Raw genomic sequence first — 111,166 nt, forward strand, 5'->3', positions numbered from 1 at the left:
CAGCCGCTGCCGAACCGCATGCAGGTCCCGGGCAGCATCGCCGCGCTGCTGGAGTACCGCTTCGGCGAATGGGGCCACGACGCGATGGGCTTCGCCGCGCACGTGCCGCATTACCTGGCGCAGTCGACCTACCCGGCCGCCGCGCTGACGATCCTCGACTCCGTCGGCAAGGCCACCGGCCTGCGCCTTCCCGACGGCGAACTGCGCACCGCGGCCGAGGTGGCCAAGGCGGAGATCGACCGCCAGGTCGCGGAATCCGACGAATCCGCCGACGTGGTGCGCGCGCTGGAGCGTCAGTACGACACGTTCACCGAAGCGTCCGGGCACAGCCTGCTCGCCGAATCGCAGGAACACATGCCGACGGCGGACGAGCTGGGCTCGCAGTTCGAGCGGTTCCTCGCGGAACAGGGCGGGGACGGCTCCGAACGCTGAGCCGAGAGGTAGGCAACGCCTGCGGATCGGACCGTCTGCCAGGCCCACCAGAGCCGGGCTGTCATGATCGCCACGCCGGACATAGTGCGGCCCGCACGTTGCCGGGAAGCAGCGGGGGCGGGTGTGGCGGGTGACATCTGGTGAAGCTAGCCGGTGCGCGGTCGGCCCCGGCACCCGGACGTGCCCCTAACGCTTCCGCCGCCGTCCGTGAGGGGAACCCTGACGGAATCAGAGTCCCTCAGGGTTCCCCTCACGGACAACTACAGCGGGACCCGGCCATCCCGCCAAATGCCGCAGCGCCTCGCTGGTCGGCCCGAACGCGTCCCCGAGCAGCGCGCGAAGTTCGCCGTTGAACGACTCGATCACCGGCCGCAGCCGGGCCAGCGTCGCGGTTCCCTCGGCGGTCAGGTCCAGCACCAACGCCCGGTGCTGCCGCGGATGCGGCTGCCGGACGATGAGCCCGGCGTCGATCAGCCGCCCGGTCATCGCGGTGATCGCGGATTCGCGCTGGCCCAGCTCAGCGGCCAGTTCCCGCTGGGTGAGCCCCGGTCGATCGTGCACCGCGAGCAGCGCGCCGAGCTGCGCGGTCGTCACGCCGCCCGCCGCGAGGCAACGCCGGTCGCCCTCGACGCGCAGCCGGTGCGCCGCGCTCTGCAACAGGAAGAAAAGACGTTCGTCGGCGGCCATGCGGGGATCTTGACAGCGTTCTCCCCTCGCCGCCATCCTCACTTCACTACTGAAGTGAGGACCGGAAATGGACTTGGGCTTCGCGCGCGCCGGACTCGCCGCGCAACCGTTCAGCGTCCTGCTCGGCGCGCGGGTCGAGGAATTCGGCGACGGCCGCGCGGTGCTGGAGCTGGACGTCCGCGACGACCTCCGGCAGCAGAACGGCTACCTCCACGGCGGCGTCCTCGCCTACGCCGCGGACAACGCGCTCACCTTCGCCGCCGGAACAGTGCTCGGCGCGCAGTTGCTCACGAGCGGCTTCTCCATCGACTACCTCGTTCCTGCCGACGGGGTGCGGCTGCGCGCGGAAGCGACGGTCGTCCAAGCGAGTCGTTCACGGGCCACCTGCCGCTGCGATCTGTACACAGTGGACAGAGAGGGGAAGTCGACGTTGTGTGCGGCCGCGCAGGGAGCCGCGGTGGTCCGGCGGCCGGCTACTCCCGGGTAAACCAGGCAGTTCGGGGCGGCGTCCGGTTGTCGGCTATCGTCCCGGAATGAACCAGGAAAGCCAAGATCGGCTGACGACAAGGACTTTGGGCCCTGCGCTGCGCCGGAAGGCCGGCCTGGTGCTGCGCCGGGCCGCGGCCCGGCTGCACGATCCGCACACCGATCAGCTCGCCGAACTGCGCGCGGAACTGGAGCGGACGCGCGAGGAACTGCGCTCCGAGGTAGTCCGGCAGGGGAATCGGCTGCTGGACCGCGTGGTCGAGTTCGAAATCCGCAGCCGTCGCGACATCGTGTACGCCGGCGACCAGGACGCGGCGCTGGAGAGCAACGTCTTCGCGCGCGAAAGCCTGATCGGGGCGCAGCATTTCGGCAGCCCCAAGGAAACGCTGCAGTACGCGCTTTCCCTCGCGCCCGCCGGCGGGATGGCGCTGGAGTTCGGCGTCGCGTCCGGCAACACGCTGCGCACCATCACCGCCGCACGCGAGGCGACCGAGGTGTACGGCTTCGATTCGTTCGACGGCCTTCCCGAGGCGTGGCTCAACGGCATGCCCGCCGGCGCCTTCGCCCGCGACGACCTGCCGGATGTGCCGGGAGCGGAACTGGTCGTCGGCCTGTTCTCCGACAGCCTGCCCGGATTCCTGGAGAAACACCCTGGCCCGGTCGATTTCCTGCACGTCGACGGCGATCTCTACAGCTCCGCGAAGACCGTGCTGGACAACGTCGGCCCGCGGCTGCGGGTCGGCAGCATCGTGCACTTCGACGAGTTCTTCAACTTCCCCGGCTGGAAACGGCACGAGTACCGGGCCTGGACCGAGCACGTCGAGAAGACCGGCGTCGAGTTCGCTTACGAGGCCTACACCTACAACGACAACCAGGTCACCGTGCGGATCACCGGCGGTCCCGGGCTCATGGACTGAAGCAGCCGTGCTCGTTGAGCGGTCCGATCGCGGGAAAGATCAGACCGCACAGGTAACCGTCGATCCACCGGCCGTTTCCGGTGAGATTCGCGGCGAACCGGACGAGCGGGGCCATTTTCCGGATTCCTTCGGCGAGTGACGCACGGTTTCGTTCGAGCAGCGCGGTGAGCCGGTCGAGCTGGGTGAGCACCGGGCCGAGTTCGCGGTCGTTGTCGGCGACGAGTCCCGACACCTCGATGCCCAGCTGACGCGCTCCGGCGAGCAGCGCCCGAATGGCCGACTCGCGTTTGCTCACCTCGTCCAGCAGCTGGTTGCCGTCGGTGAGAAGGCGGGTCAGCTGAGCGTCGCGGTCGGCGAGGGTGGCGGAAATCGTGCGTGCTTGCGTTAAAAGGTGAGCCAGTTTCGCGTCGCGGGTCGAAAGGGAGGCGGACAGCCGCGACAGCCCGGACAGCGTCGCGCGGACGTCGGCGGGCGTGTGCGCGAAAGTCTCGGAAATGGCCTGGAATCCGCGCGAGAGCTGGTCGGTGTCGATGGCGTCGACGGTCGTGGCCAGCTGCCGGAACGCCGGCAGGACGTCATACGGAACAGTGGTCCGGTCGCGCGGGATCGGCGTGTCCGGATCGAGCGACCCGGCCCCGACCGGGTCGAGCGCGAGATATTTCTGCCCGAGCACCGTTTTGATCCGGATCGCGGCCGATGTCCGGTCGCCCAGCCATGCGCCGGACACCCGGAACGACACCCGGACGGACGCACCGTCGAGTGAAACCTCAGACACCCGGCCGATTTTCACCCCCGCGATCCGGACATCGTTGCCGCTCGCGAGCCCCGCGGCTTCGCTGAACTCGGCGGCATACGCGGTGCCGTCGCCGATGATCGGCAGATCCGGTGCTCGCAGCGCGGTGAGGACGCCGAGAACGAGCACAGTCATCCCGACGAGAGCGGTGCGCACGGGGCGCCGGTCGGGATGCACAGCGTGGATAGTGGCTCGCCCAGCCGGGTGAGGCCACTCACGCCACCCGAATGGGCGCTTTTGCCTTGTGTCCACTTAGGACTGTCGACGCTTTCGCCCTGCGCACGCCCCCTTTTTTAATGCCGCACCGGCCGCTCCCGTTGTGTGCCATTCTGGCCTGACCGGCCGACGTGACCGGAGTCATCGGAACATCCGGTGCGGCTCGGCCGTTGAAGGGGTGTGCAGCGAGCGCGGAAACCCGCGCCGACGCCGATCGGGGAGGAGCCACCATGCGAGACCTGACCACCGGATTGCACCCGGCGCCAGACCTCGTGGACGACACGGACGCGGCCCGGCAGGAGGAACGCCGCCGCAAGGCAGCGCTGGCCGTCGCGTCCAGGGCCAAGGACGCGCGGGAATGCGCCCTGCTGCTGGACATGCTGGGGCTCCACGCTCCCGGCGGCAGCCGGACCGAGGTCGCCTGAAGCACTTCGGTTCCCGTCCGCGGCGCCCGGAGGCGTTCCGGGGTTTGTGCCGAGGCGTTTCGAGGTGCGTTGAGGAGTTTGGGGGACGAACACGCCGCGACTGGTGTGCGGGCCGGTCACGGGTTTTGCCAGCCAGCGCACCAGCCTGGCCCTGGGGAGGGCCGGGCTGACTGTGGCTGAACGATAACGAGCTGAACGGCTCGGCCGCGGGGCGGCCGGGCCATTTGGCATGTGGTGAGAAGTTTCGGCCCTCGGGGGCTGGGAAACCCGGCGGGGCAGCCTCGTGGACCGGAACCTGGCGGGCGGCGGCGTTGGTTCGGTGTGCGGTGAAGGAGTTTCGGCTCTGACGGGCGGCAAGTGCCCCTTGATGGGGTAGAAACGCTCGCAAGGTTGATGGGGATGCTGGGCCGCCCGGGTGATCGACTGGCTCATTGCGGACGGGCCCGGCCGATCATCGCCAGGTTCGAATAGTCACCGTCAGGTCCGGCCGGTCACCGTCAAGCCTGGCCGAGCCTGGCCGAGCCGGGTTGAGCCCGGCCGAGCCGGGTTGAGCCCGGCCGAGCACGGTCAGGTCCGGCCGAGCCGAGCACGGTAAAGCCGGGCCGAGCCGAGCCCGGTCGAGCCGGGCCAACCATCGCCAGGCCGATGCCGGTCTCCGCCTGCCCAGCCGATTCTGCGTCGTGATGCCGACCGTCCCGCAGCGGGGTTTTCTCAATAGCGCGGGTGTGTGTCGGGTTCGTGGTGGCGGTGCTGTTCAGGCGGATGCGGTGCACCGCCTGGCGAAGCGGGCTGCGCGCCCGCGAAAGTCCGTGAGGGGAACCCTGAGGGAATCAGAGTCCCTCAGGGTTCCCCTCACGGACCGCGCCGGGCGAGCCGCGCAACGCCCTCCCGATTGGGCCGAACGGGTGAAATCACCGCCGGAAATCAAACTCGAATACCGCCTCGCCCAAGGCGGCCGAAGCGCGAACCACCCGGAGACCCTCTCCGTTTGCGTGGAAAAACCCCTTGCCATGAAAGCGATTCGCGACCGCCACGCCCCTCCGCGCCCGGGCTGTCCACTGGGGCCGCTCGTCCCGTGATGCGGATTCCGCAATCACTCACCACATCCACGTCGGCAACCCAACCCAACCCCCGAAACCGTTACGGAAACCGACCCACCCCGAGAACCTCCGGCGACCTCGCCAAGATCCCCGATTATGAAGGAACAACAAAGAATTCCCGAGCTTGCGCGGTCGGGTACTGTCGATGCCCCTGGGTGATATTTTGCTCCGAACGGCCGAGTGTCGCCGACGTATCTGTCACTCTGGTGGAGCATCCTGTACCGGGAAGCGGCCTGGGTCGGGACCGGGCGCAGGGGAGGAAACGCTGTGCAGTACCTGCGGGAAGACGAATATCTCACTCGTCAGCAGCGAGCGCTGGCGGAAATGGTGCGCCGGGGACGGCGGAAGCGCAGTTTTCAGCTGGCGGAACATCTGGCGGCGGAGGGCGGGGTGCATCGGTCGGACGTCCTCGCCGTGACCGCGCTTTTCCTTGCCTGTCAGGCGTTTCGACGGGGTGACGCGGTAGCCGTGCAACGATTTTCGAGCGCGTTTCGCAGTTGTGAGCGAAGCAGTGTCGACCTTGCGCGGCAGCTCATGCGTTTGGAAGCGGGCCGGGAACAGGGGTGGCTTCCGCGGGCGCATTATGACGAGCTTTTTTCCTACGCTTGGCGAGAAAACCGGCCCGACATTCTGGTCAAAGCCTCGTTGATTCAGCCGAGGGATGTTCCGGCGGCCGGATGGTGGGCCGAGATGGAGCGGAATCTCAGCCAGTTATCGGTCTGAACCGCGCGTTCACGACCAGTCGATCCGGGCGAACAGCCCCCGCAATTTCGCGCCGCGAGTCTCGTTCGTGGCGCTGACCCACGCGATCCGGCCCAGCAGGTGCGCGCGGAAATCCGGATGCCCGGCGCGGTTCTGCGGCGTTGGGCCGGTCCGGACGCAGTTGTGCAGCACGGCCCGCAGCTCGTCGTACTCGGAGCGGGCGACGGCAGGCGCGGCGTTCACCACCAAGCCCGCGACGCGTTGTTGCCGGTAGGCCGGTTTCACTGACGTCTTGTCGTCGCGCAGGCGGAAGCCCTCGTCGGTCACGATCCGCCGGACGCCGGGCAGCAGGCGGTGCAACGGCAGGCTCGCGTCGCCGGAGAAGGCGAGGTCGTCGGCGTAGCGGGTGTAGTTCGCGCCCAGCACGGCGGCGAGGCCGGAGAGCCGCCGGTCCAAGCGATTGGTGACCGCGTTCGCTACCGACGGCGACGACGGAGCGCCTTGCGGGAGATGCGTGCCGGCGAGGTGGCTCAGCATTCTCGACCGCGCGGGCGCGGAACGCAGGACGTCGACCGGGGTGCGGGTGGTGAGGATTCCGGCGATCGCGGCGGCGACCGCTGGCGGATACCCGGCCAGATCGAGCAGCGACCGCACGCGGGACGCGGAGACCGTCGGGAAGAAGCCGGCCAGATCGAGCCGCACCACCAGGTCCTGTCCGGCATGCGGGCGGGCGCAGGTGTGAATCGAACGACCGCGACGGAAACCGTGCGCGGCCTCGTGGACCGGCAGCGCGTCGAGCACGTGTCTACGGACTCGGCGTTGCACCTCCGCCAGTCGGGGCTTCGGCCGTTCGATCAGCCGCGCGCCGCCGGTGGACGTCGGGATCCAGCGGTAGCTGTAGTGCCGCAGCACCGGCCGGGACCGCCGGTGCCAGCCGCGTTCGTCGGCGAACCACGCCAGTTCGCCGACGGTGAGGTCGAGGGCGGCGGCGCATTCGTCGAACGTCGTCCACCGGGCGACCGGCCAGCGCCACACCGGCATCGGTTCGAGGAGCGACGCGGAGGCGACTCGTTCTCCGTTCATCCGCGCTGTCTTGCACGCGGAGCGTGCCGCCGCTGCGCGGGGCGCTGTGGGTACGTGTCGTGCTGCTCCCCGGGGTTGCCCCGGAGTGGGTGGGTCTCCACCGGCTCACCTCCGCGTCGCTCAACGCCACCCTAGCCAAGATCACCGACAAAACGGGCAGCCGGGAGAAGGCCCCCGTGACCGAGCCCACCCTTGACCCAGAGCCTTGTCTATAGCAACTTTTGCACTATGCAAGGTTTGCCGGACGACGTGGCCGATCTCGAGCGGTTGACTCGCGTGCTCGTGGCCGTGGCCTGGGACAGCGCGCACGCTGCCCCGCGCGGCGTCACCTTCCCGCAGGTGCGGTTGCTCGTGGTGCTCGACAGCCTGGGACGCGTGCCGTGCTCGCGGCTCGCCGAGGCGATGGGCGTCAACGCCTCCTCGGTCACGCGGCTGGCCGACAAGCTCGAAGCGCACGGGTACGTCGTGCGCGGCGAGGACGAGCACCGCCGCACGGTGGTGACGATCGAGGTCACCGCTGCCGGGCACGAGGTCGCCGCGGGTGTTGTTGATCGACGCCATCGCGCGCTGTCCGAGCTGCTGGCGGAAGTGCCCGCCCAGCGGAGCCAGGCGGTCTCGACGGCGGTTCGCGACCTGGTCGCGGCGGCGGAATCGGCACCCGGCGTGCCCACGGCCGGGCCGGGCCGGCTGTGAAGATCCCGGCGCGGGCCGCGCACCTCGGCGACTTCGCGGTCAATCCGCGGATGCTGCTGATCACCGCGATCGCGCTGCCGGTGGGCGGTGCGGCGGCGGTGGCGGCGTTCGCGCTGCTCAAGCTCATCGGCTTGATCACCAACCTGGTCTTCTACCAACGCGTCGCCACGGATCTCGTCGCGCCGGGCGCGCAGCACCACCCGTGGTGGCTCGTGTTGCTCGCGCCGGTCGCCGGCGGGCTCGTGATCGGCCTAATGGCGCGCTACGGCTCGGAGAAGATCCGCGGCCACGGCATGCCGGAGGCGATCGAAGCGATCCTCACCGGCGGCAGCCGGGTGGCCCCGCGCGTCGCGGTGCTGAAGCCGGTTTCGGCGGCGGTCAGCATCGGCACCGGCGGCCCGTTCGGCGCCGAGGGGCCGATCATCATGACCGGCGGCGCGGTCGGTTCGATCCTCGCGCAGCTGCTGAAACTGTCCGCGGACGAACGCAAGACGCTGCTCGTCGCCGGTGCCGCGGGCGGGATGGCGGCGACGTTCAACGCACCGCTGGCGTCCGTCCTGCTGGCGGTCGAACTGCTGCTCTTCGAATGGCGGCCGCGCAGTCTCGTGCCGGTGGCTGCCGCGGTCTCGGTCGCGACGGTGTGCCGCGGTTTCCTGCTCGGCACCGGACCGGTTTTCGGGGTCCCGTTCACCGGGGCCAACCCCGGCCCGGCCGCGGACGGGCTCGCCCTCATCCCCGGCCTGACCGGCGGATTGCTGGCGATCGGCGCGACCGCGCTCGTCTACTTCGCCGAAGATCTTTTCGCGCGCCTGCCCGTGCACTGGATGTGGTGGCCCGCGATCGGCGGCCTTGTGATCGGCGTCGGCGGCCTGATCGAACCGCACGCGCTCGGCGTCGGCTACGACGTGATCGACACGCTGCTCACCGGGCACGCGACCGCGTCGCTGATCGTCGGAATCCTGGTCGTGAAGACGCTGATCTGGGCGCTGTCACTGGGATCCGGGACTTCTGGTGGCGTGCTGGCGCCGGTGTTCATGATCGGTGCCGCGCTGGGAGCCGCGGAAGGCGGCTTGCTTCCTCATGTCGCGCCCGGATTCTGGGCGACGTGCGGGCTGGCCGCGGTGGTCGGCGGCGTGATGCGGTCGCCGTTCACCGGCATTGTGTTCACTTTGGAGCTGACTCACGCGTGGAGCTATCTGCTGCCGCTCGTCGTCGCGTCATTCTCGGCGTACGCGCTTTCGGTGTTGCTGCTCAAGCGTTCTGTGCTCACGGAGAAGATCGCGCGCCGACGGCTGCACCTCACTCGCGAGTACACGACTGATCCACTTGAGACGTTCTTCGTGCATGAAGTGATGACGCACCAACCGGATGTCCAGATGTCGGCGGATGTCGTTGTATTCGCGGACGACACTCTGCGCGATGTCGCGAACGAGCTGGCGCTCGGGCACACGACGCAGGCGTTGGTGGTCGACCGGCATGATCCCTCGCGGGTGCTCGGCAAGGTGACGTTGGCGCAACTGCTGCACGCGCGCCGACGAGACCTGCACGAGGAACATCACCGGGAACGGCTGCTGGGCCCGTCGGTCAGCGCTTGAGTCGTTGTTTGTCCACTTTGCCCACTGGGGTCAGTGGCAACTCGTCGCGGAACTCCACCGTGGACGGTACGAAATGCTCGCCGCCGAGTTCTTCGCGGACCTGGTCGCGTAGTTCGTCAGCAGTGGTATTTTCGGCGATCACCACTGCGTGCAGAAGGGTTCCGTCCGGCCCGGCCGCCGGGACGACTGCGGCGGCTTTCACCTTGGGATGACCGAGGAGTGCATGCTCCACTGTGGTCGAAGAGACCTTCGTGCCGTGCTCGCCGGTGACGATGACGTCGTCGATCCGGTCCTCTAGATGGAGGTAGCCGTCGTCGTCGAAGCGGCCGAGGTCGCCGGTGCGCAGCCAGCCGTCGCCGATCGGCGGTTGTCCGTGGTAGCCGTCCATCATGGACAGTCCGCGCACGAGTACTTCACCGTTCTCGATCCGGGCTTCCATGCCCGGCACGATACGGCCGACGGAGCCGAGAAGTTCCGGCCGGGCGAGGACTTCGTCCGCGGAGATGCTGGCGATCATCGGCGCTTCGGTGAGCCCGTAACCCTGTCCGACGACCGGGCCGAACACCTTGAGTGCCTCGGCCAACCGGCGCGGCGGCAACGGTGCGGCCCCGAGGGAGAGCTGCTGCACGCTGGATACGTCCGTTGTGGACAGACTCGGATGATCGAGTACCGCGGCGAGCCGAGGCGGGGTAAGGGAAAGCGTCGTGATGCGATGACGCTCCACATCGGCCAGAAGCTTTTCGGCGTTGAACTCCCGATGCAGCACCACGGTGTTGCCGCAGCAGAGCGCGCCGAGGACGGCGGCATTGCCCGTCATGTGCGTGAGCGGCGCGGTCACGAGGGCGGTTTTGGTGCCGTCCGGCTGGAAGATGTGTGCCACGCCGTCGTAGATTCCGCTGTGCCGGATCAGTTTCGGAGTGCCGGTGGTGCCGCCGCTGGGGAAAACCGCCGTCACCCGGTCCGGCAGTGTGTCCGGAGTGGACGGACGTGCGGCGGCAAGAGTGTCGAGTTCGGTGTCAGTCAGCAAAGTCGCCCCGGTGGCAGCCAGCGTCGCCGCCCGCGCCGGACGGCTCGCGGACGCGGCGATCAGCACGACTTCCAGCCCTCGCGCCTGCGCGGCAAGCTGAGCGAGCACCACTTCCGGCCGGTTGGCGGCGTCGATCGCCACCATGCCGCGTATCCCGGCGAGGCCACTGTACAGCCGCGACAGCAGGTTTGACGCCGCCCGGTACGTCATCGTGGTGTCGTCGTGGTGGAACAGCACGGTGTCGCCGCCGTCGCGGAGTGCGGAAAGGACGCGGGACAGGAAAAAGCTCACGCGGCACACCGTAGTCGCGTGTTGGCCGAGGACGGCGATCGCGGCTAGATTCGCTGTCATGACCGCTCCGCCCGCGATCGACGCGGCATCGAAAAGCTGGCGCCGCGCCCTTGCCGACCTGCAGGCCGGACTGCGTGCCCGGGAACTGTGGGCGTTGCTCGCGTGGCAGGACATCAAGCAGCGCTACCGTCGTTCGTCGCTGGGGCCGTTGTGGATCACCGTCGGGATGGCGGTCACCGCGCTCGCGCTGGGCGTGGTGAACTCGGCGTTGTTCGGCACCTCGATTTCGACGTTGCTGCCGAGCATCACCACCGGGCTCATCCTGTGGAACTTCATGAACGGCTGCATCGTTGAGGGTTCGGAAACGTTCATCGCGAACGAAGGGATGATCAAACAGCTGCCCGCGCCGGTGTCGGTGTACGCGCTGCGCACGGTGTGGCGGCAGGCGTTGTACCTGGCGCACAACCTTGTCGTGTACGTAGCGGTGCTGGCGATTTTCTTCGGGAAGCTCTCGCAGCCGTACCGCTTGGTGGACAAGGCGGGCGCGCTCCTGCACCCCGGGCTCGGCTGGGGAATGCTGCTCGCGGTGCCCGCGCTGATGCTGGTGTTGCTGAACGGCGCGTGGGTGGTGCTGCTGTTCGGGGTCGTGTCCACGCGGTTCCGCGACATCCCGCCGGTGATCCAGAGCTTCATCACGATGCTCTTCTACGCGACGCCGATCATGTGGTCGATGGACCAGGTGCGCGCGATGAATCAGGGTTCGCACGAAGGTTTCGGTTCTGTCGCGGTGAATTTGCTGCAGCTCAACCCGGTGTACCACTTCGTCGAGCTCGTGCGCGCGCCTCTGGTCGGGCAACAGCAGAGCTGGACGCACTGGCTGGTCGCGGGCGTGGTGACCGTGGTCGGCTGGTCGCTGGCATTGCTGGTGCTGCGCAACTACCGGGCCCGGGTCGCCTACTGGGTTTGAGGTCCACTTAGGACTCCATTCGCCGGCTGAGCACGCCCGCCCTCCGGGGTTTAGCGTGGTACCACGACCCGCGCGCGAACGGAGGCCACATGAAGCGTCGGAAGGCATTGCTGGCTCTGGGCGTGACGGTGCTCGCGATGAGCACGGTCGCCGCCACTCCCGCCGAACTCACCCCGCGGCAACTGGCCGGACAGCGGGTGATCTACTCCTATCCCGGCCTGACCCCGCCCGACGCTCTGCTGCAACGAATCCGCGCCGGAGAAGCCGCGGGCGTGATCTTCTTCGGCGAGAACATCTCAAGCTCCCAGCAGATTACCGGTGTCGTACGACAATTACGGGACGCGAACGCGCAAAGCCCGGTACCTCGTCCATTGCTGCTGATGACCGACCAGGAAGGCGGCAAAGTCCGCCGCCTGCCCGGCGAGCCCGTCCTGTCTGCGAAACAGGTAGCCCAGTCCGCGAACCCGTCGGCCGCGGCCAAAGCCGCTGGCACCGGTGCTGGCCAGAACCTGGCCGGGGTGGGCATGAACGTGAACCTCGCGCCAGTTCTGGATGTCTACCGCCAACCGGGCAATTTCATCGACAAGTACGGCCGTTCCTACAGCCAGGATCCCCAGGTGGCCGGTGCGCTGGGCCGGGATTTCGTGACCGCCCAGCAGTCCACCGGAGTCGCCGCGACGGCCAAGCATTTCCCCGGCCTGGGCGCGGTCCCAGCCGGAAGCAACACGGACGTTGGCCCGGTAACGCTGAACGTGCCTTTGCCCGAGTTGCGCGCCAAAGACGAGGCTCCTTACCACCCGGTGGTCGATGCGGGAGCGAAGCTGGTGATGCTCTCGTGGGCCGTGTACCCGGCTCTGGACGCCTCCCGCCCCGCCGGACTCTCGCCGATGGCCGTGCAGGAACTCCGCAATGGCACGAAGTTCGCCGGGGTGACTGTGACGGACGCTTTGGAAGCTGGCGCGCTGAAGTCCTATGGCGGGCCGGGGAACCGCGCGGTGCTGGCGGCTAAGGCGGGGATGGATTTGATTCTGGCCTCCGCCCGGGATGTGAGCCAGGGGGATGAGGCCGCTTCATCGCTGGCCGCGGGATTGTCGGACGGGACCCTGCCGAGCGGTGAGTTCAGTGCGGCGGTGGATCGGGTGTCGGCGTTGCGGGATGGGGTGAAGTGAAGGCTCTGGTCGTGGGGGATGGGGTGAAGTGAGGGCTATGGCGGTGGGATTGCCGGTGCTTTGGTGAACTGGTTACTCCGGGCGGGTCTGGTGGTGAGGTCCGACTTCCCGCGTGGTGAGGTGGGTCTTTCGGCGTTTGGTCGCTAGGCGAGGCTTTGCTCGTCGCGGTGCTTCTTCGGGCAGGCCGGGCCGTGCGGTCAGCTTCTGCACGTCGTGCGTGTGGCACGCCCATGGGTGCGTCAGCTTGCGAGGCGATGTTCCGCTCACCGTGAAGCGAAGTTCCCTTCAGCGAGCGTGGTCGTGAGGCGATGCGGTGAGGTGCCGCTTTCGTCAGTGTGGGTGTCTGAGCGCGCTGCTGCCGGTGAGCCTCACCGCGGTGGGCTTCTACTTGCCGTGCGCCGAGATGCGCACTGCTGAACCTTGCGTTCTCTGCCGCGTGACGAGGGTCCTCGCGTTGCTGCTGTTCTCCCGCACCGAGCGAGAAGGTCCTTGGCCCCGCTCGCGGTGTGCTTCGCTGCGAGGTTCCTAGCGTTGCCCCTGGGCGTGCTTTGCCGCGCGGTTGCCAGTCCTGGATCCGCTCCCGATCCGCGCCGCCGCGAGATTCTGGGTACCGCATCCCGATGCGCCTCGCCGAACGGCACGGCTCCAGGCGTCGCTCCCGGTATGTCTCGCAGTCCAGCTCCGCGGTACCGCAGCCAGTCAGCGGTGTCCTTCCTTCGCGCTAAATGCGAATCTGGTCGTCGCGCAGCCCCGGCTAGCGACGTTGTAGCCGGGACCTGCACGGCACCCGACCCGCCGTCCGCGATTATCCAGCAAACAACCCCCCGTTCCGGTGACACCCGGCGGTGTGGACATCGCGCTGTCGGCGGGCCGAACGGGCACCCTTGCGTGCGACCCACCCACGACGGGAGGACGAATGCAAGCTTGGTGGCTTCTGGTGGCCGTCGCCGCAGTGTTCGTGGTGCTGGCCGTGGTGTTCCTGCGCCGCGCCGCCCGGCGTCGCTCCGCTGTTCCGCCGCCGAAGCCTCCGTCCGCCTCCCCGCCGGACGAGTCGACACGCCGCTGGGTCTCCCCGTCGGACGACGTGCCCCGCCGCGCCCGCCACCGACTCGACGAGGCACATCCCCTCGCGCGCTATCCGGTCGCCCGGCAGCGTCCGATGCCGCACCCACGACCGTCGACGCAGGAGGATTCCGGACAGGAACGGCGAGACTCGTAGCCCGGGGTCGCGACTAGTCGTCGCAGAAGATCGGCGTCGGCGGATGGCTGCCGAAGAACCGCTCCAGAAGCGCTGCCAGACACCTGCCCATCAGAGCATTGCCGGGGACTCGTCGTTGTTCATCCCTGTGGGCGAACTCCGAGCCCCGTTTTTTGTCGGTGCCCGCTGAGATGCTTCCGGCATGGTTCCCGTACTGCTTCTCATTGACGTCCAGAACAACATGCTTCTCCCTCCCACCCCAGTGCCCGACGCCGACCGAGTCGCCGCCGCGATCTCGCGTGTCCTGGAGCGGGCGAGAGCCGCGGGTGCCCAGGTGGTGCACATCCGGAACAACGGCACCGGCGACGACCCCGACGTGCCTGGTACCTCCGGCTGGGAACTGGTGCACGAGGTCCGCCCGGGGGAACACGTAGTCGACAAGCAGACACCCGACTCCTTCGCCGATACCCCGTTGGGTTCCCTGCTTCCGGAGTCAGCCCCGCTGGTCGTAGCCGGAATGCAGAGCGACTTCTGTGTCCGGGCCACCTCTTTGGCCGCCCTCAACCGCGGTCATGAGGTCACGCTGGTCCAAGACGCCCACGCCACCTACGACGACGAACTCCCCGCCGCGGAGGAGAGCGCCCGGGTGGACGAGGAGCTGTCCGCAGCAGGCGTGAAGCTGGTCGGAAGCGAGGAGGTGGTCTTCGCCTGATCCTGGTGTCGTCGAGTGCTCCTGGTGCTGTCGAGTCGACGGCGACTGCCGAGTCGATAGGCCTTCGCGAGGCCGATCGATTTCATCGCTGAATCGCAGCGAAAACAGGTGTTGGACTGCGTGGCCGACGCGAGCCAATACTCGGCCCATGACGTCTGCGCCCGGCGACTCTGCCGAGGATCCCGCCCGAAGCGACGACCAGCACCTCGACGGTGGCGTGTCGGCGGACCGGTCCGCCGACACCGAGACCGGCCCAGAAGTTGAGGGAGGCGTAGCCGATCGTCGGAGCGCGCAGGACGGCGCTGCCCTCGGTGCGGTGAGCGCTGGCACGGTGGCCGACGCCAAGCTGATGGCGAGCGTCGACGCGGCACCCGGCGTCGACTCGGTAGCGAGTGTCGACGCGGTGCCTGGTGTCGGTTCGGTGGTGAGCGTGGACGCGGCAATTGGCGTCGATTCGGTGGCGAGTGTCGACGGGGCGGCCAGCGTTGACCCGGTGGCGAGCGTCAATGGGGCGGCCAGCGTTGGTCCGGTGCCGAGTGTCGAGTCGGCGGCCAACGTCGACCCAGCGGCTGGCGCCGAGCTGGCAGTCGGCGTCGGTTCGGCAGCCGATGCCGAGTCGCTGGCGGGCGTCGAGGTGGAGAGCCTTGACTCGGATGCCGGGCTGAACCGGCCTGCCGGTGCCGAATCGGTGGCCGGTGCGAGCCGCGCAGTCAATCTCAACCCGGTGTTGAGCGGCAATTCGGTGGCGAGCGTTAGCCCGGCAGCCGATGCCGAGTCGGTCGACAATCTGGCGGCCGATGTCGAGTCGGTCGACGGAGCGACTCGCGACGTCGTCCGGTTGTTGCGGCGGTTGGGCGGGCGCGCGTTCGCGTTGGCGTTCGTCGCCGGGATTACCGGGCTGACGACCGTCGCGTTGGTGTTGGGGTTGGTCGGGTTCGCGCTGGTGCTCGCGCCGGTGCGTGGGGTCAGGCGAGGAGGTGGGCCAGCAGCGCCCGTGCCGCCGGGTTGGTGAGGTTTGCCGAGCGGCCGGTCAGGTAGATCGTGCGGGCCAGCGTCGGCTGGGTGAGGTGGGCGAATGGCAAGCCGGACCTCGCGGCGACCTGTTCTGGGACCACGGTGACGCCAAGGCCAGCCGCGACCAGATCGACCAGCAGCGGGACGTTCGTTGCCTCGCATACCTGGTCGCGGCGGACTCCGGCTTCGGCGAAGGCGCGGTCAACCAGGACTTGCAGGCCGCTGCCGGTGAAATCTACGAAAGGTTCGCCGTCCAGTTCCGCCAGCCGGACTCGGCGCCGGGTCGACAGGCGGTGTCCGGGGTGAGTGAGCAGGACCAGGTTTTGCTGCCAGCTGGCGAATTCGGCCAAGTCCTCGGACAGCGGACCGCCCACATAGGACAGATCCAGTTCGCCGTCGGACACGGCGGCGGTCAGTCCGGGGATCGTGCCTTCCCGGACGCGCAGCCGGATTCCTGGGTACCGCGCGCGGAATTCGCCCAGCTTCGCGGGCAGGTCGATGACGGTCAGAGTCTGGATGGTTCCGATCGACACCCGGCCGCGCGCGAGGCCGGTCACCGCGGCTACCTCGCCGCGGGCGGAGTCGACGTCCGCGGCGATCTGGTGCGCCAGCGGGAGCAGGGCCTCGCCTGCGGGGGTGAGAGTCACTCGGCGGGTGGTGCGGTCGAACAGTTCCGCGCCGAGGTCGGCTTCCAGCTTCCGGACGGACGCACTGAGCGCGGATTGCACGACGTGCACGTCCTGGGCGGCGCGGGTGAAGTTGCGGTGCCGGACTACGGCGAGGAAGTGTTCGACCTGCCTCAGCTCCATCGGCTTCGCCTCCGTCTCGCCACCGGGAGTGGTGCTCGCTGAACGTACCGCGCGGATCGGATCGCGACGGCGGATCTGGCCAGAGGCAGGAGTCACGGCAGCCGGGCCGATGGTGAGCCGGAGCGGGAGGCGGTGGGTTCGCGCGGGCCGCGGGTGCCGTGCTCGGTGAGACGCGGAGGGGTGGGCGCGCGATGGGCCGGTGTCGTGCCTCATCGGCCGGGCGGTCGGGTGTGAAGAGCTCGGCTCGCCGGAGCTCGTAGGAGACGGACGGCTGGGGTGAGCGGTGGCGGGCCAGGCGGTTGGCTGGGCGGACTGGGGCGGCTGAGCGCGAACGGTTCGTTCCGCTGGAGTCGGCGCGAGGTGGACGGCTCACGGGGATACGTTGCCGGGTCCAGTGGTTGGCCGGGGCGGGCTCCCGGTGGGCTCGCCAGCCGGAGTTGGGGAAGCGGGCAGCGCAGGCGGAGGGTGTGCAGGAGGACCCGCCGAAGCGCCTGGGGCTCCCGCCGAATTCTGCGGGAGCCCCAGAGCGCCGACAGCGCCGACAGCGCCGACGGGGCTGAGAGGGCCGACGGGGCTGAGAGGGCCGACGGGGCTGAGAGGGCCGACGGGGCTGAGAGGGCCGACGGGGCTGAGGGAGTCGACAGGACCAACAGAGCCCCGACAGGGCCGACAGGGCCGAGAGAGTCTTACTGGGCCGTGTACCCGCCATCCACCAAGATCTCCACCCCGGTCACATACGACGATTCCGCGGAAGCCAGGAACAGGATCACGTCAGCGACCTCCTGCACCTCCCCGGTCCGCCCCATCGGCACGCCCTCCACCTGCTTCGCTCGCCACACCGGATCCGTCGAGCCGCGGGAGGTGCGCATCGGTGGCAGGAGGCCGGGAGCTACTGCGTTGACTCGGATGCCGTCGCCCGCGTAGTGGACCGACGCGGTGGTCGTCATCGCTTTGATCGCGCCCTTCGAGGCGGCATAACCCAGGTGCACCCCGATCTGGCCGATCGAGGCTGAGATCGAGGTCAGGTTCACGATCGAACCACCGCCCCTGCCCGACATCGCAGTGGCGCCGTGTTTGATGCCCAGGAACACCCCGCGGGCGTTGACCTGCAGCAGGCGGTCGTAGAAGGCCGTACTGGTGAGGTCCGGGTCGAAGGTGCCGCTGATGCCGGCGTTGTTGACCAGGACGTCCAGCTTTCCGTGCTGGTCCAGGACGGCGGCGAGGACAGCTGCCCAGGAGTCTTCGTCGGTGACGTCCAGGCGGCGGTATTCGGCTTGGCCGCCGACCGCGCGGATCTCTTCGGCTACGGCAGTGCCATCCGCGTCTTCGACGTCGGTGACGATGACGGTCGCGCCTTCGCGGGCGAACGTCAGGGCGGCCGCCCGGCCCATTCCGCTCGAGGCGCCGGTGATCAGGGTGATCTTGTCGGCCAATCGCATAGGGGGTGCCCTTTCGCTGGGTGGGGAGACCCCAGTCTGAGCGGGTGCGTCGGCAGGTCGTGGCGAGGGGGGTGGCCCAAAGATCAGGCCAGCTCAGCGGAGACGACGGACGAAAGGTCGCGCAGGGCGTCCAGCAGGGCATCGAGCGCATCGGGGCTGACCAGGACCGTGCTGACCATGCTGCTTTCGCGGACGCCCTCGCGGACGTCGACGGACAGTTCGTGGATCAGCTTCCCGTGCTGGGTCAGCGTGGCGACCAGGCCGGGGATCTGGTCGATGCCGCCGACGAAGTACGTCGCGATCCGGCGGCGGACCAGCATGGCCGGGGCGGAGGTGTACGGGGCGGAGGAAAAGGTGCTCAAGGACATGGCGTTTCTCCAGGAAGAAGGATCTGGCGGGAAGAGGGCCAGGTCCCGGAGAAAAAAGGCGTACGCCAGCATGCGCGCCGGCAGCCTGGTTCAGCCGGCGCGCTGGGTTACGAGTCGCTCGGACGTCATGAGGCGCAGCACGGCGTCAGGCTAACACGGCGACCCGAGAAGGCAAAAGAATCCACAATGGACAGACGGGGTCAGCCGGGTTCGTTCCACGGCAGGCGCTTGCGCAGCAAAGTGGCCGCACGCAGGGCGACTTCCACTTCCAGCCGGTGTTCGGCCAGCGGTCGTCCGCACAGTTCCTCGGCCTTGCGGACGCGATAGTGGACGGTGTTCTTGTGCAGGTGCAGCCGGGCGGCGGCATGCGTGTAGCTGCCGTCGGTGTCGAGGAAGACTCGCAGCGTTTCGCGCAGTTGTTCGGTGCCGGGATCGTCGGCGACGAGGTCGCCGAGGACCCGCGCGATCCAGCGGTACACGTCCTCGGACTGTTCGGTGAGCAGGGCGGCGATCGCGACGTCGTCGAACAGCACCACGCTCTGGCTCTGGTCCTCGTTGGTCTCCGCGACGGCCCGCGCTCGCACCGCCTCGCGCAGCGAACCGCGGAATCCGGCCAGTCCGTAGCCTGGCGCGCCCAGAGCCAGTCGCAGGCCGCCGCCGATGCCGGTGATTCCGGAGCGGAGGCGGTCGACCTCGATGTCGTCGCGTTCTGTGCTGACTGTCCAGCTCCACAGGGTGCGGTCGTCCGCCAGCATGGTGAGCGCTGGACCGCGTCCGCACACCTCCTGTAGCAATCGGGCCGCGGCCTGCAGTTCGCCCGCACCCTCGGCGGGCAGCCACGCGACGGCCGCGCGGTGCCACTGCCGCATCGGGAAGGCGAGGAGCTGTTGTGCGGCGTCCTCGGTCAGCGTGTCCGAATCGAGGACCAGCCGGATCTGCGCCGCCCGCGCGGCTCCGGTGCGACTGCTCCAGCGCCGGCGTTCGGTCTCGAAGATGTCGATGAGGCCCTCGATGACCTGGTCGATGTAGCGGTTGGTGCGGCGGGACAGTTCCGCCAGGACGCCGAGCGCGAGCTGGGTGTCGATGTTCGGCTGCCGCTCCAGCGCCTCGATCGCCCACTGTTCGAAGCGGTGCTCGCCGAGCCTGTACGCGCGCAGCAGTGCTTCCAGCGACAGCTCGTGCTGGGCGAACCGGCGCGCGTACTCGGCCGCGGCGGGCGGGACGGTGATCCGGTCGAGGGGGATGGAATGCGACAGCATGTCGAGGATCGCGACCAGATTCGCCGACGTGCTGGCGATCATGAGCTTCCGGACCGTCTCGTCGTGCCGGAATTCCGGGATCATCTCGACGAACCAGTCGGTCAGCTCGGTGGTGCGCGCGGTGAGATCGGCGTCGATGGCGTGCGCGATCTCGGCCACGACGGCGTCGACGGCGTCGGACATGGCGGTCAGGGTAGCCACCGGACCGCCCCGGCGACAGGCGAGCGGCGTCGTTCACCCCCTCGGTGCGGGCGGTTGTGACCCCGGCACAACGACCGGCGAAGCCTTCGGTTCTGCGGCCTATGGCTTGGGTCACGGCCCGTCCTTACCGTCATTTCCCACTAAGCCGCCCTGGGAAAGGACTTCGACGATGCACCTCGCGGCGCTGCCTGAAGCACGAGCCCGGCGGAACCCGAACCGGCCCTGTCTCGCTGACGAACACGGCGAACTCGGCAACGCCGGATTCGCGGTGCGGGTGCGCAGCGCGGCGGCCGCGTTGCGGCAGCGAGGGGTCGGCGCGGGCGACGTTGTCGCGGTGCTGCTGCCGAATCGGGTCGAGTTCGCGGTGGTGTTGTTCGCGGCCTGGCGGCTCGGGGCCGCAGTCACGCCGGTGAATCCGGAGCTGACCGACGGCGAGGCGTCGTTCCAGATCGCGGACGCGAAGGCGAAAGTCGTGGTGGGACAAGAGGATTCGGATCTGGTGACGCTGCGGCTCGAGCAACTGGCGACCGCCGCGCCGGACGACGGGCCAGTGGTCGACGACGAGCAGGCCGTCGCGTTGCTCATTTACACCAGCGGCACGACGGGACAGCCGAAGGGCGTCGTGCTCGACCACGCCAACGTGCGGGCGATGACCGAAATGATCGTCGACGCGCTCGAACTCGGCGCAGCGGACCACAGTTTGCTGATCTTGCCGCTGTTTCACGTCAACGGAATCGTGGTCAGCGTGCTCGCGCCGCTGCTCGCCGGCGGCCGCTCGACGATCACCGCGAGATTCCGCGCCGACGATTTCTTCGACACGATCGAACGTGTCCGTCCGACGTATTTCTCCGCCGTACCAGCGATTTACGCGCGGCTGGCGGGTCTCCCGGACACCGTGCGGCCGGACACTTCGTCGCTGCGGCTGGTGGTTTGCGGTGCCGCGCCGATGCCCGCCGAGCTGATCCAGCGGGTCGAGGAACGGTTCGGGGTGGTGGTCGTCGAGGGCTACGGACTGTCTGAGGGAAGCTGCGCGTCGACGCTGAACCCGCTGGCCGGGCCGCGCAAACCGGGCACCGTCGGGCGTCCGCTGCCCGGGCAGGAAGTCGCGCTGATGGATCCGCGAGGCAGGCTGACCGACGGTCCCGGCGAGGTCGTGGTCCGCGGTCCGAACGTGATGCGCGGCTATCTCAACCGGCCCGAGGCCACCGCCGCGACGATCGTCGACGGCTGGCTGCACACCGGCGACGTCGGGCGGTTCGACGAGGACGGCTACCTCGTCCTGGTCGACCGCATCAAGGACATGATCATCCGGGGCGGGGAGAACCTCTACCCCAAGGAGATCGAGAACGCACTGCACGCACATCCGGCGGTGCTGGAAGCCGCGGTGGTCGGCGCGCCGCATCCGGTGCTCGGCGAGCTGCCGGTCGCGACCGTGACGCTGTACCCGGCCGCGGTCGTGAGCGAGGCCGAGTTGCTGGAGCACTGCCGCGCCCGGCTGACGCGGGTGAAGGTGCCGGTGCGGATCGACATCGTGCCCGCGCTGCCGCGGAATCCGGTCGGCAAGATCGACAAACCGGCGCTGCGCCGCGAACTCGCCGCCGCGAGCTGATTCCGCTCCTCAGAGAACAATCCGTGCCCGCATGAGCGGGTCCGGTCGATGCTGTCCGGAGAAAGGCAGAGAACAATGGGGTTCAAGACAGGGGATTTTCCCCCGGTCGATCCGGAAACCTTCCTGCGGAAGCCACTGTTTGAACGGACCAGGGCGCTCGCGCTGCACTGGGTCCAGTTCGGATTCGGCTCGCCCAAAATGATCCCGGCCACGTACGTGGTGAAGCTGCTCTTCCTCTACGTGCTGGCCGGGGTGGCGCTGGTGACGGCGACGTCCGGCGTCGGCCCGTTCTGGGACGTCGCCGCGTGGTGGCACGAACCGGTCGTTTACCAAAAGCTCGTGCTGTGGACGGTATTGCTGGAAGCCGTCGGAGTCGCCGGTTCCTGGGGACCGATCGCGGGCAAGTTCAAGCCGATGACCGGTGGGATTCTGTTCTGGGCGCGTCCTGGCACGATCCGGCTGCGGCCGTGGAAGCGCGTCCCGTTCACCAAGGGAGACCAGCGAAACGGCTTCGATGTGCTGCTGTATCTGGCTTTCCTCGCCACGCTGCTGACCGCGATCGTCATGCCTGGCGTCCCGAACGCCGCGTTGTCGGCCGCGCTGCCGGGCAACACCTCGGGCCTCGTGCGTCCGGCGTTGCTGATCGCGCCGATCGCGCTGTACGTGCTGAATGGCTTGCGGGACAAGACAGTTTTCCTTGCCGCGCGGGGTGAACAGTATCTGCCCGCGTTGGTCTTCTTCGCCTTCCTGCCGTTCGTGAACATGATCATCGCCGCGAAGCTGTTGATCTGCCTGGTCTGGATCGGCGCGGGCGTCTCGAAGTTCGGCAAACACTTCACGAATGTGGTGCCGCCGATGGTGTCCAACAGCCCGTGTGTGCCGTTCAAGTGGCTGAAGCGAGCGCATTACCGGGATTTCCCGAACGACATCCGGCCGTCGAAACTCGCGTCGTTCATGGCGCACGTCGGCGGGACGACGGTGGAAATCATCACCCCGCTGGTGTTGCTGTTCTCGACCAACCACTGGGTCACGCTCGCCGGGGTCGCGCTGATGGTGGTGTTCCACCTGTTCATCACGTCCACCTTCCCGCTGGCCGTACCGCTGGAGTGGAACATTCTCTTCGGCTACCTCGCGATCTTCCTGTTCCTCGGCTTCCCGGCGAGCGCTGGATACGGCGTCGGCGACATGACACCGGGCTGGCTGGCCGGCGTGATCGCGGCCGCGCTGCTGTTCTTCCCGATCCTGGGCAACCTGCGGCCGGATCTGGTGTCGTTCCTGCCGTCGATGCGGCAGTACGCGGGCAACTGGGCGTCGGCGCTGTGGGCCTTCGCGCCGGGGGCCGAGGCGAAGCTGAACACGTTGCCGCACCGGCCGACGAAAAACCAGGTCGACCAGCTGCAGGAGATGGGTTACCCGGCCGAAATCGCCGAGATCACCATGCAGCAGACGATCGCCTGGCGGTCGATGCACAGCCAGGGCCGCGGGTTGTTCTCCGTGCTCGCGAAGAACTTGCCGGACCTCGACGCGCGGACGGTGCGCGAGGCCGAGTTCGGCTGCAACTCGATCCTCGGGTTCAACTTCGGCGACGGGCACCTGCACGGCCTCGACTTCGTCAACGCGGTGCAGAAGCGGGTCGGATTCGCGCCCGGGGAGTGGATCGTGGTGTGGGTCGAGTCGCAGGCGATCCACTCGAAGGTGCAGCATTACCAGGTGATTGACGCGGCGCTGGGCGTGATCGAGCGCGGCCACTGGACGGTGGCCGACGCGGTCAACGAACAGCCGTGGCTGCCGAACGGCCCGATTCCGCTCACCGTCACTTGGACCGCGAGCCCGGCGACGACGAGCAGCGTGCTGGCATGACGACGGCAGTGGTGGTCGGCAGCGGTCCCAACGGGCTCGCCGCGGCGGTGGTGCTGGCACGCGCCGGGGTCGACGTGACGGTGCTGGAGGCCGCTGACGAGATCGGCGGCGGCACCCGCACCTACGAGGCGATCGTCCCTGGCCTGCTGCACGACCACTGCTCCGCGACGCATCCGATGGCGGTCGGCTCGCCCGTCCTGACCGGCCTCGGGCTCGACCGGTACGGCCTGCGCTGGCGGCTGCCGGAGATCGACTGCGTGCACCCGCTCGACGACGGCACCGCCGGAGTCCTGCGACGCTCGGTCTCCGACACCGCCGCCGGGCTCGGCCCGGACGAACGCCGCTGGTCAGCGCTGTTCTCCTCGCCCGCGCAGAACTACGACGCGCTGAGCGAGGACATTCTCGGCCCGCTGCTGCGGGTGCCGAAACATCCATTGCTGCTGGGCCGGTTCGGTCTGCCGACGGTCGCCCCGGCGACCGTGCTGGCCCGGTACTTCCGCACTGAACAGGCTCGTGCGCTGTGGCTTGGCGTTGCGGCGCACGCGTTCCGGCCGCTGGATCGTCCGCTGTCGTCGGCGATCGGGCTCGGCATTCTCACCGCTGGCCACCGGCACGGCTGGGCAGTCGCGGAGGGCGGGTCGCGCGCGATCAGCGACGCCTTGGCCGCTCTGGTGGCCGACTTCGGCGGGAAGATCGAGACCGGCGTGCGGGTGCAGTCGGTCTCGCAGCTTCCTCGGGCGGACGTGGTGGTGTGGGACGTCGGACCTCGCACACTGGCGTCGGTGCTCGGCGACCGGTTGCCGTCGCGGATCCAGCGGGCGTACGAGCGGTTCCGCTACGGTCCGGGTGCGTTCAAAGTGGATTTCGCGGTGCAGGACGGAATTCCGTGGCGGTCGCCGGAAGCTCGGTCGGCTGGGACTGTCCACTTGGGAGGATCGGCAGCGGAAGTCGCGACGGGTGAGCGGGAAGTACACAATGGACGAATGCCGGAACGGCCGTTTGTATTGCTGGGTCAGCAATACCTGGCCGACCCGTCCCGGTCGGTCGGTGATGTGCATCCGGTATGGGCGTACGCGCATGTGCCGCATGGATACACCGGCGACGCCACCGAGGCGATCACCGCGCAGATCGAACGGTTCGCACCGGGATTCCGGGAGCGCGTCATCGGCTCGGTGACCACATCGTCGGCGGAATTCGCTGCGGGGAACCCGAATTTCGTCGGCGGGAACATCCTCACCGGAGCGAAAGACATGCGGCAGCTGGTGTTCGGCCCGCGGGCGACCTTGCAGCCGCACGACGTCGGCGTTCCGGGCCATTTCGTGTGTTCCGCGGCCACGCCGCCGGGGCCGGGCGCACACGGGATGTGCGGCAGTCACGCGGCGGCGCGGGCGTTGCGGTACCTGCGGCGGTAAGGATTACCGGATCAGGACGCCCGGGTTCAGCACTCCGGCGGGGTCGAGGGCGTCCTTCGCCGCGGACAGGGCGGCGGCGAACGGGTCCGGGCGCTGCCGGTCGTACCACGGGCGGTGGTCGCGGCCGACCGAGTGATGGTGGGTGATTGTTCCGCCGTTGGCCAGGATCGCTTCGGACACAGCGGTTTTCAGCTCGTCCCACTGCGCGACGGTGCTGCCCCAGCGGCCGGTCGCGTAGATGCCGTAGTACGGCGCGGGGCCGTCCGGGTAGACGTGGGTGAACCGGCAGGTCACGACGCCTGCGCCGCAGATCTCGGCGATCGCCGCGTTCGCGGCCGTCGTGACTGCCTCGTGCAGTGACTCGAACGCGTCCCAGGTGCAGGCGGTCTCGAAGGTCTCCACCACCATCGACCGGCGGGCGAGCGCGTCGCGCTGGTACGGCATCCGCAGGAAGGCCGATCGCCACGCCGAACCGGATTCGCCGCGACGGGCGGTGACGGTGCCGCCGTGATCGGCGGTCAGTTCGAGGGCGCGGTCCAGCCAGGCGTCCACCGGATGGTCGGCGGACTCGAACGCGAGCAGCAGCAAGCCGTCCGCCTGGACGCCGGTGTTGAGGAACGCTTCCGCGGCGTCGAGGAGACGGCAGTTCGCCGGGTACAAGCCGGACTGGGCGATCGCCCGGGTCGCTCGTACTGCGTCGGCATACCTGGTGAAGCTCACCGACGCTTTCGCCTGCCAGCGCGGACGTTCCTGGAGACGCATCCAGGCTTCGGTGATCACGCCCAGTGTGCCTTCCGAGCCGAGGAACAGCCGATCCGGCGACGGTCCGGCCCCCGAACCGGGCAGCCGGCGCGACTCGCTGACGCCGGCCGGAGTCACGACGCGCAGGGATTCGGTGAGGTCGTCGATGTGCGTGGCCAGCGTGGCGAAGTGGCCGCCGGCGCGCGTCGCCAGCCAGCCGCCGAGCGTGGAGTGCGTGAACGACTGGGGGTAGTGCCGCAGCGTCAGGCCGTGCGGGCGGAGCCGGTCCTCCAGTTCGGGCCCGTACGCGCCAGCCTGGATGCGTGCGGTGCGGCTCGTCTTTTCGATCTCCACGACCTGGTCGAGGCGGCCGAGATCCAGCGACACCGCGGGCGCGGGGAACCGCGGTTCGATGCCGCCGACGACGGAACTGCCGCCGCCGTACGGGATTACCGGGGTGCCGCTGGTGGAACACCAATCCAGGAGGTCGAGCACGTCCTGCTCGGACTCCGGGCGCGCGACGACGTCCGGCACCGCTTCGACCCGTCCTTCCAGGTTCCGGACGACGTCGCGGAACGCCTTGCCGCGCGCGTGCGAAAGCCGGTCGGTCCGGTCGGCCGAGCACAGCCGGGCCAGTGCGGCGGGCGGCCGGAGCCGGGATGGCGGCACCGGCAGATCGTCCGGGCAGGGAGGAGCGTGGTCGGTGAAGTTGTGGGCGGGAAGCAAGGCGGACGTGCGCGCGACCAGCGCTTCCGACTCTTCGGCGGTCAGTGCTTCCTCGGTGTCGCCCCAACCCCACCAGGACCGTGTCATCCGACTGCTCCCTTCCGAATTGACCCAAGAGTAACTTACTCTAGGGTAATAGGCACTGAGGAGGAAAGATGAGCGTGCTGACCGCTGCCGCGCCGTTCGTGGTGAACCGGGTGCTCCCTCGCTTCGACCAGCGGATCGAGGAGTCCGCGAAGCCGTTCGACCGGCCCGGCCTGCTGCGGCCGCATCCGGACTCGCGGACCTGGGCGTGGACGCATTACGGCATCTTCGTGCCGGAGCTGCCCGCGCCGCATCGCTACCTCAACACGATGACGCTGATCGGCAGCACTGGCGCGGTTTGTTTCGACAACGACTACCTCGCGACCTCCGATGCGCGCCGCACCACGACTGTCCTGTCGTCTACTGCCGCGCCTGGGCATCATCACTATCAGGCTTACGATTCGCACACTGAATGTCGTTTCGCGGAGGACGGTTCGCGGCTGGAGTGGGATTCGGATCTTGCTATCGAGGCGGCGCATCCGTCGTATCAGGTACATGCGCGTTATGACGGGTTCTCGGCGGACTTGGCGATCACTGCCACGCCTCAGGTGTCTTGGTTCGTGCGGAATCCGGCGTATGACCATTTGAGCCTGCTTGCCACTTTCACCGGGATGATTACTGACGACACTGGTGAGACTGAGATCGGTGGGCTCTGCACTGTCGAGTACGCGAGATCGGTTTCGCCGCAAGCGCTTCGGCGTACGCCACTGCCTCAGCGGTTCAAGCTGCCGATCGACTTCTTTACCTATCAGATCATCAATCTTGATGACCGGACGCAGTTGTTGCTGACCGATGTTCGGGCGGCTGGGGCTACGGCTTGTCGGCTTGCCTATGTGCGCACGCTTGACGGGGATGCCGCGGTGTTTCGTGAGGTCCAGTTCGAGGTGGACTATCGAGGAGGGCCGGAGGTTGATCCGCGGGGGCGGGAGATGCGGGTGCCGGAGCGTTTTCGGTGGACGGTGCGGGACGGGGCGGAGGAAGTCGTGGCGTTGGAGGCTGTTGTGGACAGTCCATTGCGGTATGGGCATGGGCGCGGTTATGTCGGCGCGTACACGTATTCCGGGGCGTTTCGGCGGCGGCCGGTGTCGGGGAGCGGGTACTTCGAGTGGGTGGATTGCGAAAGTTAGCCGCGCAGGGAGGTGAGGATTCTCGCGCAGCGCTGGGTGGTGGTTTCGGCGGTTTCTTCCGGGTGCTCCAGCCACCAGTTGACGGTGGCGGCTACTGCGCCGTACCAGATCCGGGCGAAGAGGGAGGCGTCCGCGGGGTCGGCGAAACCGGCTGTGGACAGGGCTTCTTGGGTGCCTTCCGCGCCTAGTGCGGACAGTTTGCGGCGGTAGGAGCGGGCGGCTTCGTCCACTGCGGAGTTCGGCGGGAGGGTGGGGTCCCAGAGGACCGCCCAGTCCAGGCGGCGGGGCTCCAGGGTGCGGAAGATCGCTTCCAGGGTGCCGAGGGCGCGGGTGAGGCCGGTGCCGGTTTGGGCTTCGGTGACCGCGTCGACCAGCGGGGCCGCGCCGCGGTGCAGGCAGGCCAGGTAGAGGCCGTCTTTGGAGTCGAAGTAGCCGTAGACGAGCGGTTTGGAAATTTCCGCCCGGCGGGCGATGGCGGCTACTGAGGCGTGGGCGTAGCCCTGGGCGCCGAACTCCTGGACGGCGGCGTCGAGGATCAGCCGCTCCCGTTCGGGGCGCGGCATTCCTTTGCTGCCTGCCGAATTTGCCACGTCGTCAGCATAGCTGATGTCGGCTGCTGGGCGATTGGGTCCATTGTGGACGCTGGGGCGCGAAGGCCGGGTAGGCTGCTCGCGTAGGTTTTCGCGAGGCAGGGGAGTGTCGCTGTGTCTACTCATCATCTTGCTACTGACGGTGCGGACATCGTCTACGACGTGCACAACCAGCCGGTCGGGGAGGGGACTCGGCCGTTGGTGATGATCGGGCAGCCGATGGACGCCAGCGGGTTTGGGACGCTTGCCGGGTTGTTTCCGGAGCGGGCGGTGGTTACCTATGATCCGCGGGGGCTTGGGCGCAGTACCCGGTCCGATGGGGCTACGGAGAATCGGCCTGAGGTTCAGGCCGGGGATGTGCATGCGGTGATTTCGGCTCTGGGGGCGGGGCCTGTTGATCTGTTCGCCAGCAGTGGCGGGGCGGTTACCGCGTTGGCGTTGGTGGCTCGGTATCCGGGGGATGTGGGGACGTTGGTGGCGCATGAGCCGCCGGTTATCGCGGCGTTGCCGGATGTCGAGGGGGCCGCGCGGGCTTGTGACGGGGTGACTGAGCGGTATTTGGCTCGGGGGTGGGGATATGGGATGGCTGCGTTTATCGCTATGACCAGTTGGGTTGGGGAGTTTACTGAGGAGTTCTTCGCGCAGCCTGCGGTTGAGCCTGGGCAGTTCGGGTTGCCTGGCGAGGATGACGGGAAGCGGGATGATCCGTTGTTGTCTTCGCGGTCTCGGCCGGTTATTGACTATGCGCCGGATTTTGCCGCGTTGAAGGCTGTCGGGAGCCGGGTTGTGCTGGCGGTGGGGGAGGAGACTGGGGATACGTTTACTGGCCGGACTGTTCGGGCTCTTGCCGCGCGGTTGGGGATGGGGGTGACTGTGTTTCCCAGTCATCATGGGGGGTTTCTTGGTGGGGAGCACGGGTATGCGGGGAAGCCGGAGGAGTTTGCTGTTCGGTTGCGGGAGGTTTTGGGGTGAGCTGCTCGTCGCCTGGCGGCGACATTGCTGCCTTGGTTGCGTGGGGCACCCCGAAGGTTGATTGTGCTGACGGTTCGGGGGTGCTTGTCAAGGCGGGAAAGATGCCTTGACAAGCACCCCCGAACCGCAGAGAAGGCTTCGTATCGGGGTTGGGGGAGGGGCTGGGTGCCTCGATGCGTGGGTGCATCGGCGGCGGTTTCGGGTTGGGGCTAGCGCCCCAATGTGGCGTTGGGTGCGTCAGATGCACCGAACGCCACATTGGGTGCGTGGGACGCACCGAACGCCGCATTGGGTGCGTGGGACGCACCGAACGCCGCATTGGGTGCGTGGGACGCACCGAACGCCGCATTGGGTGCATCGCGGAGGTGGGGGTGGTCCGTGAAGGGCTCCTTGAGGGAATCTGAGTCCGTGAAGGGGCCCCTCACGGACCGCCGCTGGTCGTGAGGGGAACCCTGAGGGACTCTGATTCCCTCAGGGTTCCCCTCACGGAAAGCGCGACCAGGGGCGGGGTGCGCGGATTGCCAAGACCTCTGCCTGCGGCGACAAGGCGATAGGCCGCTGAGCAAGCAGACTGGGACGCTCGCGGGGCAACGGTCGCCCTGGAGTGGATCGGGAGGCCTGGATGGCACAGCAGTCGACACCGGAGGCCGTCGGAGGGCAGCTTCGCGCTGATGCGTTGGGGACTGGCGGGATCGCGTTTCTCGTGTTGGCGGCTGTCGCGCCGTTGACGGGGATGGTCGTGATCGCGGGGCTGGGGATCGCGCTGGGGAACGGTGGCGGGATGCCCGCGTCGTTCCTGATCGCTGGGGTCGTGCTGTTGTTGTTCGGCATTGGGTACGCGCGGATGAGCCGGTACGTCTCCAATGCCGGTGGATTCTACGCGTATCTTGTCGCGGCGTTGGGGCGTCCGGCTGGGCTTTCCGGGGCGTTCGTCGCGTTGGCTGGGTACAACTGTTTCGTGGCTGGGGCGGTGGGGACCTCCGGGGCGTTGACGGGGGGTGTCGTCAACCGGGTATTTCATCTTGATTTGCCGTGGGAGTTTTGGGCTGGGTTGTCGGTTGCCGCGGTGTTTTTGCTGAGTCGGCGTGGGGTTGACGTTTCGGCGAAAGTGCTTGCCGTGTCGTTGATCCTTGAGGTCAGCATTCTGGTCGTGTTCGACGTCGCGGTGCTGGTGAAGTCCGGGTATTCGTTCAGTGCGTTGTCGCCCGCGGTCGTGACGTCCGGGTCGATCGGACTGGGGTTGTTGTTCGCTGCCACGTGTTTCATCGGGTTCGAGGCGACGGCGCTGTTCAGCGAGGAAGCGCGTGACCCGAACAAGTCAGTGCCGCGGGCTACCTACATTGCGGTGATCGCGATCGGAGTGTTCGCGGCGGTCACGTCGCTGGCGTTGGTGAGTGCGATCGGGGTGGGGAGCGCGAAATCTGTGGCGCAGGACCATCTCGCGGCTGGCGATCTGTTGCTCGCTACCTCGCAGGATGTTCTCGGGACTGTGCTCACTGATGTCATGCAGTTGCTGCTTGTGGTGAGTTTGTTCGCCGCGTTGCTGGCGCTGCACAACTCCGCTAGTCGCTACATCTACGCGCTTGCTCGTGATGGTGTGTTGCCGAAGGCGTTGGGGCGCACGGTTTCTGGTACGCCGCGTAACGCCAGTGCGGCGCAGATCGGGTTCGCTACCGTGGTGGCGGCGATCTTCGCGGTGCTGGGGCTTGACCCGGTCGCGTTCTTGACGTCGTCGATGACCGGGTTCGGGACGTTGGCGATCCTCGTGCTGCAGGCGATGGCGTCGATCGCGGTGGTGGTGTTCTTCCGGCAACGACGGGATCCGCATTGGTGGAGCACGTTCGTCGCGCCGGGGCTGGGCGGGGCCGGGTTGATCGGGGTAATTGTGCTGGCTGTGGTGAATTTCTCGACGATGGCTGGGTCGGACGCCGCGTGGATCGGGCTGTTGCCGTGGTTGTTGCCGATCCTGATTGTCGCTGGCTTGGCGATGGCGGTCTATTTGCGACGGAGGCGGCCCGAGACGTATGCGGCGCTCGGGCCGGACGTGCATTGAGTCAGCTTTTCGTCTTGGTCCGGTTGGCGCCCCAGCTGGCGATTGCTATTCCGATGAGCGTCAGCACTATTAAGGCGATGAGCTGACCGGTCCATCCGCCGGGGACCCAGTCGAACGCACCCCACAGCTGGCGTGCGTCGTGGTCGAAGAAACTGCGGATCGCGGCCTGTGCGCATACGACTGTGATCACCATGCCGACCGTTTGCACTGCTGTGTAGCCGCCCTTGCTCATGTGTTCTCCCCTGGCTCGTGGTGGCTCAAGTGTGGCGGTCGGCAAGCAGCTGTGCATCGGACCTGCGGAGCGGATCGGGGCCGACCAAAGTCGAGGGATACGACTTTGGTCTAAAGCTGCGCTGTGCCGTGGACGGCTGCACGGGCCGGGCGGATCGGCGAAGATGAGCGGGTGATCGTTCCGCAGGTCAGGCTCAAGGCGTGGCAGCAGGGGTGGCGGCTGCTCGTGGCCGCGCTGCTTGGGGTGTTCGCCTGGGTCGCGGTGACCGCCCAGCTGCCGGAGGGGTCTGACGACCCGCGGATCGGGTGGCTGCTCTTCGGCGACCCGATTATCGGCATCGGGTGCCTGGTCGCGACGTTGTGGCGGCGAAAGTATCCGCTCTCGATCGCGACCGGGGTGGTGATCGTCTCGGCGGTGTCGTCGTCCGCGGGAGGGGCGGCGCTGCTCGTGCTCGGGTCGCTCGCCACCCGGCGCCGGCCGCTCGAGACTGCGTTCATCGGGTTTGCCTGCATCGCGACGGGGGCGATCACCGAAGGTATTTACCCGCGCGGTGCGGATCCCGACCCCTGGTGGCTGTCGGTGGCGTTCATCGTGCTGATCACCGGCATCGTCGTGGCGGTCGGGGCGGCGATCGGGGCGCGGCGCGAGGAGTTGCAGTCGCTGCGGGAACGTGCGGAGAGCGCGGAACGCGAGCAGGTCGCGCGGGCGGCGGAGGCGCGGATCGTCGAGCGGCATCGGATCGCGCGGGAGATGCACGACGTCCTCGCGCATCGGGTTTCGCTGGTCGCGATGCAGGCCGGGGTGCTGGGGCATCGGACGGATCTGCCTTCTGACCAGGTGTCGCTGTTGGCCAAGGGGATCGCTGACGGCGCGCATCAGGCGCTGGAGGAGTTGCGGGAGGTGCTCGGGGTGCTCCGGGCGAGTCCGGGTGGGCTTGAGCCGCCGCAGCCGTCGCTCGCGACTTTGCCCGCGCTGGTCGCCGATGCGCGGGCGCTGGGGGTCAACGTCGCGTACACCCCGGAATCCATCGGCACGCCGCCGGATCTGCTTGCGCGGACGGTGTACCGGATTGTCCAAGAAGGACTGACCAATGCCGGGAAACACGCACCTGGCGCGGAAGTGTGTGTCACGGTGGAGGGCGGGGAAGGCGACGGCCTGCGCGTGACTGTGCGGGATTCGGGGGCAGCGAGGGGTGAGAAGCCGCCGCCGTCGGCCGGGTTCGGGTTGCTGGGGCTGTCCGAGCGGGTCGAGCTCGCCGGTGGTGAACTTGACCATCACGCGGACCCGGACGGCGGGTTCGTGCTGACCGCGTGGCTGCCGTGGCCTGCCCGCGGCGAAGGGAGCGAGTGAGTGGACCGGGTGCGGGTCGTGATCGTCGACGACGATCAGTTGGTGCGGATGTCGTTGCGGCTGATGCTCGACGGCGAAGCCGACCTGGAGGTCGCCGGCGAGGCCGCGGACGGCGACGCCGCCATCGACGAGGTCCGCCGGATCCGGCCGGACGTCGTGCTGATGGACGTGCGGATGCCCGGCCGCGATGGCCTGAGCGCCACCGAAGCCATCCTCCGCTGGCCGGACCCGCCGCGGATTCTGGTCCTGACCACCTTCGACTCCGACGAGATGGTGCTCGGCGCGCTGCGGGCCGGGGCGCTCGGCTTCGTGCTCAAGGACACCCCGCCGCCGGACATCCTGGCCGCGGTGCGCGCGGTCGCCGACGGGAATCCCGCGCTGTCCCCGGCGGCCACCAGCAGGTTGATCACCGCGGCGATGGGGCCGCAGTCGTCGGAGACCCGGCGGACCGCGCGGGAGGCGGCGCGGGCGCGGCTGGCCGCGTTGACCGAACGCGAACGGGACACCGCGCGGGCGATCGCGGAGGGGCTGTCGAACGCCGAGGTCGGGGCGCGGCTGCACATCAGCGTGGCGACGGTGAAGGCGCATACGAGCAGCCTGTTCGCGAAGCTGGGCGTGGTGAACCGGGTGCAGATCGCGCTCGTGGTGCGCGACAGCGAGGAGTGAGCAGTGCGCAAATCTCCGCGACGAGCCGCACGCGCGCAGGTATTCGGAAAATGAGAGCGTGTTCGCCGATGGAATGCGAATCGGTCTATCGGGAATAGTCTGACTGGGTAATTGACGCTGTTTGTCGTAGCGAATCACCCGTTCGTTCCGGACGGTTTTCCGCGAGTCCTCACTAGTTTCCGGCTGGTTCTCCGCGCCGACGACGAAAGAGGGGCAGTTCACCGACAGCCAGAACAGCCTCACCGTCAAGCACGACATCAGCGGCTACCCGAGGGCCGCGTTGTTCAGCAAGGTCGGCAACGAGGTCGAGACGTTCGTGCGCTTCTCGACCGTCGCCGGGGAACGCGGCGCGGCGGACGCCGAACGCGACATCCCGAAGACCTACCGGCACATGCACGGTTTCGGCTCGCACACCTTCAGCCTGATCAACGACGCGGGCGAGCGGCACTGGGTGAAGTTCCACCTGCGCACCCAGCAGGGCATCGAGAACCTGACCGACCGGGAAGCGGACGCGCTCATCGGCGAGGACCGCGAATCGCACCAGCGCGACCTGTACGAGGCCGTCGAGCGCGGCGACTATCCTAAGCGGACGCTGTATGTGCAGCTCATGCCGGAGGCGGACGCGGCGACCTACCGGTTCCACCCGTTCGACCTGACGAAGGTGTGGAGCAAGAAGGACTACCCGCTCGTCGAGGGCGGGGAGCTGGAGCTGAACCGGAATCCGGAGAACTACTTCGCCGACGTCGAGCAGGCCGCGTTCACCCCGGCCAACCTGGTGCCGGGTATCTCGGTGAGCCCGGACAAGATGTTGCCCGGCAGACTGTTTTCCTACGGCGACGCGACTCGCTACCGGCTCGGCGTGAACCACCACCAGATCCCGGTCAACTGCCCACACGCGGCGACGCTGGTGAACACCTATCACCGCGACGGCGCGACGCGAGTGGACGGCAACCAGGGCGGGGTGCCGGGCGTGCGGCCGAACTCCTTCGGGCGGTGGGCGGAGCAACCGCAGTATGCCGAGCCCGCGGGGGCCACTGGTGCGGTCGCGGACCGGTTCGACTACCGCGAGGACGACGACAACCTGTTCCGGCTGCTTGACGGAGGTGCGCGGCAGCGGCTTTCGAGAACACGGCACAGGGGATCAAGGACGCGCGCAAGGAGACTGTCGATCGGCATATCGACAACTGCGCCAAGGCGGATCCGGCTTACGGCGCTGGGGTGCGGAAGGCGTGTGAGGAGATCGGGGCGTTGTGACCGGCTCCGGATCCGGTCGCCGCTGTCCGTGAGGGGAACCCTGAGGGACTCTGAGTCCGTCAGGGTTCCCCTCACGGACGGTTGGCAAGGCTGAGGCGACGCAGTTGTTGGCGAGAGGTCAGGCGGGTGCCTGCACGTGTTCCGGGCAGTCGGTGCGCAATTCCGTCAACTCCAAGGGTTTCCCCATCAAGTGACAATGGTGCGGAGCCCTCGGATCGGGATGCTCGTCCCGCCCGAAGAACCGGCACGTCGTGCACACCCGGGCCACGCTGATCGCGCCGCCGCGCTGCAGGTCCGCGATCACCCGCAACAACGTGTTCAGCGTCGTAGCCCGATCTGTTTCCGGCACCGCGGCCAGCGACTGCACCAGCTGCTGATCCCATGCCGACAGTGCCGCAGCGGCCGCGAAGCCGCGCTCGGTCAGGGTGAGCAGGCGACGTCGGCCGTCCGAGCCGGGTGAGCGCGTCAGGAGTTCTTTGCGCTCCAGGGCGCTGATCGCGTCGGACATCGTCGGGGTGGTGACGTCGAACTCCGCGGCCAGTGCGTTGACCTCGCGGCGCGGCGCGGGATGGCGGGAGAGCGACAGCACCGCCTGTTGCTGCAGCGGCGAAAGACCCTGCGTGCGGGCGCTGCGCTGGGAAAGCGCGCGCAGGCCGTTCCCGAGCCGCTCGATGGCGTCGGCCAGTCGGCGGTCGAGGCCGGGTTGGTGCTCGGGCATGCGCGCCGCCTCGCGGTTAGGACTCCTTTACTCATGATAGGCGACGGCACGTAAGAAGGCCGGGACCACACGGTCCCGGCCCCCTCCCTCGCCAGTTGGCTCAGACGAGTTTCTGCGCCTCGAGCAGCGCGTCCCGCAGGATCTGCTCCATTTCGTCGAACTCCGCCTGCCCGGCGATCAGCGGCGGAGCGAACTGGACGACCACGTCGCCCCGGTCGTCCGGACGGCAGTAGAGGCCGCGGTCGAACAGCGCGCCCGGCAGGAAGCCGCGGACGAGGCGTTCCCGCTCGTCAGCGTCGAACGTCTCGCGGGTCGCCTTGTCCTTGACCAGTTCGACGGCCCAGAAGTAGCCGTCGCCGCGGACGTCGCCGACGATCGGCAGGTCAAGCAGCTTGCCAAGGGTCGCCTCGAACGCGTCCTGATTGTCCAGCACGCGCTGGTTGAGTCCTTCCCGCTCCATCAGATCGAGGTTCGCCAGCGCGACCGCGGCCGAAACCGGGTGACCGCCGAACGTGTACCCGTGCGGGAAGCCGACTCCCGCGCGGAGGAACGGCTCCATCACGCGGTCCGACGCGATCAGCGCGGCGATCGGGCTGTAGCCGGAGCTCAGCCCCTTGGCGCAGGTCAGCAGGTCCGGCTGGAGGCCGAACTTCTCGCTGGCGAACGTCGTGCCGTGCCGCCCGAACGCGCAGATCACCTCGTCGGCGACCAGGAGCACGTCGTGCCGGTCGCAGATTTCCCGCACCCGTTCGAAGTACCCGGGCGGCGGCGTGAGGCAGCCGCCGGAGTTCTGCACCGGTTCGAGCACGACCGCGGCGACCGTGTCCGCGCCCTCGAACAGGATCGCTTCCTCGATCCGGTCCGCGGCCCAGCGGCCGAACGCTTCGAGGTCGCCGGCGAACTCCGGATGCCGGTACAGGTTGGTGTTCGGCACGCGGAAACCGCCCGGCGCGAGCGGTTCGAAGTCCTTCTTCATCGCGGGCAGCCCGGTGATCGCGAGCGCGCCGTGCGGGGTGCCGTGGTAGGCCACCGCGCGGCTGATCACCTTGTGCTTGCCGGGTTTCCCGGTCAGCTTGAAGTACTGCTTCGCGACCTTCCACGCGGACTCGACCGCCTCGCCGCCGCCCGTGGTGAAGAAGACGCGGTTGAGGTCGCCCGGCGCGAGGTGCGCGAGCCGTTCGGCCAGTTCCGCCGCCGGTTTCGTGGCATAGCCCCAAATCGGGAAGTACGCCAGCTCGTTCGCCTGCTGTGCGGCGACTTCCACGAGTTCCCGGCGGCCGTGTCCGGCCTGCACGACGAAAAGCCCGGCCAGGCCGTCGAGGATGCGGCGGCCGCGGTCGTCCCACACGTGCACGCCCTCGCCGCGGGTGATCACCGGGACCGGCGAGTCCTGGTAATTTCCCATGCGGGAGAAGTGCATCCACAGGTGCCGGGCTGCTGCCGACTGGGTGTCCATCGCAGATCCCCTCTCAGACGTTCTGCGGGAAGCCGAGGTCGAGTCCGCCCTGTTCGGGGCCCGGCCAGCGGGTGGTGACGACCTTGGCGCGGGTGAAGAAGTGCACGCCCTCGCCGCCGTGCGCGTGGGTGTCGCCGAACAGCGAGTTCTTCCGGCCGCCGAACGAGTGGTAGGCCACCGGAACCGGCACCGGGACGTTCACGCCGACCATGCCCGCCTCGACGTCGGCGGAGAACTGGCGGGCCGCGCCGCCGTTGTTGGTGAAGATCGCCGCGCCGTTGCCGTACGGTCCCGCGTTGATCAGCTCGATCGCGTCGGCGAACGTCTCCACGCGCACCACCGAAAGCACCGGGCCGAAGATCTCGTCGGTGTAGATCGGCATGTCCGGGCGGACGTTGTCGAACACCGTCGGGCCGACGAAGAACCCGTTGCCGTCCGCGTCGAACTCGCCTTGGCGGCCGTCCAGCACCAGTGTCGCGCCAGCTTCGGCTCCGGCGGCGATGTAGCCGGACACGCGGTCCTTCGCCGCTTCGGTGACCAGCGGGCCCATGTCGCAGCCGCGGGTGCCGTCGCCGGTCACCAGGGTCTTCGCGCGGTCGGCGATCCGCGGCACCAGCGCGTCGGCGACGTCGCCCACCGCGACCACCACCGACACCGCCATGCAGCGTTCGCCCGCGGACCCGAAACCGGCGCTGACGGCCTGGTCGGCGACCAGGTCGAGGTCGGCGTCGGGCAGCACCACCATGTGGTTCTTCGCGCCGCCGAGCGCCTGGACACGCTTGCCGTTCGCCGTGCCGGTCTCGTAGACGTACTGCGCGATCGGGGTCGAGCCGACGAACGAGACCGCTTCGATGTCCGGGCTGTGCAGCAGTGCGTCGACCGCGGTTTTGTTGCCGTGCAACACGTTGAACACGCCTTCAGGCAGACCGGCTTCGCGCCACAGCTCAGCGATCCAGTTCGCGGCGGTCGGCACCTTCTCCGACGGCTTCAGCACGACGGTGTTCCCGGCGGCGATCGCGATGGGGAAGAACCACATCGGGACCATCGCAGGGAAGTTGAACGGCGAGATGATCGCGACCGGGCCGAGCGGCTCGCGCAGCGAGGTGACGTCGATGCCGGTCGACGCGTTGGCCGTCGCCGCGCCCTTGAGCAGTTGCGGGATCCCGCAGGCGAACTCGACGACCTCCAGGCCGCGTGCGACCTCGCCCGCCGCGTCGGAGAGCACCTTGCCGTGTTCGGCGGTGATGATCGCGGCCAGTTCGGGCGCGCGTGCGTCGAGCAGTTCGCGGAACCGGAACAGCACCCGGCTGCGCTTCGCCAGGGAAGTCTTGCGCCAGGACGAGAACGCGGCTTTCGCGGCGGCGATCGCGGCCTCGGCGTCCGCGGCCGAGCCGAGCGGCACGCGCGCGGTGACCTTCCCGGTCGCCGGGTTCGTGACGTCCCCGTAGCCGTCCGGCGCGCCTGCTGCTGCACCGCCGGCGATCCACTGGGACAGCGTCGGCACGGAATCGCTCATCGAGCCACCTTTCTTCCTGGTATTCGCCCTCTGAGGGTCCCTCCCGGAAGGGGCGCGGGTAACCGGCGAATCGTCGGTTTGCGGGGGCCTTGCTTTACACATCGTCGGGTTATGCTGAGGTCGTGCACCTGACTCTGCGCGACGTCCTCGAGCTGCCCGTGATGGCCGCCGGGTCCCCGGTCGTGCGCTCGGCGGCGGACGCGGTCGACGTGCCGGTGCGCTCGGTGCACGTGAGCGAGCTGAGCGACGTCGCCGGGACGCTGACCAGCGACGTTCTGGTGCTCTCCATCGGACGGGCGTTCACCGAGCCGGGCTTCGACGCGGTTGCCTATGTGCGGTCGCTGCGGGACGCCGGTGCGATCGGGCTGGTCGTGGAGCCGGGGCAGCATCTGAAGGCGGTGCCGAACGCTCTGGTGCAGGCTGCTCGCGCCGCGCGGTTTCCGCTGGTGGAGCTGCGCAGCACGGTGCGCTTCATCGAGGTGACCGAGATCGTGCACGCGCGGATCGTCAACGCGCATTACGAGCGGTTGCGGCTCGCCGAGCGTGCGCACGAGGCGTTCAGCACGGTCGGGTCGGCTTCGCAGGCACCGGACGCGGTCCTCGCGCACGCGGCGGACTTGATCGGGTTGCCGGTTGTGCTGGAGGACCGGACGCATCGGGCGCTCGCGTTCGCTGGCGTCGGTTCGGCGGAGTCTTTGCTGCGCGATTGGCCGGCACGGTCCCGGCGAGTGCCGTTTTCGGCGGCGACTGAGGTCGGCGGTCCGGAGAGTTGGATGTGCACGCCGGTCGGGCCGCCGCGCGAACGCTGGGGTCGGCTGGTCGTGCCCGCGCGGTCGGCGGAGCAGCCGGCGGCGTGGATGGTGCTCGAACGCGCGGCTGAGGCGTTGACCGTCGGGAAGTTGCTGGAACGCTCGCCGCTGTCGGTGGAAATCGAGGCACAGGGCGATTTGCTGCGAGACCTGTTGCACGGCGCGGACGAGGGTTCGGTCCGCGCGCGGGCCCGGGCGTTGGGTCTGGCGTCGGCGGCGTACTACGCGGTGCTGGTGTGCCGCCCGGCTCGGACCGGGCAGGAGCGAGCGTTGCTGGACGCGGTGCTGACCAGCGACGGGATCGGCGGCGTGCTGGCCGAGGGACGGGTGGCAGCGGTGTTCCCGTGTTCCTCGGCGGCCGCGGAGAAAGCCCTGCTGGAACGGGTGGTCGCCGGTGTTCCGGCCGGACTGGCGGCGGCTTTCGGAGCGGCTGGGCCGGTGCGCCGGCTCGGTGAGCTACCGGCCGCGCTGCAGGAGGCGGTGCATGTCGCGGACGTCGAATCGCCTGGCGCGCCTGGGCTTCGGCGGGCTGGCGACTTGGGGGTGCGCGGGTTGTTGTGGTGGTTGCGGGAGCATCCGCGGTTGCATGAGTTCACCGAGGCGCAGTTGCGGCCGTTGTTGACGTTGCCTGAGCCGCGTGCCGGCCGGTCGTTCGCGACGTTGCGGGCTTTTGTCGAGTCGGGTTATTCGATGACTGAGTTCGCGAAGGTGCTGAATTTGAGTCGTCCGGCGGCGTATTCGCGGTTGGCGACGATCGAGCGGTTGCTGGGGGTGGATCTGTCCGATTCGGACACTCGGCTTTCCTTGCACCTGGCCGTTTTGGCGCATGGACACCGCGATTCAGCTTCCGGCTCCCCAGCGCAGTGAGAGCCGGTCGGCGGCGCGCTCGGTGCTGATGTGCATCATGCTGCCGAGAATGGTCGCGCGGTCGACGACGACGATCGTGCCGTCCGGGGTGCTGGTGGTGCGCTCGCTGACCAGAACCGGGGTGTCGACCGGTTCGTCGAGGAGGCGGGCGAGCTTGTCGTCGAGGGCGTCCGGGCGGATGGTTTCGGCGGCCCGGTCGACCACGACGTCCAGTTCGGACAGTGCACTGTAGAGCGAAACCGTGGTGAAATCCGTGTCCCGCAAGTGTTCTCCGTGCGGAGGAGCGATCCAGGACACCTGATGGATCGCCCGGCGACCGCCGAATTCGCGTACGCGCTCCAGCCGCAGGCTAGAATCGGTGGACCGAGCCTGCAGCCGAGCCGCGACGCGAGCGGGCAGCCGCCGGACCGACTGGCTGACGACTTCGGTGCGCACGACGTAACCCTGATCGCGCAGGTCCTCGGTGAAGCTGCGCAGGGAGCCCAGCTGGTACGAGGCCGGTGTCGGCGCCACGAAGGTGCCGCGGCCGGGTTGTTGCACGATCAGGGCTTCGTCGCTGAGTTCGCGCAGCGCCTGCCGGAGCGTCATGAGCGTGACGCCGTAGGACGCGCTCAGCTCCCGCTGCGGCGGCAGAGCCTCGCCGGGCGCGTACTCCCCGGCGCGGATCTTCGCGGCGAGATCCGCGGCGATCGCTCGGTATCGGGCCATGCGCGTCCGTTCTGGTCCAGTTCTGGCTTGACCAGCGGATTCTAGTCCAGCGCGGCTCGCAGGGTCGCGACGTACTCGCCGACCTGGGCCGGACCAGCGCCGTCGAGCACCCGCCGCATGATCGCCGCGCCCACGATCACGCCGTCCGCCACCCGCGCGGCCTCGGCGGCGTGCGCGGGTCGGGAGATGCCGAAGCCGACGAGAACCGGCAGGTCGGTGGCGTTCTTCAGCCGGGTGGCGAGGTCGATCGCGGAGGCGGGCAGGTGGTCGCGTTCGCCGGTGGTGCTCATGGACGAGACGGCGTAGACGAAACCTCGGCTCCGTGCGGCGATCTCGTGTGCGCGGTCGGTCGGTGTCGCGGGGGAGACCAGCAGTGCCAGGTCGATTCCCTCCTCGATCGCGGGCACTTCTTCCAAGGGGAGATCCGGAACGATCAGGCCCTCGACTCCGGCGTCTTTCAGGCCAGTGCAGAAACCCTTTCGGACGGCCAAGTTGGCGTAGGTGCTCACGATGATCGGAACGTCCACTGTGGTCTCGGAAAGTGCATTGAGGACACTTTGCGGAGTCGTTCCGTTGGCTAGCGCGACGTTCGACGCCTCTTGAATGGTCATGCCGTCCAACGTCGGGTCGGAGAAGGGGATGCCGACTTCGATTGCGTCCGCACCGGCCGCGACCAGCGCCGGGAGATAGTCGGTCCACTGTGGAGTAACTCCGCCGGTGATATACGGCATCAGGATTTTGCGGTCGGTTTTCATGCGCGGGACTCCTCGGAGCGGGCGATGAGCGTGGCGATGTCCTTGTCGCCGCGGCCGGACAGGGTGAGCAGCACCGTCGAGCCCGCCGGAAGATCCGGCGTACCAGCGGCTTCGGCCACCCAGGCAAGCGCGTGCGCGGATTCGAGTGCCGGGATGATCCCCTCGGTGCGAGCCAATTGCGCGGCCGCGGCGACCGCTGCTTCGTCATTGACCGCGACGTACTGAGCCCGGCCAAGATCGCGCAGGTGCGCGTGTTCCGGTCCGACACCGGGGTAATCCAGCCCGGCCGCGATCGAGTGGGCTTCGAGGATCTGCCCGTGCTCGTCCTGCAGGAACAGCGATCGCGAACCGTGCAGCACTCCGGCCTGGCCGAACGTCGCGCCCGACCCGCCGATCGCTTCCACCCCGACCAGCCGCGCGCTGGTGTCGGCGAATCCCGCGAAGGTGCCAGCCGCGTTGGACCCGCCGCCGACGCACGCGACGACGAAATCCGGGATCGCCGCGTACTGCTCGCGGGCTTCCTCGCCGATGACGCGCTGGAATTCCCGCACCATCCACGGATACGGATGCGGCCCGACGACCGAGCCGAGGCAGTAGTGCGCCTCCTCGGTCGAGCTGACCCAGTGCCGCATCGCCTCGCTGGTCGCGTCCTTGAGCGTGCGGCTGCCGCCGCGGACCGGGACGACCTCCGCACCGAGGTAGCGCATGCGGAACACGTTGTGGGACTGGCGTTCGACGTCCTGCTCACCCATGAACACCGTGACCGGCAGGTCGAGCAGCGCGCCCGCGGTGGCCGTCGCGACGCCGTGCATCCCGGCCCCGGTCTCGGCGATCAGCCGCCGCTTGCCCATCCGCCGCGCGAGCAGCGCCTGGCCGATCGCGTTGTTGATCTTGTGCGATCCGGTGTGCGTGAGGTCTTCCCGCTTCAACACGACGCTCACGCCGAGTTCGGCGGACAACCGCTCGGCGGGCGTCAGCGGCGTGGGCCGGCCGACGTGCCGGGCGAGCATCGTCTGGAGCTGCTCGCGGAAGCCGGGGTCGACCCAGGCTTTCTCGAACGCGTCGGCGACTTCGAGGCAGGCGGGCACCAGGGATTCCGGCACCCAGCGCCCGCCGTACTCCCCGAAGCGTCCTTTCTGGGTGGGGGTGCGCATGGGCTTCTCCTTAGAGTTCTATAACTGTCTCCACTGTTATAGAACTCTTGGCGGCGAAGTGCAAGGCCCTCAGCGCTGCCGCAGGACCTCTGCGCCGTCGCCGTCCAGGTCGTCGAGGAACCGGGAGCGGCCGGTCATCGCCATGATCAGCGCGAGCGTCGGGCCGGTCACGAGGGGTCCCGAGCCGCCGGAAAAGTCACTGTCGGTCGCTGCGAGGCGGAGGCCTTGGACGCGTCCTTTGGCGAGTACGACGAGGTCGGAACCGAGGTAGTAGCGGGCCACCGTGGTGAGGACGTCGCTTGGATGTTCACGGCGAATCCCGAGCGGGCGGCGAATGTCCTCGCCGTGCACGACGATCTCGCCGAGCATCGCGACGACCGGCAACGGCGGTTTGGTCGTGCTGGCGCCGACCCGGCGGAAGCGGGCCAAAGTGTCGGCCGGGCGGTCGCCGAGGTGCTCGGCCAATCGCATCGCGACCTGCCGGTCGAAGTCGAACCGGCAGCGGAGCACGCCCGCCATCCAGCGCAACGGCGTGAGCGATGCCCCCGCGGTGAGGTGGGCCAGCACCTCGCGGACGGAGAGCCCGTCGCACAGCGAAGCGGTGCTCCATCGGTCGTCGGACAGTTCGGCGAGGTCGTCGGCCAGCGCGGCGCGTTCGGCGTGGATCTGCGGCCAGGTGGCGGTCATTCCGGTTCTCCTCGGTCGTGGTTGCCAGGTGAGACCGGCTGGATGCGGCAGAATCGTCGGTCGTGGGGGAATTTTCTTCCGAAACGGCGTTCACCCGTGCGGTGGCCCCGTTGCGTGCCGAACTGCGTGCGCACTGTTACCGAATGCTCGGGTCGATCCACGATGCCGACGACGCCGTCCAAGAGGCGTTGCTGCGAGCGTGGCGGGGGCTGTCCGGGTTCGAGGGCCGCAGCGCGCTGCGCACCTGGCTGTACACGGTCGCAACGCGCACCTGCCTGGACCTCATCGAGCAGCGCGGCCGCCGCGCGCTGCCGGTCGACCTGGGCCCACCGAGCGAGCAGGTCGTGCTCGAGGCCCCGCGCGCCGACGTGGCCTGGCTGGGCCCGTGCCCCGATTTCCCCGCGGCCAGCTACGAACAACGCGAGGCGGTCGAACTGGCCTTCGTCGCCGCGTGCCGCCACCTGCCGGGCAATCAGCGGGCGGCGCTGCTGCTGTTCGACGTCCTCGGATTCTCCGCCGCCGAGATCGCCGCGATAATGGAAACGTCGGTGACCTCGGTGAACTCCGCCCTGGCCCGCGCCCGCCGGACTATCTCGGCGCACGTCCCCGCCTCGACCCAGCAACAAACGCTGCGCACCCTCGGTGACGCTCGCCTCCAGGAACTGGTGACCGGCTTCGCAACCGCTCTCACCAGCGGCGATGTCGACGGCCTGGTGCGCCTGTTGACCGAGGACGTCACCTGGTCGATGCCGCCGCTGCCGCACTGGTATCGCGGCCGCACCGCTGTGGTGGATTTCGCCTATCAGGTCCCGATGACGCGATGCCCGAGCTGGCGGTTCCGGCTGACCAGCGCGAACGCCCAGCCCGCCGTGGCCTTCTACCTCGGCGGTTCGGCGACTGCCGCCCACGAGGCGTGGTCGATCACCGTCCTGACCCTGCGCGGCGACCGGATCCGCGACCTCACGTCGTTCCTCTGCGCGGAGCATTTCCCGGCCTTCGGACTGCCTGCGTCGGTCACGCCTTAGGCGCTGCCCGCACGTGCGCGCGCTGCCCCTGTCGGCCGATCAGGCACAAGTACTCGACCGGTTCCGCCGAAGCCGCGCCGAACCAGTGCGGTACCCGGGTGTCGAATTCCGCTGCCTCGCCCGGCGAAAGGGTCATGTCGTGCTCGCCGAGCACCAGCCTTAATTGTCCATTGAGGACATAAGTCCATTCGTAGCCCTCGTGCGTTTTGGGGTCCGGTTCCTGCGGTTTCCCTTGCCCGGGAAGGATGAATTTGTACGCCTGGATCCCGCCCGGACGGCGCGTCAGCGGCAGGATCGTCACGCCGTCGGCGCAGCTGATCGGGCGGAGGTGGATGCGCGGATCGCCGGTTTGCGGGGCGTCGACCAGTTCGTCGAGGGTCACGCCGTGTGCGCGGGCCAGCGGCAGCAACTGCTCCAGGGTGGGTCGCCGGTTGCCGGACTCCAGGCGCGACAGCGTGCTGGCCGCGATGCCGGTCTGAGCGGCGAGTTCGGCCAGCGTGACCTCCCGTTTCCGGCGCAGTTCGCGCAGCCGGGGGCCGACTGCGTCCAGGGCACGGTCGTCGTCCATCCGCCGAGTTTGACAGATTGGCAAGATTTCTTGCCAGTTGTACTGGAGGGTTTGCAAGGTGGAAGGGGAATCAGGAAAGGAACTCCTTGTGCCGCACGCATTCGATCAGTCCTATTGGGATGAACACTGGGCCGGTGCCGCCGGGCACGCGCAGCTCGAACCGCATCCGCGGCTGGTCGAGGAGGCGGGGAAGCTCCCGCCCGGACGCGCGTTGGACGCTGGCTGCGGGGAGGGCACCGAAGCGGTCTGGCTCGCCGAGAACGGGTGGCAGGTGACGGCGGTCGACCTGTCGGCGGAAGTGCTGCGGCACGCGCGCGAACGGTCGAGTGCGGTCGACTGGGTGTGTGCTGACCTGCTGAAATGGTCCCCGGAAGGACAGTTCGACCTGGTCGCCACGCATTACGTGCACGCTGCTGGTCCGCTGTTCGAGCGGCTCGCGGAGTGGGTCGCGCCGGGCGGGACGCTGCTGGTGATCGGGCATCACCACGGGGAGATGCATCCGCCGGAGTCGACGATCACCGTCCACGACGTTGGGCTAGATCCTGCCCAGTGGGCGATCACGGTCGCGGAGAACCGGACCAGGAAGGTTCCGGGCGGCGAATTGCACGACACGATTCTCTGCGCACGCAAGGTTTCTTCGCCCAACGCGTAATCAGTGGCGGCCACGAGCGGTTCGGTAGTGCACTGGAGTGGTGGCGGCCTATGACGAGATCGCGGACTGGTACGAGGAGGAATTCCTTCGCGCCCAGCCGGTGAACCCTGGTGCCGAGGCGTTGCGGGGTCTTCTCGGCCACGGCAGCGGCGTGTGCCTGGAGCTTGGCTGCGGCACTGGCGTGCACGCTGACCTGGTGCGGGAGCTGGGCTGGACGCCGGTCGGCGTTGACCTGTCCAGCGGGATGCTGCGGCATGCTCGCGCCCGGCTGCCGACCGCGCAGGCTGACGCCGCGCGGTTGCCGGTTCGAGACAGGAGCGTCGCCGCGGTGGTCGCGGTCCTGGTGCACACCGACATGCCCGCGTATTTCGCCGTGCTGCGCGAGGTGGCCAGGGTGCTGCGGCCGGGCGGGGTGTTCGTGCACGTCGGCGTCCATCCGTGCTTCTGCGGAGGGTTCGCCGACCGCGGCGATCCGGCCGCGGTGGTCGTCCGCCCTGGTTACCTCGACGGGCACTGGACCAAGGAATCGTGGACTGACCAGGGGATTCGCGACAAAGTCGGTGCGACGCACTGGCCGCTGCCCGAACTGTTGAACGGGTTCCTCGACGCCGGTCTGACTCTCGACCGGTTCGCCGAGACCGGCGCTCCGTTGCCGATCGTGCTGGCCGCCCGAGCACACGCGCGGTGAAATTCGGATGCGCGCCGCGGGGAAGGTCTTTATCCTGGCGATCGTGATACAGCACCAGTTCTACCTCTGAGGGATTACCGCCTCCACCGGTCCGCGCGCGTTCGCGGCACCGGCCCTCGTCCTTGCTGTTCATCACGTTTCTTCGGAGGCATTCCCCTCATGACATCTCCGCTTTCGCCTGCGCTCGTGCGTACGGCGCACGTCCGGCTGTCCGACGTCCACGTAACCTTCGGCGGCCGTCCGGTGCTCGCCGGGGTCGATCTGGTCGCGGCGGCCGGTGACCGGGTCGCCGTTGTCGGCGAGAACGGGCGTGGCAAGACCACCCTGTTGCGCGTGCTGGCCGGGACGCAGCCGGTCGATCATGGCGACGTCCGCCGTGCGGGCACGATCGGTGTTGCCGACCAGCAGATTCCGTTGGGAGAAAAGGAAACTGTCGGCGATCTGATCGACCTCGAATTGGCTGCGGTACGGAATGCGTTGGCCCGTTTGGAAGCCGCGACGACCGCGCTCGCCGAAGGGCAGCCCGGCGCGGACAACGCTTTTGCCGAAGCGCTCTCGGACGCCGAAGCCCTCGACGCTTGGGACGCGGACCGGCGGGTCGAGGTTTCGCTGGCCGCACTGAACGCGGTCGACGATCGGAGCCGTCCACTCGGGACACTCTCGGTCGGGCAACGGCATCGAGTCCGACTGGCATGTCTGCTCGGCGCGGGACATTCCGTGCTGCTGCTGGACGAACCGACCAACCACCTCGACGCATCCGGTCTTGCCCACCTCACCGAGCAACTGCGCGCGTACCCAGGCGTGGTCGTGCTGGTGAGCCACGACCGTGCGTTGCTCGCCGATGTTGCGACGTCGGTGCTGGACCTCGACCCGTCGAGCGACGGCCGTCCGCGCGGTTACGGCGGCGGTTATTCGGCGTACGTGGAAGCCCGGCAGGCCGAACGGGCCCGATGGGAGGCACTGCACGCCGAACAACTAGCGGAACGGCAGCGCCTTGCGGACGACCTTTCCGCCGCGCAGAACCGATTGCGTGACAACTGGCGTCCGGAAAAGGGCCACGGCAAGCACACCCGCGCGACCCGGGCGCCCGGCTTGGTCCGCGCTGTCCATCGTCGGCAGGAGGACCTGAACGCGCACGTGGTGGCTGTCCCGCCGCCACCGGCGCGGTTCGTCATGCCGGAATTGCCGCAGCACCAAGGAACCGTCGCGCTGCGGGCCGCCGGGGTGACAGTCGCTGGGCGGCTGGACAGCCCGGTCGACCTGACGCTCGGCGGCGCGGACCGGCTCGTCGTCACCGGCCGGAACGGGGCTGGGAAGTCGACGTTGCTGGCGGTGCTGGCGCGGGCGCTGGAACCGACGTCGGGCACGGTCACGCACGCGAGGTCGGTGCGGATCGGCTGGCTGGGCCAGGAATCCGACCTTCCCGCGCGCCGCACCGCCGCCGAACTGCTCGAGCAACGGTCCCCGGCCGACCTCGGCTTGCTCAGCGGGTACGACCGGAACCGCCCGATCGCCGAGCTGTCGACCGGAGCCCGGCGGCGGCTGGACCTGGCGTTGGTGCTGGCCGCGCGTCCGCAGGTTCTGCTGCTGGACGAGCCGACGAACCACCTGTCCGCGACGCTGGTCGACGAGCTGACCGCCGCCCTGCAGTCGACTCCGGCCGCGGTGGTGGTGGCCACGCACGACCGGCAGTTGTTGCGCGACACGACTTCCTGGCCGCGGTTGGCGCTCTGAACCGGGAGGCTGGGCCGATCGCTCCCGGACAACCGCGTCCCCTGGCCAGCACCGCGTGGCGAGACGGGCTGCGGCTCGGTTCCCGCGAAAGTCCGTGAGGGGAACCCTGAGGGACTCTGATTCCCTCAGAGGGTGTTTCGAAACCCGGTGGTGTGGTCGGGCGTTGGCTGTGATACCCGCGCGGCATGGCGTTCACCGGGCGACTGCGTGCAAGCTGCCGCGTAACACACGGATTCAGCGACTGAGCACGCGGGTTTCGAAACACCCTCTCAGGGTTCCCCTCACGGACCTCGGCATCGCGTGGCAACAACCGCGGGGCAGGCTCGGCAGCATGCTTCCGCAGACCGACCGTGCCGACTTCGCGAACCCGCAGCTCCGTGCGCAAGCCGTTGTTCGGCCCGGACCGGATCGCGCAGTTCCTCATCGGAATCTCCACGATGGAGGAGGTGACGACCATCAACGGCGGCGCGGGCGCGGTTTTCCTGCAGGACGACAAGGCGACGACCACCGTCACGGTGCGAGCGAACAACCAGGGCGTGTCGACGCTGTGTTTCGTGCGCAACCCCGACAAGCTGACCGGCGTCACTCTCGCCTAGCCGCGATCCCGTCGTACATCATCCGCCGCACGGCTTCGCTGATTCGGCGTTGTTCGTCGGGGTCCGGGTTGCGCAGCGAGGCGATCGCTGATGCCAGGATCATCCCGTTGATCGCCCGTGCGCTGTTGTCGACGTCGAGATCGGCGCGCAGGTAGCCGAGTTCCACGCCGTGCGACAGATACGCCGCGGTCAGCTCGGTGGCCAGCTCGAAGAAGTCCAGTACCCGGGCCGCCATCGCTTTGTCGATACCGGCGGCCTCGAACAGCAGCAGCCGCGGGACGCGCGGGTCCTCGCCGAAGATCTGCGCGAGCGCGTCGCCGATCCGGGCGGTCTGCTCGCGGTAGGCGTCCAAAGTGGACACCGCGTCCGGCGCGTTCTCCGCGGTCAGCGCGGTGACGATGCGGGCGACCAGATCGTCGATGACGTGGTCGACGATGTCGCGCTTGTTCTGGAAGTAGCGGTAGAAGGTGCCGTGCCCGATGCCGAGCTTCGTGGCGATGTCGGAGATGCCCGTGGCGTGGTAGCCGAGGTCGGCGAAGCAGTCGAAGGCAGCGTCGATGATCTCGCGGCGCAGTTCCTGCTTCTTGCGCTCGGCTCGGGTGGTGCGGGCGCTCTCCTGGGCTGTCACACACTGCAGTGTATTGCCAAGTCCAGCGAAGTGACATACCGTTCCGTTACTGACAAGTAATTCCGGACGAGAGGTCGGACATGGACGCGCAGTACGACGCAGTCATCGTCGGCGCGGGCTTCGGCGGCATGGGGGCGGCCGTCCAGCTCCGCCGCCTCGGCTACCGCGACCTGCTGATTCTCGACCGCGAGGACGACCTCGGCGGGACCTGGCACGTCAACCGGTACCCGGGGCTGGCCGTCGACATCCCGTCGTCCACCTACTCGTACTCGTTCGAGCCCAATCCGTACTGGTCGCGGCTGTTCGCGCCGGGCGCGGAGCTGAAGAAGTACGCCGAGCACGTCGCGGACAAGTACGGCCTGCGCGGTTCGATGCGGTTCGGCACGGTGGTGACCGGCGCGACCTGGGACGGCTCCAGCTGGCGGGTCAGCATCGAGGGCGGCGAGACGGTCACCGCGAAGTACCTGCTCACCGCCACCGGCTTCCTGTCGCAGCCGAAGATGCCGGACATCGAGGGCATCGAGAAGTTCGCGGGCAAGGTCATCCACACCACCAAGTGGGATGACAGCTACGACCTCGCCGGCAAGCGCGCCGCGGTGATCGGCACCGGCGCGACGGCCGTCCAGCTCATCCCGGAGATCGCCAAGGTCGCCGCGGACCTGACCGTCTACCAGCGCACGCCGATCTGGGTCAGCCCGAAGCCGGACTACGCCGTGCCGAAGCCGCTGCAGCAGGCATTCGCGAAGCTGCCGCTGGTGCAGCGCGCGGTGCGGCTGGCGGGCAGTTCGGTGCTGGAGCTGATGATGATCTCCGGCGTCGTGCAGTACCGGCAGTTCCGCGGCGCCAACCGGATCGCCGAACGCTGGTGCCGAGCGCACCTGTACCGCCAGGTCCGCGACCCGGAACTGCGCCGCAAGCTCACCCCGGACTACTCCTTCGGCTGCAAGCGGCCGACGTTCTCCAACGACTACTTCCCGGCCTTCACCCGCCCGCACGTGCACCTGGAGACCACCAGCATCGAGCGGATCGACGAGACCGGGATCGTCACGGCGGACGGCAAACGCACCGAGATCGACACGCTCGTGCTGGCCACCGGCTTCAACCTGTGGGACGTGAACTTCCCGGCGATCGAGATCATCGGGAAGGACGGCAAGGACCTCGGGAAATGGTGGCGGGACAACCGGTTCCAGGCGTACGAGGGCGTGACCGTGCCCGGGTTCCCGAACCTGGTTTCGCTCAACAGCCCGTATTCCTACAGCGGCCTGTCGTACTTCACGACCATCGAATGCCAGATGAAGCACATCGACCGGCTGTTCAAGGGGATGCGTGCTCGCGGCTCCGACGTGTTCGAGGTGACCCAGCGGGCGAATGACGAGTTCCTTGACCGGATGAAGCACAAGGTCGGGCATTCGGTGTTCGCGCTCGGCCAGTGCGCGACGGCCAACAGCTACTACTTCAACCAGCACGGCGAGGCGACGCTGCTGCGGCCGACGTCGACGATCAGTGCGCACCGGGAGGCGGCGCGGTTCCCGTTGGAGGATTACAGCTTCGCGTGAGCCCGGGTGATGCTCGCCGGTCAAGGGAACCTTCGAGCCTCGATCGGCGTCGAGGTTGGCGTGAAGACTGAGCAAGACGTCCTGGCCCGCCTCCGCACGCAGGCCGAACCAGTTCTCGGCAAGGGCGCGGCGGCGCGGATTCGTGCGTTCGAGAACGGCGACCTGTACGTCGAGGCGCGGACCGCGTCCACGATCTGGGCCTGGCTGGTCGACTTCCTCCTGGTCACCGGCCTGTCCGCCGCCGCTGCGGTGGCGTACTACTTCAAGTCGTACAGCGTCGACGCCGCGGTCGGCGCGAGCGTGATCGGGGTGGCCGGGCTCTTCGTGCTGCCGCTGCTGTACGGCTGGTTCTACGGCAACGGCCGCGGCCTCGGCGCGCTGTTCAACGGGATCCGCCTTGTCCGGCTCAGTGACGGCGGCCGGATCGGACTCGGCAAAGCGGGCTGGGCCATGCTGATCCGCACGCTCGGCTTCGTGATCATCGCGCTCGGTGTGCTCAACGGCGACGTCACCGTGACGAACGGGGTCCGCACGAGCATCGACGTCCGCGAGACCGACCGGCTCCGCGCCGCCGGTTTCGTTCGGAAGCCGTGAGCGGGTACCAGGTCCGCGCGGTCGCGGACACTCCCGAACAACGGCTGCGCGACTACACCGTCCGGCTGCAGGCGATCGTCACCACGCGGCGGGTCTACCGGGTGATGACGGCCAGCCTTGCCGGGCTCTTCGGCGTCAGCGGGCTGCTGGTCGGAGTGCTGGCCCATTCTGCGGCCGGAGGTTTCAGCCTGGCGAGCGGCGGCGTCTTCTTCGCGGTGCTGTGGCTCGCCGGAGTCTTGATCTGGCGCGGCAGGCCCGCGACCGAACGTGCGGTGAACCCTGGTTCGCATCCGCCCGCCGGTCGTACCCCGGGGAACCTGCGCGGGGCTTTCTCTGCCGCGGCGGGAATGGGACTCCTCGCCGCTGTCGTATGTGGACTGTCCTTTATGTCCAGTAACCCGCCGGACGCGGTGCTGAAGCTGGCGATCATCGGGCTCGGCACCTTCGCGGTCTTCGCCGTTTTGTTTGTCCCGCCCGGATACGTCTACACCCAGTCCGACCAGTACTTCGCGAAATGGCTCAACCGCAACCGCGCGGCTTACGAGGCAGCGGCTCGGCGGCTCTAAGGCGTACGACGGCGCAGCGTCGCCGCCCCAAGACCCAGCGCCAGCACCGCGCATCCCAGCACGATAAGAATGTTACGGGTCAACGGCATCGTCCACTCCGCGCTGCGCGTCACCTGAGTGAGCGCTTCGACGGCGTAGGACAGCGGCATCACGTCCGACAGCCAGTGCAGCACCCAGCCCATCTCGTCACGCGGCTGGAAAAGCCCGCACAGCAACGTTTGCGGCAGCACGAACAGCGGCATGAACTGCACGGCCTGGAACTCGCTCGTCGCGAACGCGCTCACGAAGAGGCCCAGTGCCATGCCGAGCAACGCGTCGAGCACGGTGATCAGCAGCAGCGACCACACCGAACCGGAGACCGCCAGCCCGAGCCACCACAGGCTGACCGCCGTCGCGACCGCCACCTGCAGCACCGCGACCAGTCCGAACGCCAGCGCGTACCCCGCGAGCAGGTCGAATTTCCCCAGCGGCATCGTCATCAGCCGTTCCAGGGTGCCCGCGGTGCGCTCGCGCAGGGTGGTGATCGAAGCGATCAGGAACATGATCACGAACGGGAACACGCCGAGCAGCGCGGGCGCGATCCGGCTGAACACCTCGGCCGAGTTGAACACGAAGCGCAGCAACAACATCAGCAGCGTCGGCACGAGCACGAGCATCACGACGGTACGCGGATCGTGCCGCAGTTGCGCGAGAATCCGGCGGGTGGTGGCGAGAGTGATCGAGACAGTCATCGCTGAGCCTTCACCAGGTGCAGGAACGCGCGCTCGAGGTCTTGTTCGCCGGTGGCCGCGCGCAGGGCGTCCGGCGAATCGTCGGCGAGCAGCACGCCGTCGCGCATCAGCAGCAACCGGGTGCAGCGCGCGGCTTCGTCCATGACGTGGCTGGATACGAGAAGCGTGGTGCCTTCCGCAGCGAGCCGATGGAAAAGGTTCCACAAATGCTCGCGCAGCAACGGATCCAGTCCGACGGTCGGCTCGTCGAGCACGAGCAGTTCGGGTTTGCCGAGCAGCGCGACGGCGAGGCTGGCCCGGCTGCGCTGACCGCCGGAGAGCCGGCCGACCAGCGCGTCGGCGTGCGAACCGAGGCCGACCTGTTCGATCGCGTCGGCTACTGACCGCGATGGCGCGCCCAGCACGGAGGCGAAGTAACGCAGGGATTCGGTGACGGTGAGGTCCGCGTAGACGGCGGGTGCCTGCGTGGCGTACCCGATCCGCTTGCGCAGCCGACGACTTCCGGCGGGTTCGCCGAGCACCGTGACCGTGCCGCCGTGAGTCACCTGTACGCCGACGACGGCACGCATCAGCGTGGTCTTCCCGCAGCCGCTCGGCCCGAGCAACCCGGTGACCGAACCGGCCTCGACGCGGAAGCTCACGTCGCGCAGCACATCCCGGCCACCCCGGACGACCCGCAGACCGTCGATGGCCACCGCGGAATTAATCATGCGGTTAATTCTGCGCGCGCGGAATTTCCCTGTCAAGCACGGGTGCACGGCGGGAAGCGCCCCCATGAGGCTTTCTCGGCGGTGGGCGCTGGGGAGGTCCGTGAAGGGCTCCTTGAGGGAATCAGATTCCCTCAAGGAGCCCTTCACGGACGGTTGCGGGAGCTGCGCGGCATGGCGAGGGTCGGCCGGTGCTTCGCATCGCTGCGGCTGCCAGCGGGCCCACGCCGCACACCGCCGCGCAGCCCTGCTGAGAAACCTCGTTAGCGCGGGGTTCTCGCGCCGCTCGGCTGGCCGGGTGCGTGATGCGGAGGTCCGTGAGGGGAACCCTGAGGGACTCTGATTCCCGCAGGGTTCCCCTCACGGACTTTCGCGGGAGTGGAGCCGATGTGGCGTGGGGGCGGGCGGAAGCGGGTCGTGGCGGCGGTGTTCCGGAGGGGGAACGAGGTCAAGGCCGGTCGACGTACTGCTGCACTGCGGGCGCGATCAACGCGAGAACGTCCTCGTGGCTGGCCCGGGCGAGCGGATCGACCTGGATGACGTAACGGACCATCGCGAGCCCGACCAGTTGCGCGGCAATACCGGTGACCCGCAGCGGCGGGATGTCGAGGGCATCGGCGATTTTGTCGAGCAGCGCACCCTGGATGAAGCCGCGCAGCATGTCCGCGGCCTGTTCGGTGGTGGAGACCGACCGCAGCACGCCGAAGAACGCGTCGCGCGAGGCCGGGGTTTCCCAGAGGGTCAGGAACAGCCGCACGAGGCGTTCGCCGACCTCGGAGCGCGGGCCGTCGAGGATCGCGGCGACCACGACGCCGGGGTCGGCCGGGAGGTGCAGCGCGGTCGCGAAAACCTGGTCCTTGCTGCCGAAGAAATGGTGCACGAGCGCGGGGTTCACGCCCGCCTCGGCGGCGATCGCGCGGATCGTCGCGCCCTCGTACCCGTTCCGGCCGAACAGGTCCCGCGCGGCGGCCAGAATGGCCTCTCGCGTTTCGGTCTGCCCGGGGCGGCGTCCCGTCCGTGCCATCGGCGTCCTTTCGTCCTCCCCAGTATCGCGGGACCATGGGCGGTACAGCTGGCTGTACCTGATCTTTACCCCGCGCGGGATCGCCGGTCGTCTCGCCGGGGCCCTAAATTCGGCAATCCGGGAGGACCGGCGGCAGGGGGAGTGGGATGAACGGGGCGGCGGTGCACGAGGAAACGGTCCGGGTGCTGATTCAAGCTTCGGATCCGCTTACCGACACGGGGATCCGGAGCTGGCTGCAGGCGAGACCCGAGTTTTCCGTGGTCGCCGACGAGGTGGACGTGATCATCGTCGCGGCCGAGTTGCTGTCGGTGGAGGCGACGTCCGCGTTGCGCGGGCTGAAGGCCACTGTGGACGCTCCGGTGGTTCTCCTCGTCGACGAGGAGACCGCGGGCGCGGCGGTGCTGACGGCGGTGGAGTGCAACGTGGTCGCCCTGCTGAACCGCGAGCGCACGTCGAGCGAGCAGTTGGCCGCCGCGGTGCTGACCGCTTCTCGCGGCGGCGGAATCCTGCCCCCGGCGGCGCTGGGGACGCTGCTCAGCCACTACCGCCGTCCGATGGATCCGCGTCCGACGCACAGTTCCGGTCTGACACAGCGGGAAATCGACGTGCTGCGGCTGCTGGCCGACGGCCTCGACACCGCCGAAACCGCGGAGAAAATCAACTTCTCCGAGCGCGCGGTGAAGAAGGTGATCCATGACCTGTCGCAGCGGCTGGATCTGCGCAACCGGACGCACGCGGTCGCCTACGCACTCCGCAACGGCGCGATCTGAGACGTTCAGATGATGCCGGTTCGCAGCGCGTACGCGACCGCGTGCGAACGGTTCCGCAGATCGAACCGCACCAGCAGGGTGCTGATGATGTTCTTGATCGTCCGCTCCGAGTACGACATCCGGTCGGCGATTTCGACCGTGCCGAAGCCGTCGGCGAGCAGGCCGAGGATCTCCACCTCGCGGCTCTGCAGCCGGTGCCGGTCGAGGAAACCTCGCGGATACCGGGCCTCGCCCTCGCTGGCGCGGAACTCGTTCGTCAGCCTGGTCGCGCGGACTTCCTCCGGTTCCGCCGCCGGCACCCGGGCAGCCAGCGCGTCGAGGATCTTCTCGCGCGTCGCGGAACCGCGGTACAGCACCGCGGACAGGCCGAAGCCGCCGAGCCTGCTCAGCTCGGCCTTGTCGATCCGGTCCGCGACCAGCACCGCGCGCACGTCCGGCGCGAGCGCCGCCCGGCGGATCCGCGCCAGGTCGAGCAGGGTTTTCTCGCGGACCTCCGGCACGATCACGAGCAGGACGTCCGCGCGCGGGACCTCGCCGGCGGCCATCACGGCGTAGCGGGGCGCGGCGCGCAGGTAGGCGGCGGCACCCTCGCCGCTGATCGGGTCGTTGGCGATGATCGCCACTCGTTCGGGCAATGCGCTCATGTCAGCTCACAGACCAGTCGTTCCCGGCGACAGCGCCGTGTCCTTCGCGTCCGCCTCGGCCGAGGATCCGCGATTCGGCGCGCGGGTTCGATCCCCCGCACTGCCGAGCCGCGGTAGTGCCTGCGGTACCGCGGCAGGCCGGAGTTGATTAGGAACTCAATTGAACGTTAGTACTTGTAACCGTAGTTGCACCATAGCACTAGACGGGAGTCCAGTGTTTATATTTGCCCGCACGACCGGGTGGCGTTCACGCGGCCGTGCGGGCCGCCCGAGAACTCAAGCGAGGGCCTGGGCCGGAGGAAGCCGCGCGGCCCGCATCGCCGGATACGCCCCGGCGATCGCGCCGACCGCGGCCGAGACCGCCACCCCTCCGACGAGGGCGACCGGCGGCAGCACCGCGGGCCAGCCCTGGCTGAGCGCGTAGCCCGCCGTCGCGCCGACCCCGAGCACCACCCCGACGAGCCCGCCCAATCCGGACAGCAGCACCGATTCGGCGAGGAACTGCCCGCGGATCTGGCCTCTGGTCGCGCCGAGCGCGCGGCGCAGCCCGATCTCGCGCCGGCGTTCCAGCACCGAGATCACCATCGTGTTCGCCACGCCGACGCCGCCGACCAGCAGCGCCACCCCGCCGAGGCCGAGGAACAGCGCGCCGTAGGTGTTCTTCGTCAACTGCTGCGCGGCGAGCGCGTCGGAGGGCCGGTCGACCGCCACCTCGTTCGGCGCGGCCGGGTTGATCGTCGCGGCGAGCACCGAGCGCACCGCGTTGACCTGGGATTCCCTTGCGCGCAGGTACACCGTGCTGGGGTGGCCGTCGAAGCCGAAGACCTGCGTGGCGACGTCCCAGCCGATCAGCACCGAACGTTCGACCTCCGGCGCGAGCGGCATCGGGGCGAGAATCCCGACGACGCTGAACCACGCCGAGCCGATCAGGATCTGCGGCGGCCGGGCGGGGTCGAGGTGGTCGATCCCCAGCCGCGACGCCGCTTCCGAGCCGAGCACGACGGCCGGGAACCGCTGGTTCGCCGGGCTGAGGAACGTCCCCGTCCGGACCTTCCCGCCGAGCACCGGCAGCAGATCCGGGCGCGCGGCGAACACTGAGACGCCCGCCGAATCGTCCTTGCCGACGCGGTCGTTGCGGTACACCTTGGCGTTGACCTTGCCGACCTCCACCGCTCCCTCGACCGGCGCGATCCGCCGCACCATCGGTACCGCTGAGTCCGGGAGCTTCGCCGAGCCGCCCATGAGCGTCTGACCGGCTTCGGCGCGGAGCAGGTTAGTGCCCATCGCGGCGAGTTTGTTTTGCAACGCTTGGTCTGCCGACGCCGGGATGGCGAGTACCGCGACCATCGCCGCGACGCCGATGGCGATGCCGAGCGCGGACAGCATCGCGCGCAGCGGGCGGGTGCGCATGCCATGCGCGCCAAGGGAAAGCAGGTCGGCGGGACCGAGCCGGTTCGGGCTGGGCGGTGCTGGCGCTGGCGCGATCATTGCGCTGCTCCCGCGAGATCGGCGGCACCGGTGTCGAGGCGCAGTTCTCCGTCGAGGATTTCGATCCGGCGGGGCATTCCGGCCGCGATCTCCCGGTCGTGCGTGATGAGCACGATCGTGGTGCCCGCGGCGTTGAGCTCCGCGAGCAAGGACAGCACAGCCGCGCCGTTGCCGGTGTCGAGGTTCCCGGTGGGTTCGTCGGCGAGCAGGATCGGCGGCGTGTTCACGACCGCCCGCGCGATCGCGACCCGCTGGCGTTCGCCGCCGGACAGTTCGCCCGGCAGGTGCCCGGCGCGATGGCCGAGCCCGACCCGGTCGAGCGCCTCCAATGCTCGCGCGCGCCGTTGCCGCTTCGGGACTCCGCTGTACAGCAGGCCGCTGCACACGTTGCCCACCGCGGTTTCGCCGTCGTCGAGGAAGAACTGCTGGAAGACGAATCCGATCCACCGCGAACGCAGCGCGGCGAGTTTGCGGTCGGACAGCTGCGCGACGTCGTGCCCGCGGATTTCGATCCGGCCTTCGGTCGGCCGGTCGAGCGTGCCCATCAGTTGCAGCAGCGTGGATTTGCCCGAGCCGGACGGCCCGACGATCGCGACCATCTCGCCGTCCGAAAAGGACAGTGAGACATTCCGCAGCGCGGGCACGTTCCCGCTGTAGGTGCGCGACACCCGATACGCGGCCAGCACGGGGATCATGACGTGGTCACCACCTGTTGACCCGCGTGCAGACCGGTGGCCTTGACCTCGACCTGGCCGCCAGAGAACAGCCCGGTCTCGACGCCGACCAGCCGTCGCTTGCCCTGCTCGTCGACCTCGACCGCGTAGCCGCCCTCGGCGAGCGCGACCAGTGCGCCGACCGGGACCACCAGCACGTCCCGGTGGACCTGCTTGGTGAACCGCACGGAGACCGGAACGTCGATGACGTCGCCGGTGGCGGCCGGGTCGTCCATCCGGATCTGGACGGTGACCTTGGCTTTGCCGTTCTCTTTGTCCTCCGCGGCGGTGTTGCCGACGTCGGTGATGGTGCCGCTCAGCGTGCGGCCGTTGAGCGAGACCGACACCTTCGCGTCCTTGACCGCGACGCTCTGCTTGGTCGCGTCCAGTTCGGCTTCCACGACGCGTGCCGTGCCGGTGTACTTGAAGATCTCGCCCGCGCCCGGCCCGCCGAGTTGCCCGGTCACCGCCGACACCCGGATCTCGCCGGGGGCCAGCAGGACGTCGGCGGGATCGAAGGATCCGGTCTGTTCCAGGCCGAGAGATTTCTGCCAGCGTTTGAGCGCTGCTGCGGTCGCCGAGGTGAACTTCTCGTCGGGAGCGCCGAAACCGCTGTACCCCAACGCTTTCAGGTTCTCTTCAAGTTCCTTGACGTCCGGTCCTTTGTCCACGCCGTCGTTCAGCACGCGATAGAATGGCAGGTTTCCGTAAAACAGCGGCACCGGCTTGGCGTCCACTGTGTACGCCGACTTGCCGCGGCCGAGTACGTCGCCGCGCGAGGGCAGCCACGTTATTGTTCCGGCCTTTTTGCCACTCAGCGTGGATTCCTTGCCGTAGCCGAGCTTTCCGGTCGCGTTCTCCTCTTCCTTCAAGTCTGATTTGGCGACTTCGGCGGTGGCCACCGGTTTCGCCGCCGCGGGCGGTTCGCCGCCGGAGGCGACATGCGTCAGCACTACCGCCGAGGTCGTGCCGACCACGACGACAGTCGCTCCCGCGGCGATGATCCAGCGTGCTCGTTTCCCGGTCACTTTCCGGCCATTCCCATTCCGCACGCCTTGAGCGCTTCCTCGAATTTGGTCCCGTCGTCCTTCATCGGCAGCGCCCGCGCGCCGCCTTCCGCGTCCGGGTCCGGCATGTCGACGCCGTGCTCGCGCATGCATTTGGCGTCCTTGCGCGCCTTGTCCATCTCCTCCGGGGTCAGCTTCTTCGGCACGCCGCCGCCCGGCAGCAGCTTCTTGCAGGCGTCGAGCGCCGCCGTGGTTTTGGGGTCGTTGGAGAAGTTGATGGTCGGGGCTTCGTTCTCGCCCGGGTCCGGCGTGTCGACGCCGTGTTCGCGCATGCATTTCGCGTAGTTGCGCATCGCGTCCCGATCAGCCGCGGGATCGGCTTTCCCGGCGGCGGCCCCCGGGTCCGAACTCGCCTTCGGGCTGGAGATCGACGGCACCTGCGGCGCGGTGTCCCCGGACGAACACCCGGTGAGCAGCGCCAGCGCCAGTCCGGCCCCGACGGCCGCCAGACGTGCTTTCCGCATCGGATTCTCCTTCGCTCGAGCGGGTGGTTCCCGCCGGTGGCCCAGTAGTACCGACGCGGCGATACAGGCCCGTTAAGCGATCTTGTTTATCCTCTCCTTATGCCCGGATCCGACAGACTTGTCGGCAGCGACGACCTGGGAGGATCCTTGGCCGAGAAGAACGCCGACGCCCGCCGGGGGCCGCTGCGGCTGTCCGTGCGAACCCGGCTCACCGCGCTGTACGGCGGGTTCTTCCTGCTGGCCGGAATCGTGCTGGTAGTGGTGACCTACGTTGTCGTCAGCAACGAACTGCCCGTGCCCGCGCAGTATCTCGGCGACGGGGTCTCGCTGAGGCTCGGCCAGGCGATGTCCGCCGATGCGCTCCCTGCTGACGCCACTTTCAGCGCGATCCCGGCGGATACCGCGTCGGCGGAGCGGGTGGCCACGGCCGTGCTCACCGATTACCGCAGCTCGACAATGTCCACTTTGGTCCTCGCCTCGGCGATCGCACTGGTGGTGACGGCGGCGCTGGCGTTGCTGTTCGGCTGGTTCATGGCCGGACGCGCACTGCGGCCGCTGCACACCATCACCTCGACCGCGCGACGGCTCGAAGCCGGGAAGCTCGATCAGCGAATCAAACTCGACGGCCCGCGCGACGAATTGAAGGAACTCGCCGATACTTTCGACAGCATGCTGGACCGCCTCGCCGGTTCTTTCGACAGCCAGAAACGGTTTGTGGCCAACGCTTCGCACGAGTTGCGCACGCCGCTCGCGGTGCAGCGCACGCTGATCGAGGTCGCTTTGGAAAACCCCGATGCCGGTCCGGTGCTGACCAAACTGGGTGCGCATTTGCTGCGGACCAACGAACGCAGCGAGCGACTGATCGAGGGACTGCTGGTGCTCGCGCGCAGCGACCGCGGCCTCAGCGCTCGGGCACCGGTGCGGCTGGACAAAGTGGTCCGCTCGGTCGTGAAGCTCACTGCCGCACAGGCGAAGGAGGCCGGCGTAACGGTGGAAACCCGGCTGCGCGCGCGGACGGTGATCGGCGATGCGGTGCTGCTCGAACGGTTGGTGCTGAATCTGGTGAGCAATGCGATCAGCTACAACGTTCCGGACGGGTGGGTGGCGGTGACGATTGGTGCGACGCCCGCGTTGAGCGTGCGCAACTCCGGGTCCAATGTGGACGAAACCGCCGTGTCGGGCTTGTTCGAGCCGTTCCGGCGCGGGAAGCCGGATCGGACTGGTGCGGCGGATCACTCGGGGCTGGGGTTGTCGATCGTGCGTTCCGTCGCCCGCGCGCACGACGGGGACGTGTCGGCGCGAGCCAATCCGAACGGCGGGCTGACCGTCGACGTGCACCTGCCCGCCTGATCCTTATCTTCCCTTTATCGCCATTCCGGGCATGATGATCGAATGCGGGTACTGATTGTCGAGGACGAGCCGCTCCTGGCGGATTCGATCGCCGAGGGGCTGCGGCGCCATTCGATCGCGGTGGACGTCTGCTACGACGGCGGCGAAGCGCTCGAACGGGTCGCCGTGCACGCCTACGACGTCGTCGTTCTGGACCGGGACCTGCCGACCGTCCACGGCGACGAGGTGTGCGCGGCGATCGTCGACGCGGGAGGCGAGACCCGGGTCCTCATGCTCACCTCCGCCGCCGACGTCACCGATCGCATCGACGGTCTGAACCTCGGCGCGGACGACTACCTGACCAAGCCGTTCGTATTCGCGGAGCTGGTCGCTCGGGTGCACGCGCTGGCTCGCCGCGCGCGCCCGGCGTTGCCGCCGGTGTTGAAGGCGGCTGGGCTGGTGCTGGATCTGCCCCGGCATCAGGCGTCCCGCGACGGCCGGTTCTTGCCGTTGTCTCCCAAGGAGTTCGCGGTCCTGGAGGTCCTGATGCGTGCGGACGGGACGGTGGTGAGTGCGGAACAGTTGCTCGAGAAGGCGTGGGACGAGCACGCCGATCCGTTCACGAACACAGTGCGGGTCACGGTGATGACGTTGCGGCGGAAGCTCGGGTTGCCGCCGGTGATCGAGACGGTCGCGGGGGCCGGGTACCGGCTGGCCTGATTCGGGACCGGTCCCGCCCGAGCTGGCCTAGCTTGACCGCCTCGGTGGCGGAGGAGGGTCTGGTGACGGAGCGGACTGGGCGGATACCGGCTGGGGTGCTGCTCGCGATCGGATTCGCGGTGCTGCTGGCTGTGCGTGAGGCGGTGTTCCTGATCTGGCCCTTCGGCAGCGTGCCTTCCGTCTCCCCGGGCAGCCGATGGGACGCGGCCGACGCGCTGTCGCTGACCACGGGATTCGTGCCGACCGAAGACGGGACCCTGTCGATCAGCATGCTGGGCGGCCTGGTCAGCCAGGTCTTCTGCGGGGTCTGCTGCCTGGCCGGCGCGATGCTGCTGGCGTTGCGCAACCCGCTCGGCCGGACGTTCGTTCTTCTCGGCGCGGGCAGCAGGCTGGTGGTCGTCGTGGTCGCCTTCGTCGTCGCGTCCGTCCGGGTGGACGGCGGCCGGGTGCTCGACGCGTGGGGCGTGGACCCGATTCTCGTCTTGTTCTTCCTCCTCTTCCTGGACTGGCTGCTGCCGTTGCTGGCGTGCGCCTTCGCGACCGGCCGCCGCGTCAGGTTGTGGGTGTGGACCAAGTAGTTCAGCCGCTATGCTGGGCGCACCTCGCCGTCAGGAAACCGTCGCCATGCGTAGCGGAGAAACCCGGGCTGTTCTGGAACGGCTGCTGCCCCGCGTGCTGACCGGGGTGCGGAACGAGTTGAACGCCACGATGGCCGGGCACGGTCCGGGGGCGCTCGCGCTGGTCCCGCGCTCGATCGAACTCATCCGGTTCGGCGCGGATCTCGCCTTCGATTGTGCGCGGTCGGACCAGATTGTCGATCCGGAAGCCCTTTCCCCGTACGAAAAGTTCGGGCACGTCGTGGCCGACGGAGGGTTTTCCGCGGAGTCGCTGCGGCTCGGCGTCACCACCAGCTACACCGCCGCGATGCGGATCGCGCTCGCCGAAGCGTCGGTGACCGACCGGGCCACGCTGATGCCGTTGGTGATGTGGTCGGCTCAGCTGGGTCCGCTGGCCGAGGCTGCCGAACTGGGCGCGTTCTTCGACTGGCATCAGCAACGAGCGGAAACCGGTCGCTACCGCGAACAGGTGATCCGCGGCCTGCTGAGCGGTTCGGCCGCCGGAGCGGGCTCGCGGGCTCCGGCGCACCTGATCGCTTTGGTGTCGCCCGCGGATCCGCGCGGCGACCTCTCCGGCAAGCTGGACCGGCTTGAGCAAACACTGCTCGAAAGCGGCGCATTGGTGGTGGCGCGCAAGAATTTCGTCATCCTGCTGCATCCCTTGCCCGTGGTCGACGGGCCGGGGATCCGGGTGCCGGAACACTCGTCGGTCCCGGCTCTCGGCGCGCTCGGCCCCGGCGTCCAGGTGGTGGTGGCGAAGGGAAACACGAAGGAACTTCCCGCTGCCTTCCGGGAAGCGGTGACAGTCTGGCGGCTGGTGCGCAGCCGGGGTTATCCGGCCGGTTTCTACGACTTGTCGCATGTGCTGGCGGATCGGCTGGTTTCGGGCGATCCGGACCTCGCGACGCGGTTGTCCGGCACAGTCGCGCCGCTGACCGATTCGCCGGTGCTCGTGGACACCTTGCGCGGCTGGGTGCTCGGCAACGCCGACCGGCGGCGAGTGGCCGCTATGCTGCACATTCACCCCAACACTCTCGACCGCAGGCTCCGGCAGATCGAGCAGCGCACCGGGCTGTCGGTGAACGGCTATCACGATCTGCATGTGCTGCATTTGGCTCTCGCCGCGCTGTCCGCGCGTCAGTGACGCCGAGTGCCGCGGCCGTCGGCACTCGACGCCCAACCCGGTCAGGGACGGAAGAACCCGCTGGCGTAATTGCACGTCACCTGCACCGAATTGTTCCGGGTGCAGTTTCCGCCCGCGGAGCTGGCGATGGTCACGATGCCGCCGGTGCGGTTGGCGATCGTGGCCGACGCCAGCGCTTCCACCGGGATGCCCTTCGGGACCGACACGGACTTGTTGCCGGGCGAGGTGGTGAACAGCAGCTGGGTGAACGCGCTGGGATTGGTGCCGAAGGCCAGCGTGCTGAACCCGGTGACCAACCGGGAGGACAGGGAGATTTGGGCGGGAGCGGAACAAAAGACGCCGAGCGACCAGAACACGTTCGGCGGCGAACCGGGGAATTCGGAGAACTTCACCTGCAGCGGACCGGAATTGCACGTCACCGAATTCGCCGCCGGTTTTGGCGAGGCCGTCGCGGCGGTCTGACCGGTCAGGGCCAGCGCCGCGGACAGGCCGAGCGCAGCACCGGCCAGTCGGGCTGGGGAGTTCATTGCCGCACCTCCAGAATCGAAGAGGAAACCGTTGCGGTCAGCGTAGGAAGGCTGCCGCGCCGGGTCACGGTGACGGGAGCACCCAGCCGGAGAGGTTCGTGGTGACCGCGCCACCTCCTAGACGGTCTTGAACGTGGCCATCATCCCCATGTCCTCGTGTTCGGCGTTGTGGCAGTGGAACATGTACCGCCCGCGATAGCCGTCGAACCGGGCGATCACCTCGACCGCTTCGCCGGGCTGAAGGTCCACAGTGTCCTTTCGGCCTGCGTCGTGTGGGGCGGGATCCTTGCCGCCGCGGGAAAGCACCTGGAAGTGCACCAGGTGCAGGTGGATCGGATGGTGCAGATCCGCGACAAACCGCCAGATCTCGACGTCGCCGAGTTTCGGCTGTGCGGCGATCCGCGTCGGAGTGAAAGCTTCGCCGCCGATAGTCCAGCCGTGCCTGCCGTTGAACTGTCCACTTCGGAACGCGAACTCGCGGGTCACTGTCGCTTGTGCACGGTCAAGTCGATCCACTTCGGACAGTCGCGCCGGGATTCGGCTGTCGTCCTTAGCTCGGCGGACCACGCGGAAGCGCATGACCTGCGCGGTAGTCTCGGTGCCGAGCCGGTTCACCAACGTGACCTCGGTACCGACCGGATAGGCGCCGAAATCGACCACCGTGTCGTACCGTTCGGCAGGCGCGATCGGCAGATGTTCGTGGCCGCGCGGGGCGTCGAGCAAGCCCTGATCCGAGCCGATTTGCGTGAACGCGGGTCCGCTCGGGGGCGGCGGGTCGAGCGCGAGGTCGTAGCGGCGGGCGTTGGAACCGTTGAGGAAGCGCAGCCGATACCGGGTCGCCGACACTTCCGCGACCGGCCACGGTGCGCCGTTCACGAGCAGCACGTCGCCGAGAACCCCTGCGGCATAAGCATCTTCGACGCCGGGCACAGTCCGCAAAGAAGGGTCGAGCGACGGGTACCGCATCGATCCGTCTTCGGCGAACGCGCGGTCGGTGATCATCAGCGGGATTTCCCGTTCGCCGCGCGGCAGCGGCAGGGCGTCTTCCTCGGCGTCGCGCACGATGTGCAGTCCGGCGAGCCCGCGATACACCGCGGGGCCGGTGAAATCCATCCGATGGTCGTGATACCAGAGCATCGCGGCTTTTTGCCGCAACGGATACGTGTACTCGCGAGTGCCGGTGGTGACGACGGCGTCCGGATCGGCCATCCCCGAATGGCCGTGCCCGGCGCCGGCGAGGTACCGGCCGTCGGCGGGCAGGACGAGGTCGGTGGCGTATCCGTCGGACTCCGGCGGGGTGCGTCCGCCGTGCAGGTGCACGACCGTCGGGACCGGAAGTTCGTTGCGGTGCCGGACGATCGTGGTCCGGCCGCTGCGGGATTCGATCGTCGGTCCGGGGAAAGTGCCTTGATAGCCCCAAATCGGCGTGCGCAGACCGGGCAGGATCTCCGCGGTGCCCGCCCGCTGGACGATCTCGTACCGGTCGGCACCACCGTCGCGGGATACCGGCTTCAGCACTGGTGGCAGCGGCAACGGCACCTGAAACGGTTGCGGCAGCGGCACTTCGCTGGTCAGCAACTCCCCGGTAGCGGCAGCGGGCCGCAACAACCGCGGGGCGACGAACCCGGCAGTGAGCAGCGCACCGGCACCGCCCGCCAGTCCGAGAAACCGGCGTCGCGACATCCCGCTCATCGCCGCGCCCCGGTCCGCCAGATGCCGAACAGCGTCCCGAGCGCGATCGCGACCAGCGCGACGCCGAGCGGAATGTGCAGGTCAAGGGCACCGGCCAGGCCCGCGAAGTACTGCGCGGTCTCGCCGCCTGCCAGCAGCAGGCTCGCCCAGAACGGCCACTGGACGCCGCCGCGCCACCAGTACAGCGCGGCAGGCACGAGCTGCGCCAGCGCGATCGTCGACACGATGTTCGCGCCGAGTTCGTGCAGCGCCAGCATGCCGTAATCGCCGATCAGATACCGTCCGGCGAACACCGGCTGACCCAGGATCGCGACGGCGTGGAGCGTCGCGAAAACCCGCATCACCACCAGCAACGTCCGCCCGCGTGTGAGGGCCGTTTCGGCCACTGTTCCCCCTTGTGCGCGTGAATCTTCCCCCGGACAGACGCTAAGCTGAATTTCTCATGCCGTCCAAGACCAGATACGGCATATACTCATGACCTCGGAGCTATGAGATGGACCTGCTGCAACTGCGCTACTTCCAGGCGGTCGCCTACCGCGGCCACCTCAGCCAGGCGGCGGCCGAACTGCACATCGCGCAGCCGTCGCTGAGCCGGGCGATCGCGCGGCTGGAAGCGGATCTCGGCGTGCCGCTGTTCGAACGCGCCGGGCGGGGCCTGCGGCTCAACCACTTCGGCACCACGTTCCTGCGCCGCGTCGACCGGGCCCTGCGCGAACTCGACGACGCCCGCCAGGAACTGGTCGACCTGGCCGGCGTGGACCACGGCCGGGTCGCCGTAGCGTCGGAAACCCTGCTCACGCTCACCGGCCTGATGAGCGCCTTCCGCGCGGAGTACCCCGGCATCGAGCTGCGGCTGTACCAATCCTCGGCGGAAACCATGGCGCAGCAACTGTGCGCGGGCGAGGTCGATCTGTGCTTCGCCTCGCAGCCGCTGCGGCAACCCGGTCTGCAGGCGCGGGAACTGCTGCGCGAGGAGGTGATTCTCGCCGTGCCCAGCACGCACCGCCTCGCGCGGCGCAAACGGGTGCGGATGGCGGACCTCGCGAACGAGCCCATGGTGACCACCCGCCCCGGCTACTGGCCGCGCACCCTCGCCGACCGCCTCTTCGCCGAAGCCGGGCTGGAACCGAACTACTCCTGCGAGAGCGACGAACCCGGCGCGACCGGCCAGCTGATCGCGAGCGGGCTGGGGATCGGTTTGGTGCCGGAGGTGGCCCGACGAGCCGCCAAGGACGAGGCGGCCGTCGGGTTGGAGCTGGATGCTCCGGGTTGTTATCGGACGTTGACGGTGGTGCAGCGGGCGGACACGTATGTTTCCGCGGCGGCACAACGGTTAACGGAGTTCGCGACGGCTTACTTCACGGGCTGAGCCGTCGCTGGTCCACAGCCCAGCCTCCGTCGCCCCGGCTCATGGTCTTGACTGATCGCCCACGACGGCCGTCTTCGTACGTATGTCGGCCGTGACGGCGGTGACCCCGCTGGGGAATTCCGCCATGAGGGAACGGAATCCTTCGGCCGAGGAGGTGCCGGCGTGCTCTCTTGCGCGCACCGGCTCATTTCCCATGCCGCTGGCGCAGGTATTCATAGGTGCTGGGCAGAGTGTTCACGGGCTCGGAGCTCTGCCGTTTCAGGTCGGCGAAGGCCGTCTCGACAGCCTCCGGCCGGTACGCCAGGGAGGGCAAACTTTCTCCATGAAATCGTCAGCGAGTTCGAGTTCCTTGCAGGCGCGCCAGAACGGAGTGTCATTGCGGGGCGCGAAGCTGAAGTGGCCCTGGGCGAAGTCCCGGGTGTCGTCGAACATCGATTCGATCTCGGCGTTGAACCGCTTGGCCAGAACTGGTCCGAAGTTCTTGTCCGGGAAGTGTTTCACCAGCTGGTAGAGCCGTGCAGGTGAAGTAGATGCCGGTCGACCGGAACGGATGAAAGGCGTTCTCGTTGTGGAACGAGAGCGCCAAAGATCCTTCGTTCCCCTGGGATTGCTCGTTTCCGCAGGCGGGAACTACGTCGTGGACCAACGCGCGAGCCGCTCTCCGGAGGAGTGTTCGGTAGTTTTTCCTCGTCGACCGGAAAGGATCTGATGAGGAATACTCCTTCTCGGCCGGAGTCCCGGTGGAACCGGGGTAGCTGCTTTCGCGGTGCGGCGGGCATGTCGTGCCAGGTGTCGGCCGCCTTCTTCAGTCATTCTCCGGAATTTATTGAATCGACCGACGAGGTCAGGTCTCGGGCAATACGGTCGAAAGATTTTGCTTCTACGTCGGAAAAGGTTGTCGCGGTGGAAGTGATTGGCTGGAAATCGGCATGGTCGGACCTCTCCTTTGGCTGGCTCGCGGGTGGCATTCCCCCCTGGCGAGCGTATGGACGGAGAGGGGGGAGGTCAGGACGTTAGACCAGGCCTGAAACTCGCTGTCCGGGTAGCTCCTGTAGGAGATCGTCGCAGATTTCAGTTGACGCTTTAGTCTTCCATCTGTCATCGTAAACTTACATGTGGATGACCAGGGGTTTCGTCAGGGAAGTGAGAAGGGGGATGGCGACCGTGCATAGACGGACGTTCACCGTGCGGGCCGCGAGGTGGAGCGCGACGCACCCGTGGCGGGCGATCATCGGCTGGGTCGTGTTCGTGGCATTGTGTTTCGCGGCCGGCAGCATGATCGGCACACACAGCGCCACCAGCGCCGACTTCCGCGTCGGCGAGGCCGGGAAGATGGAGCAGATCGCCGACGACGGCGGTCTCAATCCGGTCGCGGTCGAGAACGTGCTGATCACCTCGAACCGGGGGCCGCTCGACCGCACTGCCGCGGACGCGGCTGCCGCCCAGGTGACCGATCGGATGCGCGTACTGCCGGAAGTCGCTACGGTCGCACCGCCCCAGGCGGCCCCGGACGGGACGGCCGTCATGGTGAAGGTGACCATGAAGGGCGACCAGCGGGACGCGTCTCTCCACGTCGAACCGCTGCTCGCCCAGACCGCGGAGGTGCAGAAGGCGAATCCCGCGCTGCGGGTCGAGGAGACTGGGAAGGGCTCCACCGGCAAGGGGCTCAACGACCAGCGCGGCTCCGACCTCGCGTTGTCGGAGGCGATCACCCTGCCGGTGACGCTCGTGATCCTGCTGCTGGTGTTCGGTTCGGTGCTGGTGGCGGGCGTGCCGGTGCTGCTGGCGATCACGTCGATCGCCGGTGCCACCGGCCTTTACGGCGTGGTCTCGCACATTTTCCCGGATGCCGGGGTCGGCGCTCAGGTCATCTTGATGATGGGCATGGCTGTCGGCGTGGACTACGCGCTGTTCTACCTCAAACGAGAACGCGAGGAACGCGAGGCGTCCGGAGGGCGGATCACTGCCGAACGTGCGATCGAACTGGCCGCGGCCACGTCCGGCCGCGCCGTGGTGATGTCCGGATTCGCCGTCATCGCCTCGACCGCTTGCCTGTTCTTCGCCGACGACGTGATCTTCTCGTCGCTGGCCGCCGGCACTGTCATCGTCATCCTGGTCGCGATGGTCAGCTCGCTGACCGTGCTGCCCGCGGTGCTCGCCAAACTCGGGACCAGGGTCGACCGCCGGCTGCGTTGGCGCCGCAAGCGCGACCGGGCAGGCGAGCAGCACCGCCTGTGGACTGCGTTGCTGCGGCCCGCGATGCGCCGCCCCGGGCTGACCTTGCTCCTGTCGGTGGGCGGCATGCTGCTGCTGTCGCTGCCCGCGCTGGGAATGAAGCTCGGCGTGCCAGGCGATGACACTTACTCCCGGAGCATTCCCTCGCTGCAGGTGGCCGACCGGGTGAACCAGGCGTTCCCGAGCGAGCGCGCGACCAACTCGATCGCCGTCCACTCCGGTACCGCGACACACGAGCAAATCCAGAGCTCGCTGGCAGGCCTTGCTTCGTCGGTGCGGGACAACCCGTTGTTCGCGGGCAATGACAACCCGAACATCGCGGTGTCCGCGGACGGCAAGACCGGCACGCTCTACCTCGGCACGCCGTACAACGTCAGCAGCCCGCAAGCGACAGCGGCTCTGCACCAGTTGCGCGGGCAGTTCGTGCCGGCGGCGTTCGCCGGGTTGCCCGGGGCGCAGTACGCGGTATCCGGGGACGTCGCGCAGAACGAGGACTACGTCCGGCACCAGGACGAGCAATTGCCCTGGGTGCTCGGCTTCGTTCTGCTGGTGTCGTTCTTGATGACCTTGGTGGCGTTCCGTTCGATCGTGATCGCGTTCATCGGCACCGTGCTGACGATGCTGTCGGCGACCGCGGCCTTCGGTCTGCTGGTCCTGGTGTTCCAGGGCCATTGGGCGGAAAATCTGCTCGGATTCGAATCGGTGGGCTTCATCGGATCCCGGGTGCCGTTGTTCCTCGTGGTGATCCTTTTCGGCCTGTCGATGGACTACCAGATCTTCGTCGTCAGCCGGATCCGAGAAGCAGTGCTCGCCGGAGTGCCGACACGACAGGCGGTTTCGCGCGGCATTGTCGGCTCGGCCAGCGTGGTCACCAGCGCCGCGGTTGTCATGGTCTCGGTCTTCGTGAGTTTCGTGCTGCTGCACCTGCTGGAACTCAAACAGACCGGTTTCGCGCTGGCCACCGGAGTCCTGCTGGACGCGGTGGTCGTCCGGATCCTCATCCTGCCTTCGCTGCTCGCGTTGCTCGGCCGGGCCAGCTGGTGGCCTTCCCGCGCCACGCGTGCGGCGCGGGAGCCGCAGCGGCCCGTCGATCCGCACCCGCAAGTCCGGATGGACCAGCCGAGCCGGTAACCCCTGCCGTGCGGGTATGGGAAAGAGATAGCCGTCGTTGAGAGGTTGGGCCAGGAACCGGGACCGCTGAGCCAGTCCCTGGTTGGAGACCTGCGATGACGACCACGAGCTCGGCCGTGGATACGGACGAGACGCGCCGTGCCAAGATCAAGGAAATCGTCTGCGAGATCTTGGAAATCGATCCGGGCGAAATGACCGGAACCAGCCTGTTCAAAGAGGACCACGGTGCGGACTTGATGGGAGCCATCGAAATCCTGTCCTCTCTCGAGCGCACTCTCGGCGTCGACATCGACCAGAACGAGCTTGCGCGAATGGTGAACCTGGACAGCGTCGTGGCTGTCGTCGAAGAGGCGAGGAAGGCCCAGCAGCGGCCCGAACCGGCCGGCGTCAACCATGGGGAGCTGAAGGTGCCCGAGCACCGAGCACCGCGCGAGGTCGTGATCACCGGCCTCGGCATGGTCACCGGCATCGGCATCGGAGTCGAGGACTTCGCCGCCGGACTGAGAAACGGACGCAGCGGCGTCCGATCACGTCCGTCGAGACGGCGGGATACGCGCACGCCAACGGCTGCGAGATCACCGGCTTCGATCCGTCTGGCTGGATCGAGAACATCGATCCGGCGGGCATCGGGCGGGCGAGACAGTTCTCGGCCGCCGTTCGTGCACAGTGTGCTGAGCCATGAGGACATGCTCACGGCCGAAGCTGACGAGGTGCTGACCGGAAGCTGACTACTGGTCTGTCATCGCGGGCAGCGGTCCCGGTTCGGCCAGCATGCGCCGGGCCGCGGCGAGCGGGTCCGCGGGTTTTCCGAGCATTGCGCGGGCGATCTTGAGATGCAGTTTGGCGGTGCCGATGACCAGATACACAGTCGCCGTCGAGAGCAGAAAAGCGCCTGCGGCGACAAGCAATGCGCTGGCCAGATCGCCGATCCACACACCATCGGAGCCGTTGCCGATCAGGCCGTGCGCGGTGTTGCCGCCGGCCGTGTGCTGCGGGACCGCCCAGTACCACAGCGGAACGGTGATCAGGCCGATCGAGGTGAGCCAGATCAGCAGCGAGGCGCTGTCCAGCAGCAGGAGAACCGGGTAGAGCAGGATGAGATAAACGCAGTCGCGCAGGGTCGCCGGATCGGTCCACCGGGTCTTCATCTGCGTGAAGACGCCGGTGCCGTGGACGATCCGGTAGTGCCCCTCGATGCGAGGGGCGACAAGGGAGGTCCGGGCGCGTTCGATTTCCGCGCAGCCGCGGACGATTCCGGCCGCGCCGACCAGCAGCGGCAGGCCGAGCCAGGTGATGTTCGCGGCGTAGGCGACGACCACCACGACTGTCGCCCCGCAGAACAGGAACGTGCCCACCGGCAGATAGCTGAGCAGGTAGGCAGTGGCCGTCCACGGGCTGGCCGAAAAGAGGGTGCGGAACGGATTGCGGTGCGTTCGCAACCGGTCCGCCGCCGCGGTCACCCCACGCTCCGGAGGAGCTTCTCGACCTCCGACAGCCTGTCGTCGAGCTGCGTCAGCCGGGTTTCGATCGCCTGCTGGTTGGCGATCGCCTGCTGCGCGAGTTTGCGATACCCGGCCAGTGCCACCGCGTCGGCCCGGTGTCTTTGCAACCGGAAGTAAGACACCACGCTCGCGGTGACTCCCCCGATGGACACCAGCACGATGGCGAGGGCTGTCAACCCGCCGCTCATGTGCTCACCCCCTTCACCTCGTCCGATCCTTCCGGCATTCCGCTGTTCTGTTCGTCCTCGGCCAACGCGGCGACGATGGTGTCCACGTCGAGGGTCAGCTCGAAGGGCGTGATCTCGAAGTACTTCATCGCTTTGCCGTCTTCGGACAGTTCGAGACTGCCGGTGACGAGGGCGGCCTTCTGCAGACGTTCGAGATGCATGTAGAGCAGCGGGCGGGACAGCTCGAGCCGACGGGCCAGCTCGCTGACGTGCACGCGGCCCTTCGCCAGCTCCGCGATGATGCGCAGCCGCTGGGTGTGCCCGATCGCCGCGAGCACGGTGAGGAGCTCTTCGCTGGTCAGGTTCCACCCCCTCGTTCAAGCTGTCAGTCTAGACTGACAGGTGAAAAGTATCAGTGTCAAATTGGCCAGGGCCTGCGGATTGCCGCAGGTGGACAGTACGCGACGGCGTTCGCGGACTGTGTGCTGCAGGGGTGGCTGCATCCGGCGGCTCGGGGGAAATGTTCAGTTGTCGGCTATGAGCGGTTGACATGCGACCGCGAACTGCCCATGCCGAACGGCGGAGGAACGGCTGCAGGCTCCTGATCGTGGTGCTGCCGTTCCTGACCGCCGGGAACTCAACTCAGGCCGTCGCCGGAAGGAACCGGATCGCGGACTCGACCGCGATCTGGATTCTCCCGTGCACGCGCGGGTTCAACAGCACAGTTCCGTCGAAGTCCCCGCTGGAAGCGAAGATCCCGACCGGCAGCGTCAGGGCTTGGAAGAACCCGAACAACGGTCGCAGCGCGTGTTCCAGCACCAGTGCATGGTGATCACCGCCGCCGGTCGCGGCCAGCAGGACGGGTTTGTCGACCAGCGCGTACTGCTCGACGAGATCGAAGAACTGCTTGAACATCCCGGGATACGAGCCGCGGAACACCGGAGTTGCCGCGATCAGCAGGTCGGCTTCTTCCGCACTCCGCAACGCAGCCTCGACCTTCGGCGGCGCGTCCGAGCGTTCACTGGTTCCGCCGAGCCCCAGCCGGTAAACGTCGATCCGGGATGCCTCAAGCGGGACCAAGCCACCGAGGGTTTCCAGGATGACGTCCACCAGCCCCACAGTTTTGGACGGCTGGCTCGGGCTCCCGTTCACGACCGCCACTCGCAGCCCGCTCACGACGCGATCTCCCGTCGTGCGACCGGGGCGACCTCGGTGCCCAGCCGTTCAATCGCTTCGAGGTGGGTCTTCTGCGGCATCCCGCCGAAACCGAGCTGGACCAAAACCCGGTCGAGGCCGTAAAACTCGTGGTAGGCGAGCAGTTTCTCGATCAGTTCCGCCGAACTCCCGACCAACAGTCCTGACCCGGGCGAGGCCTGTGCGTCGAAGGCGGACCGGGACAGCAGCATTCCTTCGCCGCGCTGGTGGTTGTTCTCCAGCATGCCCTGCGCGAAGTACGGATACATGGTCTCGCGCGCTTCCTGGCTGGTGCGCCCGACATATCCGTGCACGTTGATGCTGATCGACGCCGGATCGTGCCCGGCCTCCCGCGCCGCCTGCCGGTAGAGCGCGGCGGTCTGTTCGTGCTGTGTCAACGGTCCCAGCAGCAACGCCATCGCCATCGGCAGTCCGCGCCGTCCGGTGCTGACCGCCGAGGCCGCGGACCCGCCGACGCCCACCCAGATCGGCAAGCCGTCGGCACGCGGCGCGATGTCGGCGTCATCGAGTGCCGCACGGAACTTTCCCTTCCAGGTCAACGGATTCTGCTCGCGGATCGCCAGCAGGAGGTCGAGCTTCTCGCGGAAGAGGTCGGCGTAATCGGCGAGGTCGTAGCCGAAGAGCGGGAAAGACTCGGTGTACGAGCCGCGGCCCGCGATGATCTCGGCGCGGCCCGCGGACAGCAGGTCAAGCGTCGCGAACTGCTCCCACACCCGCACCGGGTCCTCGGAACTCAGCACGGTCACCGCGCTGGTCAGCCGGATCCGCTTGGTGCGCTCGGCCGCCGCGGCGAGCAGGATCGTGGGCGCGGACCCGACGAAGTCGGTGCGGTGGTGTTCGCCGACGCCGAAGACGTCCAGTCCCACCTGGTCAGCGAGTTGTGCCTGCTCGATCGTCTCGCGCGCTCGCTGCCGCGGCGAGGGGAGCGCCCCGGAAACCGGGTCCTTGGTGAGTTCCCCGAAGGTCAGGATGCCGATTTCGAACGGCCGCGCTTCAGCGGTCTGCAGTTCAGTCATGGCCGACTCCTTTCGAGTGCCCGTCCGCGCAAAGCGGCCGAGTCTGCCGGAATTAACCTGTCTGCGCAGACAACTATTTCCGGAGATGGCCGTGATCACCCGTTTGCCAGGTCCGGGCTACCGTGTCGCCATGGCGAGCGACGGGCTGCGAGACCTGGAACAGGAGGCGTGGAGCGGGTTCCTCTTCACGCACGAGCGGCTGTGGCGCGCGCTGGCGGACGGGCTCGCGCCGCTGAACGTGAGCATGGCGGAGTACAGCGTGCTGGCCCTGTTGGCCGAAGCCGGCGACGCGGGCATGCGGATGACCGACCTCGCGCAGCGCCGCCTGATGTCCACCGGCGGCTTCACCCGGCTGGCTGACCGCCTCGTCAGCCGCGGCCTGATCGAACGCCGCCAATCGGCGGTAGACGCCCGCAGCTTCGACGCCGTTTTGACCGCGCAGGGCCGCGCGCTGATCCGCAAAGCCCGCCGCCGGCACCACGAAGACCTGCGGACGCTGTTCTTCGACCGGCTGGACGACGAGCAGCTGCGCCTTCTGGCGGGCATCTGGCGGACCCTCGAGGACGGCTGAGCCTCCCCAAGCCGGGGGAAATGTCCGATTCTCGACCATGGACGGTTGTTGCCCGGTCACGAACTGCTCATGCTGAACAGCTATTCGGCACGAGCAGGGGAAGCCAGATGCAGCAGCAGAGCTTGGCGGTCCGGTGGTCGTCGCGAACAGTCCGGTCCGGTCCGTTCCACCGCGCGTTGTCCGAGGCCGTCGACCGGCGCGGGCTGTCCCTTTCGCGGCTTCGCGCGCACCTTGCCGCGCACGGGGTTTCAGTCGCCGAGTCCACGCTGAGTTACTGGCAGCGCGGCCTGCGCAGTCCGTCCGCGCCGCGGTCGCTCGACGTCGTGCGCGCTCTGGAGTCGGTGCTGAACCTCCCGCCGGACAGCCTGGTCGTGCTGATCGGGCCGCACCGGACCGCCGACGCCGATCGCAGGCCGTCGTTGCCGGAACTCCAGCAGAGCTGGGCGGAAACGTTCGCGCTGCGCGACGAGTTGAGCGGAACGCCGGGCGTCGAGGAGAACGCGGACCTCGACGTCGCGACGGTCGTCGACGTGCTGACCCTCGGCGCGCAGGGCCGGACCGAGGAGATCACGTCGACCATGGTGGTGCGGGCCCGAAGATCCGGGCCGGACAGTTTCCTGGTCACGCACCAGGACGAGGAAGGCAGCGACGTCACCGCGACGGAGATCATCGCGGTCGACGGCTGCCGGGTCGGGCGGGTGCGGCGCAGCATGCGGTCGGCGGGGATGGTGTTCGAGGTCCTCTTCGACCGCGGCCTCGCCGAGGGGGAGACGCACACGTTCGGGTTCACGCTGCGTCCCTCCGCCTCGGTCCGGCCGGGGAGTTTCCACCGGGTCGTGCGCTCCCGCATGTCGGCGTACCTGCTGCGGCTGCGCTTCGACCCGGCCGCGCTGCCCGCGCGCTGCCTGCGGACTGTCCGGCCGAGGGAAGACCTGGAGCTGCTGGTCCGCGAGCCGCTGTTCTGCGGGCCGGGGAACACGGTCAGCGCCTACTTCGAGGAACTCGGCGTGGGCATCGCCGGGGTCGATCTCATTTGGGACTGATCCGGCGTTTCGTCCAGCGCCACAACAGGAACGCGCCTGCCGCCGCCACCGCGGAACCGAACACGATCAGCCCGACGGTCAGCGAACCGGCCGGTCCGGTGTCGCGCTGGAGGGTCTGCTTGAACCCGATGCCGCCGCCGCGCTGGTAATCGGAACCGGGCAGTTTGTCGGCGTAGCGGGAGTGCACCTGCTGCTCGTAGTCGGCGATCGGAGTGAACTGGCCGACCGGCGACTGGGGAAGGCTGGCCTGCAGGAGCACGACGCCGTCGCGGCCGAGGTCGTACCAGCCGTTGATCTGCGGTTCGTTCAGCAGCACCGAATCCGGGCGCAGCCGGGCGCTGAGCGTCTCCTCGTCGTTGCCGGACAACACGTTCCCGACCGACCAGCCGGTCGGCGCGGAGCGGTCGGGCGCGGCGCGGAGGGTGGCTTTCGCGCCGGTGGCCGCGGTGGCCGTCACCGCGATCGCCCGCAGCACCCCGGCCGGGGCGCCCGGCTTCGCCGCGACGAAATCGGGATTGAGCGTGTAGACCGGGATTCCCCGGTGCCCGACCGTGATCCGGCCGGGCTCGCCGTGGCCGACCTGCCGGAAGTTCGACGTGGCGAAACTGATCGCGCGTGCCGTTTCCGCGGCTTTGACCGCGGCCGCGACGTCCTGCTCCGACGGCGGCGCGACCCACGAGGCCCCGGCGGCCTCGGCGGGACCGGCGGACAGGAGCGCCGCGACCGCGATCGCCGCGCCGGCGGCGAACTTCCGGCAGATCTCACCCATGGCGGCTCGTCAGCCCTTCTTGATGTTGACGATGGTGTCGTTCCAGTTGAACTGGGCGTTGCTCTGGTACTGGGTGTAGTCCCAGGTCTGGTAACGCTCGTAGCTCGGCCACGGGTCGCCGACCATGATCGAGTTGTTCGTGTTGTCGTATCCGTAGATCACCTCGGCGTGCCCGCCGCCGGAGGTCCAGTAGATGCCGGTCAGGTTCAGGATTCCGGAGTTGACCTGGTTCTGGACCGAGTCGTAGCTGATCGGCCCGTTCGCGCTCTGCGCGGAGAACCCGGTGCCCTGGAAGCCCTGCACGATTTCCGAGATCTGGCCGCCTTCGTTCGGGCAGTACCCGGACTGGGTGCCCTTGCCCGCCGCGCAGAAATCGGCCTGCGAGGCGGTGCCGCCCTGGGACTGCTCGATGCTGGAGCCGTCCGCGGCCCAGCACCACTGGTCGTTTTCCTGCACCTGCTGGTTGTACGAGAGCTGCTTCGAAGCGGGCAGCGCGGCGCGGTTCAGGTGTGCGCCGAGCGGCTGGACTTCGACCACCTTGGTGTGCGTGGCGGTCTTGATGAGGCCGTTCGGCTGGCCCGCGTCGTTGGTCGACTGGGCCAGCGCGGTGCCCGGCAGCAGCGCCACGGCAAGCGCGGCTGCCCCGGTCGCCACCGTAATCCGGACAGTCCGCCGGGTGGGTCGGTAATCCATCGAATCTCCTTGTGCCAGACGGGGAAGGGAGCTTGCCGGGGTGACCCGGCCGAGCATCACTGTGTTCTCGCCCACTCCCGCAGAGCAACGGCTCCGGCACGCCGTGTGAGTGTTCACATCCGGTTCCGCGGGGAAACGACTGGCACCGCCGCGGTTTCGCTCATCGCGGCGACAGGTAATTCGCAATATTCACAGCACGTTCACAACCGATGAATCGCGCCGGTGGGACTTTGGTCCACAAGGGACCCGGGGTTACGGCAGGCTGCGCCGCAGTGCGTCCCGGAGCAATTCCGGGGGCGTCGATTCCGGGTACAGCACCGCTTGCATGGTCAGTCCGTCGAGCAACGCGGAAAGCCGGACCGCCTCGACGGTCAGGTCCAGTTCCTCGGGGAGCCTGCCGAGCGCGACGGCCTCGCGCAGGATCCGGGTGATCAGGTCGCGCAGGTACTGGTGCTGGGCGTCGGCACTTGCGCGGAACGCTGGCCGGGTGCGGGCGGCGACGGTGAACGCCAGCCACGCGACGGCCTCGTCCCGGCGGTCGTCGTCGAGCGGGAGGAATTCGGCGAGCAGGTCTTCGACCAGTGTCCGGCGATCGGTGTCGGCTGCGAGGAGCCGGTCCGCGCGGACCGCGACGCGCTCGCCGATCCGGCGGCCGAGCTGGTCCATGGTGAAGATCATCATCGCCTCGTGATCGGCGAAGTAATGCCGGATCGACCCGATCGCGAGGCCTGCTTCCTTGGCCACGTTGCCGAGCGTCGCGGCCTCGACGCCGCCGCGGCGGACCACCCGGACCACGGCTTCGCTGACGGCCGTCCGCCGGTCTTCCGGCACCACGATCTTCGGCATGGTTGCGTTTATAGCACGGTGGTGCCACGATGGATTTAGCATGAGCGTGCCAAAACGGCCGCTGCGTTGTCTGGGGCAGGGGGTCCGCGATGAGCGGGTGGGTGCTCGTGAGCTTGATCGTCGGCGTCGTGGTGATGCTGGTGTTCCGGATGCTCGGGGAGCCGTTGAACTGGCGCGACACGGTCGCGCCGCCGGTGGTGCTGATCGCGATCGGCGTCGCGGGGGTGGTCGGGTTCACGGGGCTGACCAGCACTGACGTGTGGTGGATCGTCGGCAGCTGCGTGGTCGGTCTCGCCTTCGGGGCGGCGCGCGGGGCGACGATCCGGCTATACGCAAAGAAGGGCGAGCTGTGGCAGCGCTACCGCAAGTCGAGCCTCGCGCTGTTCGTGCTCGGCGTGGCCGTGTCGCTCGGATTCACTGTGCTGGCAGTGAAATTCGGCATGCACGAACAGGCGAGGCCGTATCAGCTCGCGATCGGCGTCAGCTTCGCGGGCGAAGCTCTGGTGCTGATCCCGCGCGGGCTGCGGTCGGACGTACCGTTCGCCAAGGACAAGGAACGGCCGTGGGACAAGTGGCTGCAGTCCCGGGTTCGCTGACGGCTCAGGACAATTCGGCCTGCCGTCGCCGCAGCTCGTCGATGACCTGGTCGAACACGGCGCGGTGGGCTTCGAGCCGATCGAGCGTCAGGCTGATCGACTCCCGCACCTGCTCGACGTCCTCGGCGGCGATCTCGACGTGGTCCGCCCGTATGGCGGTGGTCGTCCCGACGGTCAGCGGACGGTCGACGCGGGGGAGGAGGTGTCCTTGCGGTTCCCGGTCGAGCCAGGACGCCATGTCCCGCATCTCGTCCTCGAGCCGCACGGTCCACGACTGCCGCCGCCGCTCCTCCCGTCCCGGATCGCGGCGTTCCCATCCCGCGACGACCATGTCCTCGATGGCGCCGGCCGCGGCGCGGCACGCGACTTCCAAGCGGGGCAATGGATCCAGGCCGACCGTCGAGATCTCCTCCAGGATCGGTTCGCCTGCGGTCCACACCCCGTCGACGGTGTGGGTTTCGGCGACGTCGTGCGCGGTGGCGAGCAGGGCGCTGATCGCCTCGCGCACCTTCGCCACGTCGGCCGGGTCCAGGTCTTCGTCGCCTAGGCGGTGCGGTGATCCGGTGCGCGGCGGGCGTTCCCCGGCCGGCCAGGAACGTTTCCCGCCGCGCCGCCGGTAGTGCTGCTGCATCGCCTGTTTGGACCGGTTGCCGTACTCCGCCCCCAGCTGTTCCCAGGTCCAGCCGCGGTCGAGGACCGATTCGATCAGCGTGACCTCGGCCCGGTCCAGGTCGCCGCGGACGTCCGGGACCAGGTGCAACGCGCCCGCCGCGTCCTCGGCGCTGAGCTCTTCGCCGGGCTGGCGTCCGGATCTCGCCGTGCGCACCAGTTCGTCGAGGAAGGGGTTTCGGCGTTGCCGGAAGTAGCGGTCGGCCATTTCCCGTACGGAGTCTGCCATGGTTGTCAACGTATACGTTGACGTGCGCACGCGTCAACTGACCTGTTGACGCGTGCGGTTTCACCAGGTCACGGGCAGCTCGTGGACGCCGTAGATGTTCATGCCGGTTCGCAGCGGAATCTCCTCCGGCGGGACCGCCAGCGCGAGTGTCGGGAAGCGGCGCAGCAGTCCGGCGAATCCGGCGCGCATTTCGATCCGGGCGAGCTGCTGGCCGAGGCATTGGTGCACGCCGTGGCCGAACGACAAATGCGTGCGCGCATTCCGCTCGACATCGAGGTCGTCGCCGTCGGGAAAATGCGAAGGATCGCGATTGGCGGCCGCCATCGAAATGAGCACGGTCGATCCCTTGCTGATCTTTTCGCCGCCGAGTTCGAGGTCTTCGACCGCGTACCGGAAGAGGACGTCGACCACCGTCAGATAGCGCAGCAGTTCCTCGACCGCGCCGGGGATCAGGTCCGGATCGTCGCGCAGAGCGGTCAGCTGCTCCGGGTTCTCCAGCAACGCGAAAGTGCCGAGCGCCAGCATGTTCGCCGTGGTCTCGTGCCCGGCGAGCAGCAGCAGGAACCCGATCCCGACGAGTTCCTCGACGCTGAGGTCGTCGTCGCGGGCCAGGTCGGACAGGATGTCGGAGCCGGGGTCCGCGCGCTTGTCGACCGCCAGCTTCCCGAGGTAGGACGTGATCGCTGTCCAGGCGGCCGTCTTGTCCGCGATGCTCTGGTCCCGGACCATCATCTGCGAGGAATTCTTCTGGAACATCTCCCGGTCGGAATACGGGACGCCGAGCAGTTCGCAGATCACCAGCGACGGTACCGGAAGCGCGAATTCCTGCACCAGATCGACTGGCTTCGGGCATTCGGCGAGGTGCTCGACCTGTGCCCGCGCGATTTCGGTGATGCGCTCCTCGAGCCGTTTCATCCGGTTGACGGTGAACGTGCCGGTGAGCTTCCTGCGCAGCCTGGTCTGGTCCGGCGGGTCCATCGTGATGAACAAGCCGGGCACCTGCGGCGACGGTTCGAACTCTTCCTGCGCTTCCGGCATGCTCGGCGTTTCATACGGCACGTGCACCGGGCCGAGGTCCTGGCGCGAGCTGAACCGCGGGTCGGCGAGCGCCTGGCGGACCGCGTCGTAGCCGGTGACCAGCCAGCCGTCGTGCCCGTCCGGGAACTTCAGCGGGCTCACCGGCCGGGACTCCCGCAGCCGGGTGATGGCGGACGGCGGGGCGAACGGGCCTGCGTCGCGCTCGAGCGGCAGGCCGGGTGGGCGTGTCATCGGAAATCCCCCTCTGGGTGGTGGTGCGACCAGCGTCACCGCCGCGGCTGATATCCGGCTGACACGGCGCTGTCTCGACTACCATCCGCACCCATGCCGGACACGCAGTACGAAGACCTGCTTCAGCACGTGCTCGACACGGGAGCCAAGAAGGGGGATCGCACCGGTACGGGCACCCGGTCGATTTTCGGGCACCAGCTGCGCTACCGGCTGGCCGACGGATTCCCGCTGATCACCACGAAAAAAGTGCACTTCCGCTCGATCGCGTACGAACTGCTGTGGTTCCTGCGCGGCGACTCGAACGTGAACTGGCTGCGTGACCAGGGCGTCACGATCTGGGACGAATGGGCGGCCGAGGACGGCGACCTCGGCCCGGTGTACGGCGTCCAGTGGCGGTCCTGGCCGACGCCCGACGGCGGTCACGTCGACCAGATCAGCGACGTGCTCCGCACCCTGCGCGAGAACCCGGATTCGCGGCGGATCATCGTGTCGGCGTGGAATGTCGCGGACATCCCGCAGATGGCGCTCCCGCCGTGCCACGCGTTCTTCCAGTTCTACGTGGCCAACGGTGAGCTGTCCTGCCAGCTCTATCAGCGCAGCGCGGACCTGTTCCTCGGCGTCCCGTTCAACATCGCGAGCTACGCGCTCCTGACGCACATGATCGCCGACCAGGTCGGCCTGCGCGTCGGCGATTTCGTCTGGACCGGGGGCGACTGCCACATCTACGACAACCACGTCGACCAGGTCCGCAAGCAGCTTTCCCGAGACGCGCGGCCGTTCCCGTCGCTGAGCCTGAAACCGGCGGAAAGCCTGTTCGACTACCGCTACGAGGACATCTCGCTGGAGGGCTACGACCCGCACCCCGGCATCAAGGCTCGGGTGGCCGTCTGATGATCGGACTCATCTGGGCACAGTCGTCGAACCGCGTCATCGGCCGTGACAACGCGTTGCCGTGGCACATCCCGGAGGACATGAAGCACTTCCGCACGGTGACCGCGGGCGCGACCGTGCTCATGGGACGGCGCACGTGGGAGTCGCTGCCGGAACGCTTCCGGCCGCTGCCGGGACGGCGCAACCTGGTGGTGTCCCGCACGCCGCAGGACGGCGTGGAGACGTTCCCCAGCCTGGAGCAAGCGTTTGCGGCAGCCGCCGACGAGGATGTGTGGGTGATGGGCGGCGCGCGGATTTACCAGGAGTCGCTGCCGTTCGCCGACCGGATCGAGGTGACCGAACTCCGCGAGTCCTTCGAGGGCGACGTCTACGCGCCGGAGATCGGCCGGGAGCCGGACACCGTCGGGGAGTGGCAGGAGTCGAAGAACGGGCTGCACTACCGGCACCTGAGCTGGGGTTCCTAGCGGACCGCGGGCCCGACGGTGAGCGTGTCCGCGTCGAGCGTCGCGACCGGCCCGAGCGGCACTGACAACGGGGCGGTGCCGTGGCCGACGTCGATGCCGCCGAGCACCGGGACGCCCAGCGCGCCGAGCCGGTCGCGCAGCACGTCGAGCACGGTCCAGCCGCGGTCGGCGTAGTCCTCGAACCCGGGGAACCGGCCGAGCGCGACCCCGCGCAAACCGCGCAGCGAACCGGACCGCATGAGGTGCGTCAGCTGCCGGTCGACCTGGCCCAGCCCGATCGCGCGCGGGGCTTCGAGGAACAGGATCGCGCCGTCGAGGCTGGGCAGTCCGGCACCGATGAACCCGATGATCGTGCCGAGATGGCCGCCGACGAGGTTCCCGGTGGCCGTCCCGGGAAACGAGACCGCTGCGGTGAGCGAGTTCGGGTCCCGGTGCAGCGTCGTGGGTTCGGGCTCGAACAACAGCCGCCGGGTCGATTCGGCGGAGCGCGCGCCGGCGAGGAAGCCGTGGATCCCGGCGATCCGGCAGTGCCGCCACAACGCGAGATGCAGGTTGGTGATGTCGCTGAACCCCATGAGCGGCTTGGGATCCGCGCGCACGGCCGCGAAATCGATCCCGTCGGCGATCCGGTACGCCCCGGCCCCGCCGCGAGTCGCGATGACCGCGCGCACGCCGGGGTCGCGGTAGGCGTCGTTGAGGTCGGCCAACCGGTCCTCGTCGCGTCCCGCGAGGTAGCCGTGCCGGTCGAGGGCGTGTTTGCCGACTTCGACGGTCAGGCCCCAGTTTTCCAGCGTACGCACGGATTCCGCGAGCATTTCGTCAGTTGGCCAGCTCGCCGGGGAGACGAGCCGTACCCGGTCTCCGCGTTGAAGCCGGGGCGGCAGCACGACGTCGGTCACCTGATCACTTTCGCAGATTGTGCGCGGTAGCGGTCACTGGATGGCCGCTTCCTCTGCGAGCGTGGCGTTGCTCAGGAAAGGAAACCGGCACATGCAGATGCGGCTTTTGGGGCGGACCGGAATCAAGGTCAGCGCCTATTGCCTTGGCACGATGAAGTTCGGGAAGATCGGCAATCCCGACCACGGCGAGTGCGTCCGGATGGTGCACCGGGCGCTCGACGCGGGGATCAACTTCGTTGACACCGCTGACGTTTACGGACCCGGCGGGGAGTCCGAGGAGATCCTCGGCGCGGCATTGAAGGGGCGCCGGGACGACGTCGTGGTGGCCACGAAGGTCAACGGCTCGATGGGCCCGGGTCGCGGTGGGAGCTCCCGGCGCTGGATCGTCGCGGAGGTCGAACAGTCGTTGCGGCGCTTGCGGAGTGACCACATCGACCTCTACCAGCTCCATCACCCCGATCCCGACACCGACCTGGAGGAAACCCTCTCCGCGTTGACCGACCTGATGCGCAGCGGGAAGGTGCGCGCCGTCGGGTCCTCGAACTTCCCAGCGTCCGAGATCGTCGAAGCCCAGTGGGTGTCGCAGCGTGCGGGGCTGGCCCGGCTGCGGACCGAGCAGCCGACGTACTCGCTGCTCAACCGGGGAATCGAGAGCGAAATCCTGCCGGTGTGCGATCGGTACGGCATGGGGGTCCTGGTGTGGAGCCCGCTCGCGATGGGCCTGCTGACCGGCCGTTACCGGCCCGGCGGTGAGCAACTGAGGGAAGCACAGTTGCGGTTCGTGCCGCGGCACATGAGCGACGAGCGCAAACACGCGGCCGTCGAGCACCTCGCGCAGGTGGCCGAGGAAGCTGGGCTTTCGCTGACGCACCTGGCGCTGGCGTTCGCGGTCAACCATCCGGCCGTGACGTCCGCGATCATCGGGCCCCGGACGTTGCCGCAGCTGGACGACCTGCTGGCCGGTGCCGACATCCGGCTGGACGACGATGTCCTGGACCGGATCGACGAGATCGTCGCGCCGGGCACCGATGTGGGGCCGATCGACGTGTCGTATGTCCCGCCTTCGCTTACCGACCCGAAGCTCCGGCGCCGCGACTGACCCGGCCCTGAATCAGCGGCGACACGTAACCGGTCGCGACCCGCTCACCGTCGAACCAGGCGGTGAGCTTCGCGGCCTCCTGGTCCAACGCCCGCACCGCGGCCCGCGGCAACGGATCGATCGCCACGACCTCTACCGTCCCGTCCGCCTGCTGCGTCCAGGTCCCGACGATCCGCCCGTTCCACCACGCCGTCGGACCGGCATTGCCCGCGCCGTCGAAGAGGTGCGGGCCGTGGTCGCCGAGGTAGAAGTCGCGGCGGCGCCAGCCCATGGTGGTCGGGTCGAGGGTCGGGAGGAGCGCCGCCCAGTCCCCGTCGAGGCGGACCTCCTCCTGGTCGTCGGGATGCAGCCACGCCGGGGTGCCGTCCTCCAGCAGGGCGGGCGTCGCGCCGACGTCGTCCAGCGCGCGGCGGACCGCGGTTTTCGTCGCGCCGAGCCACCACACCAGGTCGTCCTCGGTCCCCGGCCCGAACGACCACAGCCACCGCCGCACCAGCTCCCGGTAGCCCGCCCGTTCCTCCAGGACGCCCGGATCCTCGCCGAGCCACTGCTCAACTGCTGTCCACACTGGACGCGACGTCTGCCAGCGACCGGCGTTCTCCCCTCGTAGCACCGAACCGCCGGCCGCGAGCACGGAGAGGACGCGGGACCCCACGGGGGCAAGGACGGTGGGCCGTCCTTCGGCGGCGATCCGCGTGCTCAGCTCGGGAATGCGGGCGCGTAGCTGCGCGGTGGTGCCGGACTCGTCGCGGATCGCCGCCAGCGCCTCGGAACATCGGTCAGCGACCCATGCCGGACCGTCGTCGATCCCGGCGAGCTCGGCGTCCTTGGCCAGCCGCGCGGTCATCTGCCGAGCGACCCGAGCCGACGCGCTTCCCCTTGCCGCAGCGAACAAATCGACCGGAAACGCGAATACCGTCCGGCGCATCGCCAGTTGCCGCACCACAGTGCGTCGGCCGAACAATGCGTCCGAAATGGACGCCCGGACGGCGCGGGAACGGGCGTACGCGGAAAGATAGATGCTGCTGGCCTCGGTCGCGTGCAAGCACGTGACCGCGCGGACGGCGTCCTCCACCCCGGGCGCGGCGGTCGCCAGTGCGTGCCGCAGTCCGATGCGGTCTCGTCGCTCGTCGTCGGTCACTTTTCGCATGGTTTCGATCATGCCGGAAGTAGCGGCCACTGGCTGACCGCTACTGCTGCGAGTCTCGATTCCAGCGCGGGAACGAGTCCGGCGCGGGAATCGAGGAGTCGAAATCATGGCAGTGCACGCCGTCGCCCACTTGAACTTCCGGGGCGAGGCCAGGGAGGCGCTCGAGTTCTACCGGTCGGTCTTCGGCGGGGAGATCCGGATCGCCACCTACGGCGACTTCGGCATGCCGAAGGAGGCGCCTGGCGCGGACCACGTCGTCTTCGGACAGGTCGTCGGCGAGAACGGGTTCCAGGTGATGGCCTACGACGTCCCCGGCGTCGCGGCCGCCGCGCCGGTCGGCGAGACCACCCGCGAGAACGGGATGACCGTCACCACGGAGAAGTTCTTCCTGTCCGTCGGCGGCGATTCCGTCGACGAGGTCGGCGAGTTCTGGAAGAAGCTGTCCGAGGACGCGACGGTGATCGAGCCGTTCGGCCCGTCGCAGTGGGCCCCGGCGTTCGGCATGCTCCGGGACCGCTTCGGGGTCACCTGGATCCTGCAGGTCGCCGCCTAGCAGCCCTCGGCCGGTCCGTGAAGGGCAATGCCGGGGAAGGCGGCGCTGCGGGTGCAGTTTGCCCAGGTCGCGAAGGATCTGGGCGGGGCCAGGCGTCCGTGAGGGGAACCCTGAGGGGCGCAGAGTCAATGCCAGGAACCGAAGCCGCGCGACCCCGGCCCGCCGACCGTCCACAAAGGACATAAACAGTACCGGAATGCCCGATTTGATATCATATGGCCAGTTCTTGAAGTCCGTGAGGGGGCCCTTGAGGGAATCAGATTCCCTCAAGGGCCCCCTCACGGACCACTACCGGCTTTCGCTCCCGGGTCCGGGTCCGGGTCCCACAGCGTTGTGCGCTCAACCGGATCGAGTCAGCTGAGCTGGGGAGGCACGCCGGAAGCGCGTCCGCATCACAGCCTTAAGTTCCTGGCATTGGGGCTCAGAGTCCCCAGGGTTCCCCTCACGGAGCTCAAGACCCGGGCACATAGTGATAAAGCGGGCATCTCGGCACCGTTGGCGTCCTTTGTGGACGTTCAGCGGGCGCGGGCTGCGCAGCTTATTGATGAGTCCCTGACATCGCGGCCGGAGAAGCCTGGCCCGCCGGTCTGCGGCCGGAGTCCTGCGCCGGCCGCAGACCGGCTTTCACACCGGGCGCGGCGAGAGACCCTGCTCGAACGCGAGCACCCCACTCGGGTCGTACTTCGCCGCTACCGCCCGGAGCGTCCCGAGATTCACCCCGTAGTACGCGGTGGCCCAATCCTTCTGGTCGTCGTTGATGTAGTTGACGTACGCGCCGCCGGTGGCGAATTTCGCCAGCCGCGCTTGGACGTCGTTCACTTCGTGCTTCGCGGTTTCCCGGTCGACGTCCGGGTCGGCGCTGAGATAAACCTGCACGTCGCCGAAAACGCCGCGGTGGGCGAACGCGGTGTCGGTGGGGCGGACGTCGGAGACCGCCGCGTCGAGCGGGTTCACTTCCAGCGCGATCTTGGTCTCGCCGGTGACGAGCGCGCTCAGCTGTGCCGGATCCGCTTTTCGCGCCAGAACCCGGGAAGCGGCCATGAATCGACGACGGCCCAGGCTTCCGGACCAGAAATCCATCGCACCGAGATAATCCGTCTCCTGGAATCCGCTGACCGTGCCCTTGGCCCCGGCCCGGCGTTCCAGGTCGGCGATGAGCTCGCGCGCCTGGTGCTCGCCGCCGAGGAGGCAGCCGGGCACGCCCGCGGCCGGATTCGGACCGCCGAGCACCGAGATGTTCGACCAGAATTCCCTTGGCGCGGAGGTGATCCAGTCCTGCCAAGCACCGTAAACGTCAGTGCCGGAACCCTCGGGAAAGTTCACCACGAACACCGTGACCCGCGGCGGCGCGGGCACCGTGCGGAAGGTGAATTCCGTGGTGACGCCGAAGTTCCCGCCGCCTCCGCCGGTGAGCGCCCAGCCGAGGTCCGAACCCGGGTCGACCGAACGCACCCGCAGATCGCGCGGCGTCACCACTTTCGCGCCGGCCAGGTGGTCGCAGGTCAGTCCGTATTTCCGCATCAGCACGCCGATTCCGCCGCCGAGCGCGAGCCCGGCGATGCCGACCGAGCCGCACGTGCCGCCCGGCAATGCGCGGCCTTCGGCGGCGAGTGCGTGGTAGACGTCGATCAACCGCGTGCCGGGACCGACGACCGCGGTGCCGTTCCGGCGGACCTCCACGCGGTTCATCAGCTTGAGGTCCGCGACCAATCCGTCGCCCGGAGTGGAATATGCGACATAACTGTGGCCGCCGCTGCGGGCCGCGAAGGTGATTTTGTTTTCCGCGGCGAACTCCAGGCACCTCCGGACGTCGTCGGCGTCCACGCAGCGGGCGATCGCCGGCGGGTAGCGGTCGTCGTAGAGGATGTTGAACGGCGGGCGGATTTCCTCGTAGCCAGCGTGATTTCGCTGCAGCAGCGCGCCGTGCAGCCGCCTGCGCAACGCGGCCCAGTCCGGCTCTTTCCCTGCGGCCTCGGCAGCGGTTCCGGTCCCGACCACGGCTGTGCCCGCCGCGGCCGCGGACAACTGCAAAAGACGACGACGGCTCAACGTCATGGTCGACCCCTCCCCGGCTCGGCGGCCCGTGCTGCGGAAACCGCCGGCACCCGCCCGAGATTCCCCTTGTCCGACGGCGCCAGCATAGACTAATCTTTCCGAAATAGAAGACGTATCTACGGTATCTCGGAAATAAGTGATTCGGGGGGTTGTCGGGTCGAGGTCGACCGGCCTTGGTCCACCATCGGATCAGGAGGTGCGGGCGTCATGAGCGCGGACAGCTCTCACTCGGACAGCCCCGGCTCGGCCCCGCCTCGTTCGGCGCGCCGGTCCGCGGTGCTGGCTTCCAGCATCGGTACGTTGCTTGAGTACTACGACTATTACCTGTTCGGCCTAGCCGCCGCCGTCGTGTTCCCGGCCGTGTTCTTCCCGTCCGCGGACCCGCTCACCGGACAGCTGTCGTCGTTCGCCACCTTCGCCGTCGGGTTCGTGCTGCGCCCGGTCGGCGGCGTCGTGATCGGCCACATCGCGGACCGGTTCGGCCGCAAGAAAGCCCTGATCCTCACCATCGTGCTGATGGGCATCGCCACGATTCTCATCGGCGCGCTGCCCGGATACCGCCAGATCGGCGTCGCGGCCCCGATTCTGCTCGTTATCCTGCGGTTGCTGCAGGGGTTTTCGACCGGCGGCGAAATGGGCGGCGCGATCTCGCTGGCCGTCGAGCACGCCCCGCCGCGCAAACGCGGTCTCTACGGCGCGTTGCTCCTTTCCGGGGCGGGCGTCGCGCTGCTCATTTCCTCCGGCTTGATGGCGTTGTTCGCGATGCTGCCCGACCGGGATTTCCTGGCCTGGGGCTGGCGGATCCCCTTCCTGCTGAGCTTCGTGCTGCTGGTCGCGGGCTTGGTCATCCGGCTGCGCGTGGGCGAAACGCCGGAGTTCGAACGCGCTCGCGAGAAAGCTTCCGGCGAGCGCATTCCGTTGGTCTCCGTACTGCGTCGTCCGCGCAATTTGATCTACGGCGTTCTGTTCGGTTTCGCCAACAGCATCGGCGGCTACGTGATCACCACGTATGGCGCGTCGTACGTCAAAAAAGATCTCGGCATGCCCGCGTCGGTGGCGCTCACCGCGACAATGGTCGCCGCCGGTGCACAGATCATTCTCGCGCCGACCTGGGGCGCCTTATCGGACCGGATCGGCCGGAAACCGGTGTTCCTCGGCGGCTGCGTCGGGCTCGCTGTGGTGATCTTCCCGGTGTTCTGGCTGTTCGAGACGAAAAACCCGGTGCTCGTGGCGGTCGCGATGGTGCTGGGCTTCTCGGTGTTCGTGATGGCGATGTCCGCGCTGTCCCAGACGATTCTGTCCGAACTGTTCGACACCCGCTCGCGCGTCACCGGCGTCAACCTGGGATATCAGCTCACCGCGGTGCTCGGCGGCGGATTCGCGCCGTACCTCAGCGCGTGGCTGGTCGGCGCGACCGGCGCGGTGTGGGGCGTCGGCATCTACGTGATCGCCGGCTGTGTGCTCAGCGCGGTCGCGATGCTGATGCTGCCCGAACGCGCCGGACAACCGTTGCCGGAACCTCTCACTGAACCGAAAGCCGCGACGGTATGACCTTGCTGGGATATGTCAGCGACGAACGCTATCTCGCCCTGCCGGACGTGCTCGTCGAGATCGGCGACGGCCGGTCGCACTGGACCGCTCGCTCCACCGCGACCGGCGCGATCCACGCTGACGTCCCGCCCGGCGACTACCGCGTCACCCTCGCCAAAGACGGCTACGGAGCCAAACACGTCGACGTCGCGCTCGGCCCCGGCGAACCGCACCAGTTCCGGTTGTTGTCCGACCAGATTTTCGGCTACATCTGGCCGAAATGGGCCCGCAGCGGCGACGAGGGCGAGTTCCGGATCCACAGCCCTGAGCCGTACCGGCTGAGCCTGTGGCGACACGGCGCGGCGGCCGAGGAGACGGCGCTGATCGGCTGGTTCGACGAACACGCGCCGCGCGCCACGGTGCAGGTGACGCCCGACGGCGACTACACGCAAACCGGCGTGCGATTCAACGAAAATGGCTACGTCGATCCGTCGCACCGCCAGTACGTCACGGCCCCGGATCGCAGTGGTCTGTACTACTTCCACGTCGAAGGCGAATCCGGAGCCCGATTCTCGTTCCCCTGGGTGGTCGCGCCGCGCCAGCCGACCGCGCCGATCGCCGTAGTCGCCTCCACGAACACCTGGAACGCCTACAACAATTTCGGCGGCCGCAGCAACTACATCAACGCTTCCGGATTGCCGTCCGCGCCAGTTTTGGTGCCCCGCTTGGAAATGCCCCGCTACCTCGAATCGAGCTTCAGCGAACACGCACTGCCCGACGACGCGTACCCGCCGCTGTCCTTCGAACGCCCGGAACCACTGAACCAGCTCAGTGCAGACGATCAGCCAGAGGACCCGATCCGCGGCAGGCAGCCGTGTCACCTGGCAGCTGCGGAATGGCGGCTGCTCAGCTGGCTGGAACGCAACGGCTACGAATACGATCTCTATTCCGACGCACACCTGCACGACGGCACCCTGCCGCTGGACAGCTACCGTGCGCTGGTCCTGAGCACGCATCCGGAATATTGGTCCCGCGAGATGTACTCCACGGTCCACTCCTGGGTGCACGACCGCGGCGGAAAGCTGGCCAACTTCGGCGGCAACGTCGCCGACTGCGAGGTGGCGTTCACCGCTGACGCGCTGCAATTCCGTACCCAGGCCATCGAGGCCGGCCCGTATGAAAGCCGGATGCACCGGACGTTCCGGCCGACTTCGGAGCTGTTCGGCGTGGTCTTCACCAGCGCGGGCGCGATGACCGGCGCGCCGTACGAGGTGATCGACCCCGGTCACTGGGCATTCCGCGGCACCGGATTGGACAAAGGGGACTGGTTCGGCGTGCGGAGCCTCCATGAACGATGCCCCGGCGGTGCTTCCGGCCACGAAACCGACAAGACTGGTCTCCACAGTCCACAAGGGACTCACGTACTCGCGCGCGGCCTCAACCCCGGCGACGGCGGCGGCGAGATCGCTTGCTACACCACGGCCAGCGGCGGCGAGGTGTTCTCGGTCGGCTCGATCGCCTGGTCGTCGTCGGTGCTGGTGGACGACGGCGTCTCGGCGGTGACCGCGAACGTGCTCGACCGGTTCATCGGACGCTCCTGAACCCTGCGGCGATGTCGTCGGCTACCTCGACGCCCAGGCCTGGCGCGCCGCCGAGCCGGACTTTGTGGCCGTCGCTGTTCAACGGGGTCTTGAGGATGTCGCGCTCGTAGTAGTGCGCGCCGATGATGTCGGAGGGAATCCGGGTCGACAGCCCCGGTGCGGCACAGGCGGCGTGCAGCTGGGCCGCCGCGCCGATGCCCAGCTCCCCATTGGACCCGAGCACGACGTCCATCCCGAACGCGTTCGCGAGGTGCGCCATCGACACCACTCGGCCCGGTCCACCCGCTTTGCCGATGTACAGGCTGACCGCGTCTGCTGCTTCGGCTCGGATCACGGACACGAGATCGTCAGTACCGAAGACGCTTTCATCCGCCACAATGGACAGACCGCGCCCGCGTAGGTTTCGCATCCCGGTGAGATCCCCGGGTGCCACTGGCTGTTCGAGAAACGCTGGGTCTTGGTCGCGCATCAACTCAATCGCCCTCGCTGCGGCCGCAGGTCGGTAGCCTCCGTTCGCGTCGAGACCGAGGAACGTGTCCGCCCCGACGAGCGCGCGGGCCTCTGCGAGCCTGGAGGCATCCTCTTCAGGATCGAAGCCGATCTTCAGTTTATAGCTGCGAAAACCCGCTTCGTACGCTGCCTGGTAGACCTCGTAGAGTCTCTTGCCGCTGCCGCTGAGCGAGCACTTCACCGGCACTTCGGTCCTTAATGGACCACCGAGGGCGGTTGCGAGCGGGACGTTGAGCGTGCGTGCGTACGCGTCCCACAACGCTGTCGAGATCCCCGCTTTGGTGAACGGCGCACCGGTCGCCGCGTGGTCCATGCGCCGCTCAAGGCCTGCGACCGGGACGAGCGGCTGGCCGAGGATCGCCGGAGCAAGGGCCTTTCTGATGAGATACTCCGCGGTACCAGCGTCTTCGCCGCTCCACTGAAGCGTCGCGCTGACCTCGCCTATCCCGGTCGCACCGTCCGAAGTGGTCACCCGGACCAGCAAGAAGTCGGAATGATCATGCGTCCCGCGAGCCCCGGCCACGACGAGTTCCGGCCGCACGACCGGGCTGATCGCGACGACCTCGATGTCTTCGACCGTATTCACAGGAACTCACGGAACTCCGCGAGAAACCGGTCGATCATCCGGATGTCCTCGGCGTCGAGCCGGTGCGCGGGCGCGCGGCAGTACGGGCTGGCGAACAGCCCGCGGCGTACCGAAATCAGCTTCTCCGTCGCGATAATCCGCTCAGTGTCGAGCATCCAGTAAGAGATATAGGGGAGCAGCCTGCGATGCAACTCGTCCCCGCCCGCGTCGTCCCCGTTCTCGAACCGCCGCCAGATCTCCACGTAAATCTCGGTGAACGAACACCCAGGCTGCGTCCCGACCGCACCCCGCCGGATCGCGTCGGGCAACTGCACCCCCGCGTACCCCTCGACAGCCGGAATGGGCGGATCCCCAGCAGCCAACTCGGCGATCAACGGCCCCGGCGGGCTGGACTCGACCTTGACCAGCCGCAGATTGGCGTGCTTGGCCGCGATCTTGCGAAGCATGTCCGCATCGAGCCGGGTGCCGGTCTCCGCGGGTGCGTATTGCACCACCACCGGAGTCGGATCCACCGCGTCAAGCACCTCCCGAATATGCTTGACCAGCGCTTTCCTGGACGGTTGCAGATAATGCGGCGGCAACAGATTGATCAAGTCAGCGCCCGCGTCCACCGCTTCGACAGCCCGCTTCACCGCAAGCCGCGTCGCATGATCCTGAACCGCGACGATCGCCGAGACATCCGGCTGCAGCGCGGTTTCCGCCAGCAGCACCTGAGTGAGCGTCTGCCTCTCGTCTTCCGCCAACTTGTAGAACTCCGACGCGAACCCCGGAAACATCACGCTGCCGACTCCGGTCCCGAGCACGTGCCGGACCACCCGCCGAAAGCCGGAAACATCGATCTCGCCGTCGTCAGTGAAAGGCACTTCGAGCACGGGAGAGACTCCCCGGATCGGCGTCATCACGGGTTCCTCTCGAGGCCAAGCGCAGCAACCGCGTCCGCGTGAATGACTCCCTCGATCAGCTCCGCGGAAATCTTGGGCAACGCCGTGCCCTCGACGATGTCATTGACCCGCCGTATGCCCGCCATCGCCTCCGCGGTAGTGGCGATCGGAAAATCCGACCCCAGCAGCAGCTTGTGCGGCACACCCCACTCCTGCGCCGCGAGCAGCGATTCGTAGCAAACCCAAGGCCGGAGGTAAATCGAGGAGACGTCGGCGTAGACGTGCGGATGCTTGCGGATGGTCACCACAGTCTCGCGCCCCCACGGATGTCCCATGTGCGCCATGACAATCCGGAGCTCCGGGAACTGCAACGCAACCTCGTCCGTGACCAGCGGGTACGTATACCGGAGCGGTGCCTGCCGAATCGGCGAGGCCCCCTGATGAAACAAGATCGGCAACCTGTTCCGCTCGCAGTAACCGTAAAAATCCAACGCAGGCTGCGACAGCGGATCGAAATTCTGATAGTTCGGCCCGAGCTTCACCCCGACCAGTCCCAGCTCACGACACCGGTCAGCCTCGTCGAAGACGTCGGGTGCGGTCGGATTCACCGACATGAACCCGATCCGCCGCTCGGGATCGTCCGCCGCGAACGCCGCCGTGGCGGTATTGGTGTCCTCTGGCCGATACGGCAACCCCGTGGCTTCTTCGGGCTTCTCGGCCGCGATGTTGAACACAATGGACAGATCAGCCGCCGCAGTGGCTTTGTCGTAGTCGTCCCAGGAATTAGTGGTGACCACGGCCCGGTCGGTACGCCACCCCTCGTAAACGCGCAACTCGTCCTCCGGCACCGCGGCCCGGTGGGTCGGAGTGTGAGTGTGGACGTCCACGATCATCGGCTTCACAACACCTTCGCCAGCGCCACGAACCGGTCCGCGAGCCCGTTGGTGATCCTCTCGAACCACCGGTGGCCCTGACTCTCCGTGGCTAACGCGGGTTGGTCGGTATACCCGTCAATCTCCCGCCAAACCTGTCCAGAATGGATGTCCACATCAGACACTCGGTTCTGCTGAGGCTTCTCCCGGTTCGCCCGCTCCTGAACCAGCTCCCCGCGGACCGCCAGCATCATCGACGTCTCGAACTCGCCAGCATGCCCAGGAACGATGTCCTCAGCCTCGAGTGCCCGCCAATAATCGGTATGCGCCACCGCAAGCCCATGCCGAGTCGACGCGGCACCAGCGAACGCGTGGCAAACCCCAACGTTGCCCCCGTGCCCATTGACCACAACCATCCGCTTCCCGCCCTGAACCGCGATCGACCGCGCCAGATCGTCAAGCACATGCAACAAGGTCTGCGCCGACAGGGAAAGCGTGCCGTTGAAGGGAAGGTGATGATCAGAAGCCCCGTACGGAATAGGCGGCGCAAGCAACAATGCCCGCTCGGCCTGCGGTGCCGCGATCTCAGCCGCGCGCTCGCACACCGCGGCCGCGAGAAAGGCGTCCGTCCCAGTAGGCAAATGCGGCCCATGCTGCTCGGTCGCGCCGATGGACACCAAGACGAGCGCCTCGGAAAGCACGCCCCGCACCGTGGCGCGGTCGGCCTCCGCCCAGCGCAACAGTGCGCCCACGACGTCTCCCCGATACTCCGGTTGGCTTATCTTCCGGTATTTCGTAGAAGTCTTCCTGATTTAGGAAGATAGTCGATCGGGGGAGGAGAAGCAATGCCGTTGACCGGACGGCAAGAAGCGGCCCGACCACAGCTGGAGCTGCGGCCGGGCCGTGGACGTGCGGAGAAGGCTTACCGGTCAGCCGGATCCTTGAGCACCCGCAACGCGGGCTCCGGCCCGTTGGCAGGACGGGTGATGGCGAACAACCGCTCGCCGTCCGCGGCCCACGCCAGCCCTCGCGGCGCGAGGACGCCGTCGCTGGTCGCATCCACCGTGGCTACTGGCGCGCTGCCGCCCACCTTGTAGACGTAGACGTCATCGCGCGGGTTGCGGACGCCGCCCGCGAGGTACTTGCCGTCCGCCGAAGCAGCGACGGAATTCGGATACTGCCCGGTGCGATACGCGCCGGCGCGCGTGAGGTCCTTGCTGTTGAAGGCCTCGACTGCGTCGCGGGAGCCCGAGGCGGTGTAGATGGTGGCGCCGTCAGGAGAGAGCGTGAGGTCGGTCAGGTCGCTGCCGACGACCGCACCGGACGCGCGGGACTCGAGTTTGCCCGCAGCGACGGCATAGACGTAGACCGACGATTGGCTGAGCTCCGCCTGCCCCGCGACGAGCGGTCCGGCGTCCCCGGTCTGGGATGCGACCAGCGGCGCGTGGTGGAATCGGACGTTCGCGCCCTGCAAGTCGAGGGTGGCGGCGGGCGGGGTGGCGGCGGTGTCGAGCTTGCCGATGCCGCCGTTCCAGGATTCCTCGCAGCCGTAACCGAACCACACGACGCTGCCGGTGCGCGCGAGATGCGCCGGACAGGTCTGGGCGCCGGTGGGGTAGCGGGCGGTTTCGGCGAGCGTGGTGGTGTCGATCGCGGAGATCGCGTCGCCGGACGCGAGCGCGACGTACAACGTGCGGCCGTCGGCGGAGAGTACGAGACCGGACGCGCCGAACTGTCCGTCGACGGTCTTGCGCACCCGGCCGCCGAAGTCGGTGACGACGACGCCGTTGCTCGTCTTGCCGCCGCTCACGAACACGTGGTGGTTCGCCTCGTCGACGACCAGATCGGAGTAGGCGGGCAGCCCCAGCGAACTCGCGTCCGGACTCGCCTCCGCACTGGGCGCGACGGCGAGCAGCGCCGCGGCCGCCGCCGCGGTGAGAAACATTATTTTCGCGCGCGGAATAGTGCTCATCCCGGCCTCCCCCTCCGTGGACCATGCGATTGCATGACTGAGTGGCTCGAATGTAGCGAATACCGCTCGATCGGTCTATCCCGCCGCGATTGTCCAAGCTGGACCATCCGGCCTATTGAGGACGTGATCACCCGGTTGTACCGTCGATTGCGGTGTTCGCCGCCCAGAGGGGATGGCTGGCGTTGTCGCCGGTCAGCCGCATATCAAGCGGACTCGGGCGCGATTGTGCAGGGGGAACCCAGAGATGCCGACCAAACGCGCTTTGTTGTGCTGCGCGCTTACGATTATCGTAACGGCTGGCACCGTTTTCGGCGCCGGTCCGGTGGCTGCCGCGCTACCGCCGCGTCCGGCCGCGGGCCCGCCGGTGCACTCTCATCGCAGCGTCCCCCCGTCGCCGCCTGGACCGGCGGATGCGTTGCCCCGCCACGAATCAGCGCCGGTCGGACAGGCGGTGCCCGAGGCGAAGCGGCTGGCCGAAAAGGTCGATCAGCGGACGCTCACGACCAAAGCGTTTCCCTTGTCGGACGGTCGGACGCAGCTCCAGGTGTCGCAGACGCCGCTGCACTATCGCGACGCTGCCGGGCACTGGCAGGACATCGACACCCGGATCGAGAAAACGTCCGCGCCGCAGGGCTTCGCTTACCGCAACGAACACAACACTTTCCACAGTTCTTTCGGGGAAAAAACGGATCATCTCGTCGGTTTCAAGCAAGGTGAACGGGAAATCCGGCTCGGTATCGCCGGTGAATCACGTTCACTGGAACCGCGCGTCGAGGGCGCTGCGATCACCTATCCGGGCGCATTCCCCGGCACCGATGTGGTCTACCAGGTGACTCCGGACGCGTTGAAAGAAAAGCTCGTGCTGGCCAAACCTCCGGCTCAGGCACCGACCTACAGCTTCACGATGGACCTGGCCGGTGTCGAGGCCGAGCAGCAAAAGGACGGTTCGATCGCCTTCTTCCGCGCGGGCGGGGACCGCGACGGCGGGCCGCTGTTCGTCATGGCCAAGCCGTTCATGCTGGACGGTCGCGACGACGCGGCCTCTCCGTACGGGAAGTCGTGGAGCGGCAAGGTCGCCCAGACGGTTCGCGCCGAGGGCAACCGGTTCACGATCACGGTGACCGCGGACCAGGAATGGCTGCGTGCCAAGGAACGCGTGTACCCGGTGGTGATCGACCCGACCATCAAGATCCAGCCCACCGCCACCCAGGCGCAGGACACGATGGTGACCTCCGACGAGCCGGACGCCAACCACGACGGCAGCTGGCGGCTCTCGGTCGGCGCGACGAACTCCGGTGCCGCGCGCAGCTTGCTGAAGTTCGACCTCGCGAACATTCCGGCAGGCACGCGGCTGGATTCGGCACAGCTGCAGGTGTACTACGACCAGGACCACACGACTGGCGCCAACGACGTCACCGTGGAAGCGCACCGGGCGACCCAGCCGTGGACGGCGAGCACCGCTACCTGGAACTCCGCCGCGGCCGCTTTCGCGGAGGTGGGCCAGAACCAGGACAGCGTCGACGACGGCGAACCCGGCCGCACCGCCGCGAACGGCGAGTGGCGCACGGTCGATACCGGCGACGCCGAACAGGCGGTGGGCCACAGCTACCGAGTCGCTTCCCGAGGAGGCGACTACACCTGGGTTCCCCGTCTCACCGAGGACGGCGACTACCAGGTCGAGGTGCATTACGTGCCCGGAGCGAACCGGGCGTCCGGCGCGCCGTACACCGTGTTCTACAACGGCGGGCAGCAGACCGTGCCGGTGGACCAGACCGCCTCGGCCCCCGGCGGGTGGAAATCGCTGGGCGCCTGGCCGTTCAAAGCAGGCACCGGGCACAAGGTCGTGCTCGGCGGGGTGCCGGGCAAGGAGGTCGTGGCCGACGCCGTACGCCTGACCAAACCCGGCACTCAGGTCAAGAAGGCCGACAAGGCCAATGTGTGGCACAGCTTCAGCGTGCGTTCGACCGTCCAAAGCTGGCTGGACGGCACCCAGCCCAACCACGGTTTCCTGCTCAAAGCCGCAGACGAGACCCGGGGCATGGGCGGTCCGCGCTATGAGGCCGCCGAGTATGCCTACAACGGCGCGACCGAGCAGACCCCGCGACTGCTGCTCACCTACGGAAAGCCCGGTCCCGCGCTCGACGCTCCGACGACGATCCGCGCTACCGGCGCGAACCTGACCTGGTCCGCCTATCCCGGGAACGACCTGGTCGAGTACCAGGTCCACCGTTCGGTATTCCAGCAGTTCACCCCGACGGCGGCGACGCTGGTCGCCCCGCTGCGCCCCGGCACCGCCAGCTACGCCGACACCACCGCGCAGCCGACCAAGGCCGACGATCCACAGCCGTTCGGCAACGCCTTCTACTACGTCGTCGCGGCCAAAACACGCGACGGCCAGCTGATCCCGTCCGCGACGCAGCTGGTGCGGCTGCCCAAAGCGGGCCAGGTCGTCAAAGTCCTCCAGGGCAACGCCGCCGACACCACCCTGGCCAGCAAGCAACCCGACCAGCCGCACGACAAGCTGACCGGCGAGCCGTGGCTGTCGGTCGGCAACAACTCCGGCACCTTCGGCGCGACCCGCGGCGTGGTGAAATTCCCGGATCTGGGCGGGATCCCGTCCGGCGCGCGGGTGCAGAACGCGGAGCTCAGCCTCTGGGGCTTCACCTACGTCGGCGGCACGCCGGTGGGCACCGGCAGCTATGAAGCACACGGGCTCACGAAGGATTTCGACCAGGGCAGCGCCACCTGGAACAAGGCGAGCGCCGGTCGCGCCTGGTCGACTCCCGGCGGCGACTTCGACCCGGCCGTCGCCGGGACCACCACCGGGGTCACCAATGACCCGGCCCTGCGCGTCCTCGGCGTGACCGGTCTGGCACAGCGGTGGGTCAACGATCCGGCGAGCAACCACGGCGCGCTGGTGAAGCTCGCCGACGAGGCGAACCCGCAGGAGCGCACCCTTTTCCTCAGCAGCGAGGCCGCCGAGCCGCGCCTGCGCCCGAAACTGACCGTGGTCTACACCGAACAGACCGCGGAAAACACCTACTACGCGCCGACCACCCCGGACCGGATGATCCCCGGCGACGAGTACACCGTCCCGGTCACCCTCACCAACACCACCGGCGCGGCCTGGCCCGCAGCCGATTACGCGCTGTCCTACCACTGGGAACTGCCCGACGGCACCGACGTGACCGGCCCCGGCAACCGGGTCGAGACGCCGCTGCCCAAGGACCTCGCGCCCGACGGCGTGCTCGCGGTCGACGCGAAGGTGAAGACAGCGACCCCGTTCGACCTCGGCAACAAACGCGAAGCGTTCGTGCTGAAGTGGGACCTGCGGAACCGGACGACCGGGAAGTGGCTGTCGGAAACGACGAAGATCCCGTCGCTGGCGCAGAACATCACGATCGACGATCCGAAGTCGGACCAGCTGGGCCTGGAGAAGTTCTACTCCTACTCCGGCGGCAACACCGGAGCCGGCTCGACGCTGATGGTCAACCAGTTCGCGGGCAACGCGGTGTGGTCCTACAACGCGCTGAGCAATCCGAGTCGCGGCCTGGCGACGTTCCTGCGGATGACCTACAACGCCCAGGACACGTCCAACTCCTACATCGGCTCCGGCTGGTCCCTCTCCGCCTCGACCCTGGCCAGATTGGGCACCCCGCTGGAGTTCTACGGCTGGGGCGGGGCGGGGTATCCGGCGAAGATCGTGCTGACCGACGGGGACGGCACCAGCCACCAGTTCGCGCTGAACAAGCACGACAGCCCTGACCCGCGGCTGTGGGACTACGACAAGCCCGCCGGCGTCCATCTCTATCTGCAGCGCACTGGGAGCAGCGACCCGAACCGCACGTGGGTGATGACACGGCCGGACCGTACCCAGCTCGTGTTCGACAGCGACGGCTACCAGAGCGCCACCGTCGACAAGAACGGCAACGAGCTCCAGTTCACCTATGAACGCTCGTGCGTCAACAACCACAACACCGGCGTCCTGAAATACCTCACCGACGCCACCGGCCGCCGGACCCTGAACTTCGAGTATTTCCAGAACGGCGACCCGGACTACGACTACTTCACCGGCGACAAGAAGCATCACGGCGTCAACCTGGCCAACGGGAAGATCGCCAACCAGCTCAAGGCGATCACCGATATCTCCGGACGCCGCATCGAGTTCGTCTACAGCGACCGCGGCCTGCTGCAGGAGATCACCGACGGCGCGGGCACCGATCAGCACAAGACGTTCACCTTCTTCTACAACAACGCGCTGCTGAACAAAAACGCGAAGCTGATCTCGGTCACCGACCCGCGCGGCAATTCCACCGGACTGTCCTATTACGACGATCCGGCCCGCAAATGGAAGACGCGGACGCTGACGAACCGGGCCGGGAAAGACACCGGCTTCGACTACCGCTACCCGGATCCGGACCACAGTTCGGCGGTCGACTCGATCGTGACCGACGCCAACGGCCACGCGTCCGACACGCTCATCGACGGCTACGGCCGCCCGACGAAGCTGACCAACGCGAAGAACCAGACCACCGAACTGACCTGGGACGCCGACAACAACGTCCGCCGCCTGGCCGAGAACGGTGGCAAAGCCGTCGCCACCTGGGAATACGACCCGGTCACCGGCTACCCGAAGAGCATCGCCGACGCCGAGGCCAACGCGAACAAAACCCCGCCCACCGCGCTGAACTACCGGACCGGGCTGGGCGGCCGCGTCGCCGACCTGACCGAGAAGATCACCCCTGAAGGCCGCAAGTGGCTGTTCACCTACGACGACCGCGGAAACCTGGTCGCCGTCACCGACCCCAAGGGCAGCGGAGATCCCGCTTCCGGCCACTACACCACCCTGAGCAGCTACGACAGCTATGGCCAGCTGCTGACCGTCACCGACGCCAACAACAACACCACGACCTTCGGGGATTACGACCCCATCGGCTCGCCGCGCCGGATCACCGACGCGTACGGCCATGACACCCTGACCAAGTTCGACGCGACGGGCAACGTGCTGTCCACAATGGACGCGCGCAAGAAGGTCAGCGAGTACACCTACGACCTCTTCGGCAGGCCGCTGTCGTCCAAGGCGCCCAAGGACGCCGACAAGGGCGACTTCATCTTCACCCCCGGCGCGCAATACGACTCGAACGACAACGTCGTCAAAACGACGGCGGCCAACGGCGCGGTCACCTCGGCCGCCTACCGGCCCACTGACGAGATCGCCGCGGTCAGCGCCCCCAAGGACGACGCCGGTGATCCCGACAAGACCACCACTTACGACTACGACAACGTCGGGAACCTGCTGCGGCAAACCGATCCGAAGGGCACCCTGACGCCCGACCCCGGCGACTTCACCACCACCCGCGAATACGACCAGCTCAACCGGGTCATCGCCACCGTCGACGCCAGCGGCAACCGGGCCACGTACGACTACGACAACGTCGGCAACCTCACCACCGTGGTCGACCCGCGCAAGACCGCGACGCACGACCCCAAGGCGTACACGACGAAGTACGCCTACGACCTGAACCACCGCGTCAAGACCGTCACCGACGCCGCGGGATTCACCACGGGCCGGAAGTACGACCGGGACGGCAATATCGTCGAGGCTACCGACGCCGAGCAGAACACCTCGGTGCTCAAACTCGACGCCCGCGCCATGGTCGAGGAGCAGTGGGTGCCGCGCGCGAAGGACGCGTCGGGCAATCCCGTCTACCGCAAGACCCGCTTCGAGTACGACGAGGTCGGCAACAAGACCAAGATCATTTCCCCGCGCGGCACCGAGATCGCCGGCAACACCGACAACTTCGCCGCGGTCACCGTCTACGACAAGCTGAACCGCCCGATCGAACAGCAGACTCCGTTCGACGTCAACGACGAACGCGTCAAGACGCCGGACAAGACGACCTACACCTACGACGAGGTCGGCCGGCTCACCGAAGTCAGCGCGCCGCCGTCCAGCGGCCAGAACTTCCGCAACGTCACCCGCACCAGCTACTTCGACACCGGTTGGCTCCGCTCGAGCGTCGACCCGTGGAACATCACCACCACCTACGACTACGACCAGCTCGGCAAGCAGACCGCCCGCACCCTCACCGCGGCCGGCGGATCCATGAGCCGCACCATGGCGTGGTCGTTCTATCCCGACGGGAAATTGAAGTCGCGCTCCGACGACGGCGTCCCGATCGGCCGGGACGTGCGGGTGATCGACAACAGCGACCCCGGTGCCATCGTCACCGGCACCTGGGGCACCGGCGGAGCCGACCCGAACCCCGACTACGAAGGGTTCGACTACCGGCGGCACAACCCCGGCACCGGCACGGACACGGTCGCCTGGAACCTCGACGCGCCGCGCACCGGGACGTACGAGATCTTCGTCCGCTATCCCAAGGCCGCCACCGCCACCAACGCCACCTACACCATCGATCACGACGGCGCCACCACGACCAAGACCGTTGACCAGACCCAGCAACCCGGCCAGTGGGTCAGCCTCGGCTCGTACGGTCTCACCGAAGGCCAGCCGCGCAAGGTCACGCTGTCGGACAAGGCCAACGGCGTCGTAGCGGCGGACGCGGTGAAGATCGTCCGCGACGGCAGCGGCGAAACCGGTCCGGCCCAGCAGAAAACGTTCGGCTACCGCTACGACCCGAACAACAATCTGGTCGACATCACCGATTCGAGCCCGAATGCCAAGATCGACAACTACGCGATCGCGTACAACGGGCTGAACCAGATCCAGCAGGTCCAGGAAAAGCTCAAGGGCGCCGTAGCCAAGACCACCAGCTACAGCTACGACCCCAACGGCAACCCGAAGACCCGTGACCACGACGACCAGCACTCGGTGTACGAGTACGACGTCCGAGACCTGGTCGAGAAGGTCACCAACACCGACACCGGCGGCACCCCGCAGAACACGACCTACACCTACACGCCCCGAGCCCAGAAACTGCTCGAAACCAAGGCGAACGGCAACCAACTCCAGTCCGAGTACTTCCCGGACGGCGCACTGCGGCACGAGGTCGAACGCAAGCCCGACGGCACGATCGTCAGCGAACACACCCGCGACTACGACGCCAACGGCAACCCCGCGCACGACACGCAACACACAATGAACGCGGACAACCACGGCGCGTATCTGGACAACACCCGCACGTTCGCTTACGACCCACGGGACCGGCTCCGCTCATCGACCAAGACGGAGCCTTCGGGTGCCACCCTCGGCGTCGAGAAGTACCTGCACGACGCGAACAACAACGTCATCGAGCAGACGATCGACGGGAAGGCCACCAAGTACACCTACGACCGCAACCGGCTGGTCACGTCGTCGATCGACAAGAACACCAGCACTCATACCTACGACCCGTTCGGCCGCCTCGACAGCGTGACTGATGGCGGGACGTTGCTGGAGAAATACCGGTACGACGGCTTCGACCGGATCGCGGAGTACCAGAAGCTCAAGGAAGGCAGCGCGACTGAGCGGGTCACGACGACGTATGCGTACGACCCGTTGGACCGGACGCTCGCCAAGACCGAGGGCGGCAAGACCACTGATTTCGCTTATCTCGGTCTGTCTTCCAATGTCTTGAACGAGAAGCTTGCCGGGAAGCTGGACAAGTCTTATCAGTACAGCCCTAACGGGCAGCGGCTGTCGCAGACCAAGCAGAACGCCGACGGTGGCAAGGAGACGACTCAGTACGGGTATAACCCGCATACGGATGTCGAGACTCTTACTACGGATAAGGGCGATACGAAGGCGACTTACGGCTATACGGCTTACGGGAGTGACGACAAGCAGTCGTTTACCGGGATTGACAAGCCCAAGCCGCAGGATCCTTCGGCACAGGCTTACAACCTGTATCGGTTCAACGGGAAGCGCTACGACCCGGTTACTCGTAACTACGACATGGGGTTCCGACACTACAGCCCTGGTCGCAACACCTTCCTGACGCGTGACTCGTACAACGGGGCTGTCGATGACCTTGGGCTGTCGGCTGATCCTTGGACTGGCAACCGGTACGCCTTCACTGGTGGCAACCCTATTGGTCGGGTGGAAATTGACGGCCACAAACCCTGCGGAAGCGCCAGTGACTGTCAGCAGTACGACCAGTATCTGCAGCAGAGCAACCAGTACTACGACGCTTCCGGTGTCGAAAAGCCGCAGACGCCAGCCATGCGGAAAAATCAAGAAGACTATCGGCAGCAGAGGCAGGTGGGCAGCTACGAACCGCCGCCGGGGCTGTCTGAGAGTGATCTAGGGGCGCTGACTGGCCGGGCGAATCAAATCCTCGCCGGTTTGAACGCCGCGCAAGGACCGGGAAGCGAGCTGGATCTCTATTGGCGCGGTGCGTACGCGGCGCTGTCGGCCTGTATGGATCTGTATAAGAGCGGGCAATGCAGTACCAAATACTATCAGGCGCTTGAGGACGATCATTTCGCGATCGTGAAAGCGGCCCAGTTCAACCATCAGGGCATGTCGGTCTCCGATTCTTTGCTCGCCGGCCTGGCAGCGGCGGCCGCTGCCGGAGCGCCGATGGGAGGTAGCTCCGGCGGGCTGGAGTCATCGGAGTCCGGCCTGGCGTATGGTCAGTATCGTAGAATCTTCAGCACTGATGTGGGCGACGTAGCGGTGACGGCGACTGCTGAAGCCGTAGAGTCGTCCGGGGTGAAGACGCTCGAGTTGTCGGATTTCGTGGTTTACTCCAAAGGCGGGCGGGATTTGCGGAACAGGGGCGGGGTGGAATTAGTTCACCGGGGGCTCAAGACTATCTTCAGCGATGCGCATGAAGCGGGCTTTGATCAGGTGCGGATCCAAGGTCTTCGGGTGACCGGGGGGAATCCTGGACGAATGTTCGACGAGACCTGGGATGTGCGCACGGGCGGTCGCATTGGCGGCGGAAGAAGATAGGAGTGAGCGATGGCGGATGATGAAGTATTTGAAATGAGGGAAATTGACTTCTATGAGTACGACGAGGGTGCGCGACGTTTGCTGAGTCAAGGAGCTTCTCGTGAGGAGCTGATAGCCGGACTGCGCGGCATGGGGTGTCCTAAGATCGGCTGTATCGATGTGGTTTCGAGGATTGCTGAGATCTCGGTCAATGAGGCCAAGCTGCTTGTCCACAACTCGGCGGCGTGGGCTGATACGAGAAGGTCCGACGAGCGCTTCCAGCGGCGAGTGGAAAAAGCGGCGCGAAAATTTGGCACTCAAGATTAAAGGAATGGCGGGCGGGGAACCTCCGGAGGATCCGCGACGCAACCCCGGTCGCCGTGAAACCCCCTGTCCTGTCCGAGCCCCGGCATTCCGTTTAGCCTCGGCCAACTGTCGCGAACCCTGCCGCTCCGGCAGCCCCTCTTCGGTGTTTTGAGGGAAATGATCGAGCGACCTTCGAATAAATTGCTGAGGCAAGCTGGCCGGGCCCCCGGTCGCTTCCCGGGTGATCTCCAGTTGTCCGCGGCTCGATTGCTCGGGAATTTCGACCCGCGGTGGGTTGAAAGTTACGTTGATCGTGCGGAGACTGCGTTGGTGCCCGTCGGGGAAGTCGGCCAGGACCATCTGGTCGTGTTGGTCGGGGAGGGCGGCCGCTGGTTCGGCGGCTTTGACGATCCAGCGGAGGCAAGAATGCGGATGGCAAGATCGACTGTCGTGCAGTTGGATGAGGAATCCAAGATTCTCACGATCGGCTTCAGCGAGGAAGCGGATGGCTCGGGAAGAAGTCTTTTAATCCAGCGGCAGCTCGGTGAGTTCTCCCAGCAGGATGTGGAACTGGGGCACGACACGTACTGCTTAATGACTGAAGACGGCGCGACTTGCTACGGCGGCATCACTGGATTCGTGCTTAACGGAAGCACTTTGGAGGTAACGCTCAGCGAAGAAGCTGCAGGCATCCTCAGCTTGCCAGTCCATCAGAGCATCGACTTAGACGTCGGCGCGGAGGACCGAGAGAGCGTGAAGCAGGCGATGGACCAGGTCTTCGCCAGCAGTTGATGCAAACTGGCGGCCTCCCTGCTGGCGGCGTGCAGCAGAGATTCGCCTCCGGTGAATACTCACACCGCAAACCCCAGTCGTCGCGAGACCTCCTGCCCCACCTGCACCACACCCCGCACCGCAGCCTTCCGCTTCTCCCCAACCAACTGCCGCGCAAACCCCGTCACCCCAACGGCCCCTGCGACAGCACCCTCAGCGTCAAAGAACGGCGCGGCAAGGCAAGCGATCTCCGCCTGCTCCTCCTCGCTCTCAATCGCATACCCATCCGCCCGCACCTTCGCCAGCAAAGCCAGAAACTGACCAGCATCCGGCGCAGCAGCTTTCGGCCCAGCCCCGAGCGAAAGACGGGACAACAACGGCTTCAACTCAGCCTCCGGCAGATGCGCAGCGATCGCCCGCCCAAGAGCAGTCAGGTCGAACGGAGCAACCTTCCCCCGATAAGTATCGAACTGAACAAACCCAGGCGTAGAAGCCTTAGCCACATAAACGACCGAAGCATCCTCCAAGATCCCCACATGCGCAGGCATCCCCAGGCTCTCCGCAAGACGCCGCAGGTCGGCCTGGACGATGGACGGCAGATCGACCTTCCGGACCAACTCGATGGCCAGCCCATAGAGACGCAACGTAGGCCGCCAGAAGTGGCTCCGGCCAACGACCCGCCGCACGGCATACCCCCGCTGCTCCAGCGTGTAAGCGATAGAAGCGCAGGTGGCGAGCGGCACCCCGGCAGCCTTGGCGAGCGCGGTCAGCGTCAGCGGTTCCTCGGCCCGCACGAGGGCTTCCAGCACGGTCAGCGTCCGGTCCGCGGCCGGCGACGCTGCTTTGCCCGGTGCGTCGCTCATGGCATCAACCTTTCGGATACCTGTACTCATCTTCGGAACACGGTAGCGTCCGGTCAGCCGGCTGGCTCGATACGCTCGATCGTCTGTTCGGCCCAGGACCGGATCGCGGCGGCCTGTGAGGGGGTCAGCTCGTCCAGGAAGTGGCGGCGGATGTTGTTGCCGTGGACCACCAAGGCTTCCTGAATGACCGTACGGCCGTGTGCGGTGAGGCTGATTCCGGTGCGCCGGCCGCTGGGGCCGCTGCGGGTCGGGGTGACCAGGTCGCGCGACTCCATCCTCGTCAGCTGGTGCGAGAGGCGGCTCTTTTCCCAGCCGAGGGCCTCGACCAAGTCGGCGACGCGCGCCTCGTGGCCGGGGGTTCGCCACAGGGTCACGAGGACGCTGAACTCGGCCTTCGAGATGCCGCAGTCACGCTGCAGTCCGCGGTCCAGCTCGCGGGTGAGCAGGCGTTGGGCGCGCACCCAGGCGTTCCACAGCTCCCAGTCGTCGGGCGTCATGGGCAGGGAGCGTACCTCGGCAGTTGACTCATCAACTCGACCCGCCCTAGAGTTGATGCATCAACTTTGGGGAGGGTTCATGCGGACGTTGCTGCGGAACGGCACTGTGGTCAGTCTCGATCCGGAGGTCGGGGATCTCCCGCGTGGCGACGTGCTGATCGAGGACGGGCAGATCGCGGCGGTCGGCACCGCGCTCCAAGCCGACGCTGAGGTCGTGGACGCGGCGGGCAAGATCGTCCTGCCTGGGTTCGTGGATACTCATCGGCACACCTGGCAGACGGCGTTTCGGGGGATCGGTGCGGACTGGACGTTCGCCGAATACCGCGAGACGATGCACGAGAAGCTGAGGCCGCACTACCGGCCGGAGGATGTGTATCTCGGCAATCTGCTGGGGCGGCTCGAAGCGCTCAATTCGGGTGTGACGACGATGCTCGACTGGTTCCACTGCTCTGACCGGCCGGAGAACGCCGACGCGGCGATCGACGCGCTTCAGGAGGCTCCCGGAAGGTCGATCTTCTGTTACAGCGCGCTGGACCCCGCCGACACCGCGCGAGTGCGGAACCGGCTGACCGGCGACGAAATGGCGTTCGGGCTGCGTGGGCCGATGTTGACCACAATGGACACTACGGCCGCCGACGTCGCGTTAGCGCGGGAGCTCGGGCTCAGGGTGAGCGTGCACATCCACCGCTCGGTTCGCGACTCGATTCCCGAGATGCGCGAACGAAAACTGCTTGACGACCGGACGACAATCGTTCATGGCAACGGCCTCACCGACGAGCAGTTGGCGATCCTCGCGGACGTGGGCTGTTCGGTGACGGTCAGCCCGGACGTCGAGCTCAAAATGGGGTTCGGGTGGCCGGAAACCGGGCGTCTGCTGGCCGCCGGGATCCGGCCGTCGTTGTCGATTGACGACTGCCCGGCAGTAGGAGGTGACATGTTTTCGGCTATGCGTACGGCGTTCGCGGCACAGCGCGGTCTCGACGGCAGCCTGGTCGCGCGAGATCTGCTGGAGTTCGCCACTGTGGACGGTGCCCGAACTTGCGGGCGAGAGGATCGGACGGGAAGCATCAGTGTTGGGAAGGACGCTGATCTGGTGCTCATCGACGCGGAGGACCTGTCGGTGTTTCCGGTCAACGATCCGGTGTCCACAGTGGTCACCGCCGCGCATCCAGGGTTGGTGGACAGCGTCTTCGTTGGGGGAAAGGCGGTTAAGCGGAACGGGAAGCTGCTGGGGGTTGATTTGCCGAAGCTCAAGAGCCAATTGCTGGAATCGCGCGACCGGCTCGCGGCGGCGGCCGGATTGGCGGGCCGGTGACGTTCCTGGAGACGGATCGGTTGCTGTTGCGGCGATTCACCGAAGACGACGTCGAGAACCTGGTCCAGCTCGACAGCGACCCGCAGGTCATGCGGTTCCTGACCGGCGAGCCGACGCCCCGTGCCGAGGTCGAGCACAAGATCCTCCCCGCCATCCTCCGGGATTACCACAACGGACCGGCCGGACGGTGGGCGGCGATCGAGCGGGAGACCGGCGAGTTCATCGGCTGGATTTCGCTCGATCCACCGGAGGACGGCAGCACGGCAGAGCTGGAACTCGGCTACCGGCTGATGGCGAAAGCCTGGGGTCGCGGCTACGCGACGGAAGGCGCGCGGGCGGTGATCCACAAAGGATTCAGTGAACTCGGCACGCAGCGGGTATGGGCGCAGACGATGGCGGTGAACACCCCGTCGCGCCGGGTGATGGAACGGTCCGGGCTGACTTACGTCCGCACGTTCCACGTCCACTTCGACGATCCGTTGCCAGGCACCGAACACGGCGAAGTCGAGTACGCGTTGACCCGCGACGAGTGGGTAGCCAACAAAGGCCGAGGCTGATCGAACCGGTCGCGAATCAGCCTGAAGCAGGGCAGGACTCGTGCCCCGCCGTCCATGGTGCCGCATGATCGGGTCCGGCGTCCTGTTCGTCCCGAATACACTCGCCGGGTGATCAACCTCCGGCGGGTCTCGGCATCTCGGCACGCGGTGTGGTTCCCCCTGCTCGGACTGGCGTTCTTCGCCGGGTCGCTGCTCCCCTCGCTGCAGACGTTCGGGACGCAGTTCGGCGGGTTGCCGTCGCGGCCGTTCGACGCGCTGGCGGTCGCGGCGGTCGCGCTGCAGTCGTTGTCGCTCGCGGCAGCCCGCCGGTGGCCGATCGCGGTGCTCGCGCTGGTGACGGCCGGGTTCGCGATCGACCAGCTGTGCGGCTACCACTCGTTCGCCGGTTCGGCGTTGCCGGTCGCGGTGCTGAACGCCGGTTGGCGGGCGGATCGGGGAAGGCGTGCGGCGGCGATCGGGTTCACGGTGGCGTATCTGCTGTTCGTGGCCGCGTTTCCGCTGCGTGGCGGCGGTGAACCGGCGGCGGGAGTGGTCGCGTTCTACCTGTCGCTGGTCGTCGTGTGGGGGATCGGGGCGTGGCTGCGCTCGACCCGCGCCGCGGAGGTCGAACGGCGTCGTCGGGTCGCTGCGGAAACGCGTGCGGCCGAACGGGCGCGGATCGCGCGCGAGCTGCACGACGTCGTGACCCATCACGTGACGGCGATGGTCGTGCAGACCGAATCGGCGCGGTACCTCACCGGCGATCGGCTCGACCAGACGCTCGCCGCAGTCACCGGCACCGGGCGGCAGGCCATCGCTGAGCTGCGGAATCTGCTCGACGTGCTCAATCCCGGCGCCCCGCCGGACCTCGGGCTGGACACGTTGGTCGAGCGGACGCGGCGAGCGGGGCAGCCGGTGGAGTTCACCGAGGTGGGCACTCCGGCGGAATCGGGAGCGGCGCCGGTGGCGTACCGGGTCGTGCAGGAGGCGCTGACCAACGCGCTCAAGCACGCACACGGCAGCCCGACGTCGGTGCGGGTGCGGCACGGCGAGGAGGACATCACCGTGGAAGTCCGTACTGACAGTGAGACCGACCTGGTCGTCGGCGGCAGCGGGCGCGGGCTGGCTGGGCTGCGGGATCGGGTGGACGACGTCGGCGGCGACTTCAGCGCGGGCCGCGGCGAGGGCGGCGGGTTCTGCGTCCGGGCCCGGATTCCGGCGTGAGCGCGCCGTTGCGGGTCCTCGTGGCCGACGACCAGGTGCTGGTCCGGACCGGCCTGGTGACGATCATCGACGCGCAGCCGGACCTGGAGGTCGTCGGCGAATGCGGTGACGGGCAGGCCGCGGTCAAGCTGGCCCGCGAGCTGAGCCCGGACGTCGTCGTGATGGACGTGCGGATGCCGGTGCTCGACGGCATCACCGCGACCCGGCTGCTGGCCGGCCCCGACGTCGCGGCACCGGTGAAAGTGCTGGTGGTGACCAACTTCAACCTCGACGAGAACGTCTACCAGGCGTTGCGCGCCGGGGCCGCCGGGTTCCTGCTCAAGGACGCTCCGCCGGACCAGCTGCTGCACGGGATCCGGACGGTCGCGGCCGGCGCGGCGCTGCTGGATCCCGAGGTGACGCGCCAGCTCGTGGGCCGGTACGCCACCCGGATCCGCCCCGCTGCCGCGGATCCGGGTGACCTCCCGCTGGCCCCGCGCGAGCTGGAAGTCCTCCGCCTGGTCGCGGAAGGCCTTTCCAACAGCGAAATCGCCGCGACGCTCGTGCTCAGCCAGGAGACAGTGAAGACTTACGTTTCGCGAATGCTCGCCAAACTCGGCGTCCGTGACCGAGTGCAGGCGGTCGTTTACGCTTATCGGCACGGGCTGGTCGATTAGCCCGCGGCTCGCGCGGCGACGTCCTCGATTTCCTGCACGGCGAGGTCCGGCTGGTCCACGTAAATGTAGTGGCCGCTGGTTTTCGCAACGGTCAGTCTGCTGCGACTGGAGATCGCGAGCCATTTTTCCTGGCCTTCGGTCCACGCTCGTTCCAAGCCTGGGCCGTACTGCGGAAGTTGTGCCAGGTATTGCTGTCCGTGCTTGATCACCTCGACCGGAATGTCCCCGGCGGATTTCACGTCCGCGTCGGCGACGACCAGCTTTTCCGGACTTTCGCCTTTGAAGACCGCTATGGTCTGCGCGCGGAGATCGGCCGCGTCCCCCGTGGCGTCGGCCGGGATTTCCCTGGCCAGATCGGCGTTCTGCGTCGGCGAGGTGGCGTCCAGCAGCACGAGGCCGTTGACCTTGTCCTGGTGTTCGGGTGCGTAGCGGGCGGCGATCAGCCCGCCGAGCGAATGTCCGGCCAGTACGACCGGGGAGTCCGCGGCAAGCTGGCCGAGGACGCCGGTCAGCACCTTTCCGGTGGTCTCGAAGGTCTGCGGACCGGCGGGCTGGTCGCTGCCG

Annotated in this window: 107 protein-coding genes (2 of these 107 cut by a window edge); 54 read left to right on the plus strand and 53 right to left on the minus strand. The window is 67.8% G+C overall.

Annotation, left to right across the window (positions count from 1 at the left end; all coding sequences use genetic code 11):
* A protein-coding gene (locus tag ACFORO_RS09265; RefSeq protein ID WP_377867804.1) for a proteasome assembly chaperone family protein crosses the window boundary here: on the plus strand, positions 1 to 432 show its 3' portion. 483 nt of this gene lie to the left of the window's left edge; only the last 432 of its 915 coding nucleotides appear in the window; its start codon lies beyond the left edge, outside the window; the stop codon is at positions 430 to 432.
* Positions 433 to 660: 228 nt separating this feature from the next.
* Here the strand turns inward: ACFORO_RS09265 and ACFORO_RS09270 are convergent, their stop codons facing one another.
* Positions 661 to 1,119, minus strand: a complete 459-nt coding sequence (locus tag ACFORO_RS09270; RefSeq protein WP_377867803.1) for a MarR family winged helix-turn-helix transcriptional regulator — start codon at positions 1,117 to 1,119, stop codon at positions 661 to 663.
* A 67-nt stretch (positions 1,120 to 1,186) separates the two neighbouring features.
* Here ACFORO_RS09270 and ACFORO_RS09275 point away from each other — a divergent pair, with 67 nt between their 5' ends.
* Together ACFORO_RS09275 and ACFORO_RS09280 are read left to right on the plus strand one after the other, a co-directional pair.
* Positions 1,187 to 1,606, plus strand: coding sequence for a PaaI family thioesterase (locus ACFORO_RS09275; protein ID WP_377867802.1), 420 nt, complete (start codon positions 1,187 to 1,189; stop codon positions 1,604 to 1,606).
* A gap of 46 nt (positions 1,607 to 1,652) precedes the next feature.
* On the plus strand, positions 1,653 to 2,522 hold the full coding sequence (locus tag ACFORO_RS09280; RefSeq protein WP_377867801.1) for a class I SAM-dependent methyltransferase: 870 nt from the start codon (positions 1,653 to 1,655) through the stop codon (positions 2,520 to 2,522).
* Here ACFORO_RS09280 and ACFORO_RS09285 read toward each other — a convergent pair.
* Positions 2,512 to 3,450, minus strand: coding sequence for an MCE family protein (locus ACFORO_RS09285; RefSeq protein WP_377867875.1), 939 nt, complete (start codon positions 3,448 to 3,450; stop codon positions 2,512 to 2,514). The two genes, ACFORO_RS09280 and ACFORO_RS09285, sit on opposite strands and share 11 nt — an antisense overlap.
* Before the next feature lie 311 nt (positions 3,451 to 3,761).
* On the opposite strand from ACFORO_RS09285, the gene ACFORO_RS09290 reads away from it, so the two are divergent.
* Positions 3,762 to 3,956, plus strand: a complete 195-nt coding sequence (locus ACFORO_RS09290) for a hypothetical protein (RefSeq protein ID WP_354750884.1) — start codon at positions 3,762 to 3,764, stop codon at positions 3,954 to 3,956.
* Positions 3,957 to 5,323: 1,367 nt separating this feature from the next.
* On the plus strand, positions 5,324 to 5,779 hold the full coding sequence (locus ACFORO_RS09295; RefSeq protein ID WP_354750673.1) for a hypothetical protein: 456 nt from the start codon (positions 5,324 to 5,326) through the stop codon (positions 5,777 to 5,779).
* A 9-nt stretch (positions 5,780 to 5,788) separates the two neighbouring features.
* Here ACFORO_RS09295 and ACFORO_RS09300 read toward each other — a convergent pair whose 3' ends face one another.
* Positions 5,789 to 6,841 (minus strand): reverse transcriptase family protein, encoded by a 1,053-nt coding sequence (locus ACFORO_RS09300; RefSeq protein WP_377867800.1) that lies wholly within the window; start codon positions 6,839 to 6,841, stop codon positions 5,789 to 5,791.
* A 228-nt stretch (positions 6,842 to 7,069) separates the two neighbouring features.
* Between ACFORO_RS09300 and ACFORO_RS09305 the strand changes: the two genes are divergently transcribed.
* Both ACFORO_RS09305 and ACFORO_RS09310 read left to right on the plus strand, forming a co-directional pair.
* Positions 7,070 to 7,534: a MarR family winged helix-turn-helix transcriptional regulator gene (locus ACFORO_RS09305; protein WP_354750671.1), complete on the plus strand. Its 465-nt coding sequence runs from the start codon at positions 7,070 to 7,072 to the stop codon at positions 7,532 to 7,534.
* On the plus strand, positions 7,531 to 9,129 hold the full coding sequence (locus ACFORO_RS09310) for a chloride channel protein (RefSeq protein ID WP_377867799.1): 1,599 nt from the start codon (positions 7,531 to 7,533) through the stop codon (positions 9,127 to 9,129). The genes ACFORO_RS09305 and ACFORO_RS09310 overlap by 4 nt, the downstream gene beginning before the upstream one ends.
* Here the strand turns inward: ACFORO_RS09310 and ACFORO_RS09315 are convergent.
* Positions 9,119 to 10,447 carry a class I adenylate-forming enzyme family protein gene (locus ACFORO_RS09315; RefSeq protein ID WP_377867874.1) on the minus strand — a complete coding sequence of 443 codons (1,329 nt, stop codon included), beginning with the start codon at positions 10,445 to 10,447 and terminating at the stop codon, positions 9,119 to 9,121. The genes ACFORO_RS09310 and ACFORO_RS09315 overlap by 11 nt on opposite strands.
* Positions 10,448 to 10,505: 58 nt before the next feature.
* Between ACFORO_RS09315 and wzm the strand changes: the two genes are divergently transcribed.
* The 5 genes from wzm (at position 10,506) to ACFORO_RS09340 (ending at position 15,505) form a co-directional block, all read left to right on the plus strand.
* Positions 10,506 to 11,414 (plus strand): galactan export ABC transporter permease subunit Wzm/RfbD, encoded by a 909-nt coding sequence (gene wzm, locus ACFORO_RS09320; RefSeq protein WP_354750669.1) that lies wholly within the window; start codon positions 10,506 to 10,508, stop codon positions 11,412 to 11,414.
* 89 nt (positions 11,415 to 11,503) lie between these two features.
* Positions 11,504 to 12,583, plus strand: coding sequence for a glycoside hydrolase family 3 N-terminal domain-containing protein (locus ACFORO_RS09325; RefSeq protein WP_377867798.1), 1,080 nt, complete (start codon positions 11,504 to 11,506; stop codon positions 12,581 to 12,583).
* 916 nt (positions 12,584 to 13,499) lie between these two features.
* On the plus strand, positions 13,500 to 13,802 hold the full coding sequence (locus ACFORO_RS09330; RefSeq protein WP_377867797.1) for a hypothetical protein: 303 nt from the start codon (positions 13,500 to 13,502) through the stop codon (positions 13,800 to 13,802).
* Between the two features lie 181 nt (positions 13,803 to 13,983).
* The gene (locus tag ACFORO_RS09335; RefSeq protein WP_377867796.1) at positions 13,984 to 14,493 is read left to right on the plus strand and encodes an isochorismatase family protein; all 510 of its coding nucleotides are present in this window, start codon (positions 13,984 to 13,986) and stop codon (positions 14,491 to 14,493) included.
* 148 nt (positions 14,494 to 14,641) lie between these two features.
* Entirely contained in the window at positions 14,642 to 15,505 is an 864-nt protein-coding gene (locus tag ACFORO_RS09340) for a hypothetical protein (RefSeq protein ID WP_377896520.1), read from the plus strand.
* On the opposite strand, the gene ACFORO_RS09345 is transcribed toward ACFORO_RS09340, so the two are convergent.
* The 4 genes from ACFORO_RS09345 to ACFORO_RS09360 all read right to left on the minus strand — a co-directional run bounded on the left by ACFORO_RS09345 (position 15,459) and on the right by ACFORO_RS09360 (position 19,565).
* On the minus strand, positions 15,459 to 16,316 hold the full coding sequence (locus ACFORO_RS09345) for a LysR family transcriptional regulator (protein ID WP_377867794.1): 858 nt from the start codon (positions 16,314 to 16,316) through the stop codon (positions 15,459 to 15,461). The two genes, ACFORO_RS09340 and ACFORO_RS09345, sit on opposite strands and share 47 nt — an antisense overlap.
* A 686-nt stretch (positions 16,317 to 17,002) precedes the next feature.
* Entirely contained in the window at positions 17,003 to 17,755 is a 753-nt protein-coding gene (locus tag ACFORO_RS09350) for an SDR family NAD(P)-dependent oxidoreductase (RefSeq protein WP_354750663.1), read from the minus strand.
* A gap of 83 nt (positions 17,756 to 17,838) precedes the next feature.
* Positions 17,839 to 18,123: a hypothetical protein gene (locus ACFORO_RS09355; RefSeq protein ID WP_101437935.1), complete on the minus strand. Its 285-nt coding sequence runs from the start codon at positions 18,121 to 18,123 to the stop codon at positions 17,839 to 17,841.
* A 200-nt stretch (positions 18,124 to 18,323) separates the two neighbouring features.
* Positions 18,324 to 19,565: a PucR family transcriptional regulator gene (locus tag ACFORO_RS09360; protein ID WP_377867793.1), complete on the minus strand. Its 1,242-nt coding sequence runs from the start codon at positions 19,563 to 19,565 to the stop codon at positions 18,324 to 18,326.
* A gap of 187 nt (positions 19,566 to 19,752) precedes the next feature.
* Here ACFORO_RS09360 and ACFORO_RS09365 point away from each other — a divergent pair, with 187 nt between their 5' ends.
* The 3 genes from ACFORO_RS09365 to ACFORO_RS09375 all read left to right on the plus strand — a co-directional run bounded on the left by ACFORO_RS09365 (position 19,753) and on the right by ACFORO_RS09375 (position 24,464).
* Positions 19,753 to 21,192, plus strand: coding sequence for a class I adenylate-forming enzyme family protein (locus ACFORO_RS09365; RefSeq protein ID WP_377867792.1), 1,440 nt, complete (start codon positions 19,753 to 19,755; stop codon positions 21,190 to 21,192).
* A 75-nt stretch (positions 21,193 to 21,267) separates the two neighbouring features.
* Positions 21,268 to 23,052 carry a DUF3556 domain-containing protein gene (locus tag ACFORO_RS09370; RefSeq protein WP_377867791.1) on the plus strand — a complete coding sequence of 595 codons (1,785 nt, stop codon included), beginning with the start codon at positions 21,268 to 21,270 and terminating at the stop codon, positions 23,050 to 23,052.
* On the plus strand, positions 23,049 to 24,464 hold the full coding sequence (locus tag ACFORO_RS09375; RefSeq protein WP_377867790.1) for a phytoene desaturase family protein: 1,416 nt from the start codon (positions 23,049 to 23,051) through the stop codon (positions 24,462 to 24,464). The genes ACFORO_RS09370 and ACFORO_RS09375 overlap by 4 nt, the downstream gene beginning before the upstream one ends.
* Before the next feature lie 3 nt (positions 24,465 to 24,467).
* Here ACFORO_RS09375 and ACFORO_RS09380 read toward each other — a convergent pair whose 3' ends face one another.
* A complete protein-coding gene (locus tag ACFORO_RS09380) occupies positions 24,468 to 26,018 on the minus strand; it encodes an FAD-binding oxidoreductase (RefSeq protein WP_377867789.1) in 1,551 nt (516 codons plus the stop codon).
* Positions 26,019 to 26,086: 68 nt separating this feature from the next.
* On the opposite strand from ACFORO_RS09380, the gene ACFORO_RS09385 reads away from it, so the two are divergent.
* Positions 26,087 to 27,142, plus strand: coding sequence for a DUF6670 family protein (locus tag ACFORO_RS09385; protein WP_377867788.1), 1,056 nt, complete (start codon positions 26,087 to 26,089; stop codon positions 27,140 to 27,142).
* Here ACFORO_RS09385 and ACFORO_RS09390 read toward each other — a convergent pair.
* Entirely contained in the window at positions 27,139 to 27,732 is a 594-nt protein-coding gene (locus tag ACFORO_RS09390; protein ID WP_354750656.1) for a TetR/AcrR family transcriptional regulator, read from the minus strand. The genes ACFORO_RS09385 and ACFORO_RS09390 overlap by 4 nt on opposite strands.
* 219 nt (positions 27,733 to 27,951) lie before the next feature.
* On the opposite strand from ACFORO_RS09390, the gene ACFORO_RS09395 reads away from it, so the two are divergent.
* Positions 27,952 to 28,704: an alpha/beta fold hydrolase gene (locus ACFORO_RS09395; protein ID WP_377896525.1), complete on the plus strand. Its 753-nt coding sequence runs from the start codon at positions 27,952 to 27,954 to the stop codon at positions 28,702 to 28,704.
* Positions 28,705 to 29,326: 622 nt separating this feature from the next.
* Positions 29,327 to 30,757 (plus strand): APC family permease, encoded by a 1,431-nt coding sequence (locus ACFORO_RS09400; protein ID WP_377867787.1) that lies wholly within the window; start codon positions 29,327 to 29,329, stop codon positions 30,755 to 30,757.
* A 1-nt stretch (position 30,758) separates the two neighbouring features.
* On the opposite strand, the gene ACFORO_RS09405 is transcribed toward ACFORO_RS09400, so the two are convergent.
* Positions 30,759 to 30,989, minus strand: coding sequence for a hypothetical protein (locus ACFORO_RS09405; RefSeq protein WP_354750552.1), 231 nt, complete (start codon positions 30,987 to 30,989; stop codon positions 30,759 to 30,761).
* A gap of 171 nt (positions 30,990 to 31,160) precedes the next feature.
* Here ACFORO_RS09405 and ACFORO_RS09410 point away from each other — a divergent pair, with 171 nt between their 5' ends.
* From ACFORO_RS09410 to ACFORO_RS09420, 3 genes are all read left to right on the plus strand, one after another.
* Positions 31,161 to 32,339, plus strand: coding sequence for a sensor histidine kinase (locus tag ACFORO_RS09410; protein ID WP_377867786.1), 1,179 nt, complete (start codon positions 31,161 to 31,163; stop codon positions 32,337 to 32,339).
* Positions 32,340 to 33,005 (plus strand): response regulator transcription factor, encoded by a 666-nt coding sequence (locus ACFORO_RS09415; protein WP_377867785.1) that lies wholly within the window; start codon positions 32,340 to 32,342, stop codon positions 33,003 to 33,005.
* 280 nt (positions 33,006 to 33,285) lie between these two features.
* The gene (locus ACFORO_RS09420; RefSeq protein WP_446681571.1) at positions 33,286 to 34,353 is read left to right on the plus strand and encodes a catalase; all 1,068 of its coding nucleotides are present in this window, start codon (positions 33,286 to 33,288) and stop codon (positions 34,351 to 34,353) included.
* Positions 34,354 to 34,377: 24 nt separating this feature from the next.
* On the opposite strand, the gene ACFORO_RS09425 is transcribed toward ACFORO_RS09420, so the two are convergent.
* The 3 genes from ACFORO_RS09425 to ACFORO_RS09435 form a co-directional block, all read right to left on the minus strand.
* Complete coding sequence (locus ACFORO_RS09425; RefSeq protein ID WP_377867784.1) at positions 34,378 to 34,977, minus strand: MarR family winged helix-turn-helix transcriptional regulator; 600 nt, start codon at positions 34,975 to 34,977, stop codon at positions 34,378 to 34,380.
* Between the two features lie 100 nt (positions 34,978 to 35,077).
* Positions 35,078 to 36,433, minus strand: coding sequence for an aspartate aminotransferase family protein (locus ACFORO_RS09430; protein ID WP_354750548.1), 1,356 nt, complete (start codon positions 36,431 to 36,433; stop codon positions 35,078 to 35,080).
* A 13-nt stretch (positions 36,434 to 36,446) separates the two neighbouring features.
* Complete coding sequence (locus tag ACFORO_RS09435; protein ID WP_377867783.1) at positions 36,447 to 37,949, minus strand: CoA-acylating methylmalonate-semialdehyde dehydrogenase; 1,503 nt, start codon at positions 37,947 to 37,949, stop codon at positions 36,447 to 36,449.
* Positions 37,950 to 38,071: 122 nt separating this feature from the next.
* Here ACFORO_RS09435 and ACFORO_RS09440 point away from each other — a divergent pair, with 122 nt between their 5' ends.
* Positions 38,072 to 39,625, plus strand: a complete 1,554-nt coding sequence (locus ACFORO_RS09440) for a PucR family transcriptional regulator (RefSeq protein ID WP_377867782.1) — start codon at positions 38,072 to 38,074, stop codon at positions 39,623 to 39,625.
* Here the strand turns inward: ACFORO_RS09440 and ACFORO_RS09445 are convergent.
* The 4 genes from ACFORO_RS09445 to ACFORO_RS09460 form a co-directional block, all read right to left on the minus strand.
* Positions 39,599 to 40,333, minus strand: a complete 735-nt coding sequence (locus ACFORO_RS09445; RefSeq protein ID WP_377867781.1) for a GntR family transcriptional regulator — start codon at positions 40,331 to 40,333, stop codon at positions 39,599 to 39,601. The genes ACFORO_RS09440 and ACFORO_RS09445 overlap by 27 nt on opposite strands.
* Before the next feature lie 41 nt (positions 40,334 to 40,374).
* Entirely contained in the window at positions 40,375 to 41,088 is a 714-nt protein-coding gene (gene trpA / locus ACFORO_RS09450) for a tryptophan synthase subunit alpha (RefSeq protein ID WP_377867780.1), read from the minus strand.
* Positions 41,085 to 42,242 (minus strand): tryptophan synthase subunit beta, encoded by a 1,158-nt coding sequence (trpB, locus tag ACFORO_RS09455; protein WP_377867779.1) that lies wholly within the window; start codon positions 42,240 to 42,242, stop codon positions 41,085 to 41,087. Before trpB ends, trpA begins: the two co-directional genes overlap by 4 nt.
* A 69-nt stretch (positions 42,243 to 42,311) precedes the next feature.
* Positions 42,312 to 42,929, minus strand: coding sequence for a maleylpyruvate isomerase family mycothiol-dependent enzyme (locus ACFORO_RS09460; protein WP_377867778.1), 618 nt, complete (start codon positions 42,927 to 42,929; stop codon positions 42,312 to 42,314).
* 62 nt (positions 42,930 to 42,991) lie between these two features.
* Here ACFORO_RS09460 and ACFORO_RS09465 point away from each other — a divergent pair, with 62 nt between their 5' ends.
* Positions 42,992 to 43,954, plus strand: a complete 963-nt coding sequence (locus ACFORO_RS09465; protein ID WP_377867777.1) for a sigma-70 family RNA polymerase sigma factor — start codon at positions 42,992 to 42,994, stop codon at positions 43,952 to 43,954.
* Here ACFORO_RS09465 and ACFORO_RS09470 read toward each other — a convergent pair.
* Positions 43,944 to 44,522 carry a helix-turn-helix domain-containing protein gene (locus ACFORO_RS09470; protein WP_377867776.1) on the minus strand — a complete coding sequence of 193 codons (579 nt, stop codon included), beginning with the start codon at positions 44,520 to 44,522 and terminating at the stop codon, positions 43,944 to 43,946. The genes ACFORO_RS09465 and ACFORO_RS09470 overlap by 11 nt on opposite strands.
* 88 nt (positions 44,523 to 44,610) lie before the next feature.
* On the opposite strand from ACFORO_RS09470, the gene ACFORO_RS09475 reads away from it, so the two are divergent.
* The 4 genes from ACFORO_RS09475 to ACFORO_RS09490 all read left to right on the plus strand — a co-directional run bounded on the left by ACFORO_RS09475 (position 44,611) and on the right by ACFORO_RS09490 (position 48,192).
* Positions 44,611 to 45,174 carry a class I SAM-dependent methyltransferase gene (locus ACFORO_RS09475; protein ID WP_377867775.1) on the plus strand — a complete coding sequence of 188 codons (564 nt, stop codon included), beginning with the start codon at positions 44,611 to 44,613 and terminating at the stop codon, positions 45,172 to 45,174.
* A gap of 40 nt (positions 45,175 to 45,214) precedes the next feature.
* A complete protein-coding gene (locus ACFORO_RS09480) occupies positions 45,215 to 45,862 on the plus strand; it encodes a class I SAM-dependent methyltransferase (RefSeq protein WP_377867774.1) in 648 nt (215 codons plus the stop codon).
* A 159-nt stretch (positions 45,863 to 46,021) separates the two neighbouring features.
* Complete coding sequence (locus tag ACFORO_RS09485; protein ID WP_377867773.1) at positions 46,022 to 47,596, plus strand: ABC-F family ATP-binding cassette domain-containing protein; 1,575 nt, start codon at positions 46,022 to 46,024, stop codon at positions 47,594 to 47,596.
* 350 nt (positions 47,597 to 47,946) lie between these two features.
* On the plus strand, positions 47,947 to 48,192 hold the full coding sequence (locus ACFORO_RS09490) for a hypothetical protein (RefSeq protein ID WP_377867772.1): 246 nt from the start codon (positions 47,947 to 47,949) through the stop codon (positions 48,190 to 48,192).
* On the opposite strand, the gene ACFORO_RS09495 is transcribed toward ACFORO_RS09490, so the two are convergent.
* Positions 48,179 to 48,820 carry a TetR/AcrR family transcriptional regulator gene (locus tag ACFORO_RS09495; RefSeq protein WP_344271219.1) on the minus strand — a complete coding sequence of 214 codons (642 nt, stop codon included), beginning with the start codon at positions 48,818 to 48,820 and terminating at the stop codon, positions 48,179 to 48,181. The two genes, ACFORO_RS09490 and ACFORO_RS09495, sit on opposite strands and share 14 nt — an antisense overlap.
* Positions 48,821 to 48,900: 80 nt before the next feature.
* Here ACFORO_RS09495 and ACFORO_RS09500 point away from each other — a divergent pair, with 80 nt between their 5' ends.
* From ACFORO_RS09500 to ACFORO_RS09510, 3 genes are read left to right on the plus strand one after another with little or no spacing between them, the layout of a single operon-like run.
* Positions 48,901 to 50,376: a flavin-containing monooxygenase gene (locus ACFORO_RS09500; protein WP_377867771.1), complete on the plus strand. Its 1,476-nt coding sequence runs from the start codon at positions 48,901 to 48,903 to the stop codon at positions 50,374 to 50,376.
* Between the two features lie 60 nt (positions 50,377 to 50,436).
* Complete coding sequence (locus ACFORO_RS09505) at positions 50,437 to 50,970, plus strand: hypothetical protein (protein ID WP_377867770.1); 534 nt, start codon at positions 50,437 to 50,439, stop codon at positions 50,968 to 50,970.
* A complete protein-coding gene (locus ACFORO_RS09510) occupies positions 50,967 to 51,536 on the plus strand; it encodes a hypothetical protein (RefSeq protein ID WP_377867769.1) in 570 nt (189 codons plus the stop codon). Before ACFORO_RS09505 ends, ACFORO_RS09510 begins: the two co-directional genes overlap by 4 nt.
* On the opposite strand, the gene ACFORO_RS09515 is transcribed toward ACFORO_RS09510, so the two are convergent.
* From ACFORO_RS09515 to ACFORO_RS09525, 3 genes are all read right to left on the minus strand, one after another.
* A complete protein-coding gene (locus ACFORO_RS09515; protein WP_377867768.1) occupies positions 51,533 to 52,267 on the minus strand; it encodes an ABC transporter permease in 735 nt (244 codons plus the stop codon). The two genes, ACFORO_RS09510 and ACFORO_RS09515, sit on opposite strands and share 4 nt — an antisense overlap.
* Positions 52,264 to 52,977, minus strand: coding sequence for an ABC transporter ATP-binding protein (locus ACFORO_RS09520; protein ID WP_354750530.1), 714 nt, complete (start codon positions 52,975 to 52,977; stop codon positions 52,264 to 52,266). Before ACFORO_RS09520 ends, ACFORO_RS09515 begins: the two co-directional genes overlap by 4 nt.
* A gap of 445 nt (positions 52,978 to 53,422) precedes the next feature.
* Positions 53,423 to 53,998 carry a TetR/AcrR family transcriptional regulator gene (locus tag ACFORO_RS09525; protein ID WP_377872090.1) on the minus strand — a complete coding sequence of 192 codons (576 nt, stop codon included), beginning with the start codon at positions 53,996 to 53,998 and terminating at the stop codon, positions 53,423 to 53,425.
* A gap of 146 nt (positions 53,999 to 54,144) precedes the next feature.
* Between ACFORO_RS09525 and ACFORO_RS09530 the strand changes: the two genes are divergently transcribed.
* On the plus strand, positions 54,145 to 54,768 hold the full coding sequence (locus ACFORO_RS09530; RefSeq protein WP_377872088.1) for a response regulator transcription factor: 624 nt from the start codon (positions 54,145 to 54,147) through the stop codon (positions 54,766 to 54,768).
* A gap of 5 nt (positions 54,769 to 54,773) precedes the next feature.
* Here the strand turns inward: ACFORO_RS09530 and ACFORO_RS09535 are convergent, their stop codons facing one another.
* From ACFORO_RS09535 to ACFORO_RS09555, 5 genes are all read right to left on the minus strand, one after another.
* Positions 54,774 to 55,412, minus strand: a complete 639-nt coding sequence (locus tag ACFORO_RS09535; RefSeq protein WP_354743823.1) for a helix-turn-helix transcriptional regulator — start codon at positions 55,410 to 55,412, stop codon at positions 54,774 to 54,776.
* A 276-nt stretch (positions 55,413 to 55,688) separates the two neighbouring features.
* Positions 55,689 to 56,900, minus strand: a complete 1,212-nt coding sequence (locus ACFORO_RS09540) for an ABC transporter permease (RefSeq protein ID WP_377872087.1) — start codon at positions 56,898 to 56,900, stop codon at positions 55,689 to 55,691.
* On the minus strand, positions 56,897 to 57,595 hold the full coding sequence (locus ACFORO_RS09545) for an ABC transporter ATP-binding protein (protein WP_377872085.1): 699 nt from the start codon (positions 57,593 to 57,595) through the stop codon (positions 56,897 to 56,899). Before ACFORO_RS09545 ends, ACFORO_RS09540 begins: the two co-directional genes overlap by 4 nt.
* Positions 57,592 to 58,641 (minus strand): peptidoglycan-binding protein, encoded by a 1,050-nt coding sequence (locus ACFORO_RS09550; RefSeq protein WP_377872084.1) that lies wholly within the window; start codon positions 58,639 to 58,641, stop codon positions 57,592 to 57,594. The genes ACFORO_RS09545 and ACFORO_RS09550 overlap by 4 nt, the downstream gene beginning before the upstream one ends.
* The gene (locus ACFORO_RS09555; protein WP_354743831.1) at positions 58,638 to 59,144 is read right to left on the minus strand and encodes a hypothetical protein; all 507 of its coding nucleotides are present in this window, start codon (positions 59,142 to 59,144) and stop codon (positions 58,638 to 58,640) included. The genes ACFORO_RS09550 and ACFORO_RS09555 overlap by 4 nt, the downstream gene beginning before the upstream one ends.
* 99 nt (positions 59,145 to 59,243) lie before the next feature.
* Here ACFORO_RS09555 and ACFORO_RS09560 point away from each other — a divergent pair, with 99 nt between their 5' ends.
* From ACFORO_RS09560 to ACFORO_RS09575, 4 genes are all read left to right on the plus strand, one after another.
* Complete coding sequence (locus tag ACFORO_RS09560; protein ID WP_377872082.1) at positions 59,244 to 60,494, plus strand: sensor histidine kinase; 1,251 nt, start codon at positions 59,244 to 59,246, stop codon at positions 60,492 to 60,494.
* A 42-nt stretch (positions 60,495 to 60,536) separates the two neighbouring features.
* Entirely contained in the window at positions 60,537 to 61,193 is a 657-nt protein-coding gene (locus tag ACFORO_RS09565; RefSeq protein ID WP_377872080.1) for a response regulator transcription factor, read from the plus strand.
* Between the two features lie 62 nt (positions 61,194 to 61,255).
* Positions 61,256 to 61,771: a hypothetical protein gene (locus ACFORO_RS09570; RefSeq protein WP_377872079.1), complete on the plus strand. Its 516-nt coding sequence runs from the start codon at positions 61,256 to 61,258 to the stop codon at positions 61,769 to 61,771.
* Positions 61,772 to 61,817: 46 nt separating this feature from the next.
* A complete protein-coding gene (locus tag ACFORO_RS09575; protein WP_377872077.1) occupies positions 61,818 to 62,954 on the plus strand; it encodes a PucR family transcriptional regulator in 1,137 nt (378 codons plus the stop codon).
* A gap of 41 nt (positions 62,955 to 62,995) precedes the next feature.
* On the opposite strand, the gene ACFORO_RS09580 is transcribed toward ACFORO_RS09575, so the two are convergent.
* The 3 genes from ACFORO_RS09580 to ACFORO_RS09590 all read right to left on the minus strand — a co-directional run bounded on the left by ACFORO_RS09580 (position 62,996) and on the right by ACFORO_RS09590 (position 65,559).
* A complete protein-coding gene (locus ACFORO_RS09580) occupies positions 62,996 to 63,481 on the minus strand; it encodes a hypothetical protein (protein ID WP_377872075.1) in 486 nt (161 codons plus the stop codon).
* Between the two features lie 117 nt (positions 63,482 to 63,598).
* Complete coding sequence (locus ACFORO_RS09585) at positions 63,599 to 65,173, minus strand: multicopper oxidase family protein (RefSeq protein WP_377872074.1); 1,575 nt, start codon at positions 65,171 to 65,173, stop codon at positions 63,599 to 63,601.
* On the minus strand, positions 65,170 to 65,559 hold the full coding sequence (locus tag ACFORO_RS09590) for a hypothetical protein (RefSeq protein WP_354743845.1): 390 nt from the start codon (positions 65,557 to 65,559) through the stop codon (positions 65,170 to 65,172). The genes ACFORO_RS09585 and ACFORO_RS09590 overlap by 4 nt, the downstream gene beginning before the upstream one ends.
* Positions 65,560 to 65,666: 107 nt before the next feature.
* Here ACFORO_RS09590 and ACFORO_RS09595 point away from each other — a divergent pair, with 107 nt between their 5' ends.
* Positions 65,667 to 66,542 (plus strand): LysR family transcriptional regulator, encoded by an 876-nt coding sequence (locus ACFORO_RS09595; protein WP_377872073.1) that lies wholly within the window; start codon positions 65,667 to 65,669, stop codon positions 66,540 to 66,542.
* Between the two features lie 258 nt (positions 66,543 to 66,800).
* Here ACFORO_RS09595 and ACFORO_RS09600 read toward each other — a convergent pair whose 3' ends face one another.
* Positions 66,801 to 67,043: a tryptophan 7-halogenase gene (locus ACFORO_RS09600; RefSeq protein WP_377872072.1), complete on the minus strand. Its 243-nt coding sequence runs from the start codon at positions 67,041 to 67,043 to the stop codon at positions 66,801 to 66,803.
* A gap of 654 nt (positions 67,044 to 67,697) precedes the next feature.
* Here ACFORO_RS09600 and ACFORO_RS09605 point away from each other — a divergent pair.
* Together ACFORO_RS09605 and ACFORO_RS09610 are read left to right on the plus strand one after the other, a co-directional pair.
* On the plus strand, positions 67,698 to 69,908 hold the full coding sequence (locus ACFORO_RS09605; protein WP_377872071.1) for an MMPL family transporter: 2,211 nt from the start codon (positions 67,698 to 67,700) through the stop codon (positions 69,906 to 69,908).
* A 95-nt stretch (positions 69,909 to 70,003) separates the two neighbouring features.
* Positions 70,004 to 70,636, plus strand: a complete 633-nt coding sequence (locus ACFORO_RS09610; protein ID WP_377872070.1) for an acyl carrier protein — start codon at positions 70,004 to 70,006, stop codon at positions 70,634 to 70,636.
* On the opposite strand, the gene ACFORO_RS09615 is transcribed toward ACFORO_RS09610, so the two are convergent.
* The 5 genes from ACFORO_RS09615 to ACFORO_RS09635 all read right to left on the minus strand — a co-directional run bounded on the left by ACFORO_RS09615 (position 70,637) and on the right by ACFORO_RS09635 (position 73,808).
* The gene (locus tag ACFORO_RS09615; protein WP_377872069.1) at positions 70,637 to 71,368 is read right to left on the minus strand and encodes a sensor domain-containing protein; all 732 of its coding nucleotides are present in this window, start codon (positions 71,366 to 71,368) and stop codon (positions 70,637 to 70,639) included. It lies immediately after the preceding gene.
* Positions 71,365 to 71,598 (minus strand): hypothetical protein, encoded by a 234-nt coding sequence (locus ACFORO_RS09620; protein WP_377872068.1) that lies wholly within the window; start codon positions 71,596 to 71,598, stop codon positions 71,365 to 71,367. Before ACFORO_RS09620 ends, ACFORO_RS09615 begins: the two co-directional genes overlap by 4 nt.
* Positions 71,595 to 71,915 carry an ArsR/SmtB family transcription factor gene (locus ACFORO_RS09625; RefSeq protein ID WP_377872066.1) on the minus strand — a complete coding sequence of 107 codons (321 nt, stop codon included), beginning with the start codon at positions 71,913 to 71,915 and terminating at the stop codon, positions 71,595 to 71,597. Before ACFORO_RS09625 ends, ACFORO_RS09620 begins: the two co-directional genes overlap by 4 nt.
* 304 nt (positions 71,916 to 72,219) lie before the next feature.
* Positions 72,220 to 72,753, minus strand: coding sequence for an NAD(P)H-dependent oxidoreductase (locus tag ACFORO_RS09630; RefSeq protein ID WP_377872064.1), 534 nt, complete (start codon positions 72,751 to 72,753; stop codon positions 72,220 to 72,222).
* Positions 72,750 to 73,808 carry an LLM class flavin-dependent oxidoreductase gene (locus tag ACFORO_RS09635; protein WP_377872063.1) on the minus strand — a complete coding sequence of 353 codons (1,059 nt, stop codon included), beginning with the start codon at positions 73,806 to 73,808 and terminating at the stop codon, positions 72,750 to 72,752. Before ACFORO_RS09635 ends, ACFORO_RS09630 begins: the two co-directional genes overlap by 4 nt.
* A 130-nt stretch (positions 73,809 to 73,938) precedes the next feature.
* Here ACFORO_RS09635 and ACFORO_RS09640 point away from each other — a divergent pair, with 130 nt between their 5' ends.
* Complete coding sequence (locus ACFORO_RS09640; RefSeq protein WP_344271278.1) at positions 73,939 to 74,379, plus strand: MarR family winged helix-turn-helix transcriptional regulator; 441 nt, start codon at positions 73,939 to 73,941, stop codon at positions 74,377 to 74,379.
* A 107-nt stretch (positions 74,380 to 74,486) separates the two neighbouring features.
* Positions 74,487 to 75,422, plus strand: a complete 936-nt coding sequence (locus ACFORO_RS09645) for a helix-turn-helix transcriptional regulator (RefSeq protein WP_344271281.1) — start codon at positions 74,487 to 74,489, stop codon at positions 75,420 to 75,422.
* On the opposite strand, the gene ACFORO_RS09650 is transcribed toward ACFORO_RS09645, so the two are convergent.
* The 3 genes from ACFORO_RS09650 to ACFORO_RS09660 form a co-directional block, all read right to left on the minus strand.
* Entirely contained in the window at positions 75,409 to 76,191 is a 783-nt protein-coding gene (locus ACFORO_RS09650; RefSeq protein ID WP_377872062.1) for a hypothetical protein, read from the minus strand. The two genes, ACFORO_RS09645 and ACFORO_RS09650, sit on opposite strands and share 14 nt — an antisense overlap.
* A gap of 9 nt (positions 76,192 to 76,200) precedes the next feature.
* On the minus strand, positions 76,201 to 76,884 hold the full coding sequence (locus ACFORO_RS09655; RefSeq protein WP_377872061.1) for a papain-like cysteine protease family protein: 684 nt from the start codon (positions 76,882 to 76,884) through the stop codon (positions 76,201 to 76,203).
* A 252-nt stretch (positions 76,885 to 77,136) separates the two neighbouring features.
* A complete protein-coding gene (locus tag ACFORO_RS09660) occupies positions 77,137 to 77,730 on the minus strand; it encodes a TetR/AcrR family transcriptional regulator (protein ID WP_377872060.1) in 594 nt (197 codons plus the stop codon).
* A gap of 89 nt (positions 77,731 to 77,819) precedes the next feature.
* Between ACFORO_RS09660 and ACFORO_RS09665 the strand changes: the two genes are divergently transcribed.
* Positions 77,820 to 78,326, plus strand: coding sequence for a DUF1453 domain-containing protein (locus tag ACFORO_RS09665; RefSeq protein WP_377872059.1), 507 nt, complete (start codon positions 77,820 to 77,822; stop codon positions 78,324 to 78,326).
* Positions 78,327 to 78,330: 4 nt separating this feature from the next.
* Here the strand turns inward: ACFORO_RS09665 and ACFORO_RS09670 are convergent, their stop codons facing one another.
* Both ACFORO_RS09670 and ACFORO_RS09675 read right to left on the minus strand, forming a co-directional pair.
* Entirely contained in the window at positions 78,331 to 79,224 is an 894-nt protein-coding gene (locus tag ACFORO_RS09670; RefSeq protein ID WP_377872057.1) for a hypothetical protein, read from the minus strand.
* Positions 79,225 to 79,284: 60 nt separating this feature from the next.
* The gene (locus tag ACFORO_RS09675) at positions 79,285 to 80,493 is read right to left on the minus strand and encodes a cytochrome P450 (RefSeq protein WP_377872056.1); all 1,209 of its coding nucleotides are present in this window, start codon (positions 80,491 to 80,493) and stop codon (positions 79,285 to 79,287) included.
* Positions 80,494 to 80,586: 93 nt separating this feature from the next.
* Between ACFORO_RS09675 and ACFORO_RS09680 the strand changes: the two genes are divergently transcribed.
* Positions 80,587 to 81,384, plus strand: a complete 798-nt coding sequence (locus tag ACFORO_RS09680) for a thymidylate synthase (protein ID WP_377872055.1) — start codon at positions 80,587 to 80,589, stop codon at positions 81,382 to 81,384.
* Positions 81,384 to 81,848: a dihydrofolate reductase gene (locus tag ACFORO_RS09685; RefSeq protein WP_377872054.1), complete on the plus strand. Its 465-nt coding sequence runs from the start codon at positions 81,384 to 81,386 to the stop codon at positions 81,846 to 81,848. Before ACFORO_RS09680 ends, ACFORO_RS09685 begins: the two co-directional genes overlap by 1 nt.
* Here ACFORO_RS09685 and ACFORO_RS09690 read toward each other — a convergent pair.
* Complete coding sequence (locus ACFORO_RS09690) at positions 81,845 to 82,747, minus strand: S66 peptidase family protein (protein ID WP_377872053.1); 903 nt, start codon at positions 82,745 to 82,747, stop codon at positions 81,845 to 81,847. The genes ACFORO_RS09685 and ACFORO_RS09690 overlap by 4 nt on opposite strands.
* 91 nt (positions 82,748 to 82,838) lie before the next feature.
* On the opposite strand from ACFORO_RS09690, the gene ACFORO_RS09695 reads away from it, so the two are divergent.
* Positions 82,839 to 83,846: an aldo/keto reductase gene (locus ACFORO_RS09695; protein WP_377872052.1), complete on the plus strand. Its 1,008-nt coding sequence runs from the start codon at positions 82,839 to 82,841 to the stop codon at positions 83,844 to 83,846.
* On the opposite strand, the gene ACFORO_RS09700 is transcribed toward ACFORO_RS09695, so the two are convergent.
* A complete protein-coding gene (locus ACFORO_RS09700) occupies positions 83,815 to 84,996 on the minus strand; it encodes a winged helix DNA-binding domain-containing protein (protein ID WP_377872051.1) in 1,182 nt (393 codons plus the stop codon). The two genes, ACFORO_RS09695 and ACFORO_RS09700, sit on opposite strands and share 32 nt — an antisense overlap.
* Positions 84,997 to 85,102: 106 nt before the next feature.
* Between ACFORO_RS09700 and ACFORO_RS09705 the strand changes: the two genes are divergently transcribed.
* Positions 85,103 to 85,549: a VOC family protein gene (locus ACFORO_RS09705; RefSeq protein ID WP_377872049.1), complete on the plus strand. Its 447-nt coding sequence runs from the start codon at positions 85,103 to 85,105 to the stop codon at positions 85,547 to 85,549.
* A 624-nt stretch (positions 85,550 to 86,173) separates the two neighbouring features.
* Here ACFORO_RS09705 and ACFORO_RS09710 read toward each other — a convergent pair.
* Positions 86,174 to 87,604, minus strand: a complete 1,431-nt coding sequence (locus ACFORO_RS09710; protein ID WP_377872048.1) for an FAD-binding oxidoreductase — start codon at positions 87,602 to 87,604, stop codon at positions 86,174 to 86,176.
* A 207-nt stretch (positions 87,605 to 87,811) separates the two neighbouring features.
* Between ACFORO_RS09710 and ACFORO_RS09715 the strand changes: the two genes are divergently transcribed.
* The gene (locus ACFORO_RS09715) at positions 87,812 to 89,155 is read left to right on the plus strand and encodes an MFS transporter (protein ID WP_377872047.1); all 1,344 of its coding nucleotides are present in this window, start codon (positions 87,812 to 87,814) and stop codon (positions 89,153 to 89,155) included.
* Positions 89,152 to 90,735 (plus strand): N,N-dimethylformamidase beta subunit family domain-containing protein, encoded by a 1,584-nt coding sequence (locus ACFORO_RS09720; RefSeq protein WP_377872045.1) that lies wholly within the window; start codon positions 89,152 to 89,154, stop codon positions 90,733 to 90,735. The genes ACFORO_RS09715 and ACFORO_RS09720 overlap by 4 nt, the downstream gene beginning before the upstream one ends.
* On the opposite strand, the gene ACFORO_RS09725 is transcribed toward ACFORO_RS09720, so the two are convergent.
* The 5 genes from ACFORO_RS09725 to ACFORO_RS09745 form a co-directional block, all read right to left on the minus strand.
* Positions 90,719 to 91,831: a mandelate racemase/muconate lactonizing enzyme family protein gene (locus ACFORO_RS09725; RefSeq protein ID WP_377872044.1), complete on the minus strand. Its 1,113-nt coding sequence runs from the start codon at positions 91,829 to 91,831 to the stop codon at positions 90,719 to 90,721. The two genes, ACFORO_RS09720 and ACFORO_RS09725, sit on opposite strands and share 17 nt — an antisense overlap.
* Complete coding sequence (locus ACFORO_RS09730) at positions 91,828 to 92,730, minus strand: dihydrodipicolinate synthase family protein (protein ID WP_377872043.1); 903 nt, start codon at positions 92,728 to 92,730, stop codon at positions 91,828 to 91,830. Before ACFORO_RS09730 ends, ACFORO_RS09725 begins: the two co-directional genes overlap by 4 nt.
* Positions 92,730 to 93,605 carry an amidohydrolase family protein gene (locus tag ACFORO_RS09735; protein ID WP_377872041.1) on the minus strand — a complete coding sequence of 292 codons (876 nt, stop codon included), beginning with the start codon at positions 93,603 to 93,605 and terminating at the stop codon, positions 92,730 to 92,732. Before ACFORO_RS09735 ends, ACFORO_RS09730 begins: the two co-directional genes overlap by 1 nt.
* A 5-nt stretch (positions 93,606 to 93,610) precedes the next feature.
* On the minus strand, positions 93,611 to 94,336 hold the full coding sequence (locus ACFORO_RS09740) for a creatininase family protein (protein ID WP_377872040.1): 726 nt from the start codon (positions 94,334 to 94,336) through the stop codon (positions 93,611 to 93,613).
* A gap of 170 nt (positions 94,337 to 94,506) precedes the next feature.
* Positions 94,507 to 95,556: a YncE family protein gene (locus tag ACFORO_RS09745; protein WP_377872038.1), complete on the minus strand. Its 1,050-nt coding sequence runs from the start codon at positions 95,554 to 95,556 to the stop codon at positions 94,507 to 94,509.
* Positions 95,557 to 96,007: 451 nt separating this feature from the next.
* Here ACFORO_RS09745 and ACFORO_RS09750 point away from each other — a divergent pair, with 451 nt between their 5' ends.
* From ACFORO_RS09750 to ACFORO_RS09760, 3 genes are all read left to right on the plus strand, one after another.
* Positions 96,008 to 104,455 carry a golvesin C-terminal-like domain-containing protein gene (locus ACFORO_RS09750; protein WP_377872036.1) on the plus strand — a complete coding sequence of 2,816 codons (8,448 nt, stop codon included), beginning with the start codon at positions 96,008 to 96,010 and terminating at the stop codon, positions 104,453 to 104,455.
* A 9-nt stretch (positions 104,456 to 104,464) separates the two neighbouring features.
* Positions 104,465 to 104,761: a hypothetical protein gene (locus ACFORO_RS09755; protein WP_377872035.1), complete on the plus strand. Its 297-nt coding sequence runs from the start codon at positions 104,465 to 104,467 to the stop codon at positions 104,759 to 104,761.
* A 309-nt stretch (positions 104,762 to 105,070) separates the two neighbouring features.
* A complete protein-coding gene (locus ACFORO_RS09760; RefSeq protein WP_377872034.1) occupies positions 105,071 to 105,532 on the plus strand; it encodes an Imm10 family immunity protein in 462 nt (153 codons plus the stop codon).
* 59 nt (positions 105,533 to 105,591) lie between these two features.
* On the opposite strand, the gene ACFORO_RS09765 is transcribed toward ACFORO_RS09760, so the two are convergent.
* Both ACFORO_RS09765 and ACFORO_RS09770 read right to left on the minus strand, forming a co-directional pair.
* On the minus strand, positions 105,592 to 106,374 hold the full coding sequence (locus ACFORO_RS09765; protein ID WP_354743893.1) for an IclR family transcriptional regulator: 783 nt from the start codon (positions 106,372 to 106,374) through the stop codon (positions 105,592 to 105,594).
* A 53-nt stretch (positions 106,375 to 106,427) separates the two neighbouring features.
* Entirely contained in the window at positions 106,428 to 106,871 is a 444-nt protein-coding gene (locus tag ACFORO_RS09770; protein ID WP_377872033.1) for a MarR family winged helix-turn-helix transcriptional regulator, read from the minus strand.
* 79 nt (positions 106,872 to 106,950) lie between these two features.
* On the opposite strand from ACFORO_RS09770, the gene ACFORO_RS09775 reads away from it, so the two are divergent.
* The 4 genes from ACFORO_RS09775 to ACFORO_RS09790 all read left to right on the plus strand — a co-directional run bounded on the left by ACFORO_RS09775 (position 106,951) and on the right by ACFORO_RS09790 (position 110,602).
* Positions 106,951 to 108,186 (plus strand): amidohydrolase family protein, encoded by a 1,236-nt coding sequence (locus ACFORO_RS09775; RefSeq protein ID WP_377872032.1) that lies wholly within the window; start codon positions 106,951 to 106,953, stop codon positions 108,184 to 108,186.
* The gene (locus ACFORO_RS09780; RefSeq protein ID WP_377872031.1) at positions 108,183 to 108,743 is read left to right on the plus strand and encodes a GNAT family N-acetyltransferase; all 561 of its coding nucleotides are present in this window, start codon (positions 108,183 to 108,185) and stop codon (positions 108,741 to 108,743) included. The genes ACFORO_RS09775 and ACFORO_RS09780 overlap by 4 nt, the downstream gene beginning before the upstream one ends.
* Before the next feature lie 108 nt (positions 108,744 to 108,851).
* The gene (locus ACFORO_RS09785) at positions 108,852 to 109,946 is read left to right on the plus strand and encodes a sensor histidine kinase (RefSeq protein ID WP_377872030.1); all 1,095 of its coding nucleotides are present in this window, start codon (positions 108,852 to 108,854) and stop codon (positions 109,944 to 109,946) included.
* Positions 109,943 to 110,602, plus strand: a complete 660-nt coding sequence (locus ACFORO_RS09790) for a response regulator (protein ID WP_377872028.1) — start codon at positions 109,943 to 109,945, stop codon at positions 110,600 to 110,602. Before ACFORO_RS09785 ends, ACFORO_RS09790 begins: the two co-directional genes overlap by 4 nt.
* Here ACFORO_RS09790 and ACFORO_RS09795 read toward each other — a convergent pair.
* A protein-coding gene (locus tag ACFORO_RS09795) for an alpha/beta fold hydrolase (protein ID WP_377872027.1) crosses the window boundary here: on the minus strand, positions 110,599 to 111,166 show its 3' portion. Its footprint extends 308 nt past the window's final position; 568 of the gene's 876 nt are visible here — the last part of the coding sequence; its start codon lies beyond the right edge, outside the window; the stop codon is at positions 110,599 to 110,601. The genes ACFORO_RS09790 and ACFORO_RS09795 overlap by 4 nt on opposite strands.

Origin of the sequence: Amycolatopsis halotolerans (assembly GCF_042647905.1) — a bacterium.
In the GTDB taxonomy this organism is placed as follows: domain Bacteria; phylum Actinomycetota; class Actinomycetes; order Mycobacteriales; family Pseudonocardiaceae; genus Amycolatopsis; species Amycolatopsis halotolerans.

Bases quoted from the DNA above. Each gene is read 5' to 3' on its own strand.
- ACFORO_RS09285 (WP_377867875.1), bottom strand. From the start codon at position 3,450: ATGACTGTGCTCGTTCTCGGCGTCCTCACCGCGCTGCGAGCACCGGAT.
- ACFORO_RS09655 (WP_377872061.1), bottom strand. From the start codon at position 76,884: ATGGATTACCGACCCACCCGGCGGACTGTCCGGATTACGGTGGCGACC.
- ACFORO_RS09515 (WP_377867768.1), bottom strand. From the start codon at position 52,267: ATGACTGTCTCGATCACTCTCGCCACCACCCGCCGGATTCTCGCGCAA.
- ACFORO_RS09335 (WP_377867796.1), top strand. From the start codon at position 13,984: ATGGTTCCCGTACTGCTTCTCATTGACGTCCAGAACAACATGCTTCTC.
- ACFORO_RS09720 (WP_377872045.1), top strand. From the start codon at position 89,152: ATGACCTTGCTGGGATATGTCAGCGACGAACGCTATCTCGCCCTGCCG.
- ACFORO_RS09565 (WP_377872080.1), top strand. From the start codon at position 60,537: ATGCGGGTACTGATTGTCGAGGACGAGCCGCTCCTGGCGGATTCGATC.
- wzm (WP_354750669.1), top strand. From the start codon at position 10,506: ATGACCGCTCCGCCCGCGATCGACGCGGCATCGAAAAGCTGGCGCCGC.
- ACFORO_RS09545 (WP_377872085.1), bottom strand. From the start codon at position 57,595: ATGATCCCCGTGCTGGCCGCGTATCGGGTGTCGCGCACCTACAGCGGG.
- ACFORO_RS09395 (WP_377896525.1), top strand. From the start codon at position 27,952: ATGGACGCCAGCGGGTTTGGGACGCTTGCCGGGTTGTTTCCGGAGCGG.
- ACFORO_RS09755 (WP_377872035.1), top strand. From the start codon at position 104,465: ATGGCGGATGATGAAGTATTTGAAATGAGGGAAATTGACTTCTATGAG.
- ACFORO_RS09425 (WP_377867784.1), bottom strand. From the start codon at position 34,977: ATGCCCGAGCACCAACCCGGCCTCGACCGCCGACTGGCCGACGCCATC.
- ACFORO_RS09555 (WP_354743831.1), bottom strand. From the start codon at position 59,144: ATGCGGAAAGCACGTCTGGCGGCCGTCGGGGCCGGACTGGCGCTGGCG.
- ACFORO_RS09640 (WP_344271278.1), top strand. From the start codon at position 73,939: ATGGCGAGCGACGGGCTGCGAGACCTGGAACAGGAGGCGTGGAGCGGG.
- ACFORO_RS09330 (WP_377867797.1), top strand. From the start codon at position 13,500: ATGCAAGCTTGGTGGCTTCTGGTGGCCGTCGCCGCAGTGTTCGTGGTG.
- ACFORO_RS09380 (WP_377867789.1), bottom strand. From the start codon at position 26,018: ATGACACGGTCCTGGTGGGGTTGGGGCGACACCGAGGAAGCACTGACC.
- ACFORO_RS09660 (WP_377872060.1), bottom strand. From the start codon at position 77,730: ATGCCGAAGATCGTGGTGCCGGAAGACCGGCGGACGGCCGTCAGCGAA.
- ACFORO_RS09705 (WP_377872049.1), top strand. From the start codon at position 85,103: ATGGCAGTGCACGCCGTCGCCCACTTGAACTTCCGGGGCGAGGCCAGG.
- ACFORO_RS09325 (WP_377867798.1), top strand. From the start codon at position 11,504: ATGAAGCGTCGGAAGGCATTGCTGGCTCTGGGCGTGACGGTGCTCGCG.
- ACFORO_RS09435 (WP_377867783.1), bottom strand. From the start codon at position 37,949: ATGAGCGATTCCGTGCCGACGCTGTCCCAGTGGATCGCCGGCGGTGCA.
- ACFORO_RS09305 (WP_354750671.1), top strand. From the start codon at position 7,070: ATGCAAGGTTTGCCGGACGACGTGGCCGATCTCGAGCGGTTGACTCGC.
- ACFORO_RS09370 (WP_377867791.1), top strand. From the start codon at position 21,268: ATGGGGTTCAAGACAGGGGATTTTCCCCCGGTCGATCCGGAAACCTTC.
- ACFORO_RS09715 (WP_377872047.1), top strand. From the start codon at position 87,812: ATGAGCGCGGACAGCTCTCACTCGGACAGCCCCGGCTCGGCCCCGCCT.
- ACFORO_RS09670 (WP_377872057.1), bottom strand. From the start codon at position 79,224: ATGGCAGACTCCGTACGGGAAATGGCCGACCGCTACTTCCGGCAACGC.
- ACFORO_RS09460 (WP_377867778.1), bottom strand. From the start codon at position 42,929: ATGACCGCCACCTGGCCGCAGATCCACGCCGAACGCGCCGCGCTGGCC.
- ACFORO_RS09700 (WP_377872051.1), bottom strand. From the start codon at position 84,996: ATGCGAAAAGTGACCGACGACGAGCGACGAGACCGCATCGGACTGCGG.
- ACFORO_RS09535 (WP_354743823.1), bottom strand. From the start codon at position 55,412: ATGAGCGCATTGCCCGAACGAGTGGCGATCATCGCCAACGACCCGATC.
- ACFORO_RS09280 (WP_377867801.1), top strand. From the start codon at position 1,653: ATGAACCAGGAAAGCCAAGATCGGCTGACGACAAGGACTTTGGGCCCT.
- ACFORO_RS09645 (WP_344271281.1), top strand. From the start codon at position 74,487: ATGCAGCAGCAGAGCTTGGCGGTCCGGTGGTCGTCGCGAACAGTCCGG.
- ACFORO_RS09635 (WP_377872063.1), bottom strand. From the start codon at position 73,808: ATGACTGAACTGCAGACCGCTGAAGCGCGGCCGTTCGAAATCGGCATC.
- ACFORO_RS09675 (WP_377872056.1), bottom strand. From the start codon at position 80,493: ATGACACGCCCACCCGGCCTGCCGCTCGAGCGCGACGCAGGCCCGTTC.
- ACFORO_RS09650 (WP_377872062.1), bottom strand. From the start codon at position 76,191: ATGGGTGAGATCTGCCGGAAGTTCGCCGCCGGCGCGGCGATCGCGGTC.
- ACFORO_RS09500 (WP_377867771.1), top strand. From the start codon at position 48,901: ATGGACGCGCAGTACGACGCAGTCATCGTCGGCGCGGGCTTCGGCGGC.
- ACFORO_RS09275 (WP_377867802.1), top strand. From the start codon at position 1,187: ATGGACTTGGGCTTCGCGCGCGCCGGACTCGCCGCGCAACCGTTCAGC.
- ACFORO_RS09340 (WP_377896520.1), top strand. From the start codon at position 14,642: ATGACGTCTGCGCCCGGCGACTCTGCCGAGGATCCCGCCCGAAGCGAC.
- ACFORO_RS09730 (WP_377872043.1), bottom strand. From the start codon at position 92,730: ATGACGCCGATCCGGGGAGTCTCTCCCGTGCTCGAAGTGCCTTTCACT.
- ACFORO_RS09735 (WP_377872041.1), bottom strand. From the start codon at position 93,605: ATGATCGTGGACGTCCACACTCACACTCCGACCCACCGGGCCGCGGTG.
- ACFORO_RS09375 (WP_377867790.1), top strand. From the start codon at position 23,049: ATGACGACGGCAGTGGTGGTCGGCAGCGGTCCCAACGGGCTCGCCGCG.
- ACFORO_RS09540 (WP_377872087.1), bottom strand. From the start codon at position 56,900: ATGATCGCGCCAGCGCCAGCACCGCCCAGCCCGAACCGGCTCGGTCCC.
- ACFORO_RS09385 (WP_377867788.1), top strand. From the start codon at position 26,087: ATGAGCGTGCTGACCGCTGCCGCGCCGTTCGTGGTGAACCGGGTGCTC.
- ACFORO_RS09470 (WP_377867776.1), bottom strand. From the start codon at position 44,522: ATGGACGACGACCGTGCCCTGGACGCAGTCGGCCCCCGGCTGCGCGAA.
- ACFORO_RS09270 (WP_377867803.1), bottom strand. From the start codon at position 1,119: ATGGCCGCCGACGAACGTCTTTTCTTCCTGTTGCAGAGCGCGGCGCAC.
- ACFORO_RS09430 (WP_354750548.1), bottom strand. From the start codon at position 36,433: ATGGACACCCAGTCGGCAGCAGCCCGGCACCTGTGGATGCACTTCTCC.
- ACFORO_RS09300 (WP_377867800.1), bottom strand. From the start codon at position 6,841: ATGAACGGAGAACGAGTCGCCTCCGCGTCGCTCCTCGAACCGATGCCG.
- ACFORO_RS09695 (WP_377872052.1), top strand. From the start codon at position 82,839: ATGCAGATGCGGCTTTTGGGGCGGACCGGAATCAAGGTCAGCGCCTAT.
- ACFORO_RS09580 (WP_377872075.1), bottom strand. From the start codon at position 63,481: ATGAACTCCCCAGCCCGACTGGCCGGTGCTGCGCTCGGCCTGTCCGCG.
- ACFORO_RS09445 (WP_377867781.1), bottom strand. From the start codon at position 40,333: ATGGCCCGATACCGAGCGATCGCCGCGGATCTCGCCGCGAAGATCCGC.
- ACFORO_RS09770 (WP_377872033.1), bottom strand. From the start codon at position 106,871: ATGACGCCCGACGACTGGGAGCTGTGGAACGCCTGGGTGCGCGCCCAA.
- ACFORO_RS09355 (WP_101437935.1), bottom strand. From the start codon at position 18,123: ATGTCCTTGAGCACCTTTTCCTCCGCCCCGTACACCTCCGCCCCGGCC.
- ACFORO_RS09765 (WP_354743893.1), bottom strand. From the start codon at position 106,374: ATGAGCGACGCACCGGGCAAAGCAGCGTCGCCGGCCGCGGACCGGACG.
- ACFORO_RS09485 (WP_377867773.1), top strand. From the start codon at position 46,022: ATGACATCTCCGCTTTCGCCTGCGCTCGTGCGTACGGCGCACGTCCGG.
- trpA (WP_377867780.1), bottom strand. From the start codon at position 41,088: ATGAAAACCGACCGCAAAATCCTGATGCCGTATATCACCGGCGGAGTT.
- ACFORO_RS09365 (WP_377867792.1), top strand. From the start codon at position 19,753: ATGCACCTCGCGGCGCTGCCTGAAGCACGAGCCCGGCGGAACCCGAAC.
- ACFORO_RS09775 (WP_377872032.1), top strand. From the start codon at position 106,951: ATGCGGACGTTGCTGCGGAACGGCACTGTGGTCAGTCTCGATCCGGAG.
- ACFORO_RS09710 (WP_377872048.1), bottom strand. From the start codon at position 87,604: ATGACGTTGAGCCGTCGTCGTCTTTTGCAGTTGTCCGCGGCCGCGGCG.
- ACFORO_RS09520 (WP_354750530.1), bottom strand. From the start codon at position 52,977: ATGATTAATTCCGCGGTGGCCATCGACGGTCTGCGGGTCGTCCGGGGT.
- ACFORO_RS09560 (WP_377872082.1), top strand. From the start codon at position 59,244: ATGCCCGGATCCGACAGACTTGTCGGCAGCGACGACCTGGGAGGATCC.
- ACFORO_RS09595 (WP_377872073.1), top strand. From the start codon at position 65,667: ATGGACCTGCTGCAACTGCGCTACTTCCAGGCGGTCGCCTACCGCGGC.
- ACFORO_RS09525 (WP_377872090.1), bottom strand. From the start codon at position 53,998: ATGGCACGGACGGGACGCCGCCCCGGGCAGACCGAAACGCGAGAGGCC.
- ACFORO_RS09745 (WP_377872038.1), bottom strand. From the start codon at position 95,556: ATGAGCACTATTCCGCGCGCGAAAATAATGTTTCTCACCGCGGCGGCG.
- ACFORO_RS09610 (WP_377872070.1), top strand. From the start codon at position 70,004: ATGACGACCACGAGCTCGGCCGTGGATACGGACGAGACGCGCCGTGCC.
- ACFORO_RS09290 (WP_354750884.1), top strand. From the start codon at position 3,762: ATGCGAGACCTGACCACCGGATTGCACCCGGCGCCAGACCTCGTGGAC.
- ACFORO_RS09350 (WP_354750663.1), bottom strand. From the start codon at position 17,755: ATGCGATTGGCCGACAAGATCACCCTGATCACCGGCGCCTCGAGCGGA.
- ACFORO_RS09680 (WP_377872055.1), top strand. From the start codon at position 80,587: ATGCCGGACACGCAGTACGAAGACCTGCTTCAGCACGTGCTCGACACG.
- ACFORO_RS09685 (WP_377872054.1), top strand. From the start codon at position 81,384: ATGATCGGACTCATCTGGGCACAGTCGTCGAACCGCGTCATCGGCCGT.
- ACFORO_RS09400 (WP_377867787.1), top strand. From the start codon at position 29,327: ATGGCACAGCAGTCGACACCGGAGGCCGTCGGAGGGCAGCTTCGCGCT.
- ACFORO_RS09575 (WP_377872077.1), top strand. From the start codon at position 61,818: ATGCGTAGCGGAGAAACCCGGGCTGTTCTGGAACGGCTGCTGCCCCGC.
- ACFORO_RS09665 (WP_377872059.1), top strand. From the start codon at position 77,820: ATGAGCGGGTGGGTGCTCGTGAGCTTGATCGTCGGCGTCGTGGTGATG.
- ACFORO_RS09620 (WP_377872068.1), bottom strand. From the start codon at position 71,598: ATGAGCGGCGGGTTGACAGCCCTCGCCATCGTGCTGGTGTCCATCGGG.
- trpB (WP_377867779.1), bottom strand. From the start codon at position 42,242: ATGCGCACCCCCACCCAGAAAGGACGCTTCGGGGAGTACGGCGGGCGC.
- ACFORO_RS09345 (WP_377867794.1), bottom strand. From the start codon at position 16,316: ATGGAGCTGAGGCAGGTCGAACACTTCCTCGCCGTAGTCCGGCACCGC.
- ACFORO_RS09530 (WP_377872088.1), top strand. From the start codon at position 54,145: ATGAACGGGGCGGCGGTGCACGAGGAAACGGTCCGGGTGCTGATTCAA.
- ACFORO_RS09585 (WP_377872074.1), bottom strand. From the start codon at position 65,173: ATGAGCGGGATGTCGCGACGCCGGTTTCTCGGACTGGCGGGCGGTGCC.
- ACFORO_RS09605 (WP_377872071.1), top strand. From the start codon at position 67,698: ATGGCGACCGTGCATAGACGGACGTTCACCGTGCGGGCCGCGAGGTGG.
- ACFORO_RS09405 (WP_354750552.1), bottom strand. From the start codon at position 30,989: ATGAGCAAGGGCGGCTACACAGCAGTGCAAACGGTCGGCATGGTGATC.
- ACFORO_RS09360 (WP_377867793.1), bottom strand. From the start codon at position 19,565: ATGTCCGACGCCGTCGACGCCGTCGTGGCCGAGATCGCGCACGCCATC.